Below are 112068 nucleotides of genomic sequence, written 5' to 3' on the forward strand. Positions count from 1 at the left end.
CATCGAGTGGTACCAGGAGCACGAGGACTGGTGGCGCCCCCACAAGCAGGCCACCGAGGCCTTCTACGCCTCCAAGGGTCAGTGACGACTCAGGTGGTTTCGAGGCTCGTCGCTGGCGCTCCTCGCACCTCCACCACCGAACCCTCAGCGCCCCACGGTGGTTGAGGTGCGAGCGAAGCGAGCCCCTACGGTGGTTGAGGTGCGAGCGAAGCGAGCCCCTACGGTGGTTGAGGTGCGAGCGAAGCGAGCCTCGAAACCACCCCGACCGCATGGAGCCCTCACATGCCTGACCTGACGATCGAGACCACCCCCATCCCCGGCCTCCTGGTCGTCCACCTGGACCTCCGCGAGGACGCCCGCGGCTTCTTCAAGGAGAACTGGCAGCGCGAGAAGATGGTCGCGCTGGGTCTCCCGGACTTCGGGCCGGTGCAGAACAACATCTCGTTCAACGCCACGCGCGGCGCCACCCGGGGCATCCACACCGAGCCGTGGGACAAGTTCGTCTCGGTGGCCAACGGGCGGATCTTCGCCGCCTGGGTCGACATGCGCGAGGGAGGCTCCTTCGGCGCCACCTTCCACGTCGAGATGGACCCATCTGTGGCCGTCTTCGTCCCCCGCGGCGTGGGCAACAGCTACCAGACGCTCGAGGACGGCGTCGCTTACAGCTACCTCGTCAACGAGCACTGGCGACCCGGCACGGCGTACCCCGCACTCAACCTCGCCGACGAGACCGCGGCGATCCCGTGGCCGATCCCGCTGGCCGAGAGCGAGATCTCCGAGAAGGACCTGCACAACCCCTTCTTCGCTGACGTCGTGCCGATGGGACCGAAGAAGACCCTGATCGTCGGCGCCCTCGGCCAGCTGGGGCGCGCTCTGCAGGCGGACTTCCCCGGGGCCGACCTGGTCGACCTCGCCGAGCTGGACCTCACCGACGCTGCGGCCGTCGCCGCGTGGCCGTGGCACGAGTACGAGCTCGTTCTCAACGCCGCCGCCTACACCGCGGTCGACGCCGCCGAGACGCCGGAGGGCCGGCGGAGCTGCTGGGCCGCCAACGCCGCGGCCCCCGCGACGCTGGCCCGGCTCTCCGAGGCCCACGGCTTCACGCTTGTGCACTTCTCCTCGGAGTACGTCTTCGACGGCACCGTGCCCGAGCACACCGAGGACGAGCCGCTCTCCCCGCTCGGGGTCTACGCCCAGACGAAGGCCGCCGGCGACCTCGCCGTCGGCACGGCCCGGCGCCACTACATCCTGCGCACCTCGTGGGTGATCGGCGAGGGCAACAACTTCGTGCGCACGATGCGCCGACTCGCCGAGCAGGGCGTCTCGCCCGACGTCGTCTCCGACCAGATCGGACGACTCACCTTCACCAGCGAGCTCTCCCGGGCCACCCGGCACCTGCTCGACACCGGAGCGCCGTACGGCACCTACCACTGCAGCAACGCCGGACCGGCCATGTCATGGGCGGACATCGCCGCTGCGGTCTACGAGCTCTCCGGGCGGTCGGCCGACGACGTGCACCCGATCACCACGGAGCAGTACGGCGCCGGGAAGTCGCTGTCGCCCCGGCCGGCCAGCAGCACCATGTCGCTCGCCAAGCTCCGCGCGACCGGCTTCGAGCCGCGCGAGCAGCTGCCCGCGCTGCGCGACTACCTCGCGGCGGACGGCCCAGCCTGACCGGCCTACCGGCGGCGCAGCCCGGCCAGAGCCGGGCGCACGTCGACCAGGAACACGATCGTCGCGATGGTGAAGGCGAGGTTCACGATCATCCCGAAGACGGGCAGCAGCTGCAGCACCACAGCCAGGCCCAGGATGATCCCCCACGCGGGCTTGGTGAGCTTGCCCGCGGCGACGTACGACTCGGACGAGTAGGTCAGCGCGGTGACCAGCGCGAAGATCTTGACAGCCAGCAGCACCAGTTGGAGCACGACGGCGATGTCACCTTGCAGTCCCATGGCCCCACCCTAGCGATTGCGCGACGAGGCCCCCGGAGCTCATACCTCCGGGGGCCTCGTGCCGCGTCAGAACAGCGTCAGCTGTCCGTCGTCGGGTGCTCTTCAGTCGCCGACCTTCTGAGCGGCGTCGGTGGCCGCCTTGGCCGCGTTGGTGGCGGTCTTCTTCGCGGCGGTGGTCGTCGCCTTGGCGCTGCTGCGGGCGGGGCCGGAGGACTTCTTGGCGGTCGTGGCGGTCTTCTTGGCCGTGGTCGACGCCTTCTTGGCGGTCGACTTGGTGGCCTTGGCGCCCTGGGTCTTGGTGGTCTTGGCCTTGGCGGTGGTGGTCTTGGCCGTGGACACGGTCGCCTTCGTGGACTCCTGGTTGCGCACGCGGGTGACCAGCTTCTCGCCGCGCTTGGCCAGGTCGGCGTAGGTGCCGGTCACCGTGGAGACGTTCTCGTTGACCGCGCTCTGCACCTTGGCGGGCAGGGTCAGGGCGTCGGCCTGCAGGGCCTCGACACGGGCCTCGACGGCCGCGCGGCGGGCCTTGGCGTCCTTGGAGAGCGCCTCGACGCGTGAGCTGACGGCGGTCAGGGCCTGGTCGCGCAGCGCCTTCGGCTCGAAGTCGAGGCCGGTGACGGTCTTCTGGTAGCCGGAGATCCTGTTCTGCACGTCGGCGACGTAGTCGCGCACGATTGCGACGGCGAGGTCGGTGGCGCCGACGCCGGCATACAGCGGCTTCGCCGCGACGGGGGGAAGCTCCAGGGTCGAGATGTCGAACTTGGCCTTGGCCATGGCGTTCTCCTTCGGTTGCGGGGTGGGGGCGTACGCGTCAGTCGTCGTCGGGGGTGCGTCCGGCGTTGAGTGCCAGGAACGACGAGTAGACGTCGAGCAGGGACTGCTTCTGACGCTCGGTGAGGCCCGCGTCGTTGAGCACCGCGAGCTCGACCGAGCCACCGACACCGTCCTCCGGGCTGAGGATCCCGGCGCGGATGTAGAGCTGTTCCGCGGAGATGCGCAGTGCCTTGGCGATCTGCTGCAGGACCTCGGCGGAGGGCTTGCGCAGACCACGTTCAATCTGGCTCAGGTAGGGGTTGGAGACGCCGGCCTGCTCGGCGAGCTGACGGAGCGAGAGTCGTGATGCGACCCGCTGCTCCTTCAGGTAGTCACCGAGGGACTCGACGGTCTTACCGACCTTTCCCTTTGCCATGACTCCATAGTGCTAACAAGAGCAAGCAAAATGCAAACTCTGGGCCGGTGACATCAGGCACAAACCCCTGTTTTAAGCGGGAATTCGGCAGGCGCCCCAGCAAGCACTGGCCCGGGTCGCGCCCCGGTCTCGACACGCTCGCTGCGCTCGCGGCTCGACCACCGAGGGGCTCGCCCCCGCCGGCGCCACGCCCTCGCTGGTCGTGCGGCGAGCGCAGCAAACCGCGTCATCTCGTTGGTCGAGCGGGCGAGCGCAGCGAGCCGCGTCGAGACCCCGCCACCACCACCCCCTCGCTGGTCGAGCCGGCGAGCGCAGCGAGCCGCGTCGAGACCGCGCGACGACCTCAGAACACCGCGCGGATCTCTCCGACCGGCACGCCGCCACCAAGCAGCTCGACCACGCCCGTGCGCCGCACGGCGTCACCGTCGACCCACACCTCCCGGTCCACGCCGGAGCGACTCAGAGCGGCGGCCATCAGCACGGGACGCACGCGGGCCGCCCCGTCGTCGGTCTTGAGTGCGAACGCACGTCCGTCCGGCAGGGCCACGGCGTAGCACGACTCCGCCCCGGCCTTGCCGATGGCGCCGGGCATCGCGGTGAGCAGCGCGAGCTCGTCGCGGCGGGTGCCGGACACGTACTCCGGGTGGCGACGGATGGCGCCGGCGATGCGGGCCTCCGCTCCGTCCTGGGCAACGGCGAGCGCGCGGAAGGCCCGGGCGAGGCCGACGAGGGTGGTGGACAGCAGCGGGGCCCCGCAACCGTCGACGGCGACGGCCTCGACGGGTACGCCGGTCAGCTCCGCGAAGGTACTCATGATCAGCTGCTGCAGCGGATGCGCCGGGTCGCGATAGGTGGCGAGGTCCCAGCCGTTGACCACGCAGGTGACCAGCATCCCGGCGTGCTTGCCGGAGCAGTTCATGGCGATCGGCGTCTTCGGCCGGCCCGAGCGCAGCGCCTCGATGCGGGCCTCGTCATCGAGCGGATAGTCCGGCGGAGTTTGCAGCGCGGACTCGTCGAGGCCGGCGGTTGCGAGGATCCGGCGTACGCCGTCGAGATGGAAGTCCTCGCCCGAGTGCGACGCGCACACGAGGGCGAGGAGGTCGTCGGGCAGGTCGAGCCCGGCCCGGACCATGGCGAGGGCCTGCACAGGCTTGTTGCACGAGCGCGGCAGCATCGCGCGGTCGACCGGCCCGACAGACCAGGCCACCCCGCCGTCGTCCTCCAGGGCGACGACGGAGCCGTAGTGGTGGCCCTCGACGAAGCCGGACCGGACGATCTCGGCGACAACCGGGGCGGTCACGCGCTCATCACGTCGCTCGCCCGAAGTCGTCCTCGAGCCGCGCGATGTCGTCCTCGCCGGTGTAGGCGCCCTGCTGGACCTCGATGATCTGCAGGTCCTCGGAGTGCTCGTTGGACAGCCGGTGCGCGGCTCCGAGCGGGACATCGATGCACTCACCGGGGCCCGCGACGACCACGTCATCCCCGACCGTGCAGGTGGCGATCCCGAAGATCACCACCCAGTGCTCCGAGCGGTGCTTGTGGGTCTGGAGGGAGAGCCGCTTGCCGGGATGGACCACGATGCGCTTGACCTTGTAGCCCTGGCCGTCCTCGATGACGTGCCAACTTCCCCAGGGGCGGTCCTGGGACGTCTCGGACATAGCGGTCTCGCTCTCGTCGGTGGCGCAGTGGCGCGCGGGAGCACGCTACCCTCCGGGGTCGGGTGTGACCCTCGCAATGCGGCAGGATGAGATCGTGTCTCCCTCATCCCCTCCTCAGCACTGCCCCTCGCCGCGCGAGCTCGACGACCTCGAGCTGCTCAGTGTCGGGGCACTGCTGCCGATCCGGGCGTTCAACGAGCCTGGCAGCCCCGTCACGCTCACGTTGCCACCCAATGTCGCCGCGGCCGATGCCGGCGCAGTGGAGCTGGTCGACCCCGAGGGTCTCCCGCTCGCCCGCGTCACGGTGGGCGGCACCGAGGGCTGGGCCGTCGAGCCACTGACCCACGCCCAGTACGGCCCCTTCCGCAGCCACTACCTCTCCCCCGCCGTCGTCCGCGAGCGCTACGCGGGGCGGGCCTTCGTGCCCGTCACGGACGCCCTGACCGACGTGCAGCTGCGCGAGATCCGTGACCTCGGTCCGACCGTGCTGCTGGCCCTGGTGGGCCACGGCACGCCGGAGCTCTCGCCCGTCGCGCTGATGCGCGCCACCCTGGTGGCCGCCGAGTACCTCGACGCCGAGGTGGTCGCCGTGCCGCTCGCCTCGCACGGTGACGCCGCCACCGACCACGACCTCGGCCTCCAGGTCGTCGCCAACTACGCGGGGCTGGACCGGGTGCACGGGCTCCGCGACGTCGGAGAGCTGCCGCTGGAGATCGCCGAGATCGTGGACGCCGACCGGCCCGGGCCCGAGCGGCAGGGCCTGGTCCTCTTCTTCACCGGCCTGTCCGGCAGCGGCAAGTCGACCCTGGCGCGGGCCCTGATGGACAGAGTCCTCGAGCAGGGCGAGCGGACCGTCACGAGCCTCGACGGCGACGTCGTACGCCGCAACCTGTCGGCCGGGCTGACGTTCTCCAAGGAGGACCGCGAGACCAACATCCGCCGGATCGGCTGGGTCGCCGCCGAGATCTCCCGCCACCACGGCGTCGCCGTGTGCAGCCCCATCGCGCCGTTCGACGAGACGCGCCAGCAGGTGCGCGCGATGGTCGAGGAGGCCGGCGGCGCGTTCTTCCTCATCCACGTGGCGACCCCGCTGGAGGAGTGCGAGCGCCGTGACCGCAAGGGCCTCTACGCCAAGGCCCGCGCCGGCGAGATCCCCGAGTTCACCGGCATCTCCTCGCCCTACGAGGAGCCCACGGACGCCGACGTGCGCGTCGACACCACGGGCCGCTCCATCGATGATGCCCTCGCCGACGTCCTCGACGCACTCCGCGACGCGGGCTACCTCGACCTCGCGCCCACCGATGCGGCCCCGGTGGTTTCGAGGCTCGTCGCTGACGCTCCTCCCATCTCAACCACCGAAGTGACCGCCGAGCCGGTGGACGACCCCACCCTCAACGTGCTGTTCGTGTGCACCGCCAACATCTGCCGCTCCCCCTACATGGAGCTCTCGGCCCGCGCGGCGACAGCCGAGGACCAGGGCGTGATGTTCCGCAGCGCCGGCACCCACGGCTTCCGTGAGCACCCGATGGACGCCGTGATGGCCGAGGCGCTCGGCCGACGGGGCATCGACAGCGCCGGGTTCGTCAGCCGCCCGCTCAGCGCCGAGCTGATCGAGCAGGCTGACCTGGTGCTGACCGCGGAGGCCTCGCACCGCACGTTCATCCTGCAGGACCACCCGACGGCGTTCCGCAAGGTCTTCACCCTCGGGCAGTTCGCCCAGGCGGCGACCACCCACGACCTCTCGGGCGCCGACCTCCTGACGGCGGTCGCCGAGCGGCGCGGCAACGCAGACGTCAGCCTGGACGTCCACGACCCCTACGGCCGCGGTCCGGAGGCGGCCGAGGCGTGCGCCACCCAGATCGACGAGCTGCTGCGCGTCGTCGTCCCGGCACTCACCGGGTCGGCGAGGATCGGCGCATGAGCGACCTCATCACCGCCGACTTCTCCTCGATCCTCATCGCGGGGTTCGTCGTCGGCATCGTCGTGGGTCTGACCGGGATGGGCGGCGGTGCGCTCATGACCCCCGCGCTGATCTTCCTCGGCGTCGGCGACACCGCCAAGATCGTGACCGCCGACCTCACGGCCGCGGCGATCTACAAGACCGGCGGCGCGATCGTCCACTCGCGGGAGGGCTCTCCCAACCTGGCCCTGGCCAAGTGGCTCATCCTCGGCTCGGTGCCGACGGCGCTGGCCGGGCCGCATCTGCTCGCGGGGATCGTGGACCCCGAGGACATCGACGACGTGCTCAAGATGAGCATCGGCTTCGCCCTCCTCCTGGCGGCCTCCACCTACGCGCTGCGCCTCTACCTCAATTTGCGCCGGGTCCGCGCTGGCGGCCCGAGCGGCGACCCGAACCCCAAGATCCGCCCGATCCCGACTCTCCTGGTCGGAGCGCTCGGCGGTCTCCTGGTCGGCATCACCAGCGTCGGCTCCGGCTCGGTCATCATGGTCGCGCTGCTCATGCTCTACCCCGGGCTCTCCGCCGTGAAGCTGGTCGGCACGGACCTGGTGCAGGCAGTCCCGCTGGTCCTCGCCGCCGCGATCTCCAACATCATCGTCAACGACGGCCTGGACATGGGCCTGACCCTGCCGCTGGTCCTCGGCTCGGTGCCCGGCACCATCCTCGGCAGCAAGCTCGCGCCGCGGGTGCCGCAGTCGTTCATCCGGCGGGCGATCGTCGTCGTGCTCACCATGTCCGGCGTCGCCCTGCTCGACAAGGCCGGCTGGGCGCCGCTGGGCGTCGAGGAGACGCACCCCGTGCTCATCGGGCTCATCGGCCTGGCGATGGTGTTCCTGGTCCCGCTGGTCTGGGGACTGCTGCGCAAGGAGCAGGGCCTGCCGATGTTCGGCGCCCCCACGGTGGCCGAGCTGGAGGAGCTGGGCTACCACCAACCGACCCGTCCGCCCGACCGCACCACCTAGCCGCCGCCGCCCACTGGCGGCCTCCTGACGGCGTACTCACCGGACGCGTAACTGGTGTGTCAGACTCGACATTGGTCGCGTCTTCGTGCTCGGGGAGGCACCTGGCTACGATGTCCGTTGCTGTCCACCGAGAGGTCCCCGTTCCCCCATGACCCAAACTCATGCCGACTACCAGCTGAGCCAGCTCGACCAGCTGGAGGCGGAGTCGATCCACATCTTCCGTGAGGTCGCGGCCGAGTTCGAGAAGCCCGTCCTGATGTTCTCCGGCGGCAAGGACTCGATCGTCATGCTCCGGCTTGCGGAGAAGGCGTTCTACCCGGCCAAGATCCCGTTCCCGGTGCTGCAGATCGACACGGGCCTCGACTTCCCCGAGGTGCTCGAGACCCGCGACCACTGGGTCAATCGTCTCGGTGTGAAGCTGGTCGTGGCCAGCATCGACGACGCCATCGCCAACGGCGTGGTCGTCGACGACGGCAAGACCAGCCGCAACCGGATGCAGACCGGCACGCTCCTGCACGCCATCGAGGAGAACGGCTTCACCGCGGCCTTCGGTGGCGGTCGCCGCGACGAGGAGAAAGCCCGCGCCAAGGAGCGCGTCTACTCCCACCGCGACGAGTTCGGCCAGTGGGACCCCAAGATGCAGCGCCCCGAGCTGTGGAGCCTGTACAACGGTCGCCTCCACGCCGGCGAGCACATGCGGATCTTCCCGATCTCCAACTGGACCGAGCTGGACATCTGGGACTACATCGGGCGCGAGGGCATCGAGATCCCGCCCATCTACTTCTCCCACCAGCGCCGCGTGTTCGAGCGCGACGGCATGCTGATGAGCGAGACGCCGCTCAACCCGCTCCGTGCGGGAGAGGTCGTCGAGGAGCGCACCGTCCGCTTCCGCACCTGCGGCGACATCACGCTCACCGGGTGCGTGGAGTCCACTGCCTCCACCATCCCCGAGATCATCGCCGAGGTGTCGATCGCCAAGCTCACCGAGCGTGGCGCGACGCGTGGCGACGACCGGTTCTCCGAAGCAGCCATGGAAGACCGCAAGAAGGAAGGCTACTTCTGATGCCGGACGCCACCGAGTCCCTCACGGCCAACATGGACATGCTGCGCTTCGCGACGGCCGGCTCCGTCGACGACGGCAAGTCCACGCTCATCGGGCGGTTGCTCCTCGACTCCAAGTCGATCTTCGAGGACCAGCTCGAGGCCGTGGAGGCCACGAGCGCCTCCAAGGGCTACGACTACACCGACCTGGCCCTGCTGACCGACGGTCTGCGCTCGGAGCGCGAGCAGGGCATCACGATCGACGTCGCCTACCGCTACTTCGCCACCCCGGCCCGCAAGTTCATCATCGCCGACACCCCGGGACACGTGCAGTACACCCGCAACATGGTCACCGGCGCCTCCACCGCCGACCTCGGCCTGGTGCTCGTCGACGCCCGTCACGGCCTCACCGAGCAGTCGCGCCGTCACGCCGTCATCCTGTCGCTCCTGCGGGTCCCCCACCTGGTGCTCGCGGTCAACAAGATGGACCTCGTCGACTTCTCCCAGGAGGTCTACGACAAGATCCACGCCGAGTTCCGGGCGTTCGCGACCAAGCTCAACATCCCCGACCTCGAGGTCATCCCGATCTCCGCGCTGTCCGGCGACAACGTCGTCAACCGCTCCGAGCGGATGGACTGGTACAGCGGCCCGACGCTCATGCACCACCTCGAGCACGTGCACGTGGCCTCCGACCGCGACCTGGTCGACGTACGCTTCCCGGTCCAGTACGTCGTGCGCCCCAAGTCCGAGGAGCACCACGACTACCGCGGCTACGGCGGCATGGTCGCCGGCGGCGTGCTCAAGCCGGGCGACGAGGTCGTGGTCCTGCCCAGCGGCATGACCTCCAAGATCGCCGGCATCGACCTGTTCGACAAGGAGATCGCCGAGGCGTTCCCGCCAATGTCGGTGACCATCCGCCTCGAGGACGACGTCGACGTCTCGCGTGGCGACATGATCGCCCGCCCGTCGAACGCGCCCAAGCCCAGCCAGGACATCGACGCGATGATCTGCTGGATGACCAACGAGCCGCTGCGCCCCCGCCAGAAGCTGGCGATCAAGCACACCACCCGCTCGGCGCGCGCCCTGGTCAAGGACATCCAGTACCGCCTGGACGTCAACTCGCTGCACCGCGACCAGGAGACCAAGGAGATCGGGCTCAACGAGATCGGCCGCGTCCAGCTGCGCACCACCGTGCCACTGCTCTGTGACCCGTACTCGAAGAACCGGACCACGGGGTCGTTCATCCTCATCGACGAGGCCACTGGCATTACCGTCGGCGCGGGCATGATCAACAGCGCCAGCTGACCCGTCTAGGGTCTAGGCATCGTCCCGGAAGCAACTCCGGGCCCATATGCCGGTGGCAGTTAGTCGTTATGCGAGGCTTCCAGGAGGCTGCGGTAGAGGCGGAGGATCATCTCGGGTGACCCGAGCGCCGCGAACTGCTCTACCAGGCTGGTCGCGGCCGCGGTCTGGGCGGGATTCAGGTACGGGCCCTGAGAGACGACACCCTCCACTCGCTCCACGAAGGTCGGTTGGTTGGGCTCCAACCACAGCGGCAAATCAGATGTCCCCTGGGAGCGCACGTAGCGGCTGCCCGGGTTGTCCATGGCCACGACCGGAAGATATGACTGCAGGCCCTCCACCACCGGAATCCCGAAGCCCTCATAGGCCGACGGACTGAGCAGCAGCCACGCCTCGCTGAGTCGGCCCAGCACCTCCGCGTCCGTCAGGCCACTGCAATGCTCGACCCAGGGCGCCCACTCGCCCGCATCCTCCGATGGGCCGATTACGACGAGGCGACTCTCTGGATGCGTCGAGAGCCTCAGTCGCTCGACGGCTGCCTGGGCGATCCAGCCCTGCTTCCGCCCCCGGAAGCTGCCGATAAACACGGCCGTCGGGGCCGGGTGGGGGGATGGGCTGGGCACAGCCTGGGCTGGCACGAAAGGAGGGGTCAATGCGTGGCACCGGAATCGCTCCTGCGACTCGGGCGCGATCCCGACTCGAAGATCAGCGCGCCTCGCCGAGACGATCTCGGTCGCAGCGAGGAGCATGTGGTTGAGACGTCTCAGCCCCGTCGATGACATCGCCTCCCCCCACGATGATCCGTAGAAGGAACGAAGGATCGGCGTCCTGTGGCTCAGGGCCCAGTCGTCGCCGTGGGCGTGAACGACATCAGGACGCGTGTCCGTGACTATCCTGCGTGCGCGCAGCGGTGTCGCGTAATAACGCTTGAGTCGGGAGCTCGCGATCGGCAGGCACACGTACGTGACGGTCGGCAGTTTGACGGGATCCGCGAGCGTTACGATGGTCAGATCAACGAGTTCTGCCAAACCGCGGGCTAGGCGCTCGGAGTAGCGCCCCACGCCGCCCACGTGCTCTCCCTCTCGTGGCCACTCGAGACACAGCCAGGTCACCCTCAGCCGCCTACGCACAGTTGACTGCTTTCGTCAAGCGAGGAGCCTGATGAGCTCGGACCTCGACCAGCCACTCCTGGAGCACCTGCGTCAGCGCCGTCGAGTCGAATTGGTGCACCGTACGAGCACCTGCCTCCACCATGGCCGCTCGCTCGGCCTCCGACAGGTTGGCAGTTCTCCTCAGCGCGCGGCACATGGACTCCAGGTCTCCCGCAGCGGCGAGAATACCGTTCACCCCGTCCACAATCACCTCCGCTGGACCACCGGGCTCGGTGGCGATGACGAGACACCCTGCGTCCATCCCTTCAATAACCACGGCGCCGAACGGCTCTGGAAGCCGAGATGAGTGCAGGAGTACGTCGGCCTCCACGAGATACGCGGCCGGCTCCGGGACCTGGCCTGCGAAGTGGACCCGGTCGGCCACGCCAAGCGACACAGTGAGGGCCTCAAGCTGCCGAAGGAAGTCGATCTCCCCGAACATGGGCGAGCCGACGATCGTCAACGTTGCAAGGGAGTCCCTAAGCTCCCGGGCGAAGGCTTCGATGGCAAGATCCTGTCCCTTCCAAGGCGCGATTCGTCCTACCACGACGATGGACGACAAACCATTTGCTGGTGTACTCCGCTGCCGAGCACTCGCCCTCAAAGACGGCGGCAACACGAGGACCGGCTTCTGTCTGGTTCGAACCGTCGCGAGGGTGCTCATGCTATTGACGACAAAGGCATCACAGCAGTGGCCCAGCACCCGCGAATAGAGCCAGGCTGCCCGACCGAGATACTCCCTCGTCAGATGATCGTGGACACTCCACACGAAGGTCACCGGCAGACCGAGCGTCGCCAGTCGGCCAAAGACCACCGCCTTGAGGCTGCGGCCCACAACGACCTCGACGTCAGCCGAGCGCACTGCCTTCCGCACTCGTCGTGTGTACCCGAGTAAGGCCATCACCGCCCGCGGCCCCGACCTGAGAGCCGTTGTCCGCTTGATGGCTCCCAGCTCATCGGGCATCGGCAGGACAAACACGTCGGCCTCGCCCTCGAAGTCGTCGACCAGGCCACCCGACTCGCCGAACAACACAGCGGGCTTCGATGGACCGCCCCAGGCCCGCACGATGCGAAGCAGCGACAGCTCGGCCCCCGATGGCGCAGACGAATGGGTCATGAAGAGCGTGCGGATCACTCGCCCAGCTCCCGGTAAAGCGCTACGTGGCGATCGGCGATCAAGTCCCAACCGAACCGGTCCGCGTGCGCGCGACAATCGTCAGCCGACGGCACCGAGCCGGCGAGCCCGCCGACGAGACGGTCGGCCAGCAACTCTGGGCTTTCGGGCGGAACGATGAGGCTGGAGTCCAAGTCCTTGACGGCATCGGGGAGGCCGCCCACGTTGGTGACGATCACTGGCCGCCCAACGGCGAGGGACTCCAGCGCAATCAGCCCGAATCCCTCCAGATCGCGTGTGGGTACGACCGTCAGCCGGGCGTCTCGGTAGCCGTCGGACAGTTCCTCATCCGAAACACGACCGTGGAAGCGCACGGAAGACTGGAGTCCGAGTCTCTCGGAGAGGGTGTGGAGTTCTTCACGAGCGGTACCGTCACCGAAGATGCTGAGCTCCGCGTCCGGATGGGCCTCCAGGACACGCGGCCAGGCCTCGAGGAGGGTGTCGATCCCCATTCGTCGTTCGAGTCGTCGCACGCACACAACCAGCGGCCGCCTGCGCTGCGAGGGAGGTTGCGCCTTGAAGTGCGAGAGGTCCACTCCGGGCGGTATGACCGAGATCAGCTCGCGCGGATATCCGAAGTCCTGGTGCAGAATGTCCGCAAATGCCTCGCACAAGACGACGGCGCGGCTGGCATGGCGATATCGCCCTGTCTCCCAGGCCTTCTTAAGACGCGCCTTCCACACCGACTGACCCGCCGCCAAGCTCTCGGCGTACCATGGGCCTTGGAAGTGGATGATGCCATCCACGCTCCCGCCTGCTGCCCTGGATCCCGCCCCGTACGGTGCGAAGTGGCGGTCCACCAGCGCCCCCCGTGGCCCTCGGTGGTGCCTATGCGACGACAGCACCCTGACCGGGAGCGGCGACGACCGGTGCGGCCACGACAGGGCGCCTGCCGGAGCCGAACCGAACGCCACCGCTGTGACATCGATGTCGGCACGTCGGTCGAGCGCGGCATACAACGATTGGAAGTAGCGGTTGAGGCCGCCGGGGCGAGAGGCGAACCACTCGGCACCCGTCATGTGAACACGCACTCGGCACTACCCTCCGTCGGAGCAAGGACGCAGTGCCTGCTGGCCAATCCCGGTTCGTTGCTAACCTTACGGTATGAGCGTCACGGCTGTGATCTGTAGCCTCAACAGGCCGATGGAGCTCACGTCGTCGCTCACCGCGCTGGCTGAGCAGACGCGCCTTCCCGACCGTGTCGTCGTCGTGGCACAGGCTCACGACGGGGACACGGCCGCTGTGGCGCGAGAGGCGGGCGCCGAGGTCTGCATCACTCCTGGCCCTGGTCTCGCCCTCGCCATCGAGTCCGCGATCATGTGGGCCGGAAGCGGAGTGTGCGCTTTCGTCGACGATGACGCACGGGCACATCCAGACTGGATCCAGCGCATGGAGGATGCATTCGCCGACCCCACGGTCGGGGCGGTCGGAGGGCGGGACAACGTGGCGGGCGACGGCTGGACCGGTAGGCCGGACCTACCTGTCGGCATCATCACGCCAACCGGCCGGATCATTGGTAATCACCACCACGGGACCGGCGCCGTTCGGCAAGCCCAGACGGTCAAGGGCGCCAACATGGGGATCCGAGTCGCTGCCGCCATCGGATTCCCGCTCTCCCAGTTCGTTCGGGGCACCGGAGCGCAATATCGTAACGAGCTCATTCTGACGGCAGAGATCAGAAGGCGTGGCTACCGCGTGCTGTACGACCCGGCAATTCGGGTCGACCATTTCCCGTCACAACGCGCGCTGGGAGATGATCGACATCTCTTCAGCCGCGAAAGGGTGGCCCTCAACGTGGCCAACGAGGTCTCCGCACTTCGGATCTCAGAGCCGCTTCGGGTGCGCATCGCCTACCAACTCCGAGCCGTGGCCGTTGGCACCCGGCTCCACCCCGGCATTGTCCACACGCTTCGCGGAGCAATTCTCGAGCACCGCAACGACGTACCGAGGTTCGCCGGGGTGATTGACGGGCTGAGACTCGGGAGGCAGTCTCGCAAGAAGGAGGCATTGTTGATCTCCGGGTCGGTTCAGACTGTGGGCCGGGGCCACAACGCCTGAGCACGAAAGCGATAGACGCGGCAGCGGTCCTTCCAAGTCGTCGAACCTTCAGAGGAGATCAACGAATTCCATGGGCACCCCCGACCCAGGCGGCGCCATCGCCCAAATACCTCGGCCCGTCGTCGCGATCGCCCACGATTACCTCACCCAGCGCGGCGGTGCCGAGCGGGTCGTCCTGGCCATGTCGCGAGCTTTCCCCGAGGCACCCATCTACACCACGCTGTACGACCCTGACCTCACGTTTGCGGAGTTCCGCGGGCGAGATGTGCGTGTGTCCCCCTTGAACGCGTGGGGAGCGCTGCGTCGCAACCATCGGCTCGCCCTGCCTTTCTTACCACTTGCGGCTTCGCGCATGCGCGCGCCTGCCGACGTGCTCCTGTGCAGCAGCAGCGGGTGGTCCCATGGATTCCGGACTGATGGAAAGAAGCTCGTCTACTGCTACACACCCGCGCGTTGGCTCTACCAACGGGAGCACTACCTAGGCGAGGATTCGGCAACGTCGGTCCGGGCAGCGCTAAGGGCCCTGACGCCGGGGCTTCGATGGTGGGACAAGCGGCAGGCAGCCGGGGTTGAGCGGTACCTTGCCATCTCCCGTGTGGTGCGAGAACGAATCCGTGAGGCCTACGGGGTCGACTCGGACATCCTTCCGGCGCCGATACCGCAAGAAATCGCCGACATCGCGCCCGTTGCGCTCGGCTCGGATCACGGTCCACTTCCGGAGAAGTTCTTGCTCTGCGTATCCCGCCTCCTGCCATACAAGAATGTGGATGCGGTCATCGAGGCGCTCAGGCTTCGCCCTCGCTCGTCGCTCGTCGTGGTGGGTCGAGGCCCCGAGGAACAACGTCTCCGCAGACAGGCGCCTCCCAACGTCTGCATTCTGTCCGGCCTCTCGGACGGCAATATGCGCTGGCTCTATGAGAACTGCACCGGGCTAGTGGCCGCGAGCCACGAGGACTTCGGGCTAACCCCTCTGGAGGCGGCGGCAGCTGGAAAGCCGTCGGCCGTCTTGAGGGCTGGCGGCTATCTCGACACGATGACGGACCAGACAGCCGTCTTCTTCGATCACCCCACCCCCGACGCGATAGCCAAGGCCATCGATAGACTCGCGCGTGGCGCGTGGGAGCCGAGCGTGATCCGTCGTCATACGGAACAGTATTCCGAGCAGACATTCATCCGGCGGCTGCAGTCAATCGTTGCTGACCTGACCTGACGACAAAGGGGTTTTGGAATGTCCGAAGACGCACGCAGAGCGCTCATTACAGGCGTCACCGGCCAAGATGGGGGCCACCTTGCCGAGCTGCTGCACGACCAGGGGTACGAGGTATTTGGGCTGCTGCGAGGACAACGTAACGCACGCAAAGAGGCGTTCGAGCGTGAGTTCCCCTATGTCCATCTCGTCGAGGCCGATCTGACGGACCAGACGTCGCTCATCCAGGCGGTGATCACCGCCGAGCCTCACGAGATCTACAACCTGGGTGCGATCAGCCACGTGGGTTACTCCTTCCGCAACCCGCAACTGACCGCAGACATCACGGCCAAGGGGGTGCTCAACCTGCTGGAGGCGGTCCGCATCACCGGCATGGCCGAGCGCACCCGCTTCTATCAAGCCTCGACGTCCGAAATGTTCGGTGGGCTTGACTACAACCGGCCCGGTAACGGCTATACCGAGGACTCGTTGTTCCACCCGCGGAGTCCCTATGGCGTGGCGAAGCTGTACGCGCACTGGATCGCGCGGAACTATCGCGAGAGCTACGGGATGTTCGTTTCGACTGGGATCCTCTTCAACCATGAGGGCGAGCGGCGCGGACTCGAGTTCGTGACGCGCAAGATCAGCAATGCGGTCGCCGCGATTCACCTCGGCCACCAAGACCACGTCGTGCTGGGTGATCTGCATCCCAAGCGCGACTGGGGCTACGCCGGCGACTACGTTCGCGGGATGTGGCAGATCCTGCAGCACTCGGAGCCGGACGACTTCGTCCTTGCCACGGGCGAGACGCACTCCATCGAGGAGTTCCTGACGCTTGCCTTCCAGGAAGTCGGAATCTCGGACTGGCGGCCTTACGTCCGGCAGGATCCCGCCTTCATGCGTCCGGCCGAGGTGGACATCCTCCTGGGCGACCCGACCAAGGCGGAAACGATACTGGGCTGGAAGCGGGAGGTGGACTTCCCGGGACTGGTCAAGCTCATGGTCCAGCACGATCTTCGGGTCCTCGGCCAGTGAGTTTGTCGCCCACGACAACTGTCGCCATCACAGGTGTCAATGGGTTCGTAGGGCGTCACCTGGCTCACGAGCTGCGTGCAGCAGGTCGACGGGTCATCGGCGTCGGCCGCGATGCGCAGGCTGTCGACCCGGACGTCCTTGACGGGGGCTACTTCCGGGCGGATCTCACAGCAGGTTGGCCCCCCCTTCCGCCCCTATCGGGGGTGGTTCACCTCGCTGGGCACTCAGCCGTGGGGCCCTCCTTCGAAGCCCCCGCGCGTTACGTCGCCGATAACACCGCCATGCTCATCAACCTGGGTCAGTCCATGCTGGCGGGCGCAGTGGTGGGTCGAGTCATCGTCGTCAGCAGCGGCGCCGTGTACGACGCCTCGCACGACGCTCCCATGGACGAGGCTGCGCCAGTGGGATACAGCTCGCCTTACGTGGTGAGCAAGGTGGCGGTGGAGGGGATGGCGCGGTACTACCGCGGGCGCGGTCAGGACATGGTCGTGGCGCGACCCTTCAACCACATCGGGCCAGGGCAGGGCGCCGGTTTCCTGGTGCCGGATCTCACGAGCGGGCTGCGGCACGCCATGATGTCCGACGGTGAACTCGCTGTCGGAGACCTCTCCACGGCGCGCGACTACACCGACGTCCGCGACGTGGTGCGGGCCTACCGTCTGATGCTCGACGCCGAGCTCGGGCACTGGGTGTACAACGTGTGCAGCGGGCAGGCGCGCAGCGGCACAGAGATCCTGGCGATCCTGCAGCAGAACACTGCCACAACCTCAGTGAGGTCGACGCTCGATCCGAGCCGCATCCGGCCGTCAGATCCGCGCGTGGTGCGCGGTGTCTCGGATCGGCTCCACGAAGCCACGGGATGGAGCCCTGTGATCAAGCTGGAGACGAGTCTGCGCGACTACGTCCAGGACTCCGCCTAGCGTCGCTCGCGGCATCCTCCACCTCTGAGTCCGGACCGAAGGTCCGGAGACAGCAGCCAAGCACGACGGCGACCAGGAGTCCTGTGGTGGACGAAAAAACGTTGCCAGACATCGTGCACACCAGCGTGGTGATCGTGGCCGCCCCTAGAGCGAGATCCTCCGGGCTCCCCATGCGGGCACTCACCACAACCCGTCGGAAACAAGCCACGACCAGCACCAGTAGGGCGATCAGCACCAAGGAGCCGAAGTTGACAAGCAGGTCGACGTAAGAGTTGTCGAGTCTGAGCAGGCGCGTACCAGTGCCGCTTGCCCCCTGGCCCAGCGGATTCGCGAACGCAGGCAGGATCCGACTCCCGAGCTGGAGTCGAGCTTGCAGGGAGTCGTCCTGAGCCAGCCCCTCGGAGGTGTACCGGTCGGTCGTGAGGATCGAGGAGTCGGGCGCCAGCCCCCCGAGGATCCTTCCCAGGATCCAAAGCCCGACAGCGGCCACTCCCACGATCACCATCAGGTTCTTCAGGCCACGCCCTCGAAGGGCGATGAAGGCGAGGGACACGACCAGGGCGAGTAGCGCGGTACGCACCCCCGTGAGGAGCACGGCAAACAGGATGACACCGATGACTGGCAAGGCAAACAAGCGATACACCAGGCTCGACTTGCCAGCGACTTGGACGATGCCCACGACGAGGCAATATCCCAGGACCACGGAGAAGGGCCCTGGGGACTCCGAGGCCCCGAAGACTCGGACCAGCCGTGGCAGAGGCTCGCCGACGCTGGCAAGCTTGCTGGCCACCATCCATTGCGCGTCCCACGACGGGAGTACGAAGAACTGGAAGATTCCGTAGGCGGCAAGAAGCCCCCCTCCTGGTACAGCGAGGCGGAACAGGGCTGGCCACAAGTTGGGAAGCCGACCAGTTGAGAGCAGCAGGATGGTGGCAAACGCTGCCGACTGGAGGATCACGGCGTACAGGACCCCGATGTTGCGCTCACCAATGACCACCTGTGTCACGAGAGGCAGCACGATGAGGACAACGAGAGCCCACTCGACAACCTGTGGTTTCCGATTCATCCGGCTCCTGGACATCAGGACCGCGATGCACACGAGAACAAGCGGCAATAGCAGTAGTGGGTCATAGTCCACCCGACCCGGCGAGAGCAGACGCCGTAAGAGGCCGAGCGTGCAAATGAACATCACCGCGAGGAGTAGGAGCGCGCGTGGGCGTAGGAAGGGTAGAAGGAGCAACGCAGCAAGCAGGATCGAGACCTGGAGCGGCGCCACGGCCGTCAGCGCACCGACCATGGCGCCGCCACCCAGCACCGCTCCTGTCAGCGCAGCGGAACCCGATGAACTCGCCCGGATGCGTGCAAGGGTGCCCATCATTGTCCGTTGGTCCTCAGCCTGAGGGTGGGCCGAAGATAGCCGGTCAACCATCGCACGTCCGCAGTCGTGACTAGGCCAAGTGGTTCCGAGAACCCCCCCCGCCTGAGGAAGAACCACCAAGCGAAGCTTGTCATCGCATAGCAAACGCTGCTAGTGATCGCGGCCCCGTGGATGCCGAGATGGGGCACCAGCATGATCAGTCCAATGGCTGTCACCGCCACTCCGCATACCTCACCAATCGACTGGGCACCTGGGCGACCCCGGGCCGCGAGAAGCGTGCCAAACATATAGCCGGCGAAACCAGCGAGCAGCCCCGGCAGGAGGAGATAGGAGATCACCGTCGCCTCCTTGTACTCCTGCCCGAAGAGCAAGGGGATCGCAACCGGCGCGAGAAGCGCAAACGCGCCGGCGAGACACGCTCCCGCCGCCACTGTCAGCCGGGTTACTCGTGCAGAGAACGCGTCGTCCCAGTCCGTCCCGGAGCGCACCAGAGCCACGCGTTGCGAGGCGGACACCACCATCAACGGCAACTGCGCCCAGGTGACGGCCACCGCATAGATACCGATCTCCTCCGCATCGATGAGGAATGCGAGGGCCACCTGGTCCAGCCGGACGTTGCTCAAGGCTGCGAACTGACCGAGCCACACTGCGACCGAGTAGCGCACAAAGGAGCTGCGCGGCGTCGCGAGGTCACTTGAGCCGCGGCCGGCCGCCAACATGCGTCTCACTTTTGGCAGCCAGGTGAGCGTGGCCAGGGTTCCGGTCACCACGATCACAAGAGTCGCTGTCACCGCCGTGAGGGCCCCAACGGCGGCCAAAACAAGAATTGCTGCAAAGCGCGTGATCGTGGTGGCCCACGCCTCTTTAGAGGCGGACCCGAAGCGCCTATCGGCCTGGAGCAGCGCCCGAAGGCAGTCGAGCGGAAGAACGATCGGCAAACAGAGCGCCACGACCAGCAACGAGTCGCGGTATGGGGGGCCGGTCAACCACGCCCAGCCAAGCATCGCCCCGGTGCCGACAAGACTGAGGCCGACGATCCCCTGCAACAACTTGACGTAGATTCGGCGAGTGAGCGCGCCGCGGGCACCGAAATGGAGCACTGCAGCGGGAATGCCGACGGCGAAGACCATCGGCGCCAACGCCAGCGTTGCCATACTGACAGCCAGTACACCTCGTCCCTCCGGGGCGAGCGTCCGGGCCAGGATCGGACCCGTCACAAGGGAGAACGCCGGAGCCGCCAAGTTCCCCAGCAGCGTCACCTGAACTCCGCCCAGCTTGCGCTTGGCTATGGCAGCCTCCCCAGGAGGTCACGCACGCCCGCCCCAGCTGTGCGAATTTCGCTGCGCCCTACGGTTGGTCGCGCTCCGTCGACGTGACTGACCAGTTGGGCCACCCACTCGTCCTCATTGCGGAGGCAGACGAGATGCGCGAGCCCGGTCGAGTCCTTGCCGAAGCCGGTCGTGTAGATCGGAAGGTCCAGCTCCGCAGTCTCCAACAACTTCTGCTGCGTCCCACTCCCGTAGTCCACGGGCACGACCACGCCACTCACAGAGGAGTAGAAGTCCCCCTTGTCCGGGACCCTGCCCAGCGTCACCACGCCCGGAGCGGCTTCGACTGGAATGTTTCCAGCGACTGCCAATGTCGCCTGCGGGCGAGCCGCCACGACCTCGGGCCACACGACCCTCAGGAACCAACGCATGCCATCGACGTTGGGCGCCCAGCCGCTTCCAAGGAAACCGAAGTCGTACGTAGGCATCGCGGCAGGTGATCGGCGCACCTGCTCAACCTCGTTGGGTATCCAAGCCACGGGCGTCGATGAGATCCGTCGCAACGGCTCGACATCGCGTGGCCCGGCCAGCGTGATCTGGTCGACGCCTTCCGCCAGTCGTCGCTCGAAATTGCGATACCGCGCTGTCAACCAGCGCGAGTGCAACCGGAGGACAGGTCTGACAGAGCGTGCCTTCGACCGGGTCTCGTGGTAGGTGCTGAACGAGTCACCGTCCCAGACGACAAGCGGTGTCTTGTGGTCCGATCTGGAACCAGGTGACGGGACCAGCGGCCATACGGAGAACATCAGCAGGTCGACCCCGCTCGCACGAGCAGCCCGGACATACTCATCCGCGATGAGTGAGCGAGCTCGCGCCCATCGGTCTGGCGCCACACGTCGCCACAGGGAGCTGATGTCCGGCAGTCGTCTGCCTTCGTGCCGATATCTCCAGTTCTCTCCCGTCGGTACGGGCTGCGAGCTTGGTTCGGGCGCAATGTCCATGAGGGTCGTCTCAGCGGATCGCGCGAAGTGACGGAGCAAGTGCAGTGTGCGCATCGAACCGGAGTCCGCCACTGGCATGCCCCAGTGCACTACCCACACACGTGGCCGATCAGCCATCGCAGAGCTTTCCTGGTCCACGACCTCGCACAAAGACTTCCCACCATCCGCACAGCTCGACAACCGCGACCTCCCGCTTCGCCCTCCGCATGGCCCATCGAGCCAGCTCCCTTACCGGCGGCAGACGCGGCCACAGCCACGAGCGCCGTTTCAACCGAATCCCTTGCGTGGCCAAACGGTTGTGCTCCGACCGGGCGAGAGCCGTCGGGCTAGCACCTGTGCCCATGGTGCCACCGACGCTGTGCAGACAAGGCGTATCTGCGACCCCCAGCGCCTCGAATCGTACGCCGTTGTAACGGTGAGAAGTGACCCATTTGCGCTCATCAAGTAGCCCACTAGCTGTGTGGACGATCTCCGGCTGGTCTAAGTGGCACTGAACCGGTGCAACTGCGCCAGCCATGGGCTCAGCGAGACAGCTTCGAATAGCTCTAAAGCTCACGCAAGTGACCAGGGCATCGTTCATCACGACCAGCGCCGCACCCGTCGGGGACACAGCGATACCAGTGTTCAGCGCAGCCGGTATGCCCCCATTGACCTCGATTCGCACGACTTGGAGCTCATCGGGAATCACCTCCGGAAGCGGGGCGAATGACTCGCGCGAACTGCCATTGTCAACCTCCACGACATTGTTTGACACATGGGAAGCATTGAGACTCGCCTGCGCGGTCAACGTCAAAGTCGGGGTCCCGTAGTTGAGGACGACTGCGGTCATGCCTGACTGCGATACTTCATCCATCAGTTGCCTCCCAGATGCTCAAGGAACGGGTGGGCTGTCGCCTAGCCAACGAGGTATTGGTTCAACAGACAGGGCGAGGTCAGTGCTCAAGGCGACTCTCTTCCCAGCCTTGGGAACAGAGTGGGTGCAGACCAAGGGCTGCGGCGCCCAGGCCACCTCAGGCGTGTGATCACCCAGAGCGCCACCTCGAAACGGATTGCTCGCCGTTGCCGATGCAAGGCCACGCGGCCCATCGCCGAAGCGAGCACCCCCGTACGCGCCGGATGCCGCATCATTCGGAGCGCGAGCGCGGTTGGTCGGTGGCTGGATGCCCTTGCGCCCTCGATCGCCAGTCCAGCGAGAAATGTGTTCCTCAAGCGCGCGCGCGCCATTCCCGGTCGTGCCACACCGTTGGCGCAGACGGTGAGCGCCTGGGGGTCACGTCTTCCCATGAGCTCGTGAGCAGCCACAGCGAGCTCGGCCAACTCATCGAGCCCGTGCCCGCCGGCACCAAGGTTTGCATGAAGATCGCTTCGTACCCGCGCCGCGAACCCAAGTTCGCGGGTTACCTGAAGAGCGTCGCCGTCGGGCGACACGAGAGGCCGGGTGGCTTGCAGCGCGTACGCAGCAGGGTCCTGACGGAACCAGACTTTCGATCCCGACTCGCGCAGGACGACCAGATCAGAGAGGAACGGGTCCCAGCGCAGCCCGACGCGGTCCACATAGAACCCGAGCGCGAACTCCGCGACGAACGTGCGGTATCCGTACTCCAAGTACGCCTCTCGAAAGGCAGGTATAGCTCCGTACAGCCCGAACAGTGTGTCCGCGTCCGAGCGGACAAGGACCCCCGCCAGGTCGGACGGAGTGAGTCGGGACGCAAGCCGTCGAGGAAGACGGCTGCGCCCGGATCGGATAGCCCGCTCCACTTCTCCCTCAACGTTCCAAAGCACGTCAGGGCGGGTGCGGACCACGAGGTCGTACGGCCCGTTCCGATGGGACTCGTGCCCTCGCACGAGGGTGTAACCGCGCTCCAGGCTCCGCCACATCGACGCGAAGTGTCTGGATCTGCGATCGTCGATCTCGATTCCCGTGGAGGATGATGGAAAGACCACCTCGTCGGGCAGGTCAGGCTGGGGTTCCACGACCGTCGATGAGGGCTCGAGGCGCGCCAGAGCGCGGAGATTCGCCGCTAGGGCAGCCGGAGGGCTGGCGGTCTGCTCCCACGAGTGCACGAAGAGATCCACCTCATGGCGGGTCCTCAAGTTCCCCAGCCACTGGCCATGCGCACGCTCGAGCCTCGAGAGTGTGCGGAGCTCGCCCGCCATCAGCACGGCGATCCTCACTTATCCACCTCCCGTTCGGCGCCGCGAGCGACGGCTCTCCTTCCACCCAAGCGACGGCCGACGTCAGGCACCGAGGCAGTCGTCGACTGCGGCAACTGACACAGGCAGTTCCTCGAACAACCGAAGGTCCGAAGGAATGCCTAGTCCATACATGCCGTCGGCCTCCGACCCCACGTTGAAGAACCCCACCTTGGCGCCCTCGGAGATCAACTCGTTGTAGACGGGCGCGACGTAGAACTCGCCGTTAACCCGCAACTCCTTCTCGATCATCGCCTCGGCCCCACGCACGAAGTCACTGCCCCGCTTGAAGTTGTAGATTCCGACCGTTGCCTCGTCGGAGACCACGACCTTCTCGAGCACCTCGGTTATCTCACCATTGTCACCGAACCGCACAAACGACCACTTGGGGTCGTCTGCGGTCATCGTCATGATCAACGCATCCAGGGACTGGGAATCGAACTCCGCGAGATAGTCGTCGATCGACGCATTAACGTACTGGTCCGAGTTTGCAATCATAAGGGGCGAGTCGTTGTCGATGAAGTCCTTGGCGAGGAGAACGGTGCACGCGGCTCCCTCGGTGACCGAGTCGACCGGAACGATCACGCACTCTGCCTTGGACCACTCGCGAAGTTTGTCGGCAAGACCAAACGTGTCGAGGTGCTGGCGCAGGCAGAGGAAGATGTAACGCACCTCAACCTCGCTGGGGCGCAGGTTCTCGATCACCACACGGACCATCGGCACCTGTCCGCGCACGGGGATCAACGGCTTCGGCAACTCGTATCCTGCGTCCGCGAACCGTGAGCCACGCCCGGCCATGGGGATGACGATGTTGATCATGCGTCCATCCTCTGAGCGACCGGAGCGGCGTCGATGACGTCGTCGGCGCGGTCCAGGTACTTGTCATCGGTAGCACCCGGTAGCTTCACGACCACGTTCGTGACTTCCGTGAGCGCCTTGAAATCGGTGCCCTCCCGGGGCGGGATCACCAGGATCTCACCGGCGCCATACCGCCTGCCGTTCATCTCGACCTCTCCGGAGACGATGACGGTGATCTCAGTGGCAAGACGGTGGTAGTGCCAGTCCTCGTAGTCGCCGGCCGCATAGGACTTGACCCCAACCTCGACGTTCCCGGTCCGGAACAGCGTCGGCTCGAAGTCGCCGACGAACCAGCCTCTGACCATGTCCTGCAGATGTGCGACGTTCATGAAGCTTCCTTGTCGTGGAGATGGCTTTCGTAGTCTGAGACGCCTTGTGGATCAGCAAGAGAGTGATACATCAAGCGGGTGGTCTCAAAGACGCCGATCCGCTTCTGGGCCAGGATCAGCTCGTTGTAAACAGGGCAGACGTAGAAGGAGCCACCGACGTCCGCGCCTTTGCGGATCGACTCGAAAGCAGCCGTGACGAAGTCGCTGCCACGCCGGAAGTAGTAGATGCCCACCGTGGCCATCCGGCTGATCGGTCGCTTCTCTGCCGTCTCAACCACAAGGCCCACGGCATCGAGTTTCACGTACGACCAGCGAGGGTGAACGGCGTCAAAGACGACAATGCCTCCATCGAGTTGCCGTTCACGAAACGACGCCAGCACCTCGCGGATGTCCAAGTCGACGATCAGGTCGCCGTTGCAGACGAGGAGCTCCTCGTCGTTGTTTATCGACTCGATGGCCAGGAGCGCGGTGCAGGCCGCTCCACCCGTCGGCTCCTGGACAGGGATGACGTTAGCACCGCCGACCAGCAACCGCAGCACGTCGTCAGTGTGGAAGGACTGCAGTTCGTGGTCCTTCACCAGGAAAGTCGACCGAGTCTCGGGGGCCGCATGTAGCTCCGCGAAGTTCTCCACCACATGCTCGACGAGTGGCCTACCACTTACCTCAACGAGGTTCTTGGGGTAGCGGAAACCCGAAGCTACGAACGCCTCGTCGGAGCCGGCCATCAGGCTGACGATGTTCACTGTGCCCCCTGCTCGACCTGCGCGATGCGTGACTTGATCGACTCGTAGTCGACGTCATAGACGTCGCGCACGACCAGGAGGTGGCCGCCCGCCTCCCGCGCGGCGCGCACCCCGTTCTCGTTGTCTTCGACCACGAGACACTCGCCAGGGTCGAAGCCGAGACGCGCGAAGGCCTTCTCGTAGATCTCCGGCGACGGCTTGCCGTTGGCCACGTCCTCGTTCGACAGAACGGCGGACAGGTATTTTGACAGGTTCGCCTTGTCCATCATGATCTCCACGCTGTTGCGGACACTGTTGGACGCCACGGCCACCTTGTAGCCATCAGCCACGAGGTTGGAAAGGGCGTACTCGTGCTGGAACATCGGCTTGCACTTAGCGTGGATGATTTCCATGGTGTACATCTGCTTCATCTCGTTGAGGAACCCATGGAGCTCTGTGGGCAGCCCGCGCTCTTTCGTGAGCATGTCGAGCTTGCGGCGCGTGGGCAGCCCGTCGTAGGTGATGAGGTGGTCGTAGCGACTGATCGAATTCCCGAACAGTGCGAGGGCCCTGTTCAGCGCCTCGTAGTGCCATTCCTTGGCGTCGATCAGCACACCGTCCATGTCGAAGACGACGGCACGGATCTGGGTCATACCACCCTGCTTTCGAAAAAGTGCGCGGCATCTCGTGGGAGGTCGGTACACAGCATGAGGTTCTCGTCGGCGACCAGACCATCGAGTTGTGCCTGCAAGCGATCCCACAGAGGCCGGTGGTTGCGTCCGTGGAGCTCGCTCGACACGATGCACACGCGCTTACCGATGGCGAGGTGGGCTCCGATGAGCTTGTGGTCGAACCAGCCTTCGCTGGTGAAGGAGTCGACCCACACCCCTGCGGACTCCGCGTAGTAGGCCGGAAGAGTTTCCACGTCGCTCTGCCGGGTGAACACGGCGTGGCCTCGCGCCAGGTAGCTGCGCATGTCCGGCACTGACATGTCGAAGACGAATGCCTCCGAGATGTCCCGGGACCGCAACTCGGCGTCGATCGCGTCGCAGAGTCCGTCCGCCTTGACGTTCAGGGCCAACGGAAGCTGCTTGCCCCTCGCGCCCGACGAAAGGTAGAGATCGAGGAAGTCGACGAGACGTACAGGGCTGTCCCCCGCGAGTGGCGGGTCATGGCTGACCACCAGATCCCCCAACGCGTCGCGAACATCGGTTTCGAGGCCGAAACCCTCCTCGAAAGAGCGCTCGAACGCACGCCAACCGTTCTTCTCCTCCGGCCGCGTCCAGAAACCTCGGTGACTGAGGATTAACATTGCCATGCTCTGGTGACCGCCGGGCGAGCCGAGCGTATCGCCACTGCACCGTGGCGGGAGCGGTCAGGCTGGTGCGTCACGGGTGTCGGCCTCATCTCAACGCGCTAATGCACGCATATTGCGGTAATGCACGCATATTACGGTCACGCGGCGCCAGCGGCATCGCAGGGCCGGTCGCCGGACCGCCACGCTCCCTATCGAGAGACTAGGCTGGCTGAGTCGTCCGCCCGGGACGCTGCTGAACAGGAGTGATGGTCACGTGGATGTGCGCGGCTACCTTCGGCTTCTCGGGCAGCGCTGGGTCCTGATCGTCTCCGTGGCCCTGGCTGTCGTAGCCGGGGCTGTCGCGGTCACCTACACAACGTCCCCGGAGTACGCCTCGACGGCGCGCCTATACGTCGCCACGGCAAAGTCCAGCTCAATCGATGCGTACCGAGCCGGCGAATTGTCCGAGCAAAGAATCGCCTCGTACAGCGAGCTTTCTCGGAGCCGAGAGTTGGCCGCAGCAGTCATCGAGAGGCTCGGCCTCGCGATGGACCCCGGTCAGCTTGCTGGCCAGGTGACGACGGAGGTCGTACCGAAGACCGTCATCCTCGCCCTGACAGTGACGGCACCGGATCCAGCTCAGGCGCAGTCGCTCACCCAGGGCTACGCAGCGGTGTTCATCGACATGATCCGGGAGCTGGAGACCCCGCAAGGACTGAAGTCGTCGCCAATCAAGGCCACCATCGTGGATTCGGCTGCTCTCTCGAGCGAGCCGGTGTCGCCTCAGCCTGGTAAGAGCCTCGGACTCGCGGTCGTCGTCGGGCTCCTATTCGGTCTCAGCTACGCCGTACTGAGGGACTCTTTGGACGAAACCATCACCTCGATTGCCGAGCTCGCACTCCTCTCCGACGCTCCTCTGCTCGCAACGATTAACTACGACGCCGGAATCGCGCGAAGCCGTCTCATCACATCTGTATCTCCTTACTCGCCAAGCATTGAGTCCTTCCGCGTTCTCCGGACGAACCTGCAGTTCGCGGACGTCGACGCCAGGCGACGCGTGGTCGTCGTCACGTCAGCGCTGCAGGCAGAGGGGAAGACGACCGCGGCGCTCAACCTGGCCCTGGCCCTAGCGGCGGCCGGGCAGCGGACGCTCCTGATCGAGGGCGACCTCCGACGATCTCAGGCCGCCTCGGCCCTCGGCATGGATGGTTCTGTGGGGTTGACCAGCATCCTCGTTGGTGACGTCAGTGCGGACGACGCCATCCAACGGCACCTCAACACCCCCTTGGATCTTCTCGCCAGTGGCGCGCCCCCTCCCAACCCGACCGAGCTCATCCAGTCAAAGCGCATGGCCGAACTACTGGCGTGGGCGCGGACGACCTACGACAAGGTCATCATCGACGCGCCTGGCTTGTTGCCTGTGACCGATGCAGCAATCCTCGCCTCACTCTCCGACGGTGTAATGATCGTCGTTCGGCACGGCAAGTCCACACCCGCCCATCTTCGTTCGGCCGTAGACAGGCTTAACAGCGTTGATGCGAACATCCTCGGCTTGGTCTTTTGCATGGTCCCGGAACGCGGGGTCCCGACAGCCCGCCGCTACAGCGCCACTGTCACCTCATGAGCGCAGTGCGGCGAACAGGTGCTGCACCCCGGCGCTGTCGCGAGGATGCACCCGTTCGAACGAGGATGGCCGCCCCTGGACTCGATTTAACCTCCGACGGCCGTCTCGCGCCGCTGCGTGCGTCGCCTTCACTCAAGGCAACCGACCTAGACCCTTGGGTACCCAAGGCCGAGCCAAATCCGCCCACTAGCATCTGGACTGTCCGGCGGCATGGTGGCGCCGGCGAACAGGAGACGATTCGTGGAACTTCGGGACTACCTGCGTGTGGTGCGCAGACGCTGGGGCGTGATCGCTGTCGCAGCCCTGCTGGGCCTCGGGGTCGCCGCCCTCTTGACCTACACGGCCACACCGAAATATGCCTCCTCGGTCAAGCTCTACGTATCGACGGCTCAGTCGAGCACGTCAGCTGCTCTGGAGAGCGGCTTGCTCTCACAACAGCGAATCTTCTCCTACACCGACTTCGCAACGAGCCGCGAGCTCGCCGCTCAGGTGGTCAACGAGCTCGACCTCGAGGTGACACCCGGAGAGCTGATCGGCAAGGTGAGCGCGGTCGTAGTCCCGGACACGGTGGTTCTCGAGCTCACAGTCACCGACCCTGACCCGGCCCAGGCAAGGGCCCTGGCGCAGGCTTACGCCGAGGGCTTGAGCGACATGGTGCGGGAGTTCGAAACGCCTCCCGGGAAAGAGGTCGCTCCGCCCATCAAGATGTCGATCGTGGATGCCGCATCCCAGCCTGGGGCCCCGGTGTCACCGCGACCAACTCGCAACATGGCAGTCGGCCTGCTTCTCGGGCTCGCCTTTGGCGTCGGCGGAGCGCTCGTGCGCGAGAACCTCGACACCAGTGTGAAATCGCTGGAAGACGTCACGGGCTTCACTGCGGCTCCACTGCTCGGCGCCATCGCCTATGACACGACCGCACGACAGGCACCCCTCGTCAGCAACCTGGGCTCCCACACCCCGCGGGTGGAGTCCTTCCGCGTCCTGCGGACCAACCTGCAGTTCGTCGATGTCGACACCACCGACAAGGTGTTCGTGGTGACCTCGGCGGTGCCGTCGGAGGGCAAGACCTCGACCTCGGTCAACCTCGCGATCACGCTGGCGCAGGCCGGCGTGCGCACCCTGCTGATCGAGTGTGACCTTCGTCGCCCGCACGCGGCCGCCTCGCTCGAGATGGACAACGCCGTCGGGGTGACAACCGTGCTGCTCGGCAGGGTTTCCGTCTCCGACGCCATCCAGAAGCACGAGCAGAGCGACCTGCACTTCCTGGGCAGCGGCGCGATCCCGCCTAACCCGGCCGAGCTCCTGCAGTCGCGCGCTATGGCCGACCTGCTCTCCCAGGTGCGCAGCGAGTACGACATGGTCATCGTCGACGCGCCGCCGTTGCTGCCCGTCACCGACGCCTCACTGCTGGCGGCCCAGTCCGACGGCGCGCTGGTGGTGGTCTGCCACGGCAAGACCTCGAAGGACGAGCTCGCCAACGCGATCGGCCGCGTCGAGCAGGTGGGCGGCAAGGTAGTCGGCATCGTGCTCAACATGGTGCCCACGAGTCGCCGCTACGGCGGCGCCTACGGCTACGGCTACGGCTACGCGCCACTGGTCGAGTCGACGACGCCCTCGCGGGGCCGACGCAAGGAGCTCAGAAGCACGCAGAAGGAGCGTGCGACGACGAGCTCCCGGCGACGACTCCCGGAGTGACGGACACCTCGGTGTCCCCACGCTGGTTCGCCCCAGTGGTCATGCGCCACGACAGGTCCACCGTGAAGCGCGGGGGCAGCTGCGCCAGCAGCAAGGCGACCGGGCGCCCCTCCTCCACGACCGTCGTGATCTCCAGCGCCTCGCCGTTGAGCTGGACGTCGGAGACGGTCCCCCCGACCGGCGCGTAGAGGTTGATGAGCACCGTCTGGGCGCCGGGCTTGGTGCCGTAGTTTCCCGCACCCGTGATGTAGTCGGGCAGCTTGGCGGCGTCCTCCGGAGCGGCGGAGGTGAGGTGGGCTGTGCCCGACAGGCCCTGGGTCCCGTCCTTGCAGTACGTCGCGTCGACCTGGACGTCGTAGCGCAGGAAGTAGGACATCTTCGCGCCCGTGGCGTCGTTGATGTAGAACCCGACCTGCGGCGCCGCCTTCGGGTCGCGCACCAGCTCACCGGCCACCTGGGTCCCCGACAGGAGCTGTTGCTCCTCATCGAAGGAGTGCACGTAGAGGCGATGCTCGTCGGTGCCCCGTGCCAGCGCGCGGATCAGCTCCTCCGGAGATCCCACACCAGAGGACACCCGCTCGAACACCGCCCTGGCCACCTCACGGAAGAACGCATCCTGCTCGATGGGCACCGGGAGCCGGAGGTAGGTCTGGTGGAGCAGCTCGTCCACCACGTTCTCGGACGACAGGGCGACGTCCCCGACCTGGATCGGTCCCGTGGCCTTGAGGATGTAGGACAGCGCGACCGGGTCCAGCGAGAGGACCCCGTCGATGTCATCGTCGTAGACGTTCTCCCAGTGCGCCTTCATCAGCTCCGCCGTGCGCGGGAAGTCGGCCGTGAAGTTGGAGTCGACGAAGTACGTCCCGAGCAGGGTGTCGTAGATGCCGTACTCCGCTTTAGTGAGCGGCAGGATCGGCTTGGCGGTCTTGGGGATGGTGTTGGTCGCGACCTGGCGGGTCATCTCGACCTTGCCGGCCTCGGCACGCACGACCGACACCGCGCCGGGCAGGCCGCCGGTGGCGCGGATCTCGGCGTTGTTCTGGAAGACCAACAGGTAGTTGCGTGGGCCTTGCTGGCCGAGCATCGCCGGCATCACGCGCAGCGCGGTGTCCGCCGAGGCCAGGCCGGACGCGACATCGGAGACCTGCTTGGCCAGGTCGCGATACTTCGTCTTCAGCGGCTGGATGAAGCCCGACGAGTCCTCGCCCGACAGCCGCTCGTCGGCACGGCCGAACGCCACCGCGCCCTGGGCCACTGGCTTCTGCAGCGCGGCCACCGCCTTGAGCGGGATCTGGCCGTCGCGGGGCAGGATCGCCTCGAGGTCGGTCGCGGTCGTGGTGAGTGGCTCGATGTCGTCGCTGAGGTCGGCCATCACGCCGCTCACCGTGCGGACGCCACGTGCGTCGTCGCCGAACGAGGGCACGTGGGTCAGCAGCGACCAGGTCTTGCCCTGGGTGCGCTCGGCGGCCTTCGCGCTGTGGTCCTGCAGTGCCGCCAGCGCCGCATCCGTGCCCACGTCGTTCCCGGCCTGCACAGCAGCCTGGAGGGCCTGCGCATCGGCGGCGGCGGCCGAGAGGTCGCGGTTGACCTGCCAGGCCTGCCAGCCCACCCAGGCGCCCCCGAGCACCACGAGGCCGAGCAACGCCAGAAGGAGGAACCGCACGGGCCGTGTAGGACGCATGGCGCAAACCCTAACGGCGACGACACCGGATGCCTTTTCGGCGTCCCGATTTCAGGAAATGCAAAGAACAGGCCCCGACCGAAGCCGGGGCCTGTTCTGCGAGAATTCCGGAAAGTCTAGATCTACTTCTTGACTCGGAAGGTCTTCGAGCGGTTGGAGGCCTTGTAGATGGAGTTCTTCGCGGGGGTGAACTTCACGGTCACCTTGTAGGCACCCACCTTGTTCAGCGCGCGGGTGGTGAACTTCTTGGCCTTGCCTCCGTAGGCGCCGCGCAGGGTCTGGCTGAAGCCGCCGCCGTTCTTCTTGATGGTGACCACGACGTTGCCCCTGACCACGCCGTTGCCCGCCCTGGTCGGCTTCACCGTGACGGTGATGGCGGCCTTCTTCTTGACCCGCACGCTCCCGGGCGCCTTGACCGTCGTCTTGGTCGCCACGCACGCCGTGTAGGGGCAGGCAGCGGTGGCCGAGGTCCCGGAGAACGCCACCAGGCCGGTCGCCATCAGGAACGAGGCCAGCAGGCCGATAATCAGCTTCTTCATCTCAGGATCTCCCCATGTAGTGCCCATAGACACCGATAAGTATTGAACGTGCGAGGACAGTCAAGCACAGCGCGGTATGCCTGTGGTGGGATCAGTGACTATCTGAGATGGCAAGACACATGTTCTTAACAAACTTTGCCTTTGGACGACGCGGAGTGGTCCGCATGAGCCATGCCTGGACGCCGATATCAGGTCATCGAGTACGGCGTGAGGTTGCGGTGGCCAGCAACTCGCGCGCCTCGCCCGGCGACATAGGTCGGCGCTGGGCGAGGTCCGCGAGAGCCACGGCGCGCTCCACCAGCTGGGCGTTGGAGTCCACCGGAACGCCGCGACTGATCGTGAGCACGTCCTCCATGCCGACCCGTAGGTGGCCACCCTTCGCGAGCGAGGCCAGCATCACCGGGAGCGTCGAGCGGCCGATTCCGGTCGCCGACCATGAGGTGACCGACTCGGGCAGCGCGGCCACCCCGGCCACCAGCGCATCTGCCGTGCCCGGCATCCCTCCTGGCACGCCCATCACGAAGTCGCAGTGCACCTTCCCTCCGGGCGGCGGCCCGTAGCGCTCTAGAAGCCGCCCCAGGGCGTGCGCGTGACCGAGGTCGAACAGCTCGAACTCGGGCACCACGTCTCGCTCCTGCGCCAGCTGGTAGAGCTCGCAGACGAACGGCCAGGGGTTGGCGAAGACGTCGTCACCGAAGTTGGTGGTGCCCATCGTCAGGCTGCACGAGTCGGGGCGGGCGTCGAGCACCTTCAGCCGCTTGTCGAGCGGGTCGTGCACTGAGCCGCCGGTGGAGAGCTGGACGATCAGGTCCGTCATCTCGTGGAGCGCGTCGACGGTCTCTGTCAGTAGCCCGAGGTCGAGGGTGGGCTGGTGCCCCGCGTCGCGGACGTGGACGTGGATCATCGCCGCGCCGGCGGCCTCACAGGACTGCGCCGTGGCCACAAGCTCCTCGAGCGTCGTCGGGAGCTGCGGGCACTCGGACTTCGGGGTCTCCGCGCCGGTGGGGGCGACGGTGATCAGCAGAGCCTCGGGAGGTACGGCGGGCATGGGCGCCATCGTGTCAGAGGCGGGCAGGTGTTTCGAGAGTCGGGCGTGTCGCGGGAGGTCTTGCGGTTTCTGCGGGTGGTGGCGGGGGTTTGTGGCGTTGGGGGTTTCGAGGCTCGCTTCGCTCGCACCTCAACCACCGGAGCGCGGCCACCGGAGGGGCACCGGGGCGGGAGGATGGGGGGATGCGAGCGGTGGTGCAGCGGGTCCTGTCGGCGTCGGTGACGGTGGATGGGACGGTCGTGGGCGCGATCGACGGACCGGGGCTGCTCGTGTACCTCGGCGTCACCCACGGGGACGGCGAGGTGGAGGTCGCTTGGATGGCCCGCAAGGTCTGGGACCTGCGGATCCTGCGTGAGCAGCGCTCGGCGTCGGAGGTGGGAGCGCCGGTGCTGGTGGTCAGCCAGTTCACGCTGTACGGCGATGCACGCAAGGGCCGGCGGCCGACCTGGCAGGCTGCGGCGCCCGGGCCGGTCAGCGAACCGGTGTACGAGAGCTTCTGCGCTGCGCTGGAGTCGCTCGGGGCGCGGGTCGGGCGGGGCTCCTTCGGGGCGGACATGCGCGTCGAGTCGGTCAATGATGGGCCGGTGACGCTGCTGCTGGAGCGGTGAGGGCGTGGTTTCGAGGCTCGCTGGCGCTCGCACCTCAACCACCGAGGGTGCGCGCGGGGCCGGGGGGTTTCGAGGATCGCTGGCGCTCGCACCTCAACCACCGAGACGCCAAAGCCCCCGGGTGGCGTGTCCTGGACACGCCGCCCGGGGGCGGGAGGATCAAATGCTGACGTTGACCTCGGCGACGGAGCCGACCGAGGCGACCACCCGCTTGTCCACGGGGTCGGCCTTGGGAGCCAGCGTGCGCAGGGTCCACTCCCCCTCGCCGGCGAAGAACCGGAAGTGGCCCGTCGCCGAGGTCGGGACCTCGGCGGTGAACTCACCGGTGCGGTCGAGCAGGCGCACGTAGGCGTTGCCGACGGGGTCCTCCCCGCGGAAGACCTGGCCCTGGATGATGGCCTCCTTCTTGACGTCCACGCCGTCGAGCGACAGGCCGCCCTCGGTCGCGCCGCACATCAGGCGTCACCAGGCTCGTCGCCGAGGGCGATCGGGACGCCCACGAGGGAGCCGTACTCGGTCCAGGAGCCGTCGTAGTTCTTGACGTTCTTGAGGCCGAGCAGCTCCTGCAGCACGAACCAGGTCAGCGACGAGCGCTCACCGATGCGGCACAGCGCGATCGTGTCCTTGGAGTCGTCCAGGCCGACCCCGGCGTAGAGCGCCTTGAGCTCCTCGTCGGACTTGAAGGTGCCGTCGTCGTTGCAGTTCTTGCTCCACGGCACGTTGAGCGAGGTGGGCACGTGGCCCGCGCGCTGGGCCTGCTCCTGCGGGAGGTGGGCCGGGGCCAGCAGGCGACCGGCGTACTCGTCGGGGCTGCGGACGTCGATCAGGTTCTGCACGCCGATGGCGGCCACGGCGTCGTCACGGAAGGCGCGGATCGAGGTGTCCTGGTCTGTCGCCGTGTACGACGTCTTCTCGCGGGTCGGCACCTCGTCGGTGAGCTCGCGGGAGTCGAGCTCCCACTTCTTGCGGCCGCCGTCCATCAGGACGACGTCCTGGTGGCCATAGAGCTTGAAGTACCAGTAGGCGTAGGCCGCGAACCAGTTGTTGTTGCCGCCGTAGAGGACGACCTTGTGGTCGTTGGAGACGCCACGGTCGGACAGCAGCGCCTCGAACTGCTCCTTGTTGACGAAGTCGCGGCGGACCTGGTCCTGGAGGTCGGTCGTCCAGTCCAGCTTGATCGCGTTCTTGATGTGGCCCTTGTCGTAGGCCGTGGTGTCCTCGTCGACCTCGATGATGACGATGTCGGGGTTGTCGATGTTGTCCTCCACCCACTGGGGGGAGACGAGCGAGCTCTCGCGAGACATGTGGTGTTGCCTTTCAGTTGGTTGCGGACCGGCCGGCGGCGACCGGGCCAGACGTGCTGGTGATGCGGCGGACGAGCAGGTAGAGCTCGCAGCCCAGGCAGAACCTGAAGACCGCGTTGAGCAGGGCGGCGGTGAGGGCGAGGCCCGTGGCCACGAGGCCGAGCACCGTCACGCCGGACAGGAGGCCGGCCAGGCCGACGAGGGCGAAGCCGAGACCGACCGTCTGGGCGAACCGCGGTGGCGCCGGGTCCTCCCACTCCGCGGCCTTGGTCAGCCGGGGGCGGACGAGCGTGCGGAAGAACCAGGAGTGCGGGGTGCGCTGGACTCCGAGCAGCGCCCCGATCGCGAAGAGGGCCGCCTGGACGGCCAGCAGGATCGTCGCGAAGGCGCTGGGCGCGGTGGCCAGCACCGTCGCCAGCACCACGGCCGTCACCGCAGCGTTGAGCTGCGGGCCGCGCGAGTCGATCTGGGTGGTCATGAGTCTCCTGTGTCCTGGCTTCGGGGAAGGCAGGGGCCCGTCGCGCTCGGTGCGCGCTCGGCTCGGCAGGAAACTAGAGTGATCTAGTAGACTTAGCGGAGCGGTGGACGGGACCCGTCAGGACATTCGACACAGGGACGAGTGCACGCGGCAGTGGTCCACTGCGCGCCGCTTCGTCAACCAGGTCGAGATCATGTCCCCAGAGTAGGGAGGTCGCGACCGTCGCACCCAACTCCATGTCCACATCATGGACTCCTCGTCCGAGATGTGAGACCTCGGGCGCGCCGTAAGCGTCGGGTCAGTCATGCGCAGGCCCTCCGCCGCCACCGCTCTGGGCGGCCAGCGCGTGAAGCACCTGCTCCTTGCGTGGGGCACCCGCGGCGCGGGTGACCTCCAGACCACGGGCATCGAGGAAGATCGTCGTAGGTGTGCGCAGGATGCCCAGGCGGCGTACGACGTCGAGGTGGTGCTCCGCGTCGACCTCGACGTGGGCCACCCCTGGGACGACCTCCGCGACGTCGGTGAGGATCCGGCGGGTGGCGCGACACGGCGCGCAGAACGCCGAGGAGAACTGCAGCAGCGTCGCGCGCTCGCCCAGCCGGTCTGCCCACTCGGTGCCGTCCAGCAGCGAGGCCGGGGCGCGCTCGGTGGGCGTTTGGGGAGGCGTCTCGGCGTCGCGGACCGGGTGGGTGCCGCGGAAGCGGCCGTCGGTCACGGCCCGGTAGGCGCCGAAGGCGAGCGCTGCGGCCACGGCGATGACGAGCACGAGGATTCCGGGGGGCACGTGGGGGCAACGAGGCGAGGGCCGTCGGCATTCCGGCCCTCGGCGGTCGAGCGGTCGGCCACCGCTCTCGACTCACCAGGTCTCGAGGCTCGTCGCTGGCGCTCCTCGCACCTCGACCACCGAACGACGCGGCCCCCTTCGGTGGGCGCCTGAGCCTCGAGACCGGTTAGCCGCCGGCGAAGGGCGGGAGGAACTGCAGGGTCGAGCCGGGCGGGATCTGGAGGGCGGCGGGGTCCTCGGTGGCGACGGGGCGGTCGCCGAGGAGGACCGAGCAGACCCCGATGACGTCCAGGAGTCGGGTGTCGGGGTGGAGGCGAGCGACGCGCTCGACCACCTCGGCCAGAGATATCGGCCCGGTTACAGAGAGCTCGTCGCCGTCGACTCCCGCCGCGGATCGTGCGGCGGCCCAGTAACGGACCTCGATGATCCCGGTCTCATTTAACTTGGAACGATCTACTGTGTCGGCCACGTTTCGCTACTCTTCTCCTCAGATTCGCCCGACCGGAGCCCAGCGTTGCGTTTCGGTCCCCGCCCCATTGTCGGGAGGAGACCATTGTGAGCACACTGCTTCTACTCACGAGCGCCCTGCAGTCCTCAGCCGAGGTGCTGCCCGGTCTGGCGCTGCTGGGCCACCAGGTGAAGGTCCTCCCCGCGGAGGGCAGCGCCCTGCTGGAGGCGCCCGAGGCCGACCTGCTCCTCGTCGACGGGCGTCAGGACCTCGCCGGGGCCCGCGACCTGTGTCGCCTGATCCGTACGACGGGCACCGACGTCCCCGTCCTGCTCATCGTGACCGAGGGCGGGCTGTCGGTCGTCAACCACGACTGGGGCATGGACGACGTCGTCCTCCACACCTGCGGCCCCGCCGAGCTCGAAGCCCGCATCAAGCTCGCGATCGGCAGGCTCAACGCCCGCCGCGACGCCGCGGACCCCGATGCCCACGTCATCCGCTCCGGCGAGGTCGTGGTCGACGATGCGACCTACACCGCCAAGATCGGCGGGCGCTCGCTAGACCTGACGTTCAAGGAGTTCGAGCTGCTGAAGTTCCTGGCCCAGCACCCCGGGCGCGTCTTCAGCCGCCAGCAGCTCCTGCAGGAGGTGTGGGGCTACGACTACTTCGGCGGCACCCGCACCGTCGACGTCCACGTGCGGCGCCTGCGCGCCAAGCTCGGCCCCGAGAACGAGACGCTCATCGGCACCGTCCGCAACGTCGGCTACCGCTTCGTGGTCCCGGCCAAGGACAAGGAGGGCGCGGCCGACGCCGCGCTCGTCGCCGAGCGCGAGGGCCAGGACGCCTGAGCCCACGTGCGCGAAATGCGCGCGCAGTACGGCGCTCTAGGCTGGCACGATGAGCTCGCTGGAAGAGATCGCCGCCGCGGCGGAGACCGTCGACGGCGCCGCACCGGTCGACGAGGGCACCTGGCGGGCACTGCGTCACCACCCCGAGCGCGTCCAGCAGTGGGGCGACGACGACGGCTTCGCCCTGCTGGTCGGTGACGAGCTGAGCCTGGTCGTGCGCCCCGACGCCCGACGTCGCGGCGTCGGTCGCCGCCTGCTCGAGCAGGTCATCTCCGAGCACGGCGACCGGTCCCTGCTCGCCTGGTCGCACGTCGACCATCCCGGCGCGGCCACCCTCGCCGCGCGATACAGCTTCAAGGTGGTCCGCGCGCTCTGGGTGATGCGGCGACCGACCACCGCGGCGCTGCCCCCGCTCGCCGTACCGGACGGGGTGCGGGTGCGCTCCTACGAGCCCGGCGACGCCGCCGAGGTGCTGCGGGTCAACGCGGCGGCCTTCGCGCACCACCCCGAGCAGGGCGCGATGGACGCCGACGACCTCGCGGCCCGGATGGCGGAGGACTGGTTCGACCCGGCCGGGCTGCTGGTCGCCGACGCCGGCGACGGCCACCTGCTGGGCTTCCACTGGACCAAGCGCCACTCCCCCACCCTCGGCGAGGTGTACGTCGTCGGCATCGACCCGGCCGCCCAGGGCCGGGGCCTCGGCAAGGCGCTGACCCTGGCCGGTCTGCACCACCTCGCCGACGTCGACGAGGTGATCCTGTACGTCGAGTCGGACAACGCGCCCGCCGTCGCGGTCTACTCCGGCCTCGGGTTCACGCACGCCGACGCGGACACGCACGTGCAGTACCGGCGGACGTAGCGCCGATGCGACCCGTGATCAGTGCCGGTGGCCGGGCTCGTCGCAGCGACAGCGGTCCTCGTCGATCATGTCGAACGCGATCCAACGGCGGCACTCGTGCACATGCCGGGCACGTTGCACCAGGAATGTCACCGTGTTCTCGGCGGCGGAGGTCTCGTGCCCGCAGCTAGGGCAGCGATCCTGCGCCAGGCGCCGGTGGACCCTCCCGATGACGCGCATGCCTCACGGTAGAAGCCACGTGCGAGGTCCGTCGTACCCCGATCTGGGTATCTCCTCAGTCACGACGGAACAGCAGGTACCCACAGCCGCACATGCTCGCGGCCCACATCAGCAGCACGGGGACGTCGCCGGTGTTGATGCCGTGGTAGACGTCGAAAGCGAAGATCTGGCGACCGGCCCAGGGGCCATGGCCCGCGACCAGGAGCAGAGCGAGCGCCGAGATCACCAGCGCCAGCAGGACGACGACCGCCCGGTCGGCGGGCCGCATCTAGCGGCGGGGCCGGACGTGCAGGCCGATCTCGGGGTCGACGACCATCTCCTGGGCGGCCGGCATCGAGTCCGTGGTCAAGGTGGCGTCGAGGTCGACGTTGCGCTTGACCAGGCCCAGCGCGATCGGCCCGAGCTCGTGGTGGCGGGCGGAGGTGCCGACGAAGCCGACGGGCTTGTCACCCAGGAGCAGCTCGCTCTCGCGGACGGGCAGCCGGTTCTCGGAGCCGTCGAGGTGCAGGAGCACGAGCCGGCGCGGGGGGCGGCCGAGGGTGTGGACGCGGGCGACCGTCTCCTGGCCGCGGTAGCAGCCCTTGTCGAGGTGGACCGCCGTACCGACCCAGCCGACCTCGTTGGGGATCGTGCGGTGGTCGGTGTCGAGGCCGAAGCGCGGCTCGCCGCGCGCGATGCGCAGCGCCTCGAAGGCCCAGAGACCACAGGCCGGGCCGGCGGCCCGGGCGAAGACCTCGAGCTGGCCGCGCGGGACGAGGTGGTAGGTGCCGTCGGGGCGCCAGGTGACGGCGATGTCGGCGCTCACGTCGGTGACCTCGACGCGGGTCATGAAGACCATCCGCTCGAGGAAGCCGATAAGCGGACCGCTGGCGCCGGGCTCGGTGAACGCGGTGAAGGACTCCCCGTCGTCGACCCCGCGGAGCTCGTGCTCGACGTGGCCGGTCGGGCTCAGGATCAGCGCCTGGGTCCACACGCCGGGCTGCAGGCCGGTGAAGAACTGGGTGGTGAGGTTGTGCAGCCAGTCGAGGCGGTCGGGGCCGGAGATCCGGACGACGTCGTGGTGGGAGAGGTCGACGAAACCCTCGCCGCTCTCGAGCGTGCGCTGCTCGGTGTTGAAGGAGCCGTAGTGCGCGGCGACCGGGGCGTCGACGCCGTTGCCGGCGACCGCGCCGGGCAGCGACAGCAGGGGCGAGAGCGTGGGGCCGGTCATGACTCACACCCTTCCGCACAGGTCCCGAAGACGGTCAGGTGACCCACGTCCATGGCGAAGCCATGGTCCTCGCGGAGGGTCTCGCGCAGTGAGCTCAGCACACCTGGGTCAACGGAGGTGACGCTCCCGCAATTCCTGCAGACGGTGTGGAAGTGCTCATGGTCGGTGACCGAGTGGTACGTCGGGGCGCGGTCGGACAGGTGCGCGTGGCGGACCAGCCCGAGTCCCTCGAGCACCTCCAGGGTTCGGTAGATCGTGGAGACGTTGACCGCCTCGGAGCGCCGCCGGACGTGGGCCAGCACCTGGTCGGGCGTGGCGTGGCCGAGCTCCTCGACCGCGGCCAGGATCAGCTCTCGCTGCGGGGTGAGCCGGTGCCCGCTCTCCCGCAGCCGGCTGCGCCAGTCGGCCACGCTCACCTCCTCTGCAGACGGGCCCAGGTGTGGGGCTGCAGCGCCTGGCCCATGGCCGCCATGTCGAAGGCGTAGAGCAGGTCGCCCTCGACGTTGCCGTAGAGCCGGTGGCCGCCGACGTACTCCTTGGCGGTGTGGGTGCGCACGACGGCGTCGGTGCTGACCTCGACCTTGCCGCCCTCGGCGGCGCCGTAGTAGACCTCGACGAACCCCGTGTTGTGGGTGAGCAGCAGCTCCATCTGCCCGTCAGGCTGGCAGCGCAAGAAGCCGGTCTCCAACGCGGCGTCGCGCACCTTCTCCCCGGACTCGTCGATGATCCAGGAGCGGGAGAAGTAGTGCAGGAACGGCCGGCCGTCGTGGGTGAAGATCAGCTCCTGCCCGAACTGGAACGGCTCGATCGTCGGATAGGCGCCGTGACCGTTGCCGGCCCAGGTGCCGAGCAGCCACGCCACCGGTCCGCACTGGGGGTGAAGGTTGTCCGGGAGTTCGAAGGCCACCCGTCCACCTTAATGTGTGCTCATGTCGCGATCACTCGTCGTCAAGGTCACCTGCGGCGCGGAGGACGCCGAGCGCTGCAACCAGGCCTTCACCGTCGCCGCCTCGGCCGTCGCGCTCGACGTGCCCGTCTCGCTCTGGCTGACCGGGGAGGCCGCGTGGTTCGCGGTCCCGGGCCGGGCGGCGGAGTTCGCCCTTCCGCACGCGACCCCGCTCCCCGACCTGCTCGAGCTGGTGATCGACAGGGGGCGGGTGACGGTCTGCTCCCAGTGCGCCGTACGGCGCGGGCTCACCCCCGACGACCTACTGGCCGGCATCCACATCGCGGGGGCGGCGCTCTTCGCCGAGGAGATCCTGGCGCCGGACGCGCAAGCGGTCGTCTACTGATGTCACTACGCTCGTCCCCGTGAGCTCCACCCCACCACCCTCCGACGGTGAGATCGCCCGTCGCTGGCGCCGCAAGGGCCAGCCGGAGCCGACCGAGACCATCGAGCAGGCTCAGGCGCGCGCCGCGGAGATGATCTCCGCGGCGACCCACGCCGCCTCCCTGCACCGCGCGGCCGAGCTGGCCGCGGCCGAGCAGGCCGCCGAGCGCCTGGTGGCCGAGGAGTCGGCTCGCGAGGCGTCGCTAGCCCGCGAGCGGGCCGAGCGCGCCACCTTCGAGCACGCGTCCGCCGCCGCGGTCGCGATCCAGGCGCGCGAGGCCGCCGAGCGCGCGCTCGCCGAGCACGCCGAGGCGCGGCGGGTGGCCGAGGAGGCCGCCGCCGAGGCCGCCGTACGACGGGGCGAGGCCGAGGAGGCCGCCCGGCTGGCGGCCGCCGGCACCGAGGAGGCCACCGCCGCCCGCGTCGCGGCCGAGGAGGCGGCCACCGCCGCCGCGCAGGGGCGCGAGGCCGCCGAGGCGTCCGCACGGGAGCGCGCCGAGGAGGCCGAGGCCGCCGCCACCGCCCGCGCCGCCGCCGAGGAGGCCGCGGCCACTGCCGCGCGCGCGGCCGAGGAGGCCCAGCAGGCGCGTGCCGCCGCCGAGCAGACCGCCACCCAGGCCCTGCGCGACCGGGAGGCGGCCGATCGCGTCGCCGCCGAGCAGGCCCGTCTGGCCGGCGAGGCCGCGCAGGCCCGCGTCGCCGCCGAGGAGACCGCCCGCGCCCAGAGCGAGGCCAGGTCGGCCGCTGAGCAGGCCGCGGCCGAGCAGGCCGCCGCCCGCCGCGCCGCCGACGAGGCCGCCGCGGAGCAGGCGCGTCTGGCACAGGAGGCCCACACCGCCCGCCAGGCCGCCGAAGAGACCGCGCGCCACCAGGCCGAGACCGCCTTCGCCGCCGCCGAAACCCGCCTCGCCGCCGAGCACGCCGCCCGCGTCCAGGCCGACGCCGCCGCCGACGCCGCCACCAGCGCCACCCACGCCCAGCACGCCGCCGCGGACCAGGCCGAGCAGGCCCGCCTCGCCCACGAGGCCCGCACCGCGGCCGAAGACACCGCCCGCGCCCAGAGCGAGGCCAGGGCCCTCGCCGAGCAGTCTGCCGCGGAGCAGGCCGCCGCCCGCCGCGCCGCCGACGAGGCCGCCGCCGAGCACGCCCGCCTGGCGCAAGAGGCCCACACCGCCCGCCAGGGCGCCGAGGAGACCGCGCGCCACCAGGCCGAGACCGCCTTCGCCGCCGCCGAGACCCGCCTCGCCGCCGAGCACGCCGCCCGCGTCCAGGCCGACGCCGCCGCCGACCAGGCCGAGCAGGCCCGCCTCGCCCACGAGGCCCGCACCGCCGCCGAGGACACCGCCCGCGCCCAGAGCGAGGCCCGGGCCCTCGCCGAGCAGGTGGCCGCCGACCAGGCCGCCGCCCGCCGCGCCGCCGACGAGGCCGCCGCGGAGCACGCCCGCCTCGCCGAGGAGGCGTCCATCGCGCGCGCCGCGGCCGAGCACGCCGCCCGGGCCCAGGCTCAGACCGCCGAGGCGAGCGCGCGGGAGCGGCTCGCCGCCGAAGAGGCCGGACGGGCCCAGGCCGCGGCGGCGAGCGAGGCGACCGCCCAGGCGACGGCGGCGCAGCACGCCGCCGCCGAGCAGGCGGAGTCGGCACGCTCGGCGCACGAGGCCCGCGCCGCCGCCGAGGCCGCCGCGCAGGAGTCCGCCCGGCTCGCGAGCGAGGCCCACGAGGCACGCGCCCAGGCCGAGGAGGCGGCGTCCGCGGCGCTCGCGGCCCGCACCGTCGCGGAGCGGGACGCCGGCGCCCACGCCGACTTGGCCCTCCAGGCCGCCTCCGAGCGTCTCGAGCTGGAGCGACAGCTCACCGCACTCACCCGCGAGGCCGCGGCAGCGGCCGAGACCCATGCCGCCGAGCTCCAGACGCTGCGGGCCCAGCTCGACGAGGCCCTGGCCGAGGCGGCTCGCCAGGCCGGGCTGCGCGCCGAGGCCGAGCGGGCCGCCGAGAACCGGGCGATGGAGCGCAGCGCCGTCGAGGCCGCCGTACGCCGTCAGACCGAGCTGGTCGAGGAGACCCTGCGCGAGCGGCTCGAGGCCGAGCAGCGGCTCGCCGAGCTCACGCAGCAGCTGGCTGCCGACTCGGCCGAGCCCGCCGACACCCCCTACGGCGATGGCGACGACCACCAGCGCCCCCGCTGGCCTCGTCGGCGCCGCTAGGCCGTGAGCGCCGCGCGCAGGTGGGCGGCGATCTGCGCGACCGCCGCGGGCGTGCGGCGACCCACGCCCACGACCTGCAGGAAGCCGTGGATCTGGTCGGGGAAGCGCTGCAGCGTCACCTCGACCCCGGCCTCGGAGAGCCGCCGCGCGTAGGCCTCGGCCTCGTCGCGCAGCGGGTCGAACCCGGCCGTCGCGACGTACGCCGGCGCCAGGCCGGCGGGCAGCTCGGCGTGGCCCGGCGAGAGCCGCGGGTCGCGGGGGTCGACCTCCGGCGGGCGGTAGCACTCGTCGGCGAGGTCCATGAAGCGCCGGGTGAGGTAGAAGCCCTCGTCGAACATCGGGTAGCTGCGGGTGGCGTGCTCGGCATCGGTCATCGGGTAGATCAGCAGCTGGAACGCCAGGGGCAGGCCGCGCCGGGCGGCCTCCAGGGCGACCCCGGCGGCCAGGTTGCCTCCGGCGGAGTCACCGCCGACGGCCAGCCGGGCGGGGTCGCAGCCCAGCGACTCGGCGCGCTCGAGCGCCCAGTCGTAGGCGGCCAGCGCGTCGTCGTACGCGGCCGGGAACGGGTGCTCGGGCGCCAGCCGGTACTCGATCGACAGCACCCGCACCCCGGCCCGCTCGGCGAGCACCCGGCACGGCGCGTCGTGGGTGTCGAGGTCGCCGTACAGGAAGCCGCCGCCGTGGAAGAACACCAGCAGCGGCAGCGGCCCGGGCACCTCGGTCGGGGTGTAGAGCCGCGCGGGCAGACCCGCGACCGCGAGCTCGCGGACCGCACCGATCGTGGGCCGGCCCGCCACCAGCCCGGTCTGGTGCCTCAGTGCCCGGCGGCCGTCGGGGATCGGGAGGGTCTCGGCGCCGGGGACCCGTCCGAGCCGCTGCAGCCGCAGCGCCAGCTGGGTCTCGGTCGCCAGCCGCTGCCCGTCGCGCAGCACCGGCCGGCCGGCCAGGACCCGCTGCACCGGCTCCGGCAGCGCCATCGCGCCCCGCAGCGCCGCCGCCTCGAAGGCCGCTCGTGCCGCTGCCGCCGCTCCCCGTCCGCTCACGAGGGTGGAGGGTAGCCGCCGCGCGGCACGCCTTGTTCACCCGACGGTGGCACACTGCAGGGATGCCTCTCGAGATCGTCCCGGAGCCCGTCGCGGTCGACGGCGCGAGGGCGCCCGACGACACCGACGACCAGGCCCACGCCGAGGTGGGCGCCGAGGTAAGCGCCGAGGTAAGCGGCGACGGGGGCGACGGGGGCGACGACGTCACCTACGTCCCCGACGCGGAGACCAGGGGGGCGATCGAGCGGTTCCACGACCGGTTCCTGGACCGGGAGCTGTCGTGGCTGCACTTCAACCAGCGGGTCCTGGAGCTGGCGGAGGACGAGTCGCTGCCGCTGCTGGAGCGGGTGCGCTTCCTCGCGATCTTCACCAGCAACCTCGACGAGTTCTTCATGGTGCGGGTGGCCGGCCTCAAGCGGCGCATCGCCGCGGGCCTCGCCGTACGTGCCGCCTCCGGGCTCATGCCGCGCGAGGTCCTGGAGCGGATCTGGACCGTGACCCGCGAGCTGACCGAGCGTCACGCGCGGCAGTTCGGCGACCACATCGTGCCCGCGCTCAAGGAGCACGACATCGAGCTGGTCCGCTGGGACGACCTCGACCGCGACGAGCAGAAGTCCTGCAAGCGGTTCTTCCGCGACCGGATCTTCCCGGTGCTGACGCCGCTGGCCGTCGACCCGGCCCACCCGTTCCCCTACATCTCCGGGCTCTCGCTCAACCTGGCGGTGGTGCTGCGCAACCCCAAGACCGGCAAGGAGCACTTCGCCCGGGTCAAGGTGCCGCCGATCTTCGAGCGGTTCGTGCCGCTGGGCAACGCGCGGTTCGTGCCGCTCGAGGACGTCATCGGCGCCCACCTCAAGCGGCTCTTCCCGGGCATGGAGGTGCTGGAGGCCCACACCTTCCGGGTCACTCGCAACGAGGACCTCGAGGTCGAGGAGGACGACGCCGAGAACCTGCTGGCGGCGTTGGAGAAGGAGCTGCTGCGCCGCCGCTTCGGCCCGCCCGTGCGGCTCGAGGTCGAGGAGTCCATCACTCCCTCGGTGCTCGAGCTGCTGGTCTCCGAGCTCGGGGTGTCCGACGAGGAGGTCTTCCGCCTGCCCGGGCCGCTGGACCTGCGCGGGCTGCACAGCATCGCCGACCTGAGCCACGAGGACCTGAAGTTCCCCGCCTTCGTGCCCACCACCCACTTCCGGCTGGCGGAGGTGGAGTCCGCGGCACCGGTCGACGTCTTCAAGGCGACCCGGCGCCACGACGTACTGCTGCACCACCCCTACGACTCGTTCGCCACGTCGGTGCAGCGCTTCATCGAGCAGGCCGCCGCCGACCCGCAGGTCCTCGCGATCAAGCAGACGCTCTACCGCACCTCCGGCGACTCCCCCATCATCGACGCCCTGGTCGACGCCGCCGAGGCCGGCAAGCAGGTGCTGGTGATCGTCGAGATCAAGGCCCGCTTCGACGAGCAGGCCAACATCCGCTGGGCGCGCAAGCTGGAGCAGGCCGGCTGCCACGTCGTCTATGGGCTGGTCGGGCTCAAGACCCACTGCAAGCTCTCGCTCGTGGTGCGCGACGAGCCCGAGGGGATCCGCCGCTACACCCACATCGGGACCGGCAACTACAACCCCAAGACCTCGCGGATGTATGAGGACCTGGGCCTGATCACGACCGACGGGCTGATCGGGGAGGACGTCGCCCACCTGTTCAACAACCTCAGCGGCTGGTCGCGCAACGCGCGCTACGAGGAGCTGCTGGTCGCCCCCGACAGCGTCCGCAGCGGGCTCATCGACCAGATCTACGCCGAGATCCAGCACCACCGCGCCGGGCTGCCGGCCGGCATCCGGATGAAGGCCAACTCCGTGGTCGACGAGGCTGTCATCGACGCGCTCTACCTCGCCTCCCAGGAAGGCGTCCCGGTGCAGCTCCTCGTGCGCGGCATCTGCGCGCTCCGGCCCGGCGTACCCGGCCTGTCGGAGCACATCGAGGTGCGCTCGATCCTCGGGCGGTTCCTGGAGCACAGCCGGGTCTACTGGTTCGAGAACGGCGGCACCCCGGTCGCCTGGATCGGGTCGGCCGACATGATGCACCGCAACCTCGACCGCCGCGTCGAGGTGCTGGTGCGGCTGCCCGCGGCCGACAGCGTCCGCGCCATCGGGCAGCTGCTGGACCTCGCGTTCGCTCCGACCACGAGCGCCTGGGTGCTCGGCAGCGACGGACTCTGGGCTCAGAACGACGGTGAGGTACATCTCCAAGAGGCGCTCATCGAGGGCCAGCGCAGGCGGTGGAGCACGGTCTGAGGCGCGCCCCCGGCGTATGGTCGAGGGGGCGCGAGTTGCACCCGCGAGACATGCACCCCCTAGCATGAGTCGCGTTCGTCACCGCCTGATCAGGAGCACTTCGTGGCACTGCGATTCCGTCCGGTCGACACCTCGTTCTACGACCTCTTCACGGAGTCGGCGAATCACCTCGTGCGGGGCGCCGACCTGCTCGCCGAGATGCTCAGCGAGGGCGCCGACGCCGCCGACGTGGGCCAGCGCATGCGCGACGCCGAGCACGCCGCCGACGAGACCACCCACGCGATCGTGCGCCGGGTGAACAGCACCTTCATCACGCCGTTCGACCGCGAGGACATCTACTCGCTGGCCTCGGCGCTCGACGACATCATGGACATGATGGACGAGGTCGTCGACATGATCCTGCTCTACGAGGTGAAGATCCTGCCGGCCGAGCTGTCGCAGCAGGTCGAGGTGCTCCAGCGGTGCGCCGAGCTGACGTCAGCCTCGATGCCGAACCTGCGCTCGATGCAGTCGCTCGAGGAGTACTGGATCGAGATCAACCGCCTCGAGAACGCCGGCGACAAGAACCACCGCCGGATCCTGGCCAACCTCTTCTCGGGCGAGTACAAGACCATCGAGGTCCTCAAGCTGAAGGACATCGTCGAGGGCCTCGAGGACTCGATCGACGCCTTCGAGAAGGTCGCCAACATCGTGGAGCAGATCGCCGTCAAGGAGTCCTGACCCACCGTGGAACTCGCGCTCGTCATCGCCGTAGTCGTCGTCGCCCTGACGTTCGACTACACCAACGGATTCCACGACGCGGCCAACGCCATCGCCACCTCGGTGTCGACCCGGGCGCTGACGCCGCGGGTGGCCCTGATCATGGCCGCCGTCATGAACTTCGTCGGCGCCTTCCTCGGTCAGGAGGTCGCCAACACCGTCGGCAGCGTCATCTCGCCGCCCGACGGCTCGCACGGCCTCGTGATCGTGATGTCGGGGCTCCTCGGGGCCATCGCCTGGAACCTCATCACCTGGTACTACGGGCTGCCCTCGTCGTCCTCGCACGCCCTCATCGGCGGCCTGGTCGGCGCGGCGATGGCGTCGGGCATCTACGTGAAGTGGTCCACGGTCGTCGACAAGGTCGTCGTACCGATGATCATCTCGCCGGTGTTCGCCTTCGTCGCCGGCTTCGCGCTGATGCTGGCGATCATGTGGATCTTCCGCCGGCGCAACCCGCACCGCCTCCAGCGCAACTTCCGCTTCCTGCAGACCCTCTCCGCCGCCGCCATGGCGCTGGGCCACGGCCTGCAGGACGCCCAGAAGACGATGGGCGTCATCTTCCTGGCGCTGCTCGCCGGCGGCTTCGTCAACCCGGGCGACGACCTGCCCCTGTGGGTGATCATCGCCGCCGCCGGTGCCATCTCGCTCGGCACGTACGCCGGCGGGTGGCGGATCATGCGCACCCTCGGGCGCCGCATCATCCACCTCGACCCCGCCCGCGGCTTCGCGGCCGAGTCGATCGCGGCCGGCGTGCTCTACACGACCGCCTTCGTCTACTCCGCCCCCATCTCGACCACCCACACGATCACCTCCGCGGTCATGGGCGTCGGTGCCACCAAGCGCTTCTCCGCCGTCCGCTGGGGCGTCGCGAAGTCCATCGTCGCCGCCTGGGTCCTCACCTTCCCCATGGCTGGCCTGGTCGCCGCCGTCTGCTACTGGATCAGCCACTTCCTCATCGAGGTCGTGCCCTGAGTCGTCTGGTCGGGTAGTCCCGGCTCGTCACTCACTCGTCGCCGGCGCGACGGCGCTCCAGCAGCACCGTGTCGCGCCACACCCCGTTCAGGCGGGCGATGCGCGAGCGGACCGCGAGGGTCTGGAAGCCGGCCGAGTGGTGGAGCGCGATCGAGGCCGGGTTCTCCGGGAAGATCGCGGCCTGCAGGGTCCACAGGCCCCGCGCGTCCGCCTCGTCGACCAGGCGGTGCAGCAGCGAGGTGCCGACGCCGTGGCCCTGCGCGGTCGGGGCGACGTAGACCGAGGTCTCGCCGACCCCGGCGTAGCAGGCTCTCGAGGAGACGGCGCCCACGGCGGCCCAGCCGACGACCTGCCCCTCGTGCTCCGCGACCCACCGGTGCTCGGGCAGCCACCGGGTCGCCAGCTGCTCGACCGGCGGCACCTCGGTCTCGAAGGTGGCCATGCGGGTGGCCACGCCGTCGGCGTAGATGTCGCGGACGGCCGTCAGGTCTGTCTCGCGCATCGCCCGCGTCACGACGTCGGGCGGGTCGACGGGCGGGTCGTCGGGGTGGTCGTCGGGCGGGTCGTCGGGGTGGTGCGGCGGCCCCGCCAGCGTCCCCAGCACCAGGTCGGCGACGTGGGGCAGAGCGGTGGACCACGCCGGGTCGAGGGTCACCACCGACGACGTGCCGACCTTCTCGACGGCGAGGAGGCCGGCCTCGGCCAGGCGGCGTACGTGGTGCGAGGCGGTCGACTGGCTGATCTTGAGCGCGGAGGCGAGGTGCCCCACCCGCAGCGCCCCGGAGCGCGACGTCCCTACCGCGTGCAGCAGGCGCACCCGCGTGGGGTCGGCCAGCGCGGCGAACCACGCGGCGTACGCCGCCGCCGCATCGGGCGCCAGCGGGCGCTGGTCGGACATGACCCGAACCTACATCGATCCCGATCGATGATGTCGCCGGCGATGACGGAGCGGGTAGTCCCTGACGTTTGTGTCGTCAATCGGCCCGCGCGGTGACACCAACGTCCGGGACTATCCCGATCGACCCATCAGGCCCGCCGGCGAGCCAACCAGACACGTCGCTCTTCGTCGGTGAGGCGGCGGCGCTGGGCGACGGTCTCGGTCGGCACCCACCAGGAGGGCTGTTCGAGCGTCCAGGTACGACGAGCCGGCTGCCGCCGCCGCGCCCGACGCCGCGCCGCCAGCAGGCGCGACACGAAGCTGTCGCCGGGACGAAGGTCGCCGGACACCGCGACGACGACCTCCAGGTCGTGCTCGTGGCAACGCTCGCCCCTGCGGATGTCCCGCCGTCGCTGACCTGGCTCGAGATGCAGGTGTCCGTCGTACTCGCCGACCAGCCCCGCCTCCGGATCGAACAGGTCGGGAGTGACGAGGTGACGGCCGTGCAGGTCGAAGATGGGAACGTTGCACAGCGGCGGGGGCAGCCCCGCGTCGAGCTGCCAGGCCAACCTCATCCACGACTCCTGGGGCGACCAGCTGTTCTCGACGGCGAGTGCCGAGGCCGCTCGCGCCTGAGGGATCCCGGTCCACGCGCTCTGGGTGCCAAGGAAGTCCTGCATCTCCGAGAAGGAGACCAGGTCGGCGTACGCGGCCATGTCGAGCACGACGACCGCGGCGCGCTCCGAGCCGGCGTACCGCATCTCGAACGAGGTCGACCAGACCGGCCGGGTCACGCACACCCCGTCGACCGTCGTGACCAGGCGCGGGGGTGCGCCCTCGCCGGTCACGGCGATGCCGGGCTGCGGACGGATGTCGTGGGTCGAGACCGCGATCGTCACCGGTCGCCTGCTCCCGTCGGCCGCCGTACCGTCGAACCAGCGCGCGCCGCACCAGCGCAGCGCCGCCCATCCGGTGACGCCCAGCCCCGGTGGGGCGACGGCCGAGGCCTCGAGGATCCGCTGCTCCGGCAGGTCGTCCGTGACGTGGCTCGGAACGTAGAAGCCCCGGCTCGTACGTCGCCAGCGCGGCCCGCGGGTCTGGGCCGGTGTCGGTCCGGTCAGCCCCCGCAGGTCACGCCGTACGGGACGCACCAGTCCGTCACGCAGGGTCTTCTCGGGCACTCCTCGACTCTGCCCCGAACCGAGCAGACGCCGCTCGACTCCTCCACAGCCCCGGGGTAGTCCCGGACGAAGGTGTCGCGAAATCGGGTTGTCCACAGCACAAACGTCCGGGACTACCCGGGTAGACCAGCCCTCAGCCGAACCGCCCCGAGATGTAGTCCTCGGTGCGCTGGTCGGTGGGGTTGGCGAAGATCCGGCTGGTGCGGTCGAACTCGACGAGGAGGCCGGTGCGGTTGCCGGTGGTCTCGTCGGGGCGGGCGGTGAAGAAGGCGGTCCGGTCCGAGACGCGGGCGGCCTGCTGCATGTTGTGGGTGACGATGATGATCGTGTAGTCGTCGCGCAGCTGCAGCATCAGGTCCTCGATGCGCGAGGTGGCGATCGGGTCGAGGGCGGAGCACGGCTCGTCCATGAGGATCACGTCGGGCCGGGTGGCGATGGTGCGGGCGATGCAGAGCCGCTGCTGCTGCCCGCCGGAGAGCCCGTACGCCGACTGCTTGAGCTTGTCCTTCACCTCGTCCCACAGGGCCGCACCCTGCAGCGCCTCCTCGACCAGGTCGTCCATGCTCTCGACCTTCATGCCGGTGACCCGCGGGCCGTAGGCGACGTTGTCGTAGATCGACTTGGGGAACGGGTTGGGCTTCTGGAACACCATGCCGATCTGCGTGCGCACGGCGATCGGGTCTACGTGGCGGGCGTAGATGTTCTGCCCGTGGTAGGTCACCTCCCCCGAGACCCGCGCGCCGGAGACCAGGTCGTTCATGCGGTTCAGGCAGCGCAGCACGGTCGACTTGCCGCAGCCCGACGGCCCGATGAGCGCGGTGATCTCGTGCCTGCCGAAGGACAGGCTCACGTCGTGCACGGCGTGGAAGTCGCCGTAGTGGACGTTGAGCTGCAGCGCCTCCATCACCGGCTCCGGTGGTACGGCGGGCAGCTCGCGGTCGGGCGCGGCGCCGGTCATCACGCCGAGCTCGCGGACCTCCACCGCCGCCCGGTCCGTGACGGTGCCAGTGGCGGTGGCGGTGGCGGTGGCGGGGTGCGTGGACATGGGTCTCCTACCAGGTCTTCTGGAACTTGTTGCGGATGAAGATGGCCAGTGCGTTGAGCCCCAGGATCATGACCAGCAGCACGATGATCGCGGCCGAGGCGGCGGTGCGGAGGTCCTCCTGGGACTGGCTGGTGAGCGAGAAGATCATCATCGGCAGCGCCGTGATCTCGCTCAGGACGCCGGTCGGGTCGAAGCGCACGGACCCGGCCAGGCCGACCACGATCAGGGGTGCGGCCTCGCCGATGGCGCGCGACAGACCGAGGATGGTGCCGGTGGCGATGCCGGGAACGGCCGAGGGCAGCGTCTGGCGCCACGTCGTCTGCCACACCGTGGCGCCCAGCGCGAGGGACCCCTGCCGGATCTCCTGCGGGACCGCGCGGACTGCCTCGCGCGTGGTGATGATGATGACCGGCAGGATCAGCAGCGCCAGCGCGATCGCGCCGCCGAGCACGATGCCGCTGCGGCCGAAGCCCAGCAGCGCCATGATCGCGACGGCCAGCAGGCCGTAGACGATGGCCGGCACGGCGGCGAGGTTCTGCAGGTTGATCTCGATCAGCCGGTTCCACCAGCGCTCGCCGTCGGCGAACTCCTCGAGGTACAGCGCGGCGGCGATGCCCAGGGGCACGGCGAACAGGGCGGTGAAGACCATCAGCCACAGCGAGCCGAGGATGCCGGCGCGGAAGCCGGTCGACTCCGGGCGCACCCGCGAGCCGTACTCGGTGATCAGCGCGGAGTCGAAGCGCGGCGCACCCTGGATGGCGGTGTCGACGATGAGCACCAGGAGCACCATCACCCCGAAGAAGAGGGAGAGCCACAGGGCGCCGAGGAACACCAGCGAGCCGAGGCTCCGGTCGCGGCTGCGCCCCGTCGAGACGGTCCGCGTGACCTCGCGGGCGGCGGTGGTGGCCACACTCATCAGTAGACCTGCCTGAATCGTCGGACGAGGGCGATGCTGACGACGTTGATGACCAGGGTCAGCACGAACAGCAGCATCCCGACAGCGAACAGCTCGTTGTACGACGTGGAGCCGACGGCGTTCTCACCGCCGGCCGTGGTCGCGATGAAGCCGGTCATGGTCTGCATCCCCTCGCGAGGGTCGAGCGAGAGGTTCTTCAGCGAGCCCGCGGCGAGCGTGACGATCATGGTCTCGCCGACCGCGCGCGAGAGGCCGAGCACGATCGCCGCGGCGACGCCCGACAGCGCCGCCGGCAACACCACCCGCAGCGTGGTCTGCATCCGGTTGGCGCCCATGGCCAGCGAGCCGTGACGCAGCGCCTGCGGTACGGCGGACAGCGCGTCCTCGGAGAGCGAGGCCACGGTGGGGATGATCATCACCCCGAGCACGAGCCCGGCCGCGAGTGCGTTGGTGAAGCCCACCTCGAGGCGCAGGATGTCCTGCAGCAGCGTGGGGGTGACGAACGACAGCGCGAAGAAGCCGTAGACGACCGACGGGACGCCGGCGAGCAGCTCCACCGTCGGCTTGAGCACCCGGCGGGCGCGCGCGGAGGCGTACTCCGAGAGATACATCGCCGCGCCCAGCCCCAGCGGCACGGCCACCAGCAGGGCGATGAGCGTGGTCATCGCCGTACCGCCGACCAGCGGCAGCACGGCGTGGGTGCCTTCGACGGCGAGGAAGTCCCCGAGCGGCACCTCCGCGAAGAAGTCGATCACCGGCTGGATCAGGGCCACCACGATGCCGACGGTGATGGCGACCGAGAGCAGCGCGGACACCATCAGCACCGTGCGGACCACGGTCTCGACCGGGCGCGCCTTCCTGCTCAGGTCGGGCACCGCGGTGCCGGAGAGGCTGCTCATGAGGTTGTCAGGTCCTCGCGTCAGCCGGCGATGCCCTCGAGGGCGGACCGGGTCTCGGCGTACGCGTCGTCGCTGAGCGGGATGAACTTCCCGACCTCGGCGATCTGCGAGAGGTTCTCGATGTAGAAGTCCACGTACGCCGCCACGGCCTCGTTGTCGTCGTACTCGGCGTTGTTGACGTAGATGAACAGCGGGCGGGCCAGCGGCGCGTAGCTGCCGTCCTGCGCGGTCTCGGCGGAGGGCTCGACGCAGCCCTCGCCGTTGTCGATGGCCAGCGCCTTCAGCGAGTCGGTGTTCTCCTCGTAGTAGGTGTAGCCGAAGTAGCCGGTCGCCCCCTCGGTCCCGCCCACGCCCTGCACGAGGACGTTGTCGTCCTCGGAGGACTCGTAGTCGCTGCGCGTCGACTCCGACTCGTCGCCGATCACGTCGGCGGCCAGGTAGTCGTAGGTGCCGGAGTCGGTGCCGGGGCCGAACAGCGCGATCTTCTGGTCGGGGAAGTCCGGGTCGAGCTCGTTCCAGTTCCTGACCTGGGAGCCGGGGCCCCAGAGCCGGACGATCTGGTCGACGGTGAGGCAGTCCACGTCGAGGTCCCGGTGGACCACCATCGTCAGCGCGTCGGTGGCGACCTGGAGCTCGGTGTAGTCGATGCCGGCCTGCTTGCAGACCGCCGCCTCCTCGTCCTTGATCGGCCGGGAGGCGTCGGAGATGTCGGTCTTCCCGGCGCAGAACGCCTCGAAGCCACCACCGGTGCCGGACTCGCCGACCGTCACCTTGACGTCGGGGCTCTCCTCGAGGAGGAGCTCGGCGGCGGCGTCGCTCATGGGGAAGACCGTGGAGGAGCCGTCGACGGCGACCTTGCCGGACTGGGCCGAGCCGTCGCCGGTACTGGCGCCGGCGTCGGCGCCACCGCAGGCGCTGAGCGCGAGCGCCAGCAGGGCGATGCCGGGCAGCAGCGCTCGGCGGATGGAGGTGCTCTTCACGTCGGATCTCCTGTGTCGTCTGTGGGGTGACGATCAGAAGTGTCGAGGCCGGAGGTGGCCGGCTCTGGGGTCGACGGTGAACGAGGGATGAACTCGGCCCGTCGAGGGGCCCGCCCGGTCAGGGGCGGCGCGCGACGCGGCCTCGACTAGCGCACCAGGTGCCGCTCGGTGGCGACGACCCGGCCCTTGCGCAGGTGGACGACCAGCATCTCGCCGAGCGCGAGCGACGGGTCCTCGACGCCCAGGGCGTCGAACACCTGCGGCAGCACCGGCCGATGCGTGCACAGCACCGTGTGTCGCCCGTCGTCGAGCAGCCCGGCGACGATCTTGCGCACCCGCTTCGGCTTGGCGTCCTCCTCGCTGAGCCGGTCGTCGGTCTCGACGTCACCGCCGAGGCTCGCGGCGTACGGCGCGACGGTCTCGACGCAGCGCGTGCTGCCCGACGAGACCACGCGCACCACGCCGTACGCCGCGAGGACCGGCACCAGCCGCTCGGCCTGCGCGCGACCCACCTGCAGCAGGGGGCGCTCGCGGTCGTCGGAGCGCCAGGCCTTGCGGGAGCGGGCCTTGCCGTGGCGCAGCACGACGAGGGTGCGGGTCTTGCGCCGTACCTTCAGTGCCTCGCGCAGGGTGTCGCGGTCGTAGTCGTAGGTCAGCGCCGTCAACGCGTCCTCGGCGTCGACCCACCGGACGTCGTCGATCTCGGCGTTGGCGACGTAGCCGCTGACGTCGTGGTCGCCCAGGGGCCGGCCGGTCCAGTAGTGCACGGTCTTGTGCCCGCGGGCGACCGGGTAGCGCTGGCTCGACAGGGGTGCGCCGAGCCGCACCTGCAGCCCGGTCTCCTCGGCGACCTCGCGCACGGCGGCGGCGGTCGGGTGCTCGCCGCGGTTGAGCTTGCCCTTGGGGAAGGACCAGTCGTCGTACTTGGGCCGGTGCACCAGCAGGACACGCTTGCCGGGGCGGAAGATCACGGCGCCCGAGGACACCACGTCCGGGGCTGGCGAGGCGGGCATGACGACTAGTCTCACACCACCACGGAGCCAGGAGGGCCGACATCGCCGCGACACGCAGCCGACTGCTGACGACAGGCCTCGGCGTCCTCGTGCTGGCGCTGGTCGTGGCCACCGCCGTCGTCGGCGTACGTTGGTGGCGCGACGTGCACCGCTCCGACCTCGATCGCGCCATGTCCCTCGCCCCGGACGACGGGGACCGCTTCTCGTGGACCGACTGGGCCGGGGTGCGCGACGAGCTCGGCGTGGACCTCTCCGCCGACAGCCCGCAGGGCGAGGTCGTGGACTTCATGGCCGCGGGGTACGACGCCGACCTGACCTCGACCTCCGCGCTGCCCGAGTCGGCGCAGCAGCTGCACGTGCACTACGGCTTCTCCCCCGCCACCGCCGACTGGGAGCTCTTCAGCCAGTCCGAGGAGGGGGCGGTCGTGATGCTGCACCTGCCGGACTCGACCGACTGGGACCTGATCGCCGACCGCCTGCGCAGGCTGGGCTACGCCGAGCCCGACGAGGCGGACGGAGTGTGGGCCGGCGGGAGCGAGGCGATCGGCCGGCTGGGCGGGGTCACACCCGAGGTCAGCTTCGTGACCCTGCTCGAGGACGAGTCCCTGGTCCTCACCAGCGACACCGAGGGCTATCTCGGGAGCGCGGTCGAGGTCGCGCTCGGCGACGCGCCCTCGGTCGAGGGCTTCGAGGAGGTCGTCGAGGCCTCGGGCGAGGCGCTCTCGGCCGCCCTCTACACCGGCGCCCAGGCCTGCGGCGCCCTGGCGATGAGCCAGGCCGACGCCGACGACCAGGCCGAGGCGGACCGGCTGCTGGCGCAGGCCGGCGCGGTGGACCCGTTCACGGCGTACGCGCTCTCGGTCCAGCCCGGCCTCGACCTGCGCCTCGCGCTCGCCTTCGAGAGCGACGAGCAGGCCCGCGCCAACGCCGAATCGCGCGCCGCTCTGGCGGCGGGACCCTCGCCCGGCCAGGGCGGCGACTTCAGCGACCGCTTCGAGCTCGGCCCGGTCGAGGCCGACGGCCCCCTGCTCACCCTGGACCTCGACCCCGTCGACGGCGCCTCCGTCCTCTCCGACCTCTCCACCGGCCCGGTGCTGTTCGCGACCTGCTGAGGGGGGCGCGGTTGGGATAGTCCCGGACGTTTGTGTTGTGGATAGCGACTATCCACAACACAAAGGTCAGGGACTACCCGCTAGGAGAAGCGGCGCAGGCGCAGGCTGTTGGTGACGACGAAGACGGAGGAGAGGGCCATGGCGGCGCCGGCGAGCATGGGGTTGAGCAGGCCGGCGGCGGCCAGCGGCAGGGCGGCGACGTTGTAGGCGAACGCCCAGAAGAGGTTGCCCTTGATCACCGCCAACGTCCGCCTCGCGAGCCGTACGGCGGTCGCCGCGACCCGCAGGTCACCCCGCACCAGGGTCAGGTCGCTGGCCTCGATGGCCACGTCGGTGCCGGTGCCCAGGGCGATGCCCAGGTCCGCCTGGGCGAGCGCGGCGGCGTCGTTGACGCCGTCGCCGACCATCGCGACGGACCGGCCCTCGGCCTGCAGTCGCTTCACCACGTCGACCTTGTCGGCCGGCAGCACCTCGGCGATGACCTGGTCGATGCCGACCTCGGCCGCGACCGCCCGCGCGGCGCGCTCGTTGTCGCCGGTCAGCAGCACCGGCGCCAGGCCGAGGGCGCGCAGGTCCGACACCGCCTGACGCGAGGTCGGCTTCACGGTGTCGGCCACGACCAGCACGCCGCGGGCGCGCCCGTCCCACCCGACGGCGACCGCCGTACGGCCCGAGGCCTCGGCGTCCTCGACGGCCGCGAGCAGGTCCTGACCGAGGGGCATCCCCGCGTCCGCGAGCAGGACCGGCCGCCCGACGCGGACCTCGCGTCCCTCGACCCGGCCCTGCACCCCGAGCCCTTCGACGTTGCGGAAGCCGGTCGCGACCGTGCCCGGCGAGGCCTCCGCCACGGCCCGCGCGATCGGGTGCTCGGAGCCCGCCTCGACGGCGGCCGCGGTGCGCAGCACCTCCTCGAGCGACTCCCCGGCCGCGGGGACGGTCGAGACCAGCGTCATGCGGCCCGTGGTGACGGTGCCGGTCTTGTCCAGCACGACGGTGTCGACGGCGCGCGTCGACTCGAGGACCTCCGGGCCGCGGATCACGATGCCGAGCTGGGCGCCACGCCCCGTGCCGACCATGAGGGCGGTCGGCGTGGCCAGGCCCAGGGCGCAGGGGCAGGCCACGATCAGCACGGCCACGGCGGCCGTGAAGGCCACCGACGCGTCGGCGCCGGTGCCCAGCCAGAAGCCGAGCGTCGCGACGGCGAGCGCGATGACCAGCGGCACGAACACCCCGGAGACCCGGTCGGCCAGCCGCTGCACCTGCGCCTTGCCGTTCTGCGCCTCCTCGACCAGCCGCGCCATCTGGGCGAGCTGGGTGTCGGCGCCGACCCGCGTGGCCCGCACGACGAGCCGTCCGCTGGCGTTGACGGTCGCCCCGGTCACGACCGACCCCGGGCCCACCTCCACCGGCACCGGCTCCCCGGTGAGCATCGAGGCGTCGACCGCGGAGTGCCCGGACTCGACCACTCCGTCGGTGGCCACCTTCTCCCCCGGGCGTACGGCGAACAGGTCGCCCACCGCCAGAGTCCCCGCGGGCACCCGCGTCTCGCCGCCGTCGGGACCGTCGGGCAGCAGCGCCACGTCCTTGGCGCCGAGGTCCATCAGCGACCGGATCGCCGCGCCGGCCCGGCGCTTGGCCCGCTTCTCGAACCACCGGCCGGCCAGCAGGAAGGTGGTGACGCCGGCGGCCGCCTCCAGGTAGATGTTCTCGAGCCCGTCGGTGCGCTCCACGGTGAAGCGGAACGGATGGGTCATCCCCGGCGTGCCCGCCGTCCCCCAGAAGAGCGCGACCACCGACCACCCGAAGGCGGCCAGCACCCCGATGGAGACCAGCGTGTCCATCGTCGTGGCGCCGTGGCGCGCGTTGGCCCAGGCGGCACGGTGGAACGGCCAGGCGCCCCACACGGCGACCGGCGCGGCCAAGGTCAGCGAGGCCCACTGCCAGTACTCGAACTGGAAGGCGGGGACCATCGCCATCGCGACCACAGGCACGGTGAGCAGGGCGGAGACCACGAGTCGCTGGCGCAGTGCGTCCAGCTCCGGGTCGCCCGCGGGCTCCTCTGCTGCGGGCTCGGAGACCGGGAGCGCGGCGGAGTAGCCCGCCGCAGCGACGGTGGCCAGCAGCTCCTCGGTCGTGACCGAGGTCGGGTAGGCGACCCTCGCCTTCTCCGTGGCGTAGTTGACGCTGGCGGAGACGCCGTCGAGCTTGTTGAGCTTGCGCTCGATGCGGTTCGCGCACGAGGCGCAGGTCATGCCGCTGATCTCGAGCTCGACCTGGCTCGTCGCCGTGTCGGACATGTCAGGCCAGCTCGTAGCCCGCCTCGACGACGGCCGCCTCCACCGCGGCGCGCTCGACGGGCTCGGTGCTGGTGACCACGGCGGTGCCGGCCTCGTGGGAGACCTCCACGCTCTCGACGCCGGGGATCTCGGCGATCTCCTCGGTGACCGAGGCGGCGCAGTGGCCGCAGGTCATGCCAGTGACGTTCCAGGTGCTGGTGTGGCTCATCGTGTTCCTCTCAGGACCGGACCAGGCGGGAGATGGCCTCGACCGCCTCGTTCACCTTCTCGCGCGCCTCGGCGTCACCCGCCCGGGCGGCGTCGACGACGCAGTGGTGCATGTGCTCCTCCAGCAGGCCGATCGAGACCGCCTGGAGAGCCTTCGTCATGGCGGCGACCTGGGTGAGGATGTCGATGCAGTACTGCTCCTCCTCGACCATGCGCTGCAGCCCGCGCGCCTGCCCCTCGATGCGGCGCAGGCGCTTGAGGTAGTCGTCCTTGCGCTGGATATAGCCGTGCTGGTGACCGTCCGCCATGCCTGACACCATACCCCCCTACGGTATGAGAACCAAGGCAAGGAAAAACCCGCCAGGTACGCCGGCGGGTCGAGGGGCGTGTCGCGGGCAGGGCCCGAGGCCCTCAGGCCTCGCGCCGCGGCTGAGGCGGACGGGGATCCACGCCGAGGATCTGGTCGATCTCGTCGGCGGAGAGGTGGTCGTCGGCCTCGCTGGCGGCGATGATCAGGTTGGTCGTGAGCTCGACCTCGCCCAGGAGGTCGCCGTCCTCCAGTGTCACGTCGAACTGATCGTGCACGAGGAGCCTCCGTCCGCCGGGCCTGTCCATCCCAAGATGGTTCCCTGCCGAGCCTAGGCGCAAACCGGGCGATCCCCACTGGTCATATCGGGCCATGCCGCACCGCCCGAGAAGACCACGAGGCCCCCATCCGAACCGGATGGGGGCCTCGCGTAGAAGACTTTTCAGCCGCGTCGGTCAGACGGGGCGGACGTTCTCAGCCTGGGGACCCTTGGGGCCCTGGGTGACGTCGAACTCGACCTTCTGGTTCTCGTCCAGGGACTTGTAGCCCTGGGTCTGGATCGCCGAGTAGTGCACGAAGACGTCGTCGCCGCCGTCCTCCTGCGCGATGAAGCCGAAACCCTTCTCAGCGTTGAACCACTTCACGGTGCCTTGAGCCATGTGCTCATTACTCCTGTTATCGGAACGAAAGCCGCCACTTCGGCGACCCGCACAGATGCGGTGACACGTCGCTCCGACCCGTGATTGGTATTACCACAAACCAGAAACGCCATTGGATCACAAACTCCGCGGGCGTCAGACCAGCTGGAACTTGCATCTGTTGCACGGCAGACACTACCAAGCGAATCGCCGATCCAAACTTTTTGGTGCCATCAATCTTGTGAGCACCTGTGAAGGTTGTGCTTCCGGCACATGTCCGGGCGGGAAACGGGTCCCAGGTCGGGCCTCGCGCACGGCGCAGCCGGCCCGCAGGAGCCTCAGGCGGGACCGCCCGGCGTGGCGCGGTGGGTGCCCTCCGGCGCAGTGCCCGGGTCGGTGTTCGTGGTCTCCGGCGTGCCCGTGGTCTCCGGCGTACCCGTGGCGCCGGTCGTGTCGACCGCACGGGGGCGGTAGTCGGCGGAACGGTGGTCGACGTCGGGGTCGATCCGGTCGGCCTCGCGCAGCTGGTCCTCGTAGCGGGCCTCCTCGACGTGGTGGCCCTGGCGCGCCTCGGCGGCCCGCTGCTCGGCCCGCTCGGCCTCGGCGCGGGCGATCTTCGCCTCGGCCTCCCGCTGCTCGGCGTCCCTGGCGGTCTCGACGACCGCGCCCTGGTGGCTGCCGGCCTGCAGGCGCAGCTGCTCGGCCTCGTGACGGCGGGCCTCAGCCTTCTTCTTGTTGGCCATCGCGACCGCGACGCCGATCACGGCGAGCAGCACGAGCACGACGATGATCAGGATGATGACGGTGGTGGTGGACATGGGTCCCTCCAGGTTTCTCGACTTCGTCGGCGGTACCCGTCCGGACCGCAGCACACGCAAAGAGGGCTCCTAGCCGCCGACCGCCGCCGTCAGGAGGTCCCGGCCGGCGGCGCCCGGAGGCTGCCGCGACGGTGCCGGGAGGCGGCGCGCAGCGCGAGGGCCACGAGAACGAATCCGAGGAGGATCAGGACGAGGCCCGTCACCGCAAGCACCACGACGACCGCCCCGATGATCGGGAGCTCGGCTCCCACCTCGACGTCGCCGCGGACCGCGGGGCTGCCGTCGGCGTTCATGAGGACGTAGCTCCACTCGCCGGCGGCCGGCTCCCAGTCGATGCTCAACCGTTCGCTGCCGGAGTCCTGGGCCGTCCAGAAGTCCTGCTCGCCGGGGGCGGCCGCGGTGCCAGAGCCCGTGTGGGCGCGGTAGACGGGGCGTCCATCGTCGCGCAGGTCGGTCACGGTGACGTAGTCGACCCCGGCCAGGTAGTCCTCGACGTCGCGGGTGCGGGCGAGGCCGAGGAAGAGCTCGGCTCCGGCGACCGGCTCGGCGGTGACCCGGAAGTCGCCGGTGACCACATCCGGCAGGAAGTCACCGGGTGCCTCGTCGCGCAGGTCCACGCTGGGCGAGGTGATCGCGCTGGTCCGGGTGGACAGGTCCGTCTGGTCGCTCATCAGGTAGCCGTCCCGGTCCTTGGCCGCGACGTCGACCAGACCCAGCACCGTCCCGATGAGCCCGATCGTGAGCCCGGTGGCCACGAGCACCGAGCCGAACGTCAGCAACACGGCCCGACCGGCGCTCCAGCCGGTCTCCTCCTGCGGCGGCCTTGCTCCCCCCGGGTCGCGCCCGCCCTGGTCCAGTGCGAAGGGCGGATAGCGGTCGGTCATCAGGGTCACGTAGCCCACGACCCGGAAGCCCCACCGGTTGAGCCCGACCACCAGGTCGAACAGGCGCTGGGGGTAGCGCCCCGCGATGAGCAGGTAGCCCGCCGCCACGAGCACCAGCACCCCGAGCAGTCCGGGGACCCAGGCCGAGGACAGGTCCCCGTCGGCCGCGGCGTACCCCCCTCCGCCGAAGATCGCGAAGAGGACGAGGTACTGCGGGATGGCCAACAGCCACCACTTGACCAGGACCAGCCCGCGGGACAGGTGCTCGGGGTAGTCCACGTCGAGGTGGGCGGGATAGTCGGGCACGTCGTGCAGCGAGAAAGGCGGGTAGCGATCGGTGCCCAGGGCGCCGTAGGCGTAGAACGTGACCCGCCACGACCAGCGCAGCACCCCCACGTTGAAGTCGAACATCGCCCGTGGGTAGCGCCCGGCGAACAGGATCGCGAAGAAGGCGAGGACGCTCGTGACCGTGAAGGCGACCCCCAGGAACCACAGCACCACGTAGTGCGGGATCGCGAGCAGCCACTTCACCAGCCAGAGGGCCCGCGAGGTCTGCGGGTCGAGCTCGGCATCGAGACGCACGGGGTAGGACTCGCTCCCCGTCGGGACCTCGGTCGACATCGGGCCTCCTGCGTCGCCAGTCGGCACCCGCGGAGCGGACGCTCCCTGCCACCTTCGGTCCCGACACCTGGCCGGTGCAGGGCCGAAGGTCATCGACGTCGAGGGCCGACCGGCACCCGATCGCGACCGCGTGCCGGGACGTCAGCGAGACCTAGACGACGGCGTTGGTGCAGGCGCCGATGCCGTCGATCTCGGTGGTCACCGTGCTGCCCGGCTGCAGGAACACCTGCGGGTCACGCGCCTGACCCACCCCGGCCGGGGTGCCGGTCGCGATCAGGTCGCCGGGCCGGAGTGTGATCACGGTCGAGACGTACTCCACGAGCGCGACCGGGTCGAAGAGCAGCGTCGCGGTGTCGTCGTCCTGCATGACCACCTCGTCGACGAGCGTGCGGACGTTCAGCCGGGGACGTACGCCGCCCGGCAGCTCGTCGGGGGTCACGAGGTAGGGGCCCACGGGCGTGGTCGAGTCCCAGATCTTGCCCTGGGTCCACTCGATCGTGCGGAACTGCCAGTCGCGCACGGAGACGTCGTTCATGACGGTGAAACCGGCGATCGCGGCCTCCGCCTCGGCGGTCGACGCCCGTCGTACCTGACGCCCGATGACGACGGTGAGCTCCACCTCCCAGTCCAGCCGGTCGGTCTCCGGCGGCTTGACGAGCGGGTCGTTGGCGCCGATGAGGGTGTCGGCGAACTTGGGGAAGAGGGTGGGGTACGCCGGCAGCTCGCGTCCCATCTCCTGGATGTGGTTGGTGTAGTTGTGCCCGACGCAGACCACCTTCGACGGGCTCGGCACCACCGGGGCGAAGTCCGCCCCCGCGGCCGCGAACGTCCGGCCCCCGTCGGCCGACGCGGCCAGCTCCCAGTCCGCCTCGGCGAGCAGCGCGCCCAGGTCGGGCCGGCCGAGGTCGACCAGCCGGTCCCCCTCGAGGCGGACCGCCCGGGTCCCGTCCTCGGTGCGGATCGTCGCGAGCCTCATCGCCCCAGCACCTCCGCCAGACCTCGGAGGAGCACCGGTGGGAACGCCTCTCCCGCCGCCCGGTCCTCACCGGCGGCCGGCGTCTGGGGGCCCGGCCGGAACGAGGCCTCCAGGAGCAGGTCGAGGTAGTCGCCCGCGAACCCGACGGTGGCGCTCATGCGCACGCCCCCGCCGCGAGCCGCCGCCACGCGCCCTCGAAGAAGACGAGCGGAGCCGCCTCGGCGACCTCCACGCCCTCGCCGAAGGCGGTGATCCGGCCCACGACGAGGACATGGTCCCCGCCGTCGTAGGTGGCCCACGGCTCGCACTCGAAGTAGGCCAGAGCGCCGGCGAGCCGAGGCGATCGGCCCGTGGTCAGCCACTCGACCTCCGCGCCGCCCGGCCGGCCGGCGAAGTGCAGGCCGGTGTCAAGCTGCTGCTCGGCCAGCACGTTGACGGTGTAGTAGCCGGTCTCGAGGAACTCCCGCGCACGTGAGGTCTTCTTGACCGCCACCAGTGCCAGCGCCGGGTCCAGGGAGACGGAGGTGAAGGAGTTCGCCGTCATGCCGTAGCGCACCCCGTCGGCCTCGTAGGTCACCGCGACGACGCCGGTGGCGAACCGCCCGAAGGCGGCGCGCAGGGCGCCCGAGTCCGCGACAGGGGGCGCGTCGATCAGTTTGTGGGACATGGGATCTCTCCTCTTGACGTGCACTCGAGAGTGGTCAGAACGCCTCGGCGAGGGCATCGGCCTCGTCGACGTAGCCGGTGGCGGTGCCCTCGGGCATCGCCGAGCGGAGCAGCGGGTAGCCGACCAGGGCGACCACGAATGACACCAGGAAGCCGAGAGTGAGGACCTCTGCCTCCATCAGCCAGATGCCGATGCCGGCGGACAGGACCAGCGTGATCACGCCCGCCCAGTTCCACCGCTCGACCCGGTGGCTCCCGTCGACGTTCCCGCGCCGCACCACGTAGTAGTCGGCGATCATGACGCCGGCCATGGCCAGAGTCATCGCACCCAGGTAAGTCAGGTAGGTGTTGAACTCGTCGAGGATGCCGGCGGCGATCATCACCAGGGCGATGAGGTTGCCGACCACGACCATGACGGCGCGACCGGGCTTCTTGCCGAACAGGGAGTCGACGAGGTTCACCAGCGTCAGCGAGCCGGAGTAGGCGTTGATCGCCTGCGCCTTCGCCTGCGCGGCGTAGATCGTGATGAAGCCGGCCCAGCCGGCGAAGATCACGAAGAACGCACCGGTGTTGCCCATGACCAGGCCGCTGCCGGCACCGGCCGCCGCCTCGGGGCTGAGGCCGGCGTCGCGCGCCATGAGGTACTCCACGACCTCGGGCATGCCGCCGATGACGACGAGCGACCCGAGCACGATCATGACGACGTTCTGCACCAGAGGTCCGGCGGCCGCCAGGACGGTCACGTCCCGGCCGGTGCGGGCGTAGCGGGCGAAGTCGGCGGTGACCAGGGCGATCGTCCCGGCGGTCGCGCCCATGACCGAGACGGCGGTCTCGAACTTGGTCCAGCCACCGCCCGGCACGACGCCCTCGAACTCGAACACCGCGGACATGCTCGCGCCGTCGACGACGTAGATCTGCACGATCATGTACGCCGTGACCAGCAGGGTCACCACGATCATCGCCGCCCCGGCCCGGAGCGCGAGCTTGAGCCCGAAGATGGCGAGGGCGATCCACAGCAGGGTGAGGACGCCGTACACGCCGATCTTGGAGGCCCAGGTGTCCTCCCACTCGAACATCAGGAGCGTGCCCTCGTAGAGCAGCGCGGACTCGACGGCGAGGAAGCCGAGGATCATCACCGCGAACACGACCGAGCCGACGGCCGAGCCTCGCTGCCCGAAGCCGAAGAACCTGGAGGTCACGGTGCCCGACAGGCCGGTGCGGTAGGCCATGTCACCGAGCAGCTTGCCCAGCGCGAAGCCGAACAGCCCGACCGCGACGCCGGCGACCAGGCCCCAGACGAAGCCGGCCAGGGTCACGGTGAACCCGGCGATCGCGAAGATCACCAGGGCCGTGGCGACGCTGACGGGCGAGAGGGCGAGCTGGAAGCCGTTGCGCCGGTCGGCCGCAGGGACGCTCACGAGGGCGTGGTCCTCGGCGGCCGCGGCAAGCGAGGAGCTCACGGACTCGGGTGAGCGGGGTTGTTCGACAGAGGTCATGGGTGTTCCTTCGAGTGGGCACCTCAGCGGACGCCGACAGGAGTCGGGCCCGGATCGGGGACGGTGAGTGGAGCGACGGTCCGAGACGTGGGGTGGAGCGGGTGCAGGGGGCGGTCAGCCGGCGCTGCAGCCGACGACCGCCATGGCCTCGATCTCGAGGACGATCTCGGGCTTGGCGAGGCTGGAGACCTCGACCAGGGTGCAGGCGGGGAAGTCGCCGGTGAAGAACTCCTCGCGGGCCTTCCAGACGGCGCGGTTCTGGGTGATGTCGGTGACGAAGATGGTCATCTTGACCACGTCGTCCATCACGCCGCCGGCGGCCTCGACCAGGTCCTTGATCTTGGTGAAGATCACCTGGGCCTGCTCGTACTCCCCGCCGACGACGGTCTCGCCGTCGTCGGCCCGGGCGGTCATGCCCGAGACGAGGACGAGGTCGCCGATCCGGTAGCAGTTCGACCACAGCTTGTCGGCGGGCTCGCGCACCGAGTCCGAGCGGACCCGCTGCTTCCTCTGGCCCTGGGTGCTGGCAACGGTGTCCATGGCGATGTTCATGACGGGTTCCTCACAGCTCGATCAGGTGGTCCCAGGCGGAGGTACCGCCCCAGTTCACGCACACCGACTGGCGGCGCATGAAGCCCTGCCAGGCGTCCGACCCGGCGGTGCGCCCGCCCCCGGTCTCCTTCTCCCCACCGAAGGCCGCCCCGACGTCGGCGCCGGTCGTCCCCATGTTGATCCGGACGATCCCGCAGTCGCTGCCGCGCGCCGACAGGAACGTCTCGATGTGGGTGAGGTTCGTGGAGTGCATGCCGGAGGCCAGGCCCTGGGCGACGTCGTTGTGGATCCGGATCGCCTCGTCGAGCGTCTCGTAGGTCAGCACCGACACGATCGGGGCGAACGTCTCCTCCTGGGCGATCTCGGAGTCCGGCTTCACGCCGGTGACGATGGCCGGCTCGACGTAGAGCCCCGGCCGGTCCAGGACCTGACCGCCGTAGACCACGGAGGCACCCTGGGCGGTCGCCTGCTCCAGGACCCGCCGGTACTGGTCGACCGCGGCGGCGTCGATGAGCGGGCCGACGACGCTGTCGGGGTCGCGCGGGTCACCGAGGGGGATCTGGTCGAAGGCCAGCTTCATCTTCTCCACCAGCGCGTCGACGATGTCGACGTGCGCGATGACCCGACGCGTGCTGGTGCAGCGCTGCCCGGTGGTGCCGACGACGCCGAAGGTCAGTGCCTTGGCGGCGAGGTCCAGGTCGGCGGTCTCGTCGACGATGCAGCCGTTGTTGCCGGAGCACTCGAGCTGGTAGCGCCGGCCGAGGGTCGAGCCGACCACCGCGGCGACCCGCTTGCCGACACCGGTGGAGCCGGTGAAGGAGATCATGGCGACGCGCCGGTCGGCCACCATCAGCTCGGCGTCGGCGTCGTCCGCCGGGAGGTAGAGCGAGAAGACCCCGGGGTGACCCAGCTCCTCGGCAGCCTGGTTGACCAGCTGCTGCACGGCGATCGCGGTCAGCGGCACCTTCGGGCTGGGCTTCCAGATGACGGTGTTGCCGGCGATCGCGGAGAGGAAGCCGTTCTGGGCCCACACGGCCGCGGGGAAGTTGTAGGCGCTGATGATCCCGACGACGCCGAGAGGCAGCCACTGGTCGTACATGCGGTGGTCCACCCGCTGCGACTGCTGGGTGTGGCCGTAGAGCATCCGTGCCTGGCCCGCCGCCAGGACGGACATGTCCACCGACTCCTTGAGCTCGCCCTTGGCCTCCATCACCGACTTGCCGGTGTCGAGGCAGACGATGGCCGCCAGTGCGTCCATGTTCTCGTCGATCAGCTGGCCGATCCGGCGCACCAGCTCCCCGCGCCGCGGCGCGGGGACGTCGCGCCACCGCTCCTGCGCGGCGGTCGCCGTGGCCAGGATCTCCTCGTAGTCCGCGGCCGTCGAGCTGGCGACCCGGGCGACGACGGTGCCGTCGGCGGGGCACTCGGCGTCGATCAGGTCGCGGCCCTCGACCGGGCCCCAGCCGGTGCCGGCCGAGTAGGTCCCGGAGTGGACCCGCTGGAGGCCGAAGGCGGCGAGCGCCTCGGCGGTGTCGAACCTCTGGTCGGTCATGTCTTTGCTCCCGTTCACGGCGGTCATGCCGGGTCCTTGGCGAGGAAGTCGCCGATGGTCTCGTCGGTGTGGTACTCGGGCTTCTCGTAGTAGTGCGGGCCGTCGTAGATCTCGACCAGCACGCTGCGCTCGTGCGCGAGGGTGGGGCCGTGCGGGTGGTCCTTCGGGTTCATGTAGAAGGACCCGGGCCGCAGCCGCTTGCCGGAGTCGGTGTACTCGTAGTCGCCCTCGAGGCAGTACATGAACTGGTTCGAGGCGTGGGTGTGCTTGGTGGGGATCCGGCCGCCGGGCTCGTACTCGAGCAGCGCGATGCTGGCCCCGGTCTCCTCGTTCTTGAACAGGAAGTACTGGCGGAAGCCGTACTCCGGGTAGTCGATCCACTGGTCCTCATCGAGCTCCGTGGCGTGGATCAGCACCTCGAGGGACTTCATGGTGGCCTCGTTCACGTCGGTCATGCGATTTCCTCTGGCTCCTCTGGGGCGGGGCGGCCGGCGGCCACCCAGGCGTGAAACTCCGTCGTGCTCTCCGGGGTCGCGGGGAACAGGCCGAAGAGGGGTCGACCGGCCCCGATCTGCAGCTCGGCGAACTGCTCGTACTCGTGGGCGGCGTAGGCCGCCTCGGCGATCTCGACGACGAGGTGACGTGGGATCACCACGACCCCGTCGTTGTCCCCGACCACGATGTCGCCGGGGTAGACCGCCACGCCGGCGCAGCCGATCGGCTCGTCCAGCGCGACGGGGTGCAGCACGATCGGGGTGGCGGGCGTGGCGTTGCCGCGCTGGTAGCAGGGCAGGCCGGTCGCTGCGATCGCCGTGGTGTCGCGGTAGCCACCGTCGGTGATCGCCCCGGCGACCCCGCGCCGGCGCAGCCGGGCGGCCATCATGTCGCCCATGGACGAGGCGCGGGTGGAGCCGAAGGCGTCGATCACCAGCACCGAGCCGGGCGGCGCCTCCTCGATGGCGCGCCGGTGCAGGTTGGAGTCCTTGCCGTACTCCGCCATCGAGTCCAGGTCCTCACGAGCCGGGATGAAGCGCAGGGTGTACGCCGGACCCACCAGCTGCTCCTGACCGGCGACCAGCGGGGCGACCCCGTGCATCACGACGTTGCGGAAGCCTCGGGCGTAGAGCGCGTTGGCGACGTTCGCGGTGCCCACCTGGCGCAGCTGCTCGAGGGCCGCCTCCTCCTCGGGGCTCACTGGAAGAACTCCAGCGGCGGGCGGTTGCCCCACTGCGTCGTCTCGCTCGCGGTGCCGTTGAAGGACGTGGGCCGGTGGCCGGCGTCCACGACGTCGCCGTCGGTGTAGTGCTCGATGCGGAACCCGTGCGGGTCCTTCCAGTAGTCGAAGACCTGGCTGCCCAGACGGTGCCGGCCGACACCGACGTCGAGCGAGAAGCCCTCCTGGAGCAGGTAGTCGTGCGCCGACATGACCGCGTCCAGGTCGAGGACCTCGAAGGCGCTGTGGTGCACGCCGACCCAGTCCGACTGCAGGACCAGCAGGAAGTGGTGGTCGACCAGCTGGTCGCCGAGGTCCAGCCGGAGGAACGTGCCGTACGGCGGCCCGTCCGTGCCCGGCGGAACCATGTAGTCCGAGGGCAGGAAGTTGAAGCGCTCGGTCAGCCAGGCCACGGTCGCGTCGTGGTCGCTCACGTGAAGCACGAAGTGCCCCAGCCGCGCGACGGTGCACGGGGCGGTGCTGATCCGGACCGGCTCGTGGACGCGCGGCTTCTCGACCAGGTTGTTGAACTTGAACGGCGCCCGGTCCGGGATCGGCTCGGCCGCCGCGCGACCCCAGATCGCCTTGATCTCGATCCCGTCCGGGGTGTGCATGACGACCTCGAGGCCGCCTCCCGGCTCGGTGGCCTCGCGGACCGGCGAGGACCCCTCCATGGCGGCGAGCTCGTCGAGGTCCGCGCGGGTCGCCATCTCGACGGACGCCCCGACGAAGCGCTGCTTGGACGCCTTGCGGCTGACATGGATGTGGTGCTGGGTCCCCGTGCCCCGCATGTAGAGGGTCTGCTCGTCGCTGCCCTCCGCCCGGGTCATCCCGAACGCGGTCAGGAACCTCTCCTGGAGCGCCAGGTCGGGGATCTCATAGGTGACCTGGGCGCAGTCGACTGCGGTCGCCATGGCTGCCTCTCTCTCGGTCCCGGCCGTCAGCGGCCGAGGATGCTGACGTCGTCGGGCGAGACCATGTCCGTGACGGTCCAGCCGTCGAGGTCGTAGTCGTCCATCGCGGACTGTGCGAACTCGCGGCACTCCTCGAGCAGGCCGGTGCCCATCGCGGCGAAGAGGTTGGTCTGACGGGTGACGTCGTTGCTGCCGATGTAGTTGATCTCGTAGAGCTCGTGGCGGGCGCCGAACTCGGTGCCGATGGAGTCCCACAGCATCTTCATGACCTTGACGCGCTCCTCGGCGGTGATGCCGTTGGTGCCGCGCAGGTAGGTCTGCAGGTAGCCGCTGATCTCGGGCGCCTTGAAGTCGCTGGCGTGGGAGTTGAGGTAGATGAGCCCGCTGGCGACGACCTGCTCGATGATGTTCTTGATCTTCGGCATCGCGAGCTGGTTCATCACCCGGTAGGCACCGGCGAAGTGCGGGTCGGGGCGGACCATGCCGTTCTTCCACGGCACCCCGCTCTTGGCCATCGCGTCGGAGAGGGCCCAGAAGGTGTTGCGCCAGGCGATGACCTCGCCCAGCTGCGACTTCACGCCGTGGAACTCCCCGGCGCCCGTCACGTCGAGCGCCTTGGACAGCAGGCCGACCAGGAAGTCGAGCTTGACCGCGAACCGGGTGCAGCCGTGCAGCGAGGCTCGCTCGAGGTAGCCCGAGTGGACGTTGTAGCGGTTGGCCTGCTCGAGGTCGTTGTGGATGAACACGTTCTCCCACGGCACGAAGACCTCGTCGAAGACCAGGATGGCGTCGTTCTCGTCCAGCCGGCTGGAGAGCGGGTAGTCGAACGGGCTGCCCAGCACGGCGGCGCGGTACTCGTTGGAGGTGCGGCAGATGAGCTTCACGCCGGGGGCGTTGGTGGGCGTGATGAACACCGGCGAGTACGCCGGGTCCTGGATCGCGACCTGACCGACGTGGCCGACGAACGTGTAGTGCGTGAGAGCCGAGCCGGTCGCGACCACCTTGGCGCCCGAGACGTAGATGCCCTCGGCGGTCTCGCGGGTGACCCGCATGAAGACGTCCTTGCCGGCCTCGGCGCCGTCGGCGCGGTCGACCGGGGGGTTCATGATCGCGTGGTTGATGTAGTACGTCCGCTCCTGCGCCTTGCGGTACCAGGCGAGGGCGTTCTCCTCGTAGCCGCGGTAGAAGTCGAAGTTAGCGCCGAGGGTGCCGAGGAAGCAGCCCTTGTAGTCCGGCGAGCGGCCCATCCAGCCCCAGGTGATCCGCTGCCACTCCGCGATCGCGTCGCGGGCGGCGACCTGCTCCTCGACGCTGTTCGCGGCGCGGAAGAAGCGGTGCGTGAAGCCGCCCCACTCCGTCGGCGTGGTGAGGATGTCCTTGCGGGCCGGGTCGTGCAGCGCGTCGTACATGCGGGCGATCATGCGAGCGGAGTTACGGAACGCGGGGTGCTCCGCGACGTTCTTCACGCGCTCGCCGTAGATCCAGACCTCGCGTCCGTCGTCAAGGCTGGCGAGGTACTCCTCGCCGGTGAAGGGGACGAGGTCGACGTCCTGCTCGGTCGTGTCGTCCTTGATCAGCAGCTCGCTCATGGGCTCGGCTCTCCAGGCTTGGTGGCAAAAAGGTGAGCCAGGTCTCGGGACCGACTCACGGCGGATCCTGACAACGCGGCAACCACCCAAGACAGGCCTCCTGGAGCCTTGACATCCATGCGGCGTTGCGCTCTCACGCCCCCAGACCGGACGTCGGGCTTGCGCTCACGGCCTCGGCCACCAGGTCGCTGACCTGCGGCAATACTGACGCGTCGGCGCAGGCGGCGGCCCGAGTCCCGCCTTCGACGGAGCCGACCGATCGGTCGAGAAAGCGCTCGTATCGTGAGATGAGGCTCGTCAGGAGGAGGGGCGAGTCATTCGGATTCGTCGTCAGGGGTATTCGCGGCCGTATCCGAGTCGACCTCCACGAGCCGGGTGCGGGCCACCGCGCGGCTGGCCTCGACCCACCGCGCCATCAGCGGTGTGACCTCGGCGCCGCGTCGCCACAGCAGCGAGACGCCCATGTCCGGGACCCAGTCGGGCGCCCAGAGCGCGGCCACGCCGGGGTTGGCCTTGGCCATCTGCTCGGTGACCAGCGCCACGCCCAGGCCGGCCGCGACGAAGCCCACCGCCGTCTGCGGGGTCGACACCTCGATGGTGTCGAACGTGGGGTCGTCGGCCAGCGCCGCCTCGATCGCCTCGGGGAAGCCGCTGAAGGCGGAGAGCCGGTACGGCACGACCCACCTCCCCCAGCCGCGGGCACCGTCGTGCCGCTCGCGCCTGCGGGCGGTCGGGACCGCGAGCTGCACCGGCATCCGTCCGAGCCGCTCGTAGTCGCAGAACTCGGTCACGAAGTCGGCGAACTGGTCGGGGCCGAACGGCACGCACGCGATGTCCAGCTCCCCGGTCCGCACACCCTGCAGCAGGGCGTCCGGCGCGGCGTCGGTCAGGCTGACGTGCACGCCGGGGACGGCGTCGACGAACTCCCCCACGACCTCGGCGATCAGCTCGTTGACCACCATCGGCTCGACACCGACCCGAAGCTCGCCGATCGCCCCATCCCCCATCAGCGCGAGACGACGTACCAGCCGGTCGCGCTGGGCCAGCAGCTGACCGCCCTCGGCGAGCAGGTGCAGCCCGGCGGCAGTCGGGACCACGCCCTTCGCGGTGCGCTCGAGGAGCTGCACCCCCAGCTCCTTCTCGAGCCTCGAGATCGCGGTGCTGAGCGGCGGCTGGGTGAGATGGAGCCGCTTGGCGGCCCGCGACACTGAGCCGGCCTCGACGACGATCCGGAAGTACTCGAGCTGTCTGAACTCCATGACCTGCCTCCCGGGACCAGGCTAGGCCCGGAGCAGCGCGGCTGGTGACCGGGTCACCTAGCCGGCGGCACGCCCCTCGAGCACGAAGGCCAGCACGGAGACGGCCACGTAGTCGATCGCCGGCTCGGTCGCGGCGTACGCCCGGGCGTCGTCGCGGTAGCGCGCACCCTGGCCGTCGAAGGCCGCCCACCCCGAGCCCGCGGCGCACCGGCGGGCGTAGGCCCGCGGTCTGCCCAGGCCGCGGAACGCCGACGCCTCGGCGGGGCCGTTCGAGACCGCGCCCAGCAGCGTGCCGCCCGGGCCGGGGCGGGCGGCCAGGATGTTGGCGATCTGGTGGTGGGGGCAGCGCGGGAAGGTGCTGCCGGCGCCGATGACCAGCGAGGTGCCCCAGGCGTTCGCCCCGAGCGCCCAGTCGCGCAGGGAGCCGCCGAGCGCGGCGAAGCCTCCGTCCCCCGTGAGCTCGCGGTAGCGCCGCTCGGTGACGGCGACCCCGAACGCGAAGTCGGCGCCCGGATCCTCGTCGCCGCCGAACGCCAAGGGGTCGGCGTACCGCGTCCGGGCGATCCGCAGCTGGGCGGCTAGGTCCCCGGTGAGGTCCGCACGCGTGACCGCGAGCCGCAGGTCCGGGTGGGCCTCGAGCGCGCGGGCCAGGTCGTAGTGCGCCAGCGCGGACTGGTCGTCGCGGGCGAGGGTGTACCAGCCGTGCCGGGGGCTGCGCAGGTAGGCCCGTGCCCAGTGCGCCGCCTGGCGCAGGTCGGCGCGCTGCCGGGCGAGCGGCACCTTCAGGACCTGACCGGCCAGCGCGATCTCGACGGCCCCGAGCTCGAGGTCGTCGCGCCACTCGTCCTCCTCGTAGTAGGAGTGGGGCGAGGTCGTCAGCAGCCGACCGACCTGCCGCGTCTTCGCGCGGGCCAGGACGCCTCGCGCCTTCGCGAGGTACGCACGCGCCCGCTGCGGGCTGTCGGCGGCGAGGACCTGCGCCGCGAGGGCGAACGCGGCCGCCGTGCGGCCGGCGAGGTTGGGGCTGATCCGCTGGTCGCGCGCGCCGGTCACGAACGCCGGCCGGTGCTTGAGCAGGTACGCCGGCGAGCCGGGGCGCACTCGCCTCCGGTCGTCGGCCTGCGGCAGCCGCCAGACGTCGTGGTCCCCGAGCAGGCCGCGGCCGCCCTCGCCGATGCCCACCTGGTAGACGAGGGTGCGCGGCCGCTCCAGCCACGCGCGGTCCAGCCACCGTGCGCCGTACAGCGCCTCGGCGCGGAGCCCCGGCACCGGCCGGGTGGCGTCACGGGTGGCGACCAGGAGCAGGGCGTCGGCGTAGCTGGTGGTCTCCACGAACTTCAGGTAGTCCCCCGCGTCGAACCAGCCGCCCTCGACGTTCACCCGGCGACCCGTCGCTCGCAGCTCCCCCGCCAGCCGCCCGCCCCGCAGGCGCGGCGGCTCGTAGGCGCGGGCGCGCCGGTCCGCCAGGTGGCTGGGACGGCGACCGAGCAAGCCGGGCACCTGCTTGGCCCCGTCACGCTGGGCCTGGAAGAAGCGCACGCCGTTGGCGGCCAGCGGCTCGTAGAGCTGACGGCCCCCATCGACGGTGAAGGTCGGGGAGGTGCCGGTCGCGGCACCGGCCAGGACGATGCGATAGCGCCCGGGCTCGGCGACCGCCGGCGCCGCGACCCGGTAGACATGGGGCCAGCGCTCGCTCCAGCGTCCGGTGTCGGGGCCGACCGCGCCGGAGGAGACCACCACACCCTCCTCGTCGACGACGGAGTACGTCGCGGTCGGCGCCGCCGCGCGGGTCATCGCGTAGGCGACCACGGGCTCCCCGACGGCGTAGCCGACCTGGTTGACCCGGACCACCGCCGCCACCGCCGCGGGCACCCGGCTCGCCGCCGTCGAGGTCTGCGGCGTCACCGCGGGCGCCACGAGCGTCACGATGAGGACCAGCAGGAGGAGGGCGCCGCGTCGAGTGAGCACGGGTCATGGAAGCACGGCCGCGAGCGCGCACCTGGCCGAGACCCGCTGGGGGTGCTGGAGGCAGGCGTATCGTCGAAGGCGGTAGCAGGTCCGTCACCACCGGCGCCGGTGGACCCGAGTCTCGTGGAGCCGGATCAGTCCGGGGACGTCACGACGCCGCTGGGCGGGAGGGAGTCCCGTGCCGACGACGCCGCCCGCAGAGCCGGAGGACCCCGGTCCCCGCGCCCCGGAGCGCCCGATCCGACAACCGGACGAGCCGGAGTCGACAGGGCGAGCGGTGCCGCGTGATGACCTGAGGCGGAACAGCGTCCTGCCGCGGGCACTGATCGTGCTGCTGGGGCTGGCGGCGGCGTTCATGGTGATCTCCGGCATGCGGGCCTCGGCCAGCCTCATCGGCCCGGCGTTCCTGGCCCTGGTCCTGACGATCGCGGTGCACCCGCTGCGGGTCCGGCTCGACCGCTACCTGTGGGGCTGGGTGACCACGACGCTGTGCGTGCTGCTGGTCGCCGCCGTGGCGATCGGGCTGGCGGTGGCGATCGTGGTGGCCGGGGCCAAGTTCGCGACCCTGCTCCCGCAGTACAAGGACGACTTCAACGACGCAGCCTCGGACGCGATCCACCTCCTGGAGCGCGCGGGGGTCTCGACCGAGCAGATCGAGCACGTGCTGGACGGGCTCGACCTGGGCCGGCTCGTGGGCGTCGCCACCGACGCCCTGTCGGACATCTACGGACTGGTCTCCGGCCTGGCCTTCATGCTGGCGCTCGTGCTGTTCATGACCGTCGACAGCAGGGCGCTGTCTGGTCAGCTCGCCACCGTGGCACAGGGGCGGCCGGACCTGGTCGCCGCACTGCGCAGCTTCGCCCACGACACCCGGCGCTACCTCCTGGTCTCCACGGTCTTCGGCCTCATCGCCGCCGTCCTCGACACCATCGCCCTGGAGCTGCTGGACGTCCCGGCGCCGTTGCTGTGGGGGCTGCTGGCCTTCCTGACCAGCTACATCCCCCACATCGGGTTCCTCATCGGGCTGGTGCCGCCCGCCGTCCTGGCCCTGCTCGAGGGCGGACCGGGGCTCCTGCTGGCGGTGGTGGCGATCTACCTCGCGGTCAACTTCGTCATCGGCTCGGTGATCCACCCCCGGGTCGTCGGCAACTCGGTCGGGCTGACCTCCACCCTGACCTTCCTGTCCCTGATCTTCTGGGCGGGCGTGATCGGTCCCATCGGCGCCATCCTGGCCGTCCCGCTCTCGATCCTGGTCCGCTCGCTCCTCGTCGACGCCGACCCCGCCAGCCGCTGGCTGTCCCCGCTGGTGGCCAACCGCGATCCCGACCAGGCCACCCCCTGAGCTATCCCGGCGGTCCGGCTGGTGGCCTGGGTCACACTGGAGGGGTGCGCGAGAGAACCCGGCGTCCACGATGGGTGTACGGCGAGGGCGACGACCCGGACTACAGCGCCAGCCTGGCCAACGAGCGGACCTTCCTGGCCTGGGTCCGCACCGCCCTGGCGCTGCTGGCGGGCGGGGTCGCCCTCGACGTGGTCCAGCTGTCGATCCCGTCGGGCGTGCAACGCGCCATCGCGCTGGCTCTGGTCGTCCTCGCTCTGGTCGCCGCCGCGGTGACGTGGCTGCGCTGGGCGGTGGCGGAGCGGTCGATGCGCCGCGGCGAGTCCCTGCCGCCGCTGGGCTTCGGTCTCCTGCTCGTCCTCGTGGTCGTCGCGGTGTGCGCCGTCCTCATCCTCTCGTGGGCGTGAGGACCTTGCCATGACGGGGTCGCACGCGCCCGGTGAGGGGAGGCCCCGTCCCGGCGCGGGCAAGGAGGACGACATCAAGACCACGCTGGCGTGGGAGCGCACGGCGATGGCGCTGCTGGTCGTCGCCGTCGCGACCGCGCGCCACACCTGGTCGCTCCTGGGACCGGCCGCGCTGCTCCCGGTCGCCGGGCTGATGGCGCTCACCGCCTGGGTGCTGGCCGAGGGGTGGCGGCGCTACGACGACGACCGTGACTACCGCCACTACCGCGCGATCGGCGGGCCGACCCTGATGCTCGCCGCGACGACCGTCCTGATGGCGACCATCGAGCTGATCCACCTCCTGGCCCCCTGATCTCTTCGGGCCAGCTGGTACGACGATCGCTCACCGAGCTCCTGCGAGCTCACCGCAGTCGTCATGGCCATCACCACCGCCTCAGGCGCGCGCCAGTCCCTGGCCCTCGAGGCGGTGGATGTCCGACAGCCGGCGGCGCAGCACCATGTGCACAACGACCAGTGCGGAGGTCAGCGCCGCATAGACGCACCACAGCGACGCGAAAGCCTGGACGTAGACGATGGCGACGACCGTGAGCCCGACGAGGTTGAGCAGTCCGAAGACGACGATCGAGGGGTAGCCCGACAGCACCGACGGGCCGATCACCGCCACGATGTACAGCACGGCCCACATCGGCCCGTACGTCAGGTCGACGTCGTAGATCAGTGCGTGCGGCTCCTCCCTGACGAGGAACGGGCCGTCGAGAACTGCCCAGAGCAGGTACGCCCCGACCACCGCGCCGAGCACCACGAACGGCGCCACCCGCCGGCGCCGTCCCTGAGGCTCGAGCAGCAGCACGGCGAGCGGCACCAGGATCGGGAGGACCGGGAAGGCGAAGAGGACGTAGATCACCGCGGCGGCGTGCTGGACACCGGCCGAGACGTAGTCCGACGCGCCGCGCCAGACGAGGGCCTCGGTCAGCTGGTGGAGCGCGAAGAGCAGCGGCAGCGACGCGAACGGCAGCTCCCGCGCCGTGCGCACCTCGCGCAGGCAGATCGCAGCGACGGGGAGCAGGGCCGCCCCGGCAGTCAGATCGGCGCTCATGGAGAAGCACACGCTCCACCGGTACCCCGGCCCGAGGGACGAAACGTCTGAGCGGGCCGGAAACTTGCGCCTGGTTCGACCTGCTCGTCTGCCCGGCTCGGCGCGTCAGGCCGGTTCGACGCGCGCCTTCCCCTGCCGCGACCCCATGTTGTCCCGGTACCTGGCCGGCGGCATCGGCGAGGCCCCGGCGAGCGCGGCCGTCGCCGCGGGTGACCAGCTCGCGGTAGGGCTCGAGCAGGAGCACCAGGGCGGTGTTGTGGTGGCGGTAGTCGAGCACTGCGCGGACCAGGTCCCAGCCGGAGCGCTCGATGGGCGTGGTCACCTTGGTCTCGGTGAGCCACTTGCCGGCCTTGAAGAGCGCGTGCCTGCCTGGTCGGCGCGGTGTGCGAGCAGCCTCTCACTGGGTTCGTTCCATTCCCGAAGGTCGCGTTGTCGCTGCCTGACGTGCCGTCCGGGGAGCGCGCCGTCAGTGGCTGTGGTCAGACTCGGTCGCGCGCGTTCAGCCTGAGCGAGCCATTCACGTAGCCGTCGCCGTCGCAGGACATTCCGTTCGGGTATGAGCGCATCAGTTCGATCTCGTGCCGGGCAGCGGCGACCAGCTGGCCATCCGAGCTGGCCACCTTCACCGTCACCGTCACCTGCCCGGGCTCGAAGTGCCGCCCGAGGTCATCGAACGAGACGTTGGCAGCTCGGCCAACGGGTCCCTCGGGTACGGGTCCGAGACGCTGAACGGCGGAGGCGCAGCCGTCTGTGTCGCATACGTCGATGGCCACACTCCCGGATTCCACGAACAGAGCGCGTGGGATCTCGACGCCGACACCGTTGAAGTCACCCACGTCTGAGCACGCCCGGCCAGCGGCGCATCCCTGAACTCCGACTGCGACCACCAGAAACAGCGCGGCCAAGGCCTTCATCGCGACCCCTCTCGACATTCTGACGCCGCGTCGACGCAATCCGTTCCTCGGCGCGGTTCACCAGGACTAGCTCGGTAAGGCGGCGCAAGGCCGTCGGCGAGGTCAAGCAGGCCGCCATCGACATCGCCTCGCTGCGCACCATCGACAAGCTCACCGACGTCACCCGCATCCTGCGCAAGTTCCTTTCGGTCAGAGCGATGCGGAGCTGGCCCACGCACAAGCTGCCCCCGAAGGGCAAACCGCACCCCTACGGCTATGACAAGCACGGCAACCGCCTCCCGTACGCGAACACACGCCCCAAATACGGCAAGGGACAGATCAAAGTAGTGTGGGAACGGGCCAAGAACGGCAACGGCGAGGTGTGGGTCCGCGGCAAAGACGGCAACCTGATCAAGATCGACTGGCAGCCAGGACAATCCCGAAAGCAAGTGTGGGACATGGGCCACGCACCAGCCGAGACGTCAGGTAGCGGGCACGCCCAGCGAGACGACGATCTCAGCCGATGCGCGGTTGCGCGCCACGCCACGACCCGGACCATCCCCATACCGGCAGACCCCGGACCTGGGCGCGGAAGGCCCCAGGGAACCGCAGCACGCTCTCCTGGCCGACCGGCGCTGAACGCGCCTCGTTATGCTCCGTCCGGAATGAGTTCTCCCTTGGGTTCTTCCTAGGATTTCTTCCCGAGGTTCTTTCCATACCCCGGGCCCCTAGCTCAATTGGCAGAGCAGGAGACTTTTAATCTCTTGGTTGTGGGTTCGAGTCCCACGGGGCCTACCGACCCTCCCCCTTCCCTCTGCACATCTCGCTCCCGGCGCGCTACCCTTTAGTCGACTGAGTCACTGGACCAAATCGGGTATCAATGTCGGGTGAAGGAGGGGATCATGTGCCTCGACCGAGCGCCACGGCGGGCCGAGCCCACCGGCACCGCCGATGATGTGGACTGGCCCGCGTTGCTGGGGCTCGCCTGCTTCGCCACGCTGACCCTGATGGCGCTCACCGAGCACTTCCGCGAGCTGCCCGCGGCCGTCGCGGCGTACGGCGCGGCGTGGCGAGTCGCTCGCTGGTGAGGCGGCGTACGCCTCTGACGGGCGTGCTCCGGGGCGTTTCTAGCGCTTGTCAGGGGTTGCAACCCCTGACAAGCGACGGGATACCCGGCCAGCCGGGTATCCATCCACCTCTCCCCCGGCCCTCAGGCGGCCGAGGAGCGCCGGTGCGCGACCTCCTGCCGCACGAGCGGGAGCAGGTGGCGGCCGTAATCGATGGCGTCGTCGAGCGGGTCGTAGCCGCGGATGAGGATGGTGTCGACGCCGATCTCGACGTAGTCCAGGATCGCGGCGGCGACGGTCTCGGGGCTGCCGACGAGCGCGGTGGTGTTGCCGCCGGCGCCGGCCGCGGTGACGGTGGGAGTCCACAGCGCGCGGTCGTGCAGGTCGCGCTTCGCCGCCGCGGCGAGCAGCCGCCGCGAGCCCTCGTTCTGCGGGCTACCGCCGGCGCTCCGCTTCGCCGTGTCGAGGAGACCGCTGCCCGCCCCGACCTGGATCCGGTGCAGGACCTCGTGCGCGCGCTCCCAGGCCAGCTCGTCGGTCGCGGCGAGGATCGGGCGGAAGGACACGCTGATGCGCGGCGCCTCGCGCCCGGCCTCGGCCGCGGCGGCCCGCACCGACGCGACCTGCTCGGCGGTCTCGGCGAGCGGCTCGCCCCAGAGCATGAAGGTGTCGGCGTGGCGGGCGCCGACGCGGTACGCCGCCGCGGAGGAGCCGCCGAAGAACAGCGGCAGGTGCCGCTCGCCGTAGGGCAGCACGCCGGCGGCGTACCCCTCGTGCCGGTAGTGGGCGCCCTCGAAGTCGAAGGGGTCGGTCGAGGTCCAGGCTCGGCGCAGGATCTGCAGGTACTCGTCGGTGCGGTCGTAGCGCTCGTCGTGGCCGAGGTAGTCGCCGTCGCGGCGCTGCTCGACGTCGCTGCCGCCGGTGATGACGTGGACGGCGACCCGGCCCTGCGAGAAGTGGTCCATGGTCGCGAACGTCCGCGCGGCGAGGGTGGGCGCGACGAAGCCGGGGCGGTGCGCGACCAGGAGGCCGAGGCGCTCGGTGTGCGCAGCGACGTGGGCGGCAACCTGGGTGCCCTCGGGCCAGCTCGACCCGTAGCCGATGAGGATGCGGTCGAAGCCGCCGTCCTCGTGGGCGCGGGCGAAGCGCCGGGTGTAGTCCGCGTCGATCGCCGGTCCCGAGCCCGGGCGGCTCTCGGACTGGTCGCGGGTGCCGATCATGCCGAGCAGCTCGACCGGCCGCTCGTACGGCGCGGGGGCGGTGCGGGTCTCGGGTGCGGTCGTGGTCATGGGAGTCCGATCTGTCGGGGAGGGAGTCGGCACGCCCCTGGGTGCACAGGGGCGTGCCGACGAGGAGGGGTCAGGCGGAGGCCGCGACCGGCGTACGCCGGGCGGCGCCCTCGCGGACCAGGTCGATCACCGTGCGGTAGGCGATGGCGTCGGCCAGCGGCTCGAAGCCGCGGATCAGCAACGTGCTGACGCCGAGGTCGACGTAGTCCAGCAGCGCGTCCGCGACCTGCTCGTGGGTGCCGACGAGGGCCGTGGAGTTGCCGGCCGCGCCGGTGACCTTGGCGACCGAGGTCCACAGCCGCTTGTCGTGCACGTCGCCCTTGGCGGCGGCGTCCAGGAGCCGCTTGGAGCCCTCCTGCTGCTGGTGGTCGAGGTTCTTGAAGCCCGGCTGGGGGCCGCCGGCGCGCTCCTTGGCCCGCTCGAGGATCTCCTCGGCCTTGGCCCACGCCTGCTCCTCGGTGTCGGCCACGATCGGGCGCAGGCTGACGCTGAACCGCGTCTGCCGTCCGTACGGCGCCGCCGCGGCGCGGACCTCGCGGATCCGCTCGGCGATGCCCGCCAGCGGCTCGCCCCAGAACGCGTAGACGTCCGCGTGCTTGCCCCCCACCCGTACGGCGTCGCCCGAGGCGCCGCCGAAGTAGACCGGGATCGGCCGCGCCGGCCGGACCGAGGACCAGCCCTGCGCCACCCGGTAGAAGTCGCCCTCGTGGTCGAACGGCTTCTCGGACTCCCACGCCTTGCGCACGACGGTCAGGAAGTCGTCGGTGCGCGCGTAGCGGGTGGGCTTGTCGGAGAAGTCGCCGTCGCGGGCCTGGTCGGCGTCGTCGCCACCGGTGATGACGTGCATCGCGATGCGGCCGGGGTGGAAAGCGTCGAGCGTGGCGTAGGACCGCGCCGCCAGCGTCGGCGCGAGGAAGCCCGGCCGGTGCGCGAGCAGCACCGCGAGGCGCTCGGTCGCGGTGAGCACCTGGTCGGCGATCACGAACCCGTCGGGGCTCGCGGAGGAGTGCGCGATGAGCACCTGTTCGAAGCCCGACTCCTCGTGGGCGGTGGCGACGGCGCGCAGGTAGGCCGGGTCGACGACGGGGCCGTCGGCGGTGCCGCCGGACTCGCTGTACTCCTTGGTCGAGGCGAAGCCGATGAACTCGATTGTCATGTGCTGGGAACCTTTCCGGGGGCGGTCGTGGTGGTCGTGAGCCGGGCGCGCCAGGTGTCGGCCACGTGGCAGGCCGCCGTACGGCGTGCGGTGTCGGGCGCGGGGGCCAGCGCGGGCTGCTCGTGGCAGGCGTCGTGGGCGAAGGCGCAGCGGGCGGCGAAGACGCAGGCGCCGGGCGGCCACTCGCGGGCGACGTCGCCCGCCGGGTGCCGCAGCTGCTCAGGGCGCAGCCGGTCCTCGTGCTGGACGCTGGGCGCCGACGCGGCGAGGAGCGCCGTGTAGGGGTGCGCGGGCCGCTCCAGCACCTCGCTGATCGGGCCCTGCTCGACGAGCCGGCCGCGGTAGAAGACCGCGACCCGGTCGGCGATCCCGGCCAGCGAGGACAGGTCGTGGGCGATGATCACGACGGCCAAGCCGAGCTCCTCGCGGAGCCGGTCGAGCAGGCGCAGCACCAGGTTGCGGTTGGACACGTCCAGCGCACTGACCGGCTCGTCGCAGAAGAGCAGCCGCGGGCGGGTGACGATCGCGCGGGCCAGCGAGACCCGCTGCCGCTGGCCGCCGGAGAGCTGGCGGGGGTAGCGATCGCGGAAGGTCGGCTCCAGCCCCACCAGGGCCAGGGCCTCGTCGACGCGCCGGCGACGCTCGGCCCGGTCGGTGCCGACGATCTCGAGCGGCTCCCCCACGACCTGCGCCACGGTGAGGTCGCCGTCGAGCGAGCGCAGCGGGTCCTGGAACGCCAGCTGCACCTGCCCGGTACGCCGGAAGTCGCGCAGCTCGCGCCCGCGCAGGCCGCCGAGCTCGGCGCCGGCGAAGTCGATGGAGCCGGCCGCCGGCTGCACGAGCCCGACCGTGGCGCGGGCCAGCGTGGTCTTGCCGGAGCCGGTCTCACCCACGACGCCGACGATCTCGCCGGCGTGGATCTCCAGGTCCACCCCGGACAGGGCGGCGCCGGTGCCGAGGGAGCCCCGGCGGCGCGGCGGCGCGTAGGTGACGGTGAGGTCGCGCACGGACAGCAGCGGAGCGGCCACGGTGTCGGCGGCAGTGTCGGCGGCGGTCATGCCCCACCCCCGGCGGGCGTGGCGGCGAGCTCGTCCAGCCGGACGCAGCGGGCGGCCCGCCCGGAGCCGCGCTCGCGGAGCGCGACCGGACCGGCCGTGCACACCGCCGCGGCGTCGGCGCAGCGCGGCGCGAAGCGGCAGCCCGGCATCTGCTCGCCCGCCTCGGGCGGGGAGCCCGGGATGACGTCCAGGCGCCGGCGGCTCCAGTCACCGATCGACGCGACGCTGAGCAGGGCCCGCGTGTAGGGGTGCTGCGGGTCGGCGAGCACCTCCTCGGTGCGGCCGCTCTCGACGATCTCGCCGCCGTACATCACCAGGATCCGGTCGCACGTCTCCGCGACGACCGCGAGGTCGTGCGTCACCAGCAGCAGCGACAGGTCGTGGTCCCGGCGCAGTCGCGAGAGCAGCTGCAGGATCTCGGCCTGGATCACCACGTCGAGCGCGGTGGTCGCCTCGTCGGCGATGAGCAGGTCCGGCTCCAGCGCGACCGCGATCGCGATCAGGACGCGCTGCAGCATGCCGCCCGAGAGCTCGTGCGGGTACTGGTGGAAGACCTGCTCGGGCCGGTGCAGCCCCACCTCGGTGAAGAGCTCGACGCTGCGGACGTGCGCCTCCCGGCGCTTGAGCCGGCGCTTGACGCGCAGCTGCTCGGCGAGCTGGTGGCCGACGGTCAGCGACGGGTTGAGGTACGACGCGGGGTCCTGGAAGACCGCGGCGAGCCGCAGCCCGCGCAAACGGTCCCAGCCGCGGCGGCGCACGGTCGTCAGCTCGACCTCCTCGGCCCCGTCGCCCAGGCGGATGCTCCCCTCGGCGACGTCGCAGCCGGCCGGCAGCAGCCCGAGGACCGAGCGGCAGGTCAGCGTCTTGCCGCTGCCGGACTCCCCCACGAGGCCGACCGACTCGCCGCGGGCGATCTGGAAGGACACGCCGCGGACGGCCGCGCGGCGCTCCTGGCCGACGGTGACGCCGAGGGCGTCGACGCGCAGGGTGGGCTCAGGCAGCGGGGACACGGACATCGCCGTCCTCCTTCAGCTCGGTCGAGGTGGGATCGTCGAGGGCCACGGGCTCGGCGGCGACGGAGGAGCCGACGGCGAGGCCGGTGCCGGCCGGGGCCGTACGGCGCCAGGTGCGGCGTACGGCGTCGGGCGTGGCCTCGCGGATGATGTCGGCGAGCAGGTTGAGCGCACCGACGGTGAGCATGATCATCACGCCGGGGTACAGCGGCGCCCAGGGCTGCTGGGCGAGGTAGGCCAGGTCGCTGGCCAGCATCCCGCCCCAGGTCGGCGCGGGCGGGGTGACGCCCAGGCCGAGGAAGGTCAGCGAGGCCATCACCAGCAGCGCGGCGCCGACGGCCTGGGCCGTGGTGACCGCGATCGTCGGCAGCACCTTCGACCAGATGTGCTTGCGCAGGACCCACCACTGCGAGGCGCCCATGAGCTCGGCGGCCTCGACGTACTGCTGCTGGCGCAGGCCCAGGGTGACGGCACGGGTGATCCGGAAGTAGAGGGGCGACATCAGGATGCCGATCGCGATCATCGACTGGTGCAGGCCGTTGCCCAGGGTGCCGACGACGGCGATCGCGAAGACCGTGAACGGGATGACCATGAGCGTGTCGGTGACCCGCAGCGAGAACCACTCGAACCGCGGGCCGAGCCAGGCCGACGCCAGGCCGGGCAGGATTCCGAGGAGGGCGGCGGTGGCGACGGCCTCGAGCGCGCCGGCCACCGAGACCCGGGTGCCGGCCATCAGCCGGCTGAGCACGTCGCGGCCGAGGTAGTCGGTGCCGAGCCAGTGCTCGGCGCTGGGGCCCAGCAGCATCTGCGACGGCTCCTGCGCGAGCGGGTCGTACGGCGCGAGCCAGCCGCCGGCGACCACGAGCACGGCCACCCCGAGGAGCACCAGGATCGAGACCTTGGCGGCGGGGACCCGCCACACCCTGCGCAACGTGTCCATCACTTGCCTCCGGCGGGTCGGGCGGCCCGGCGGGCCAGGGGGTTGAGCGCGGTCTGAAGCAGGTTGACGACCGTGCTGGCGATGAGCACCACGACCACGGTCACCATCAGCGTCCCGAGGATCACCGGGACGTCGCCCTGCTCGGCCGACTGCAGTGCGAGCTGCGCGATGCCGGGCAGGTTGAAGAGCTTCTCGGCGATGACGGCGCCGCCGATGATCGTCGGCACGGCGAAGCCGAGGACGGCGAGCGCAGGCCCGGAGGCGTTGCGCAGCACGTGTCCGAAGAGCACGCGGCGTCGCGGGAAGCCCCGCATCTCGGCGCCGGTGGCGTAGTTCTCGCGCAGCGCGCCGACCAGGGAGGTCCGCAGCTGGCGGGCCAGCGACCCGGCGGCGTCGACGCTCAGTGCGAGTGCCGGCAGGATCGCGAACCGCAGCCATTGCGCCGGGTCCTGGCTGATCGGCACGTAGCCGCCGGAGGGCAGCCACTCGAGGTTGACCGAGAAGATCACGATCAGGCCGATCCCGATGACGAACGGCGGCATCGTCGCGAGCACCGAGCAGACGACGGTCACGCAGCGGTCGACGACCCCGCCGTTGCTCAGGGCCGCGGCGATGCCGGCGCCGCCGCCGAGCAGCACCGCGATCAGGAGCGCCAGTCCCGCGATCGACAGGTCGACGGGCAGGGCGGCGGAGATGCTGTCGGTCACCGGCACGGTGGTGAACCACGAGACGCCGAGATCGCCCTGCAGCAGGTGCCCCAGCCAGGTGAGGTACTGCTGCCACAGCGGCTGGTCGAGGCCAAACTCCGCCTTCATGCGGGCGATGTCATGCGGCGTGGCCGTCTCGCCAAGCACCGCGGCGGCCGGGTTGGCCCCCGACATGGCGCCGAGCGCGAAGGTCAGCACCGACGACAGCAGGAACACCGTGACCGCGACGAGCAGCATCCTGGCGACGGGGGTCGCGACCACCACCGCCCGGCTGACGCGGGTGGGGGCCGTGGCTGCGTGGCCCGAGACGTCCCCTGTCGCGACCGGGGCGGTGAGGGTCGCGGTGCTCACTGGACGCTCACGCCGTTCCACTCGACGAGGGCCGGGCTCTCGGGCACCGCGGAGACCGAGGTGTTGCGGACCAGGACGCGCGGCACCGTGTAGAGGAACGTGTTGGGCATCGTCTCGACCGCGACCTTGACGGCCGCCTGCAGCAGCTCGGCGTACTTCGGGTCGTCGAGCGGGGTGGCGATGACCCTCTCGATCGCCGCCCGGACCGCCGGGTCGTACTGGCGGCCGGGGTTCATCAGGCCGGTGTCGCTGAACAGCACCTGGAAGGCCTGTGCCGGCGACTCGCGCCCGGCGAAGCCGTCGACGGCCAGCGCCTCGGAGTGGTTGATGTAGACCTGCTGGGTGAACTGAGCGATCGGGATCGCCTCGATCTCGGGGGCGAAGCCGACCTCCTCGAGCTGCGACTGCAGCAGCTCGGGCACGCCCTCGGGGTTGGACGCCGAGATCGTGAGCGGGATCGGCTCGGTGTAGCCGGCGTCCTTCAGGATGCCCTTCGCCTTGTCGGGGTCGTAGGCGAAGACGTCCTTCAGCTCCTCGTTGTAGCCGACGTGGCCCGGCGGGAAGGGCTGGTAGTTGACCTCGCCGACCCCGAACTGGCCCGCGTCGACGAGCTCCTGACGGTCCACCGCGTAGTGCAGGGCCTCGACCACCGCGGGGTCGTCGAACGGCTTCTTCGTGACGTTGACGTCCAGGGTGGCGACGTACAGGGACGGGATCTCCTGCACGTCGAGCCCGGCGGCCTCGGCGGCCTGGACCTGGCTGCCCGGCAGCAGGCCGACGTTGTACTGGCCGGACTGGACCGAGGCCACCACGGTGGCCGCGTCGGCGGCCGGGTACAGCTCGAAGTTGGCGACCAGGATCTCGTCGGCCTGGAAGTACTTCGGGTTGCGGGTCAGCTTGGCGTTGGCGTTCTGCGTGTAGCTGTCCAGGGTGAACGGGCCCGAGCCGGCCGGCTTGGTGGCCAGCGACTCGACGTCGTCGGCGATGACCTTGGGGTTGACGAGCATCCCGGTCTTGCCGGCCAGCAGGTTCGGATACTGGTAGTTCGGGCCGTCCAGCGTGAGCGTGAAGGTCAGCTCGTCATCGACGCTCACGTCGACCAGGTCCGCGAGCTGCGGGGCGATCAGGGAGTTGTCGGCGTCGCGACCCCGCTCGAGGTTGACCTTGACCGCGTCGGCGTCGATCGGCGCGCCGTCACTGAAGGTGAGCCCGTCCTGGAGCGTGAACGTCACCTGGGTGCCGTCCGCGTTGTACTCCCACTTCTCGGCGAGGTGCGGGATCGCGTTGCCCTGCTCGTCGATGTGGGTCAGCGAGGAGTACGTCAGCGCGAGCATCTGGACGTCCGAGCCGGCCGAGGAGGTGACCGGGTCCCACGTCGTGGGCAGCTGCCAGGCCCACTTGACGACCCCGGCACCGCCGCCCGCGCCGCCGGGCGTCGACGCGTCGGCGCCGCAGGCCGCCATCGAGACGGCCAGCGTGAGGCCGAGGCCGGCACTCAGGAGGGCGCGGCGGTCGAGCGCCGGGAGCCGGCGGCCGCGAGGGGAACGAGTGAGTCTGCTCATCGAGAGGTGAGCCTTTCCGGGTGAGGATCGGGGGCCGAGAGGTCGTGAGAACACGATAAACCATACTGACTTACTTGTCTTACATCCTGAGCTCTCGACACGCTGGCCCACCCGACAGAATCACCGTAAGTCACGTAATTTAGTATTGTTATAGCACCACTCGCCGACCGAAGGGCCGACCATGACCTCCTCCGCCACCCCCCGGCCCCTCGACGGGGTGCGGGTCGTCGAGTTCGGCCATGTCGCCGCCGGGCCCTTCGGGTCCATGCTGCTGGCCGACCTGGGCGCCGACGTGGTGAAGGTGGAGGGCCCGGCCGGCGACCAGATGCGCCAGTGGCCGCCGCTCGCGACCGACGGCGAGGAGCGGTTCAGCCACAACTTCGCCAGCGTCAACCGCAACAAGCGCAGCGTGCTCGCTGACCTCAAGGACCCCGACGACCTGGCCCGGGTGCGGGGGCTGTGCCTGGCCGCGGACGTGGTCGTGGAGAACTATCGGCCCGGGGTCCTGGCCCGGCTGGGCCTGGGCTACGACGAGCTGGCGGCCGAGCACCGGGGCCTGGTCTACGCCTCGGTCTCGGGCTTCGGGCAGAGCGGGCCGTACGCCGGCCTCGGGGCCTACGACGTCGTCATCCAGGCCATGAGCGGGATGATGAGCGTCACCGGCACCGACGAGGGCGAGCTGGTGAAGGCGGGGGTGCCCGTCGCGGACTTCACCAGCGGCCTCTACGCCGCGCTCGGCGTGGTCGCCTGGCTGCCGCAGGTGCGCGCGAGCGGGCGCTCGGTGCACCTGGACGTGCCGATGCTGGACTGCCTGCTCGCGACCTCGGCGCTGCAGACCAGCGAGTACTGGGGCAGCGGCGTCGACCCCACGCCGCGGGGCACCCGCCACCCGCGCAACGCGCCGTACCAGGTCTTCGCGGCGGCCGACGCGCCCTTCGTCCTCGCCGCCGGCAACGACCGGCTGTGGCGCGCGGTCTGCGAGGTCGTCGGAGACCCCGGCCTCGCCGACGACTCCCGCTTCGCCGCGCAGGACGGCCGTGTGGCCCACCAGCTCGAGCTCGAGAAGCTGCTCACCGAGCGCTTCGCCGAGCGCCCCGCGGTCGACTGGGTGGAGCGGCTGCGCGCCGCCGGCGTGCCGGCCGGGCCGGTCAACACCTTCGGCGACGTCCTGGCCGACCCGGCCCTGCGCGAGAGCGGGCTCGTGCGGCCCTACGACGTCCCGGTCGCCGGACCCTCGTGGACCACCGTCTTCCCGGTGCGCGCGACGGACACGGAGGCGCGGCTCGACGGTGCGGCCCCGCGGCTGGGCGAGCAGACCGCGGAGGTCCTGGCCGAGTGGGGCGTGGCGTGAGCATCGCCCGCCTGGTCCTGGACCGGCCCGACCGGGCCAACGCGCTGGACGCCGCGACCGTCGAGCGGCTCCACGACGAGCTGAGCGCCGCGGGCGCCACGGCCGACGTGGTCGTGCTGGAGGCGCGCGGCCGGGCCTTCTGCGGAGGACTCGACCTGGCCACCCTCGACGAGGAGAGCGATGCGGACCTGCTGCTGCGCCTGGTGCGGATCCAGCTCCTGCTCGAGCGCCTCGCCGCGCTCCCTCCACTCACGGTCGCACTGGTCCAGGGGGCCGCGGTCGGCGCCGGCGCCGACCTGGCCCTGGCCGCCGACGTGCGCCTCGGGCTTCCCGGCGCCTCGCTGCGCTTCCCCGGCGCCGGCTTCGGCGCCGTCCTCGGCACCGCGCGCCTCGCGGCGCTCACCTCGCCCTCGTTCGCGACCGAGGCCGCGGCCACCGGCCGGCGGATCTCCGGCATCGAGGCGTCCGAGCACGGCCTGCTGACCCCGCCCGGCGGCCGCGACGAGGCCGAGGCCGAGGTCACCCGGCTGGCCGAGGCGACCCGGTGCCTCCCGCCCGGGACGACAGCGGCGCTGCGCCGGGCGGCCGGCGTACCGTCCGTCCCCGACCCGCTCGCCCAGCTCGTCCGCTCGCTGGCCGGTCGGCCCGGTCTGCGCGACCGGGTCCGCCAGTACCGCGACCGATCCGCCCCCGCCCGTACCCCCGCCCCAGAAGGAGCACGATGACCACCGCAGTCCAGGACCCCCGCCTCGCGGAGCTCATCGAGGAGGTCGGCGAGCTCGTCGCCACCCACCACGACGAGCACGAGCTCACCCGGCTGGTGGCCGAACGGCTGCGCGCCGCGCTCGCCGCGGGGATCGACCTGCCGCCGTCGGTGACCAAGCCCGGCGAGGAGCACTACGTGATGTACCCGCTCCACGTCGACCCCGCCGGCCGCTTCTCCCTCGCCTCCGCGGTCTGGAACGTCGGCCAGGGCACGCCCGTCCACGGGCACGAGACCTGGGGCGTCGTCGGCATCCACTCCGGCGTCGAGCGCGAGGTCTCCTTCGCCAAGCCCGCCCACGACGGCGACGTCCCCCGCCGCGAGGCCGAGGTCGACTGGACGGCCGGGCAGGTGACCGTGTGCTGCACCACCGACGACGACGTGCACCAGGTGTTCTGCGGCGGCGACGAGCCGTGCGTGGGCATCCACGTCTACGGCGCCGACATCGGCACGCTGCCGCGCCGCTCCTACCAGCCGGACACCGGCGAGGTCTCGTGGTTCACCTCCACGTGGACCCCGCCCGCGTCCTGACCCCTGCCCCGGCCCACCCATCACCCCCGCCCCAGGAGAGACCTGCCATGACCGTGACCCCCGCCAAGTCCGACCGCGCCTACGCCCCCGTGCTGCGCAAGGCCGCACCCACCGAGGCCGCCGGCTACGCGGCGTTCGCCGAGTCCGTGTTCGCCAACACCGAGGGCGAGATCCCGCTGAAGTACCGCGAGCTCATCGCGATCGCCGTCGCCCTCACCACCCAGTGCGAGATGTGCCTGGAGAGCCACACCAAGGCGGCCCACGAGGCCGGGGCGACCCGCGAGGAGATCGCCGAGACCACCTTCGTCACCGCGGCGCTGCGCGCGGGCGGGGCCTACACCCACGGGATGAAGGCGATGCGGGTGCTGGACGGCCTCCAGGAGTGAGCCGGCGCTCCCGTCAGACGCGAATGGCATCGCAGACGTCGCGGACCTTCAGGAGGGATCGGCCGCCCTCCTCGTAGTACCAGTCCGCGCAGGACCCGCCGTACATCCAGAGCCAGCCGCGCGACGACGACTCGATCATGATCTCGCCGTAGGGGCAGCCGTTGAACTTCTGCCACGTGGTCTTGAGCTTGGTGTCCTTCAAGGTCCAGCTCCTCGGCTCGTCGCACCAGTAGGTGATGGACTCACCGGGGTCGGCCTGCGCGGCGAGCGGTGCCGCCATGACCAGGGCGGTCGAGGAGAAGAGTGCGGCGACGGTGAGACGAGCGCCTTGGAGGGTTCTGGAGGAGAGTGACATGCCGATTCCGATCACGAGATGAAACCAGAGCGGTCGCCGGTGGGCTCACCCGCGCATCGCGCCCGTCCGCAGCGTGACACAGGTCACACCCGCACGGTCAGCGCCGCGCCCCCCCCACGGGGTGACGCAGGTGGCGCCCTCGCCTCACCCCTACTCGGGGACCGGGACCGGGACTAGGGTCAGCGTGTCGGTGCTGGCGGCGAGGACCGCGTCGCGGGAGAACCGCCACGGCAGGGTCTCGCCGGCCGCCCAGAGGTCGGTCTGGTCGGTGTAGTGCCCGCTGAACGGGTGGCCGGAGACCCCGGTCAGGCTCACCCACCGCGACGCGTCCAGGTCGCCGAGCGAGACCACCATCCGCATCGACGCGGCCGTGGTCACCTCGTAGCCCTCTCGCGCGTCCCAGCCGCTCGCGTCGACGGTGGCTGCGCCCCCGCCCACCTCCCAGCCGCCCCGGTCGACCAGACGCTCGACCGGCCAGACACCGGACTCGCCCAGGGGCCGGGAGCGCAGGTCGAGCTCGTGCAGGTCGCCCCAGGTCCACTCGCGGGGGGTCGGCGAGATCAGCGCGGTCAACTCGTCGCGCGCGCCGACGAGGGCCGCGCGCAGGATGTCGTCGCGGGTCTCCACGACGTCCTCGGTGGCGAGGTCGTCCCACCACGGCGACCCCGGCTCCTCGAGCAGCCTGGTGACGACGCTCATCCACCGGTTGCCGCCGTCGGGCCGCGACTCCTCAGGCAGCTCGTCGTGGAAGGTCCCCTCGAGCAGCTGGCGCCACACGACGTTGAAGTACGCGGCGGCCGCGCTGTCGGCCTGCTGCCGGAAGTCCCAGTCGTCCAGCAGGCGCTGGCCGTCGTCGGCGTACCCGGGCATCAGCCGCACCCCCAGCAGGTACGGCGTGAGCACCGGCGCGAGGGGGTTGCGGTCGTCGAGCTGCAGCGCCGCCATCTCGTCGACCGACAGCTCCCCCTCCTGCTCGAGCAGCCGGCGGATCCGCTCGGACCGGTAGCCCTGGTCCCAGTCGTCGCCGAGGAAGTAGGGGTAGTCGTCCTCGCCGATGACGGCCTGGTTGGCGGCGACGACGACGCCGCCCTCCGGGTCGAGCGCGCGGGGCAGGCCCTCGTAGGGCACGACCTCCCCGGTCCAGTCGTTCTCCGGGAGCCACCCGGCCGACGGAACCCGGCCGTCGTTGCCGGACCTGCGGATGGGCACCAGTCCCGACGCCTGGTAGCCGATGTGGCCCGCGCGGTCGGCGTACACGATGCTCTGCGCGGGGGCGGCGAAGCCGGCCACGGCGGAGCGGAAGGAGTCCCAGTCGGTCGCCAGGTTGAGGGCCAGGATGGCGTCGGCCGTCGTGCCGGGCTGCAGCGCCGTCCAGGACAGCGCGACGGCGTACTCGTCCTCGCCGGGGGCCGGTCCCTGCCGCCGCGCGAGGTCGCCGACCTGGCCGACGACGCCGTCGACGTCGGAGACGAGCGGCCCGTGGTCGGTGGCCCGCACGGTCAGCTCCACGTCGTCGTCGCCGGCCACCTCGATCGTCTCGGTGCGCACGTGCAGCGGACGATCCCGTCCGTCGTAGTGCCAGGTGTCGCCGCGCACCCGCTCCACGAAGAGGTCGGTGACGTCGGGGCCGAGGTTGGCGAAGCCCCAGGCGATGTCGGCGTTGTGGCCGATCATCACGCCCGGCACCCCGGCGAAGGTGAAGCCGGCGACGTCGAGGGGGCACTCGGGGCTCACGCGCCGGCAGTGCAGCCCCGTCTGCATCCAGACCCCGGGCAGGTCGACGCCGAGGTGCGGGTCGTTGGCCAGCAGCGGCTCACCGGTCGCGGAGTGCGCTCCGTCGACGACCCAGGCGTTGCTGCCCAGACCCTCGCCGCGGCCCAGCCAGGACGGCATCCGCCCCAGCCCTTCGCGCACGCGGGTCAGCGGCGCCTGCTGGTCGGCGGTGAACGCCGGGCGGCGCGGGTCGCGGGTGCCGCCGGTGGTGGCGTCCTGCTCGAACACCCCGTCCACCACGGCGCCCCGGTCGACGACCGGAGCATGCTCGTCGTAGGGGTAGGCCGGATACAGCTCGGCCGCGCGCTCCTCGCCCACGGCTCCGGCCACCAGGACCCGGTCGATCTCCTCGGCCATGTTGCCGCGCAGGTCCCACGCCATCGCCTTCAGCCAGGCGAGCGAGTCCACCGCACTCCAGTCCTCGGGGTGGTAGTCCAGGCCGCCGGCGTTGAGCGCGGTGTACTCCAGCGCGATCTCGGTGGGCGAGCTCTCGGCGAGGAACGCGTTGACGCCGCCGGCGTACGCCTCCAGCGCGGCGCGGGTGGCCGGCTCGATCAGGGCGAGCTCGCGCTGGGCCACGCGGCGCCAGCCCATGGTGCGGACGTAGGCGTCGCTCTCGACCGCGTCCTTCCCGAACAGCTCGGCCAGCCGCCCCGCCGTGGCGTGGCGACGGACGTCCATCTGGAAGAACCGCTCCTGCGCGTGCACGTAGCCCTGGGCCCGCACCAGGTCGAGCAGCGAGTCGCCGTAGAGCTGCGGGACGCCGTGCTCGTCGCGCACGACCTCGACCTCCGCGCCCAGGCCGGGCAGCGCCAGCTCGCCGGAGGTCTGCGGGAGCGGGCGGCGGACGAGCACCACGACCATCGCGAGCCCGGCGACGAGCGCCAGGACGACCAGCACGGCGACGTACGACGTGACGCGCGCCGCGCGCGGGAGGGCGAGGAAGGATGCCCACGGCCCGCGGGTGGTGGTGGTTTCCTCGGTCATGGCGGCACTCATTGTGCCGTGTCGTAACATTGGCAGTCGCCAGGGCGGAGTGCCAGATCCGCGCCATCGAAGGAGACCCCGTGCCGACCTACCAATACGCCTGCACCGAGTGCGACCACACCTTCGAGCAGGTCCAGAAGTTCTCCGACGACGCGCTCACCGAGTGCCCGCAGTGCCAGGGCCGGCTGCGCAAGCTCTTCAACGCCGTGGGCGTGGTCTTCAAGGGCTCCGGCTTCTACCGCAACGACAGCCGCTCGACCAGCACCTCGACCGACGCTCCGGCCGCCAAGACCGAGAGCAGCTCGGACACCAAGACCGAGACGAAGACCGAGAGCAAGCCCAAGGCCGACGCGAAGCCGGCCGCCACCGCCTCCTCCTGACCCTGTGGAGAGCGGGACCGTCCGCCCGCGTCCTCGCCTAGCGTCGGGGGATGGACTCCTCCTCCGCTGACCGACCGGGCCGCGCTCGCCTGGGCGACGGCCTGCGGCAGGCCCGCCGCGCCGTGCTGCGGCGGCGCCGGCCGCTCGCAGCACTGCTGGTCGCCGTCGCGGTCGCGGCGGGGCTGCACGCCGCCACGGCTCCCCCACCCGCGACCGTCGAGGTCCCCGTCGCCGCCCACGACCTGGCCGCGGGCACGGTGCTCGACGGGCAGGATCTGGTCCGGGTCGCCTTCGCCCCGAAGTCGGTGCCCGACGACCTCGCCGAGGACCCGGTGGGGCGCACGCTCGCCGGGCCCCTGCGCCGTGGGGAGCCGCTCACCGCGGTCCGGCTGGTCGGGCCGGCCCTCACCGACGGCCGCCCGGACCTGGTCGCGACTCCGGTCCGGCTGCCGGACCCGGGCATGGTGGGGCTGCTGTCGGTCGGAGACCGGATCGACCTGGTCGCCGCCGACCCGCAGGCGGGCGACGCCGAGGTCGTGGCCCGCGACGTCCCGGTCCTGGCCCTGCCGGCCGACGACGGCGCGGCCGCGGCGAGCGGCCTCCCGGGGCGCCTGGTCGTGGTCGGCGCGGATCCCTCGGAGGTCGGCGCACTCACCGCAGCCGCGGTCCGCACCGTCGTGACATTCACCTGGACCCAGGGCTAGCGTCGAGAGATCGGTGGGTGAACGCCCGCCTCTCGGCAGCTAGGAGCACACCATGAGCGGCTTCAAGAACTTCATCCTGCGGGGCAACCTCGTCGACCTCGCGGTCGCGTTCATCATCGGCAGCGCGTTCGCCGCCGTCGTGACCGCCTTCACCCAGATGCTGTTGTCGGCGATCGCCCGGGTCTTCGGCGGCAGCCAGCCGAACTTCGACGAATACGCCCCGGGCGACGTCGAGGTCGGACCGTTCCTCACCGCCCTCGTCGCGTTCCTCATCCTGGCCGCGATCGTCTACTTCTTCATCGTGACGCCCTACGTCGCCGCCAAGGAGCGGTTCTTCCCCAGCCCCGAGCCGGGCACGCCCGAGGACGTCAAGCTACTGCAGGAGATCCGCGACCTGCTCGCGAGCCAGGCGCAGGGCCCGCCCCGCCCGTGACGGCTGCTGCGCGACGACGCGTCAGCCCCCGTGGTGCGGCGGCACCTGCGCCTTGAGCCAGGCCTCGTTGTCGTCGGCCCCCGGGGGGTCCTGCTCGTCGCTGGTCGTGTCGGGCAAGGTGTCTCCGAAGACCGCCTCGAGGCGGCGCCGGCGCTGCCAGGCGCTCTCCGCGCGAGGCTCGGGCCCCTCGCCGGTCGCGGGGTCGGTCGTGGGGTCGCTCATGCGCAGAGACCGGCCGCCTCGCGGGCGGCCGCCTCCTCCTCGTCGTCGCTCCGGTCGGGACGCGTGCCGGGGCGGTCGCCGGACCCGGGGACGTTGCCGGCGTTGATCGAGCCGCGGCTGAGGCGCTTGGTGAGCGGCTCGTCCTCGCGCACCTTGCGCCATACCTTCTGCGCGTCGGGGCGCCACACGACGCGGCCCTCGTACCCGGCGCGGGTGTCGTAGGCCCACGGGACGGTCAGGAACTTGATGTTGTCCAGGCCGATGCCGCGAAAGCCGAGCCCGAGCTTGCCGATCTTGAAGACGCCCTTGAGCCCGGGGTCGACGATGAGCGACTTGGTCGCCGCGTCGAGGAAGGCCACCACGCGGTCGAGGCGGGCGAGCGTGCCGCCGGAGACGACCTTCTTGGCCATCGCCGCCACGAACGCCTGCTGGCGCTGGATGCGGCCGATGTCGGAGCCGTCGCCGAGCGTGTAACGCGCGCGGACGTAGTTGAGCGCCTCCTTGCCGCGGATCTCGCGGGTGCCGGCCGGGATGTTGATCCCGTGGGCGGGGTCCTCGATGTCCTCGGGGATGCAGACCTCGACCCCGTCGATGGCGTCGACCATGTCGCGGAAGCCCGCGAAGTCCACGACGACGAAGTGGTCGATCCGGACGTCGGTCAGCTGCTCGAACTGCTGGATCGTGCACGCCGGGCCGCCCAGCGCGAAGGCGGTGTTCCACATCTGGTTCTCGCCGCCCGGGATGGTGTTGCCGTCCTCGTCCTCGCAGTCGGGACGCGTCACCAGCGAGTCGCGCGGGATGCTCACGCCGTACGCGTGCTCCCGGTCGGCGGACAGGTGCATCAGGATCGTGGTGTCGGAGCGCGCGCCGTCGCCGGTCAGGCCGTCGATGTTGTTGCCGGCGCCCTCGCGACTGTCGGAGCCCATCACCAGGATGTTCAGCGGCTCGCCGGGGCCCTCGTCGACCTTGTCCGGGCGGTTCGAGAGCTGGTCGCTCGGGTCGAGCACCGTGAGGTTGTCGGAGAGGTGACGGGCGATGAACACCACCGAGAGTCCCGTGACCATGCCGAGCACCACGAGCGTCGTGATCAGCACCCGCGCCACGACGTGACGCTTGGGGGAACGTCCCCGGCGGCGGCCACCCTGCGGGGTCGGCGACTCCGACTCAGCAGGCTGCTGCTCGTCGGACATCTACACCTCTGGTCGTGGGGTCGCGTTCGCCGTGGCGAAGATACGTGTGATAGCCAAATTGTCGCCGTGACCGGCGAGTAGGCCAAACCCTCGACCGTCCGAGTGGCCGTGACAGGATGTGCGCCGACGTCCGAGCACGTCGATGCCCCAGTAGCTCAGCGGATAGAGCAGCCGCCTCCTAAGCGAAAGGTCGCAGGTTCGACTCCTGCCTGGGGCACCACTGTGATGTCTCAGGACATCGGCGACACCCGGACCTGCGAACGCAGGTCCGGGTGTTGTTTATTTCGGGGTTCGCCGGGTGGGGCCTTTGGGTGCTCCGGTGGGCTGGTAGTCGCGGCTCGGGTCGAGGATCAGTTCTCGTAGGAGCTCGCCGGTGGCCGCGTTGAGGATCCTGATCTGGAGGTCCTGGACGAGCAGGATGACGCAGGTTCCGGCGTGGGTTCGGCCGACGCCGATGTGGTGCAGACGGCTGTTGTGGCGCAGCGTGACCGAGCCGGCTTTGTCGACGCGGTCGTGTCGAACCCGCTCGTGGGTCTCGGGGTCGGTGGCCGGACCCGGCAGGGCTTTGGGCATCGAGTCGTAGAGCGTTGCCGGGGTCGCCCGGTGGGGCAGCGAGCGGTGTGGTCGCTGGTGGTTGTACTGGTCGAGGAAGAGGTCCAGGAGTGCCTGCAGCTCGACGATCGTGGTCGGCTGGGCGGGCTGGGCGCGCAGCCACTTCTTCATCGTCTGCTGGAACCGCTCGGCTTTGCCGCAGGTGGTGGGGTGGCCGGGGCGGGAGTTCTTCTGGACGACGTGACGTCGTCGTAGCTCGTCTTCGAAGCTGTTGCGGCCGCCGCGTCCTCCGGCGAATCTGACGGTGTAGACCATGCCGTTGTCAGTGAGCGTGGACGCGGGGATCCCGTGCCGGGCGAGGGCTTCGCGGAAGGTTGTGACCACGATCGGGGTGGTGATCCGCGGGTGTGCGCTCACGTGCAGCGCGTAGCGGGTGCAGTCGTCGAGCCAGGTGATGATCTCCGCGTCCGCGCCGGGGCGGGCGTCGGGACGGGTGAGCCGGTAGTGGGTGAAGTCGGACTGCCAGGTCTCGTTTGGCATCGCGGCCTGGAAGCGGATGTAGGAGGACTTGGGTCGCTTCTTGGGCTCGGGGGTGACCAGTCCGGCCGCGGTGAGGTGACGGCTGATGGTCGACCTGGACACCCGGTGTCCGTGCTGGTGCTCGAGGTGCCAGGCGATGGTTTCGGGTCCGGCGTCCAGGCCGGCCTCGGTCAGCTCCTTGCGGATCCGGGCGATCAGGTCGACCAGCTCGGCTGCGAGGGCGTTGGGGGAGGTCTTGGGGCGCCGGGAGCGGGGTTCCAGTGCGGTGTCGCCCTCGTAGCGGGCCTTGAGCTTGTAGACCCAGGCGCGATGCACGCCGTAGCGGGCGGCGACCTCGGCAGGGGTCTGGTTGTCGACGAACAGAGCGGTGATGACCAGGCGGGCCTTCGACGTGGGCTGCGACATGGCCGAGCATCGAGCCTCCTGAAGCTGTCGCCAATGACCCGAGACAGGTGTCGCCTATGTCTTGAGACATGTGTCGCCGATGTCCTGAACCAGAACACTGCCTGGGGCACCACCGGACCCGTGGAGCGGTCACCTGGCTGCGGCGCCCGAAGCGCAGGCTCCGAGCCGCGACGTGCGCTCTAGACCCGGGACCCCCACAGGTAGCCCGCCAACGCGAGGGCGACACCGGCCACGAGCACGCCGAACCCGTAGCCGAACGCGTGGACCACGCGCCCCTCGCGTGCCAGCTGCACCGTCTCGTAGCTGGCCGTGCTGAAGGTGGTGTAGCCCCCCAGCAGGCCGGTCCCCACCACGGCGCTCACGTCGGTATCCGCGATGCGGCTGACAATCAGGCCGGTGAGGAACCCGAGCGCAAGTGAGCCGGTGAGGTTGATGACGGCGGTGGACCAGGGGAACCACGAGTCGTGGGTGCGCGCCTTGATCGCGCCGTCCACCACGTAGCGCAGCGCGGCGCCCACCCCGCCCCCGAGGACCAGGAGGAGGAACAGCCCGGCGGTCATGGCGCCTCCCCCGGTGACTGATCGCCGCGTCGGCGGCCCCGCCCGCCGGCCACGATCCCGGCGATGGTCGCCGCGGCGCCCAGCGAGACCGTCATCACGGCATAGAGCAGCCCCACCACGAGCTGCCCGTCGTCGAGCAGCACCGCCGTGTCGGTCGCCAGCGAGCTGTAGGTGGTCAGCCCGCCACAGAAGCCCGTGCCGAGCAGGAGCTTCAGGCGCGCGGTGGTCACGGGTCCGGGGTCCCGACGGGTCAACGCCTCGTAGAGGTAGCCCAGCAGGAAGGCGCCCAGGAGGTTGACCACGGGAACCACTACCGGGACGCCGTCGAGGTCGGAGACGGCCAGCGAGAGCCCCTCCTGGGCGCCGGCGCCCACGCCGCCACCCACCAGCACCAGTCCGATGGAGGAGGTACGCAGGTAGGCCGGTCTGCTCGTGCTCACTGCGCCTCCCCATAGCCGCTGACCGTGGGGGGCCGTTGCTCGGTGGACGGGCCCTCACCACGGCGCCGAGCGGGTGGTCCTCGACGCCCCCGTTGCCTAGCGTCCCAGACGACTGGCGCAGCGGGACCGAGGTGGTGCATGGAGATGCAGGGCGTCCGGGTGCGGTCCTGGACGTGGTCGCGGGCCCGGGGGGTACGGCACGCCTCCCCACTACCACATATCGGACTGTTTGCGAATAGAGGCTCGTGACTCTCTGAATCCGGGCCCGCCGGCTCTGCTGACGCCATCGGAAGCCAACTAGACCGGTAGCCGGCCCCGTTTCCCCAGCAGAAGGCGTCGACGCCATGAACCTGCACCCTCGCGAGATCGACAAGCTCCTCATCGACCAGGTCGCAGACCTCGCGCGTCGCCGGCGCGATCGCGGCACCGAGCTCAACCCGAGCGAGGCGCAGGCGCTTATCCCCGACGCCATCCTCGAGGCCGCGCGCGACGGCAGGTCTGTGGCCGAGTGCATTGAGCTGGGCGAACAGGTCGTCTCCGAGCGCGGGAGCATGCCCGGCGTGCGGATTCGGCTAGCTCTGCTGCAGGTCGAGGCGACCTTCGTCGACGGCAGCAAGCTCGTCTGCTGCCACGATCCCGTGGCGGCGTGACCATGCTCCCCCCGGGAGGACAGCACGCGACGACCACGATCCTCGTGGGCGGCCATGAGAGCGCCAATGGGGCCGACCTCCTACCGCTCCTGAAGACACTGCCCTCCGCGCTCGTGAGCCGGCCGGGTCGAGCGCTGCACGACGCCGTCGTGACGGAGCTCGCCGCGGGCGGCTCCGTGGTGGCCGTCCTCCCGATGACGTGGGGGCGAGACCCGGGCATGGTGGCGGACACGGCGAAGACCCTGAGATGGCTTGCCGGTGGGGCGGGGGCCGGCCGGCTGACGCTCTGTGCCGACTTCGGCACCCAGGATCATCTCGTCGCCTGGCTGCGACGGGCCGCCATCGAGACCGCGCGCGATCGCCCAGGAGCAGGACTGCTGCTCGCCGCCGCGGCCGCCAACCCGTTCGACGACGCGGACCTGCACCGTGTCGCTCACCTCGTGCGGGCCCACGGTGCCGGCGTGCCGGTGGAGCCCGCCTGCCTGAGCGACGCCGCCGACCTCGCCTCTGCCGTACAACGGGCACGACTGCTCGGCAGCGACGAGGTCATCGTGGTACCGGCCGGCTTCGCGCAGTCCGCACCACCCACTGCTCTGCCCGCCGAGCGTGTGTCCTTCTTCGGGCCTCTGCTGTCCCCCCAGTCGATCGTCGACGTCGTGCGGCGCCGTACGCGCGAGGCGCGCCACGACCTGACTCACGGTGACGACGGCATCGCGGCCGGGCTCCTCGCCGACCACGGGCACGGCTACGCCCACCCGCACGCGCGCGAAGGCGAGGTTGGCCACGCCCATCCCCACCCCCAGGCTCCTCATTCCCACTCCCACCCCCCGACCGTCGCCGAGCCCGCGACCACTGGTCGCGCTGCGGCGGCCCGGGCCGAGCCGCGCCACCGCGAAGGTCGGGGCCCCTCCCCCACCGAGCACCTCTCCTCCCCCCACTGACCGAGGGCGGGTCACACGCGTGGCTCACGACGAAGGGACCACTCATGCCTGGCAGGCCCAAGTATCACCACCACGACGACGACAAACCAGCTCTTCTTCCTGGCCGGAGGTCTCGATGACTACGACCCCCATCCCCGACCTGCTGCTCAGCCTGCAGCTCTCGGACTCCGCCTTCCCCAGCGGGTTCTCCACGATGTCGCACGGGCTGGAGGGCTATGCCCAGGCGCACGCCGTCGACCGGGGTGGGGTCGAGGGGCTTCTGAGGGGCCTCCTGCTCTACTCGCTGGGGCCGGGCGACGGCACGGCGCTCGCCCGCGCCCACGACGCGGTCCAGGCGGGCGACTGGGCGCGGGTGTGCCTCATCGACCACACCCTGTTCGCCGCCAAGCTCAATGCTGAGATGCGCCGAGCCAGCGTCCGAAGCGGACACCAGCTCACCAACGTGGCACTCGAGGCGATCGGGGGCGCCGGGCTAGGCGAGTGGCACCGGATGGTCACGGCGAAGGAGACGCCGGGCTGCCAGCCGGTCGCGACCGCCGTGGCCTACGCAGCTGCCGGCGTGCCGACCCGGCAGGCGGTCGCCTCCGACCTGTCTGCGTTCGCCGTCAGCTTCCTCGGTGCGGCGCTGCGGTTGCGGCTGCTCGACCACCGCGACGCACAGGTGGTGCTGCACGCCGTCGGCCCGACCATCGCCGAGGTGACCGAGGAGGCGGCCCGACGACCACTGGAGGACCTGGGCGGCTGTGTGCCGATGGCCGACGCGATGTCCGCCCAGCACGAACGGGCGGAGGCCCGGCTCTTCGCGAGCTGAGGCACCGCCGACACGACCCTAAGACGACCCAACGACGACCCAACGACGACCCAACGACGACGAGGTGGATGAATGAACGAGAACGTACTGCGCATCGGGATCGGCGGCCATGTATGTCCGAACGAACGCGGCGGTCACGGAGTCCGACGCGATCCCGGCCCGAGACGGCAAGCCGGTGATCCTCACCCACTACTCAGGAGCGAAGGCGTCGACGAGCTGCAGAACCTGCTGCTCAGCTCCTGGGCAGCGCGACCGAGGGCGCTGACCCGATGACTCTCGCCACCGCCCGTGACACGACGGACACCACCCCCGTCCGGCTCCTCGATGGGCCCGAGCCACCGACGCGCGAGCCCCACTACGGCGGGCACCGTCTCGACCCCCGCTACTACGAGCCGGCGCGGGTGCCGCCGGAGGTGGCGCGCCACGCCGGCCCCCTGGACACGCTGCCCACCGGAAGCCCGGGCAAGGTCGGGCTGCTGGATCTCGAGTTCGCCCTGACCGGGCGCGCGACCGAGCTCGTCGGGCATTACCAGAAGTCGCCGCTCCAGATCATGCATCCCCACTACTACGACCCGGCGCGCCCCGACATGCCCTACACGTATCTGCTCTCGACCGGCGCAGGGGTCAGGCAGGGCGATCGCCTGCGCACGGATCTGACCTTCGGGGACGGCACCTCGGCCCACGTGACCGCGGCGTACACGAAGGTGCTGCCGATGGAGCAGGACTACGCAGTCGCCCAGACGAACATCGACCTGGGAGCCGACGCCTACGTGGAGTACCTGCCCGATCCGGTCATCGCCTTCGCCGAGGCTCGCTTCTACCAGCAGACACGGGTCTCGGTGCCCTCCTCGGCCACGCTCGTCCTCGGCGAGACCTTCGTGGCGGGGCGGCTCGCACACGGCGAGCACCACGAGCACTCCGCGCTCGCCTCGGACTTCGATGTGTGCCGCCCCGACGGATCGGTCGTGGCTCTCGACCGGGTACGACTGACCCCGATCGCCGGCGCCACCGGCGGCCTGGCCGTGCTCGACGACCACGACGTGCTGTCCATGCTCTACGTGCTCACCGAGCGCGCCGGAGCCGCCGAGATCGGGGATCTGCTGCACCGCGTCCTGAGCCCCTTCGCCGCGGACGGCGTCGTCCTGGGCGTCAGCACGCTGCCGTGGGACGCCGGCGTCTGGGTGCGGCTGCTGGGCGACGACACGCAGACGATGGTGCAGGCCCTCACGACGGCCTGGCAGGCCGTGCGGGCCCTGCTCACGGGCAGCAGTGCGCCGAGGATCCGCAAGAACTAACCGCCAGGAGCTGAGCCATGTCGACGACCCACGCCGCGGCCCCGCCGAACAGCTGGCTGCCCGTCGCCGCCCCGCTTCCCCGAGGCCCCCAGGACCTGGAGATCGGCATGCACGGGTTCGAGGGTGCGCTCTCCGGGGCCGGCGCGTTCACCGCGCTCGGCGACCAGGGCCGGTCCTCCCTCGCCACCGTGGCGGATGGCCTCGCCTGCGCCCGGGCTCCATCAGCACGACACGTGGCCCTACATCCTGACGACGTGGGTGCTGCTCGTCGTGGCGGCTTACGTGCCTTCCCTGAGGCGGCCGTGAGTCCGGGTCACGCCCCGAAGGGACCGGGCCCGTGCTGACCTGCAGCTGGAGCGCGAGGCGGTCCGGGTGCGGGGTCGTCGTACCCCCCTGCTCCAGCTCGACGACCTCACGGTGGCGAGCGGCGAGCGCGTGCTGCTGGCGGCGGCCCCGGGCCGAGGGCACCCGGCTCTCGCGGTGGTGCTGACCGGTCACTCCCCCGGCGTGCGGGACGAGGTCGCCGGCGGCAGCAGCCGCAGCTGCAGCAGCGCCCCGAAGCGGACGTCGGGCTCGGAGAGGTCCATCTCGCCGACCTCCATGAGCCGGCGCAGCCGGTAGCGGAAGGTGTTGGGGTGCACGTAGAGCCGCTCGGCCGCCGCCACGACGTCGCCGAAGGCCTCCAGCCACGCCTGCAGGGTCTCCACGAGGCTGGCGTGATGCTGGGCGTCGTACGCCATCAGGCGCGCCAGCGCCCCCTCGGGCCGGTCACCGCGCGCCGCCACGAGGTCGCGCATCTCCAGCATCAGGGCCTCGACGTGGATGTCGCTCAGGCGCGCGACCCGGCGCCCGCCGCCGTCGCGCAGGACCCGCAAGGCGCGGTCGACGCTGGAGCGTGAGTGCGCCAGCTCGCCGACGTCGCCCGCGATCGGGCCGATGCCGACGACAGCGTTGCGGCGGTCCCCCACGCGGTCCAGGAACTCCTGCGCGATGCGCGAGGCGCGCTCCTCGGCCCCATCGGCGCTTCCGGGGACCGGCACCAGCCCGTAGGCCACCCCACCGATCAGGGCGGCTGCCGACTTCGGGTGCACCGCACTGAGGTGCATGGCGAAGGCGTCGCTCAGCCGCTCCCGCTCATGGGCGACCACCGCATCGCCGTCCGCGCCGTCCCCGACGTCGGAGCCGGTGACGGCGACGCCGAGCACCATCAGCGGCTGGGCTCCGAGGCCGAGGCGGTCGAGCGCCTCGCGCGCACCCGCCCCACCCTCCAGCGCCGAGCTGAGCAGGTCGGCGCGCAGCCGGCGCTGTACGTCGGCGCCGGCCCGGACCCGCAGCAGGTGCAGCGCGACGAGCTTGGCGGCATCGCACAGCGCCTCGGTGCGCTCGTCGCTCAACGGCCCGGGCACAGCGGCCCAGATGGAGCCGAGCACCTCGTCGCCGGCGCGCACCGCGACCGCGACCCGCGGCTGGGTGAAGGTGTTGCCCTCCATCGGGATCGGCGTGATGAAGACCGGCTTGTCGCTGCGGTGCAGGTCGCGGAAGACACCGCGCTCGGACAGGACCCGCGCGTAGCGCTCGGGGACCTGGCGGCCCAGGATCGTCTCGACGCGCGACGGGTCGGCCTCGTCCTGGCGACCGGAGAAGGCCAGGACCCGAGAGCTGCGGTCCTCGATCGTGATGGGGGCGTCCAGCAGCGAGGAGATGGCGTTGGCCACGGCGAAGAGATCCCCCGAGGGGAGTCCGCCCATCGACTCCGGCTCGGCCACCCCGACGTCGCCCTCGGCCAGCAGCGAGCGGAGCATGGCCGCCAGGTGCGCCCACGGGGCGCCGCGACTGAGGCCGAGCAGGGTGACGCCCGACTCCTCGACCGCCGTACGGACCTCGGGGGTGACCTGCACCGGCCCCCGCAGCACCAGGCCGGCGGCCCCCTCCCGGCCCAGCGCGTGCAGCAGCGCCACGACCCGCTCCGGCTCGTCGACACCGACGCCGAGCACCAGCGCCCCCGCCGGCAGCAGTGGCATGTCCAGGGGGTCGTGGATCACCACGCCGCCGATCTCCTGGGTGCCCTCGGGATCACCGGCCACCAGGTCGAGCAGGGTCGCGCCGAGGTCGTCGAGGACACGTCCGAGGCTGGCGCGCGGGCGCAGGTTCACGGCGGGGATCACCACCCTGACGGTAGGAAGGTCTGGCTCACCCTACTCCGTCGCCGAGGACAAGATCTGCGCCCCGGTTTGGCCGCCTCCACCATCCGCCCGCTGACCCGTCAGAAACTTTCTGACGGGTCAGCGGGGAATCGCGTGAGTTGGTGACGGGTCAGCGGTGCCTCAGGCGGGGAGCCACTCGGTGTGGGTGGTGACGGCGGCGAGGGCGTCGGGGAGGGGGTCGACGCCGAGGCCGGGGCCGGTGGGGACCGGGAGGTGGCCGTCGACGAGGACGAACGGCTCAGTGACGTCGGTGGCGTAGTAGCGACCGGAGGCGGAGGTGTCGCCGGGCATGGTGAACCCGGGCAGGGCGGCGAGGGCGACGTTGGCCGCGCGTCCCAGGCCGGTCTCGAGCATTCCGCCGCACCACACGGGCACGCTGTGGGCCACGCACAGGTCGTGGATCCGCCGTGCCTCGAGGTAGCCGCCGACCCGCCCGGGCTTGATGTTGACCACCGAGCAGGCGCCGAGCCGGATCGCGGCCGCTGCCGTCCGTGCGGAGGTGATCGACTCGTCCAGGCAGACCGGGGTGGTGATCAGCCGGGCGAGGTCCGCGTGACCGAAGAGATCGTCCTCGGGCAGCGGCTGCTCGATGAGGAGCAGGTCGAAGGGGTCGAGGCGCGCGAGGTGACGCGCGTCCGACAGGGTGTAGGCGGTGTTGGCGTCCACCTGGAGCAGCACGTCGTCGCCGAACCGCTCGCGTACGGCGCGCACCGGCTCGACGTCCCAGCCGGGCTCGATCTTCAGCTTGATCCGGACGTAGCCCTCGTCGAGGTAGCCGCCGACGGCGTCCAGCAGCTGACCGACGTCGTCCATGATGCCGACCGAGACGCCGCACGGCACCCGGTCGTGTACGGCGCCGAGCTCACGGGACAGCGGGCGTCCTTCCGCGCGCAGCTCGGCGTCGAGGACCCCCATCTCGAGCGCGGCCTTGGCCATGCGGTGCCCGTGGAAGGGCCCGAGGACCTGGGCGACCAGCGACGCGTCGAGCGGGCCGGCCGCGGCCAGCGCCGGCACCAGGAAGCGGCGCAGCGCGTCGGCGGCGCCCTCGATGTACTCCTCGGAGTACAGCGGCGAGGCCATCGCGACGCACTCGCCCCAGCCCTCGGACTCGTCGGTCACGACCCGCAGCAGCAGCAGGTCCCGGGTGGTCTGGGTGGAGAACGACGTGCGGAACGGCGACACCAGCGGCATCGACACCCAGCGCAGCTCGACGCCGGCCAGCTTCATGAGGAGACTCCTTCGGAGGTACGGCGGACGACGTAGCCGCCCGTGCGGTCGAAGCCGGTGATGCGGGCGCCGTCGGCAGCCAGCTCGGTCAGTACGTCGCGGACCGCCCGCCGCCACTCCTGCGCGGCCCGGGGGTCGGTGCGGCGCAGGGCCTCCACGTCGGCGGGGACCGCGACCAGCGAGGTGGCGGCGTCGAGCCGGCCCCGCACGGGCAGGCCGTCGGGACCGACGCCCAGCGCGACGACGGCGTCGGGTCCGACGGCGGCCCGGGGGCCGTCGCCCGTCGCGGCGGCCTGGACGACGGTGGCGCGCAGCGGCCACCGCACCAACAGCCGGTCGGAGTCGTCGGCGCCGTTGAGGCGGTCGGGCATGGCGCCGTAGAAGTTCGGCAGGTACTCCACCGGCAGGGCGCCCAGCTTGACCAGGTTGAAGTGCGCGTTGCGGCTCACCAGCGGGTCGAAGGTCCACGCAATCTCGGACACGCCACGCAGCAGCGCCCACGAGCGCTGGTGCAGCTTGAGCGCGAAGCCCACGCTGCGGCCGGTCGCCGCCGACGACACGCCGGCGATGTGGCTGTGCAGCGCGTCCTCGGCCGGGGCGTGGAAGAAGCCCACGCAGGCGCCGACGAGTCGGCCGTCCTCGAACGCGCCCCCCACGTAGTTGCCGGCCTTGGTGAAGGCGCGCAGCAGCTCCAGGGTGACCGGCGGGTTGGCATCGCGTCCCCAGATCGTGGCGAACAGGCCCACCACCTCGCCCAGCTCGGCCAGGTCCACCACGTCCCGCACGGAGACCCCGGCGGTCAGCGCCGCGGCGTCCGCGGCCTGTACCGCGAGGTCGAGGTCGGGTGCCCGAGGGACAGTCACGTTGCTCACGCCACCCATGCTGGCCAGGTAATCCGGCCCCGTCATGGTCGCAGCCCACCAGTCCGGAGCAGGTCGTTCGTCGCCCCAGACGGCTCGGCACTCGCCCGACCCGGCAGGTCGCTCAGGAGGTCGGCGACCAGGCCGGCCACGAGCGCGGTCCGTCCGGCGATGGGCTCCACCAGGACGTGCTCGTGGTCGGCGTGGGCGCCGCCGCCCACGGCGCCGAGGCCGTCGAGGGTGGGGGTGCCGACACCGGCGGTGAAGTTGCCGTCGGAGGCGCCACCGACCGCGACGGAGGTGAGCTCGGGCAGCCCCAGTTCGGCCGCCAGGCGACGGGCCCGCGCGAAGAGCGCGGCCGACAGCGGCTCCTCCAGGGGCGGCCGGTTGGGACCGCCGAGCACCTCGACCACGGCCCCTTCGAGGACCGGCCGCAGCGAGCGCATCGCGGCGTCGACGCGGTCCTGCTCGGCGATCGTGCGGACCCGGGCGTCGACGGAGAATGACGCCGCCGCAGGGACCGTGTTGGTCGTGGTGCCGGAGCGCGCGGCGGTGGGGGTCACCGTCGTGCCCAGGTCCGGGTCGCCGAGCGCGGCGACGACCAGCGCCTGGTGGGCCAGCTCGAGGGTGGCGTTGACGCCCCGCTCGGGCTCGAGCCCGGCGTGGGCCGCGCGGCCGGTGACCCGCACGTCGTACAGCGAGACGCCCTTGCGGGCGGTCTTCAGGGCGCCGCCGTCGGCCGACGCCTCGAGCACCAGCGCGGCCGCGGCCTCGCGCGCCTCGTCCTCCACCAGCCCGCGCGAGCTGGGCGAGCCGAGCTCCTCGTCGCCCGTGACCAGCAGGGTGACGCCGTCCACGTCGTCGAGTGAGGCCAGCGCGTGGAAGGCCATCACCACGCCCGTGAGCATGTCGAAGCAGCCGGGGCCACGCAGCACGCCGTCCTCGACGGCGAACGGCCGCGACGCGAGCGTCCCCAGCGGCCACACGGTGTCGTGGTGGCCCACGAGCAGCACCCGGCGCGGACCGGAGCCGAGGCGCCAGCGCAGGTGCGTGACGCCGTCGAGCACCACCCGCTCCGGCGGTACGCCGAGGCGCGCGGCGCCCACGCGGGCGACCACGTCCGCGGACCGGGCGACGGCAGCGTGGTCGGAGGAGGGCGACTCGCACTCGACGAGCTCACGCAGGTCGGCGAGGAACGGATCCAGGAAGGCGTCCACTAGTCCACCCGCGGCGTCGCGCGGACGCCGTGATGCAGGTAGCGCTCCCCGGTCGGCAGCTCGTAGAACGTCACCGGCGCCCAGGTCTCCACACCCTCCGGGCGGAGCGCGAACAGCCCGGGCCCGGCCGGCACGAGCGGGTGCTCCTCCACCGGGTCCGGCAGCATCTCCGCGATCGTGCCGCTGATCGTGGTCCGCAGGCGCGGCCCGTCGTCGGCGACGAAGACCTCCATCAGGACCGAGTGCCGCCGGTAGGTGCCGACGTACGGCGCGATGTCGACCTCGGCGTCGGCCGGGGGCACGAACGGCTCGGCCATCTCGACGCCCGCGAGCTCGGCGAACAGCTCGCGGAAGAGGTCCTGGTAGAGGTCGCGGGCGTTGCCGCCGTTGGTGAGCAGCGTGACCGCGAGGCCCTGCTCGGGCAGGATCCGCAGGAACGCGCCCTGCCCGATGGTGTTGCCGTCGTGGCCGATCAGGCGGTCCTCGCCCCAGCCGAAGCGGATCCAGCCCAGGCCCCAGGAGTCGCCGAGCACGAGCCGGTCGGGCAGGTCGACCTCGTGCGCGGCCATCGCGGCCGCGCTCTCCTCGCTGAGCAGCCGGGTGCCGTCGGCGGCCACCCCGCCCTCGAGGTGCAGGCGCGCGAACGCCAACACGTCGGCCGCCGTGGCCGTGATCAGCCCGGCCGGGCCCAGCGAGCGCGGCAGCTGCCACACCGGGGCCACCATCGGCTCGCCCTCGTGCTCGAGGTGCCCCGTGGCCGCGCCGTGCAGCAGCGCCTCCTCGGGCAGGGTGATGGTCCTGGTCAGCCCGAGCGGCGTGAAGAGCCGCTCGCGCATGGCCTGGTCCCAGGTGGAGCCGGTGACCTTCTCGATGAGCCGGCCCACGAGCGAGTAGCCGGAGTTGCAGTAGGACCAGGTGGCGCCGAGCGGGTGGTTCTGGCCGGCGTCGGCGAGCAGTCCGACGTACTTCTCGAGGCAGTCGTCGCCGCGGCCGGTGTCGGTGAAGACGTCCCCGTCGATGCCGCTGGTGTGGTTGAGCAGGTGGCGCAGGGTGACGGTCTTGGTCACGTCGGGGTCCGTGAGGCGCAGCTCCGGCAGCACCTCGACGATCGGGGCGTCCAGCTCCAGCAGCCCCTCGTCGACCAGCTGCATGGCGACCGTGGCGGTCCAGACCTTGGAGATCGAGCCGATCTGGAACAGCGAGTCGTCGGTCGTCGGGACCTGCGTCTCCACGTTGAGCACGCCGTACGACGCGGTCACCAGCTCGTCATGGGTCTGCGGCGAGAGCCGCAGGATCCCGAGCTGGGCGCCGGGCACGTGGTGGCGTTCGGCGAGCTCGCCCAGGCGCCGCTCCCACTGCGCGAGGTCGATCGCGGGACGGCCCGCGGCGAGGGTGTGCTGCTCGAGCCAGCCGACCACGCGGTGGGCGTAGTCGAGCCGGTGCGTCGGCGGCCCGGTCAAGATGAACTCGTGGGACTGCTCGGGGTAGATGACCAGCTGGGTGGGGACGCCGAGCTGACGCAGCGAGGTGTGCCACTGCTGGGCCTGGCCGAGGTCGCAGCGCAGGTCGCCGCCGCCGTGCAGGATCAGGGTCGGGGTGCGGACGTCGGCGACGCGCGTGATCGGCGACATCGCGGCGTACCGCTCCGGCTCCTGCCACGGGGTGCCGCCCAGCTCGACGCTGCCCAGCAGGGCGCCGTCGTCGCAGGTGCCGTACATGCTCACCAGGTCGCTGACCACCCCGCCGGCGACGGCCGCGGCGAAGCGGTCGTCGTGCGCGGTGAGGTAGCAGGTCATGAAGCCGCCGTAGCTGTAGCCGGTCACGGTGAGGCGCTCGGGATCGGCGAGGCCCTCCGCGACCAGCGTGTCGACCGGCTCCAGGACGTCCTGGGCGTCGGCGACGCCCCACGCCCCGTTGACGGCGTCGTAGAACGACTCGCCGTAGCCGTCGCTTCCGCGGGGGTTGACCAGCAGCACGGTCCAGCCGCTGGCGACGAGCTCCTGGTGGTAGGCGTGGATCTCGTCGGCCGCGCCGTTCCACGCGTTGTGCGGTCCGCCGTGCACGTCGACCAGCAGGGGCCCCGGGCCGCTCAGCGCCGGGTCGCGCACGACCCAGCCCTGCACCTCGGTGCCGTCGGAGATGCCGAACGTGCGCGGGACCCGCTCGAACAGCTCGATGTCCGCGAGCGAGGCGCCGTGGTCGGTGAGCACCCGCTCCGCGCCCGAGGCCAGATCCACCAGCACGATCTCGCCGAACGACGTGGGAGTGGCCAGCGCCACGACCGCGGTGCCGCCGGCGACCGAGAGCCCGGAGACGACGCGTCCCTCTCCGGCGAGGACCGGACGGGCCTCGTGGCCGTCGACGACGTACAGGTGGGTGCAGCCGCGGTCTCGCAGGCAGAACAGCACCCCGCCGGGGGTCTCCACCGGGCGCGCGCCCGGGTACGCCGTCGCGCCGGGCATGACGTTGCGGTCCAGGTGTCCGGTCAGGTCGACCGGGTCGCCCCCGTCCACCGGGACGCGGAACAGCCGGGCGTGGCCCCGCGGGTCGCCGGGCCAGCCGATGACCAGCAGGTCGCCGTCGGGGGTGAAGCACGCGGTCGCGGCGACGCCGCCGGAGAACGCCACGACGCGGGGGCGCGCGCGGGCGTCGTCCACGTCGAGGAGGTGCACCCCCGTGCGGAAGGTGAGGTCGGCGTCCGCCCCGATCGAGCGGGTGAAGGCGAGGGTGCGGCCGTCGGCCGCCCACGCGGGCTCGCCGGCGTGGTGCGGCCCGTCGGTGACCCGGCGGCACTCGCCGCTCGCGAGGTCGAGCACGTGCAGCTGGCTGCGGACTGCGCCGTGGATGCCGGCACCGTCGGCCTGGTAGTCGAGGCGCTCGGAGACGATCGGGCCATTGCCGCGCGGGCTCGGCTCCACCGCCGCGGAGAAGGCGATCCGCAGTCCGTCCGGGCTCCACACCGGCGCCCCGGCGCCCAGCGGCAGGTCGGTGACCTGCTCGGGGTCGCCGCCGTCGGCCGGCAGCAGCCAGATCTGGCCGGGGCCGTCCTGGGCACGCAGGAACGCCAGGCGCGAGCCGTCGGGCGACCAGCGCGGGACGCTGTCGGCCGGGCCGCCGGTGAGCCCGCGGGGCCCCGGCGCTCCCGCACCGTCCGCCGTACCCACGATCCAGAGGCGGTCGACGTGGCGGTCCGCCTCGGTGTCGAGGGTGCGCACGACGTAGGCCACGCGGGTCCCGTCGGGCGAGATCGCCGGCTGGGAGGGGACCGCGAGGGCGGTCAGGTCGTCGATGCGCATCCGTCGGGTCACGAGGTGCTCCTTGTCGGGGTGGCCCGGGGGCCGGGGGGTGTGCCGGGGGAGGCTGCCGCGCGGGAGCCGGGGACCGCGGCGAGAAGCTCGCGGGTGTAGTCGTGCTGGGGCGCCACGAGGACCTCGGCGACGGGGCCCTGCTCGACGATCCGGCCCTGGTACATCACGGCCACGTGGCTCGCGACGTAGCGCACGACCGCCAGGTTGTGGGAGATGAACAGCATCGAGAGCCCGAGCTCGCGCTGGAGCTCGCGCACCAGGTTGAGCACGGCGCCCTGGATCGACACGTCCAGCGCCGAGGTGATCTCGTCGGCGATCACGACCTGAGGCTGCCCGGCCAGGGCACGGGCGAGGGCGACGCGCTGGCGCTGCCCCCCAGACAGCGCCGACGGCAGCACCCGCGACCGGGCGGGGTCGAGGTGGACGAGCTCGAGCAGGCGCTCGACCTCGACCGCCCGCTCGGCGCGCGACATGCCGGGCGGGATCGCCTCGGCGATGCTCTCGCCGATCGACATCCGCGGGTCGAGTGAGGAGTAGGGGTCCTGGAAGACCA

At 70.5% G+C, this 112068-nt stretch carries 114 protein-coding genes and 2 tRNA genes (2 of these 116 cut by a window edge); 38 read left to right on the forward strand and 78 right to left on the reverse strand.

The window, feature by feature from the left end; all coding sequences use genetic code 11:
• Positions 1–85, forward strand: partial view of a dTDP-glucose 4,6-dehydratase gene (gene rfbB / locus LQ940_RS18030; protein ID WP_231244686.1) — the 3' end only. Its footprint begins 914 nt before the window's first position; 85 of the gene's 999 nt are visible here — the last part of the coding sequence; its start codon lies off the left edge, out of view; its stop codon occupies positions 83–85.
• Between the two features lie 197 nt (positions 86–282).
• Positions 283–1674: a sugar nucleotide-binding protein gene (locus LQ940_RS18035; protein ID WP_231244685.1), complete on the forward strand. Its 1392-nt coding sequence runs from the start codon at positions 283–285 to the stop codon at positions 1672–1674.
• A 5-nt stretch (positions 1675–1679) separates the two neighbouring features.
• On the opposite strand, the gene LQ940_RS18040 is transcribed toward LQ940_RS18035, so the two are convergent.
• From LQ940_RS18040 to LQ940_RS18060, 5 genes are all read right to left on the reverse strand, one after another.
• Positions 1680–1952, reverse strand: coding sequence for a DUF2516 family protein (locus LQ940_RS18040; protein WP_231244684.1), 273 nt, complete (start codon positions 1950–1952; stop codon positions 1680–1682).
• Positions 1953–2054: 102 nt separating this feature from the next.
• The gene (locus tag LQ940_RS18045) at positions 2055–2726 is read right to left on the reverse strand and encodes a hypothetical protein (RefSeq protein WP_231244683.1); all 672 of its coding nucleotides are present in this window, start codon (positions 2724–2726) and stop codon (positions 2055–2057) included.
• Between the two features lie 37 nt (positions 2727–2763).
• On the reverse strand, positions 2764–3141 hold the full coding sequence (locus LQ940_RS18050; RefSeq protein ID WP_231244682.1) for a helix-turn-helix domain-containing protein: 378 nt from the start codon (positions 3139–3141) through the stop codon (positions 2764–2766).
• A 343-nt stretch (positions 3142–3484) separates the two neighbouring features.
• Positions 3485–4441: an asparaginase gene (locus tag LQ940_RS18055; protein ID WP_231244681.1), complete on the reverse strand. Its 957-nt coding sequence runs from the start codon at positions 4439–4441 to the stop codon at positions 3485–3487.
• Between the two features lie 7 nt (positions 4442–4448).
• Positions 4449–4799 (reverse strand): phosphomannose isomerase type II C-terminal cupin domain, encoded by a 351-nt coding sequence (locus LQ940_RS18060; RefSeq protein WP_231244680.1) that lies wholly within the window; start codon positions 4797–4799, stop codon positions 4449–4451.
• A 94-nt stretch (positions 4800–4893) separates the two neighbouring features.
• Between LQ940_RS18060 and cysC the strand changes: the two genes are divergently transcribed.
• From cysC to LQ940_RS18080, 4 genes are all read left to right on the forward strand, one after another.
• A complete protein-coding gene (gene cysC, locus LQ940_RS18065) occupies positions 4894–6720 on the forward strand; it encodes an adenylyl-sulfate kinase (protein WP_231244679.1) in 1827 nt (608 codons plus the stop codon).
• Positions 6717–7721 carry a sulfite exporter TauE/SafE family protein gene (locus LQ940_RS18070; protein WP_231244678.1) on the forward strand — a complete coding sequence of 335 codons (1005 nt, stop codon included), beginning with the start codon at positions 6717–6719 and terminating at the stop codon, positions 7719–7721. Before cysC ends, LQ940_RS18070 begins: the two co-directional genes overlap by 4 nt.
• Positions 7722–7869: 148 nt before the next feature.
• Complete coding sequence (gene cysD, locus LQ940_RS18075) at positions 7870–8784, forward strand: sulfate adenylyltransferase subunit CysD (RefSeq protein ID WP_231244677.1); 915 nt, start codon at positions 7870–7872, stop codon at positions 8782–8784.
• Positions 8784–10067: a sulfate adenylyltransferase subunit 1 gene (locus tag LQ940_RS18080; protein WP_231244676.1), complete on the forward strand. Its 1284-nt coding sequence runs from the start codon at positions 8784–8786 to the stop codon at positions 10065–10067. The genes cysD and LQ940_RS18080 overlap by 1 nt, the downstream gene beginning before the upstream one ends.
• A 59-nt stretch (positions 10068–10126) precedes the next feature.
• Here LQ940_RS18080 and LQ940_RS18085 read toward each other — a convergent pair whose 3' ends face one another.
• The 3 genes from LQ940_RS18085 to LQ940_RS18095 are packed head-to-tail and all read right to left on the reverse strand — an operon-like array spanning position 10127 to position 13408.
• Positions 10127–11134, reverse strand: a complete 1008-nt coding sequence (locus LQ940_RS18085) for a glycosyltransferase family 4 protein (RefSeq protein ID WP_231244675.1) — start codon at positions 11132–11134, stop codon at positions 10127–10129.
• 52 nt (positions 11135–11186) lie between these two features.
• The gene (locus LQ940_RS18090; RefSeq protein ID WP_231244674.1) at positions 11187–12350 is read right to left on the reverse strand and encodes a glycosyltransferase family 4 protein; all 1164 of its coding nucleotides are present in this window, start codon (positions 12348–12350) and stop codon (positions 11187–11189) included.
• Positions 12347–13408, reverse strand: a complete 1062-nt coding sequence (locus LQ940_RS18095; protein WP_231244673.1) for a glycosyltransferase family 4 protein — start codon at positions 13406–13408, stop codon at positions 12347–12349. Before LQ940_RS18095 ends, LQ940_RS18090 begins: the two co-directional genes overlap by 4 nt.
• An 85-nt stretch (positions 13409–13493) precedes the next feature.
• Between LQ940_RS18095 and LQ940_RS18100 the strand changes: the two genes are divergently transcribed.
• From LQ940_RS18100 to LQ940_RS18115, 4 genes are all read left to right on the forward strand, one after another.
• Positions 13494–14447 (forward strand): glycosyltransferase family 2 protein, encoded by a 954-nt coding sequence (locus LQ940_RS18100; RefSeq protein WP_231244672.1) that lies wholly within the window; start codon positions 13494–13496, stop codon positions 14445–14447.
• A 70-nt stretch (positions 14448–14517) separates the two neighbouring features.
• A complete protein-coding gene (locus tag LQ940_RS18105; RefSeq protein ID WP_231244671.1) occupies positions 14518–15657 on the forward strand; it encodes a glycosyltransferase in 1140 nt (379 codons plus the stop codon).
• A gap of 18 nt (positions 15658–15675) precedes the next feature.
• On the forward strand, positions 15676–16668 hold the full coding sequence (locus LQ940_RS18110) for a GDP-mannose 4,6-dehydratase (RefSeq protein WP_231244670.1): 993 nt from the start codon (positions 15676–15678) through the stop codon (positions 16666–16668).
• The gene (locus LQ940_RS18115) at positions 16665–17588 is read left to right on the forward strand and encodes an NAD-dependent epimerase/dehydratase family protein (protein WP_231244669.1); all 924 of its coding nucleotides are present in this window, start codon (positions 16665–16667) and stop codon (positions 17586–17588) included. Before LQ940_RS18110 ends, LQ940_RS18115 begins: the two co-directional genes overlap by 4 nt.
• Here LQ940_RS18115 and LQ940_RS18120 read toward each other — a convergent pair.
• The 9 genes from LQ940_RS18120 to LQ940_RS18160 form a co-directional block, all read right to left on the reverse strand.
• On the reverse strand, positions 17542–18885 hold the full coding sequence (locus LQ940_RS18120; RefSeq protein ID WP_231244668.1) for a hypothetical protein: 1344 nt from the start codon (positions 18883–18885) through the stop codon (positions 17542–17544). The genes LQ940_RS18115 and LQ940_RS18120 overlap by 47 nt on opposite strands.
• Positions 18886–18962: 77 nt before the next feature.
• On the reverse strand, positions 18963–20225 hold the full coding sequence (locus LQ940_RS18125; protein ID WP_231244667.1) for an oligosaccharide flippase family protein: 1263 nt from the start codon (positions 20223–20225) through the stop codon (positions 18963–18965).
• Positions 20226–20251: 26 nt separating this feature from the next.
• On the reverse strand, positions 20252–20884 hold the full coding sequence (locus tag LQ940_RS18130) for a glycosyltransferase (protein ID WP_231244666.1): 633 nt from the start codon (positions 20882–20884) through the stop codon (positions 20252–20254).
• Between the two features lie 1290 nt (positions 20885–22174).
• The gene (locus LQ940_RS18135; protein WP_231244665.1) at positions 22175–23410 is read right to left on the reverse strand and encodes a hypothetical protein; all 1236 of its coding nucleotides are present in this window, start codon (positions 23408–23410) and stop codon (positions 22175–22177) included.
• A gap of 63 nt (positions 23411–23473) precedes the next feature.
• Positions 23474–24247: a glycosyltransferase family 2 protein gene (locus tag LQ940_RS18140; RefSeq protein WP_231244664.1), complete on the reverse strand. Its 774-nt coding sequence runs from the start codon at positions 24245–24247 to the stop codon at positions 23474–23476.
• Positions 24244–24615: a cupin domain-containing protein gene (locus LQ940_RS18145; protein WP_231244663.1), complete on the reverse strand. Its 372-nt coding sequence runs from the start codon at positions 24613–24615 to the stop codon at positions 24244–24246. Before LQ940_RS18145 ends, LQ940_RS18140 begins: the two co-directional genes overlap by 4 nt.
• Positions 24612–25358, reverse strand: coding sequence for a glycosyltransferase family 2 protein (locus tag LQ940_RS18150; protein ID WP_231244662.1), 747 nt, complete (start codon positions 25356–25358; stop codon positions 24612–24614). The genes LQ940_RS18145 and LQ940_RS18150 overlap by 4 nt, the downstream gene beginning before the upstream one ends.
• On the reverse strand, positions 25355–25990 hold the full coding sequence (locus tag LQ940_RS18155) for an HAD family hydrolase (protein WP_231244661.1): 636 nt from the start codon (positions 25988–25990) through the stop codon (positions 25355–25357). Before LQ940_RS18155 ends, LQ940_RS18150 begins: the two co-directional genes overlap by 4 nt.
• Positions 25987–26649 carry a hypothetical protein gene (locus LQ940_RS18160; protein ID WP_231244660.1) on the reverse strand — a complete coding sequence of 221 codons (663 nt, stop codon included), beginning with the start codon at positions 26647–26649 and terminating at the stop codon, positions 25987–25989. The genes LQ940_RS18155 and LQ940_RS18160 overlap by 4 nt, the downstream gene beginning before the upstream one ends.
• A 259-nt stretch (positions 26650–26908) precedes the next feature.
• Here LQ940_RS18160 and LQ940_RS18165 point away from each other — a divergent pair, with 259 nt between their 5' ends.
• Complete coding sequence (locus LQ940_RS18165) at positions 26909–28258, forward strand: polysaccharide biosynthesis tyrosine autokinase (RefSeq protein ID WP_231244659.1); 1350 nt, start codon at positions 26909–26911, stop codon at positions 28256–28258.
• A gap of 210 nt (positions 28259–28468) precedes the next feature.
• Complete coding sequence (locus LQ940_RS18170; RefSeq protein ID WP_231365046.1) at positions 28469–29953, forward strand: polysaccharide biosynthesis tyrosine autokinase; 1485 nt, start codon at positions 28469–28471, stop codon at positions 29951–29953.
• Here the strand turns inward: LQ940_RS18170 and LQ940_RS18175 are convergent.
• The 3 genes from LQ940_RS18175 to LQ940_RS18185 form a co-directional block, all read right to left on the reverse strand.
• Positions 29895–31634 carry a DUF4012 domain-containing protein gene (locus LQ940_RS18175; RefSeq protein ID WP_231244657.1) on the reverse strand — a complete coding sequence of 580 codons (1740 nt, stop codon included), beginning with the start codon at positions 31632–31634 and terminating at the stop codon, positions 29895–29897. The genes LQ940_RS18170 and LQ940_RS18175 overlap by 59 nt on opposite strands.
• A gap of 122 nt (positions 31635–31756) precedes the next feature.
• Positions 31757–32173, reverse strand: coding sequence for a hypothetical protein (locus LQ940_RS18180; RefSeq protein ID WP_231244656.1), 417 nt, complete (start codon positions 32171–32173; stop codon positions 31757–31759).
• A gap of 193 nt (positions 32174–32366) precedes the next feature.
• Positions 32367–33221, reverse strand: coding sequence for a 3-keto-5-aminohexanoate cleavage protein (locus tag LQ940_RS18185; RefSeq protein ID WP_231244655.1), 855 nt, complete (start codon positions 33219–33221; stop codon positions 32367–32369).
• 182 nt (positions 33222–33403) lie between these two features.
• Between LQ940_RS18185 and dtd the strand changes: the two genes are divergently transcribed.
• A complete protein-coding gene (dtd, locus tag LQ940_RS18190) occupies positions 33404–33829 on the forward strand; it encodes a D-aminoacyl-tRNA deacylase (RefSeq protein WP_231244654.1) in 426 nt (141 codons plus the stop codon).
• 159 nt (positions 33830–33988) lie between these two features.
• Here the strand turns inward: dtd and LQ940_RS18195 are convergent, their stop codons facing one another.
• From LQ940_RS18195 to LQ940_RS18215, 5 genes are all read right to left on the reverse strand, one after another.
• Complete coding sequence (locus LQ940_RS18195; protein WP_231244653.1) at positions 33989–34285, reverse strand: DUF1416 domain-containing protein; 297 nt, start codon at positions 34283–34285, stop codon at positions 33989–33991.
• Positions 34285–35133, reverse strand: coding sequence for a sulfurtransferase (locus LQ940_RS18200; protein WP_231244652.1), 849 nt, complete (start codon positions 35131–35133; stop codon positions 34285–34287). The genes LQ940_RS18195 and LQ940_RS18200 overlap by 1 nt, the downstream gene beginning before the upstream one ends.
• 13 nt (positions 35134–35146) lie before the next feature.
• A complete protein-coding gene (locus tag LQ940_RS18205) occupies positions 35147–35611 on the reverse strand; it encodes a DUF4395 domain-containing protein (RefSeq protein WP_231244651.1) in 465 nt (154 codons plus the stop codon).
• Positions 35612–35909: 298 nt separating this feature from the next.
• Complete coding sequence (locus LQ940_RS18210) at positions 35910–36395, reverse strand: thioredoxin family protein (protein WP_231244650.1); 486 nt, start codon at positions 36393–36395, stop codon at positions 35910–35912.
• Between the two features lie 166 nt (positions 36396–36561).
• Positions 36562–36864, reverse strand: coding sequence for a MoaD/ThiS family protein (locus tag LQ940_RS18215; protein WP_231244649.1), 303 nt, complete (start codon positions 36862–36864; stop codon positions 36562–36564).
• 86 nt (positions 36865–36950) lie between these two features.
• Here LQ940_RS18215 and LQ940_RS18220 point away from each other — a divergent pair, with 86 nt between their 5' ends.
• The gene (locus LQ940_RS18220) at positions 36951–37691 is read left to right on the forward strand and encodes a winged helix-turn-helix transcriptional regulator (RefSeq protein ID WP_231244648.1); all 741 of its coding nucleotides are present in this window, start codon (positions 36951–36953) and stop codon (positions 37689–37691) included.
• 49 nt (positions 37692–37740) lie between these two features.
• The gene (gene mshD / locus LQ940_RS18225) at positions 37741–38550 is read left to right on the forward strand and encodes a mycothiol synthase (RefSeq protein WP_231244647.1); all 810 of its coding nucleotides are present in this window, start codon (positions 37741–37743) and stop codon (positions 38548–38550) included.
• A 274-nt stretch (positions 38551–38824) separates the two neighbouring features.
• On the opposite strand, the gene LQ940_RS18230 is transcribed toward mshD, so the two are convergent.
• Genes LQ940_RS18230 through LQ940_RS18245 form a run of 4 tightly spaced genes read right to left on the reverse strand, consistent with a single transcriptional unit; the run spans position 38825 to position 40886 of the window.
• Complete coding sequence (locus LQ940_RS18230) at positions 38825–39037, reverse strand: hypothetical protein (protein ID WP_231244646.1); 213 nt, start codon at positions 39035–39037, stop codon at positions 38825–38827.
• On the reverse strand, positions 39038–39979 hold the full coding sequence (ygfZ, locus tag LQ940_RS18235) for a CAF17-like 4Fe-4S cluster assembly/insertion protein YgfZ (RefSeq protein ID WP_231244645.1): 942 nt from the start codon (positions 39977–39979) through the stop codon (positions 39038–39040).
• A complete protein-coding gene (locus tag LQ940_RS18240) occupies positions 39976–40389 on the reverse strand; it encodes a Fur family transcriptional regulator (RefSeq protein WP_231244644.1) in 414 nt (137 codons plus the stop codon). The genes ygfZ and LQ940_RS18240 overlap by 4 nt, the downstream gene beginning before the upstream one ends.
• A gap of 2 nt (positions 40390–40391) precedes the next feature.
• Positions 40392–40886 (reverse strand): FABP family protein, encoded by a 495-nt coding sequence (locus LQ940_RS18245; protein WP_231244643.1) that lies wholly within the window; start codon positions 40884–40886, stop codon positions 40392–40394.
• 22 nt (positions 40887–40908) lie between these two features.
• Here LQ940_RS18245 and LQ940_RS18250 point away from each other — a divergent pair, with 22 nt between their 5' ends.
• Together LQ940_RS18250 and LQ940_RS18255 are read left to right on the forward strand one after the other, a co-directional pair.
• Entirely contained in the window at positions 40909–41271 is a 363-nt protein-coding gene (locus LQ940_RS18250; protein WP_231244642.1) for a DsrE family protein, read from the forward strand.
• Between the two features lie 19 nt (positions 41272–41290).
• Entirely contained in the window at positions 41291–43510 is a 2220-nt protein-coding gene (locus LQ940_RS18255; protein WP_231244641.1) for a hypothetical protein, read from the forward strand.
• Here the strand turns inward: LQ940_RS18255 and LQ940_RS18260 are convergent.
• On the reverse strand, positions 43507–44553 hold the full coding sequence (locus tag LQ940_RS18260; RefSeq protein WP_231244640.1) for an alpha/beta hydrolase: 1047 nt from the start codon (positions 44551–44553) through the stop codon (positions 43507–43509). The genes LQ940_RS18255 and LQ940_RS18260 overlap by 4 nt on opposite strands.
• Positions 44554–44615: 62 nt before the next feature.
• Between LQ940_RS18260 and LQ940_RS18265 the strand changes: the two genes are divergently transcribed.
• The 3 genes from LQ940_RS18265 to LQ940_RS18275 all read left to right on the forward strand — a co-directional run bounded on the left by LQ940_RS18265 (position 44616) and on the right by LQ940_RS18275 (position 48572).
• Positions 44616–46841: an RNA degradosome polyphosphate kinase gene (locus LQ940_RS18265; RefSeq protein ID WP_231244639.1), complete on the forward strand. Its 2226-nt coding sequence runs from the start codon at positions 44616–44618 to the stop codon at positions 46839–46841.
• Positions 46842–46943: 102 nt separating this feature from the next.
• The gene (locus tag LQ940_RS18270) at positions 46944–47561 is read left to right on the forward strand and encodes a DUF47 domain-containing protein (RefSeq protein ID WP_231244638.1); all 618 of its coding nucleotides are present in this window, start codon (positions 46944–46946) and stop codon (positions 47559–47561) included.
• A gap of 6 nt (positions 47562–47567) precedes the next feature.
• Positions 47568–48572, forward strand: coding sequence for an inorganic phosphate transporter (locus LQ940_RS18275; protein ID WP_231244637.1), 1005 nt, complete (start codon positions 47568–47570; stop codon positions 48570–48572).
• A gap of 31 nt (positions 48573–48603) precedes the next feature.
• Here LQ940_RS18275 and LQ940_RS18280 read toward each other — a convergent pair whose 3' ends face one another.
• The 7 genes from LQ940_RS18280 to LQ940_RS18310 all read right to left on the reverse strand — a co-directional run bounded on the left by LQ940_RS18280 (position 48604) and on the right by LQ940_RS18310 (position 55483).
• Entirely contained in the window at positions 48604–49470 is an 867-nt protein-coding gene (locus LQ940_RS18280) for a metalloregulator ArsR/SmtB family transcription factor (protein ID WP_231244636.1), read from the reverse strand.
• Between the two features lie 128 nt (positions 49471–49598).
• Positions 49599–50630 carry a hypothetical protein gene (locus LQ940_RS18285; RefSeq protein WP_231244635.1) on the reverse strand — a complete coding sequence of 344 codons (1032 nt, stop codon included), beginning with the start codon at positions 50628–50630 and terminating at the stop codon, positions 49599–49601.
• 133 nt (positions 50631–50763) lie between these two features.
• Complete coding sequence (gene pstB / locus LQ940_RS18290) at positions 50764–51534, reverse strand: phosphate ABC transporter ATP-binding protein PstB (RefSeq protein WP_231244688.1); 771 nt, start codon at positions 51532–51534, stop codon at positions 50764–50766.
• 148 nt (positions 51535–51682) lie between these two features.
• Complete coding sequence (gene pstA, locus LQ940_RS18295) at positions 51683–52591, reverse strand: phosphate ABC transporter permease PstA (protein WP_269215041.1); 909 nt, start codon at positions 52589–52591, stop codon at positions 51683–51685.
• On the reverse strand, positions 52591–53490 hold the full coding sequence (pstC, locus tag LQ940_RS18300; RefSeq protein WP_231244633.1) for a phosphate ABC transporter permease subunit PstC: 900 nt from the start codon (positions 53488–53490) through the stop codon (positions 52591–52593). The genes pstA and pstC overlap by 1 nt, the downstream gene beginning before the upstream one ends.
• Positions 53491–53510: 20 nt before the next feature.
• Complete coding sequence (locus LQ940_RS18305; protein WP_231244632.1) at positions 53511–54470, reverse strand: PstS family phosphate ABC transporter substrate-binding protein; 960 nt, start codon at positions 54468–54470, stop codon at positions 53511–53513.
• Between the two features lie 146 nt (positions 54471–54616).
• Complete coding sequence (locus LQ940_RS18310; RefSeq protein ID WP_231244631.1) at positions 54617–55483, reverse strand: NUDIX hydrolase; 867 nt, start codon at positions 55481–55483, stop codon at positions 54617–54619.
• 89 nt (positions 55484–55572) lie between these two features.
• Here LQ940_RS18310 and LQ940_RS18315 point away from each other — a divergent pair, with 89 nt between their 5' ends.
• Positions 55573–56595: a hypothetical protein gene (locus LQ940_RS18315; protein WP_231244630.1), complete on the forward strand. Its 1023-nt coding sequence runs from the start codon at positions 55573–55575 to the stop codon at positions 56593–56595.
• Positions 56596–56675: 80 nt separating this feature from the next.
• On the opposite strand, the gene LQ940_RS18320 is transcribed toward LQ940_RS18315, so the two are convergent.
• From LQ940_RS18320 to LQ940_RS18410, 19 genes are all read right to left on the reverse strand, one after another.
• Positions 56676–58892 (reverse strand): heavy metal translocating P-type ATPase, encoded by a 2217-nt coding sequence (locus LQ940_RS18320; RefSeq protein WP_231244629.1) that lies wholly within the window; start codon positions 58890–58892, stop codon positions 56676–56678.
• Between the two features lies 1 nt (position 58893).
• Positions 58894–59100 carry a heavy-metal-associated domain-containing protein gene (locus tag LQ940_RS18325; RefSeq protein ID WP_231244628.1) on the reverse strand — a complete coding sequence of 69 codons (207 nt, stop codon included), beginning with the start codon at positions 59098–59100 and terminating at the stop codon, positions 58894–58896.
• A 10-nt stretch (positions 59101–59110) separates the two neighbouring features.
• A complete protein-coding gene (locus LQ940_RS18330) occupies positions 59111–59407 on the reverse strand; it encodes a metal-sensitive transcriptional regulator (RefSeq protein WP_231244627.1) in 297 nt (98 codons plus the stop codon).
• 103 nt (positions 59408–59510) lie between these two features.
• A complete protein-coding gene (locus tag LQ940_RS18335) occupies positions 59511–59684 on the reverse strand; it encodes a hypothetical protein (protein WP_231244626.1) in 174 nt (57 codons plus the stop codon).
• Between the two features lie 177 nt (positions 59685–59861).
• Positions 59862–60065 (reverse strand): cold-shock protein, encoded by a 204-nt coding sequence (locus tag LQ940_RS18340; RefSeq protein WP_056863399.1) that lies wholly within the window; start codon positions 60063–60065, stop codon positions 59862–59864.
• Positions 60066–60382: 317 nt separating this feature from the next.
• Positions 60383–60862 carry a hypothetical protein gene (locus tag LQ940_RS18345; RefSeq protein ID WP_231244625.1) on the reverse strand — a complete coding sequence of 160 codons (480 nt, stop codon included), beginning with the start codon at positions 60860–60862 and terminating at the stop codon, positions 60383–60385.
• 89 nt (positions 60863–60951) lie between these two features.
• Positions 60952–62367 carry a DUF4389 domain-containing protein gene (locus LQ940_RS18350; protein WP_231244624.1) on the reverse strand — a complete coding sequence of 472 codons (1416 nt, stop codon included), beginning with the start codon at positions 62365–62367 and terminating at the stop codon, positions 60952–60954.
• Positions 62368–62518: 151 nt separating this feature from the next.
• A complete protein-coding gene (locus LQ940_RS18355; protein WP_231244623.1) occupies positions 62519–63343 on the reverse strand; it encodes a fumarylacetoacetate hydrolase family protein in 825 nt (274 codons plus the stop codon).
• Positions 63340–63501, reverse strand: coding sequence for a hypothetical protein (locus LQ940_RS18360; RefSeq protein WP_231244622.1), 162 nt, complete (start codon positions 63499–63501; stop codon positions 63340–63342). The genes LQ940_RS18355 and LQ940_RS18360 overlap by 4 nt, the downstream gene beginning before the upstream one ends.
• Positions 63498–64010, reverse strand: coding sequence for a flavin reductase family protein (locus LQ940_RS18365; protein WP_231244621.1), 513 nt, complete (start codon positions 64008–64010; stop codon positions 63498–63500). Before LQ940_RS18365 ends, LQ940_RS18360 begins: the two co-directional genes overlap by 4 nt.
• Before the next feature lie 34 nt (positions 64011–64044).
• Positions 64045–65505 (reverse strand): purine-cytosine permease family protein, encoded by a 1461-nt coding sequence (locus LQ940_RS18370; protein WP_231244620.1) that lies wholly within the window; start codon positions 65503–65505, stop codon positions 64045–64047.
• Positions 65506–65619: 114 nt separating this feature from the next.
• A complete protein-coding gene (locus LQ940_RS18375) occupies positions 65620–66057 on the reverse strand; it encodes a RidA family protein (RefSeq protein WP_231244619.1) in 438 nt (145 codons plus the stop codon).
• Positions 66058–66067: 10 nt separating this feature from the next.
• On the reverse strand, positions 66068–67609 hold the full coding sequence (locus tag LQ940_RS18380; protein WP_231244618.1) for an aldehyde dehydrogenase family protein: 1542 nt from the start codon (positions 67607–67609) through the stop codon (positions 66068–66070).
• Between the two features lie 23 nt (positions 67610–67632).
• The gene (locus LQ940_RS18385; protein WP_231244617.1) at positions 67633–68064 is read right to left on the reverse strand and encodes a cupin domain-containing protein; all 432 of its coding nucleotides are present in this window, start codon (positions 68062–68064) and stop codon (positions 67633–67635) included.
• Complete coding sequence (locus LQ940_RS18390) at positions 68061–68804, reverse strand: ribonuclease activity regulator RraA (protein ID WP_231244616.1); 744 nt, start codon at positions 68802–68804, stop codon at positions 68061–68063. The genes LQ940_RS18385 and LQ940_RS18390 overlap by 4 nt, the downstream gene beginning before the upstream one ends.
• Positions 68801–69736, reverse strand: a complete 936-nt coding sequence (locus LQ940_RS18395) for a VOC family protein (RefSeq protein WP_231244615.1) — start codon at positions 69734–69736, stop codon at positions 68801–68803. The genes LQ940_RS18390 and LQ940_RS18395 overlap by 4 nt, the downstream gene beginning before the upstream one ends.
• Before the next feature lie 26 nt (positions 69737–69762).
• Positions 69763–71325 (reverse strand): 4-hydroxyphenylacetate 3-hydroxylase family protein, encoded by a 1563-nt coding sequence (locus tag LQ940_RS18400; RefSeq protein ID WP_231244614.1) that lies wholly within the window; start codon positions 71323–71325, stop codon positions 69763–69765.
• A 314-nt stretch (positions 71326–71639) separates the two neighbouring features.
• A complete protein-coding gene (locus LQ940_RS18405) occupies positions 71640–72584 on the reverse strand; it encodes a LysR family transcriptional regulator (protein WP_231244613.1) in 945 nt (314 codons plus the stop codon).
• A 57-nt stretch (positions 72585–72641) separates the two neighbouring features.
• A complete protein-coding gene (locus LQ940_RS18410) occupies positions 72642–74552 on the reverse strand; it encodes a glycoside hydrolase family 9 protein (RefSeq protein ID WP_231244612.1) in 1911 nt (636 codons plus the stop codon).
• A gap of 277 nt (positions 74553–74829) precedes the next feature.
• Here LQ940_RS18410 and LQ940_RS18415 point away from each other — a divergent pair, with 277 nt between their 5' ends.
• From LQ940_RS18415 to LQ940_RS18425, 3 genes are read left to right on the forward strand one after another with little or no spacing between them, the layout of a single operon-like run.
• Positions 74830–75894 (forward strand): AI-2E family transporter, encoded by a 1065-nt coding sequence (locus LQ940_RS18415; RefSeq protein WP_231244611.1) that lies wholly within the window; start codon positions 74830–74832, stop codon positions 75892–75894.
• 44 nt (positions 75895–75938) lie between these two features.
• Entirely contained in the window at positions 75939–76298 is a 360-nt protein-coding gene (locus LQ940_RS18420) for a YidH family protein (RefSeq protein ID WP_231244610.1), read from the forward strand.
• 10 nt (positions 76299–76308) lie between these two features.
• Positions 76309–76650, forward strand: coding sequence for a DUF202 domain-containing protein (locus tag LQ940_RS18425; RefSeq protein ID WP_231244609.1), 342 nt, complete (start codon positions 76309–76311; stop codon positions 76648–76650).
• Positions 76651–76731: 81 nt separating this feature from the next.
• On the opposite strand, the gene LQ940_RS18430 is transcribed toward LQ940_RS18425, so the two are convergent.
• Both LQ940_RS18430 and LQ940_RS18435 read right to left on the reverse strand, forming a co-directional pair.
• The gene (locus LQ940_RS18430) at positions 76732–77394 is read right to left on the reverse strand and encodes a DUF6629 family protein (protein ID WP_231244608.1); all 663 of its coding nucleotides are present in this window, start codon (positions 77392–77394) and stop codon (positions 76732–76734) included.
• A gap of 479 nt (positions 77395–77873) precedes the next feature.
• Positions 77874–78308: a hypothetical protein gene (locus LQ940_RS18435; RefSeq protein ID WP_231244607.1), complete on the reverse strand. Its 435-nt coding sequence runs from the start codon at positions 78306–78308 to the stop codon at positions 77874–77876.
• Between the two features lie 701 nt (positions 78309–79009).
• On the opposite strand from LQ940_RS18435, the gene LQ940_RS18440 reads away from it, so the two are divergent.
• Together LQ940_RS18440 and LQ940_RS18445 are read left to right on the forward strand one after the other, a co-directional pair.
• A tRNA-Lys gene (locus LQ940_RS18440) sits at positions 79010–79082 on the forward strand.
• Positions 79083–79189: 107 nt separating this feature from the next.
• Positions 79190–79375 carry a hypothetical protein gene (locus LQ940_RS18445; protein ID WP_231244606.1) on the forward strand — a complete coding sequence of 62 codons (186 nt, stop codon included), beginning with the start codon at positions 79190–79192 and terminating at the stop codon, positions 79373–79375.
• 122 nt (positions 79376–79497) lie between these two features.
• Here the strand turns inward: LQ940_RS18445 and LQ940_RS18450 are convergent, their stop codons facing one another.
• The 7 genes from LQ940_RS18450 to LQ940_RS18480 all read right to left on the reverse strand — a co-directional run bounded on the left by LQ940_RS18450 (position 79498) and on the right by LQ940_RS18480 (position 87430).
• Positions 79498–80643 (reverse strand): LLM class flavin-dependent oxidoreductase, encoded by a 1146-nt coding sequence (locus LQ940_RS18450; protein ID WP_231244605.1) that lies wholly within the window; start codon positions 80641–80643, stop codon positions 79498–79500.
• Positions 80644–80713: 70 nt separating this feature from the next.
• Complete coding sequence (locus tag LQ940_RS18455; RefSeq protein WP_231244604.1) at positions 80714–81799, reverse strand: LLM class flavin-dependent oxidoreductase; 1086 nt, start codon at positions 81797–81799, stop codon at positions 80714–80716.
• Positions 81796–82857, reverse strand: coding sequence for an ABC transporter ATP-binding protein (locus tag LQ940_RS18460; RefSeq protein WP_231244603.1), 1062 nt, complete (start codon positions 82855–82857; stop codon positions 81796–81798). The genes LQ940_RS18455 and LQ940_RS18460 overlap by 4 nt, the downstream gene beginning before the upstream one ends.
• Positions 82854–83873, reverse strand: coding sequence for an ABC transporter ATP-binding protein (locus tag LQ940_RS18465; protein WP_231244602.1), 1020 nt, complete (start codon positions 83871–83873; stop codon positions 82854–82856). The genes LQ940_RS18460 and LQ940_RS18465 overlap by 4 nt, the downstream gene beginning before the upstream one ends.
• Positions 83851–84810, reverse strand: a complete 960-nt coding sequence (locus LQ940_RS18470) for an ABC transporter permease (RefSeq protein WP_231365047.1) — start codon at positions 84808–84810, stop codon at positions 83851–83853. The genes LQ940_RS18465 and LQ940_RS18470 overlap by 23 nt, the downstream gene beginning before the upstream one ends.
• Positions 84810–85868, reverse strand: a complete 1059-nt coding sequence (locus tag LQ940_RS18475; protein WP_231244600.1) for an ABC transporter permease — start codon at positions 85866–85868, stop codon at positions 84810–84812. The genes LQ940_RS18470 and LQ940_RS18475 overlap by 1 nt, the downstream gene beginning before the upstream one ends.
• Complete coding sequence (locus tag LQ940_RS18480; protein ID WP_231244599.1) at positions 85865–87430, reverse strand: ABC transporter substrate-binding protein; 1566 nt, start codon at positions 87428–87430, stop codon at positions 85865–85867. Before LQ940_RS18480 ends, LQ940_RS18475 begins: the two co-directional genes overlap by 4 nt.
• A gap of 181 nt (positions 87431–87611) precedes the next feature.
• Here LQ940_RS18480 and LQ940_RS18485 point away from each other — a divergent pair, with 181 nt between their 5' ends.
• The 4 genes from LQ940_RS18485 to LQ940_RS18500 are packed head-to-tail and all read left to right on the forward strand — an operon-like array spanning position 87612 to position 90461.
• Positions 87612–88781, forward strand: a complete 1170-nt coding sequence (locus LQ940_RS18485) for a CaiB/BaiF CoA transferase family protein (RefSeq protein WP_231244598.1) — start codon at positions 87612–87614, stop codon at positions 88779–88781.
• Positions 88778–89506, forward strand: coding sequence for an enoyl-CoA hydratase/isomerase family protein (locus LQ940_RS18490; RefSeq protein ID WP_231244597.1), 729 nt, complete (start codon positions 88778–88780; stop codon positions 89504–89506). The genes LQ940_RS18485 and LQ940_RS18490 overlap by 4 nt, the downstream gene beginning before the upstream one ends.
• Positions 89503–90075: a cysteine dioxygenase family protein gene (locus LQ940_RS18495; protein WP_231244596.1), complete on the forward strand. Its 573-nt coding sequence runs from the start codon at positions 89503–89505 to the stop codon at positions 90073–90075. Before LQ940_RS18490 ends, LQ940_RS18495 begins: the two co-directional genes overlap by 4 nt.
• Before the next feature lie 47 nt (positions 90076–90122).
• On the forward strand, positions 90123–90461 hold the full coding sequence (locus tag LQ940_RS18500; RefSeq protein ID WP_231244595.1) for a carboxymuconolactone decarboxylase family protein: 339 nt from the start codon (positions 90123–90125) through the stop codon (positions 90459–90461).
• A gap of 13 nt (positions 90462–90474) precedes the next feature.
• On the opposite strand, the gene LQ940_RS18505 is transcribed toward LQ940_RS18500, so the two are convergent.
• The gene (locus LQ940_RS18505; RefSeq protein ID WP_231244594.1) at positions 90475–90816 is read right to left on the reverse strand and encodes a hypothetical protein; all 342 of its coding nucleotides are present in this window, start codon (positions 90814–90816) and stop codon (positions 90475–90477) included.
• A gap of 150 nt (positions 90817–90966) precedes the next feature.
• The gene (locus tag LQ940_RS18510; RefSeq protein ID WP_231244593.1) at positions 90967–93576 is read right to left on the reverse strand and encodes a penicillin acylase family protein; all 2610 of its coding nucleotides are present in this window, start codon (positions 93574–93576) and stop codon (positions 90967–90969) included.
• An 80-nt stretch (positions 93577–93656) separates the two neighbouring features.
• Here LQ940_RS18510 and LQ940_RS18515 point away from each other — a divergent pair, with 80 nt between their 5' ends.
• From LQ940_RS18515 to LQ940_RS18525, 3 genes are read left to right on the forward strand one after another with little or no spacing between them, the layout of a single operon-like run.
• On the forward strand, positions 93657–93956 hold the full coding sequence (locus LQ940_RS18515) for an FmdB family zinc ribbon protein (protein WP_231244592.1): 300 nt from the start codon (positions 93657–93659) through the stop codon (positions 93954–93956).
• Positions 93957–94006: 50 nt separating this feature from the next.
• The gene (locus tag LQ940_RS18520) at positions 94007–94660 is read left to right on the forward strand and encodes an SAF domain-containing protein (RefSeq protein WP_231244591.1); all 654 of its coding nucleotides are present in this window, start codon (positions 94007–94009) and stop codon (positions 94658–94660) included.
• A 52-nt stretch (positions 94661–94712) separates the two neighbouring features.
• Positions 94713–95093: an MscL family protein gene (locus tag LQ940_RS18525; RefSeq protein WP_231244590.1), complete on the forward strand. Its 381-nt coding sequence runs from the start codon at positions 94713–94715 to the stop codon at positions 95091–95093.
• A gap of 21 nt (positions 95094–95114) precedes the next feature.
• Here LQ940_RS18525 and LQ940_RS18530 read toward each other — a convergent pair whose 3' ends face one another.
• Positions 95115–95315 (reverse strand): hypothetical protein, encoded by a 201-nt coding sequence (locus LQ940_RS18530; protein ID WP_231244589.1) that lies wholly within the window; start codon positions 95313–95315, stop codon positions 95115–95117.
• The gene (locus tag LQ940_RS18535) at positions 95312–96505 is read right to left on the reverse strand and encodes an LCP family protein (RefSeq protein ID WP_231244588.1); all 1194 of its coding nucleotides are present in this window, start codon (positions 96503–96505) and stop codon (positions 95312–95314) included. Before LQ940_RS18535 ends, LQ940_RS18530 begins: the two co-directional genes overlap by 4 nt.
• Positions 96506–96649: 144 nt before the next feature.
• Here LQ940_RS18535 and LQ940_RS18540 point away from each other — a divergent pair.
• Positions 96650–96725: transfer RNA gene (locus LQ940_RS18540), tRNA-Arg, on the forward strand.
• A gap of 59 nt (positions 96726–96784) precedes the next feature.
• Here LQ940_RS18540 and LQ940_RS18545 read toward each other — a convergent pair.
• From LQ940_RS18545 to LQ940_RS18555, 3 genes are all read right to left on the reverse strand, one after another.
• A complete protein-coding gene (locus tag LQ940_RS18545; RefSeq protein WP_231365048.1) occupies positions 96785–98002 on the reverse strand; it encodes an integrase core domain-containing protein in 1218 nt (405 codons plus the stop codon).
• 179 nt (positions 98003–98181) lie between these two features.
• Positions 98182–98562, reverse strand: coding sequence for a fluoride efflux transporter CrcB (crcB, locus tag LQ940_RS18550; RefSeq protein WP_231241478.1), 381 nt, complete (start codon positions 98560–98562; stop codon positions 98182–98184).
• A complete protein-coding gene (locus LQ940_RS18555; RefSeq protein ID WP_231241479.1) occupies positions 98559–99002 on the reverse strand; it encodes a fluoride efflux transporter FluC in 444 nt (147 codons plus the stop codon). The genes crcB and LQ940_RS18555 overlap by 4 nt, the downstream gene beginning before the upstream one ends.
• A 344-nt stretch (positions 99003–99346) precedes the next feature.
• On the opposite strand from LQ940_RS18555, the gene ureA reads away from it, so the two are divergent.
• The 4 genes from ureA (at position 99347) to LQ940_RS18575 (ending at position 102699) form a co-directional block, all read left to right on the forward strand.
• Positions 99347–99652: an urease subunit gamma gene (gene ureA, locus LQ940_RS18560; protein WP_231241480.1), complete on the forward strand. Its 306-nt coding sequence runs from the start codon at positions 99347–99349 to the stop codon at positions 99650–99652.
• A complete protein-coding gene (locus LQ940_RS18565) occupies positions 99649–100593 on the forward strand; it encodes a sirohydrochlorin chelatase (RefSeq protein ID WP_231241481.1) in 945 nt (314 codons plus the stop codon). The genes ureA and LQ940_RS18565 overlap by 4 nt, the downstream gene beginning before the upstream one ends.
• Positions 100594–100708: 115 nt before the next feature.
• On the forward strand, positions 100709–101404 hold the full coding sequence (locus LQ940_RS18570) for an urease accessory protein UreF (protein WP_231241482.1): 696 nt from the start codon (positions 100709–100711) through the stop codon (positions 101402–101404).
• A 269-nt stretch (positions 101405–101673) separates the two neighbouring features.
• Positions 101674–102699 carry an urease accessory protein UreD gene (locus LQ940_RS18575; RefSeq protein ID WP_231241483.1) on the forward strand — a complete coding sequence of 342 codons (1026 nt, stop codon included), beginning with the start codon at positions 101674–101676 and terminating at the stop codon, positions 102697–102699.
• A 494-nt stretch (positions 102700–103193) separates the two neighbouring features.
• Here the strand turns inward: LQ940_RS18575 and LQ940_RS18580 are convergent, their stop codons facing one another.
• The 6 genes from LQ940_RS18580 to LQ940_RS18605 form a co-directional block, all read right to left on the reverse strand.
• Positions 103194–104864 carry a PucR family transcriptional regulator gene (locus LQ940_RS18580; RefSeq protein ID WP_231241484.1) on the reverse strand — a complete coding sequence of 557 codons (1671 nt, stop codon included), beginning with the start codon at positions 104862–104864 and terminating at the stop codon, positions 103194–103196.
• Between the two features lie 159 nt (positions 104865–105023).
• Positions 105024–106130 carry an o-succinylbenzoate synthase gene (gene menC, locus LQ940_RS18585; protein ID WP_231241485.1) on the reverse strand — a complete coding sequence of 369 codons (1107 nt, stop codon included), beginning with the start codon at positions 106128–106130 and terminating at the stop codon, positions 105024–105026.
• Positions 106127–107002, reverse strand: a complete 876-nt coding sequence (locus LQ940_RS18590) for a GNAT family N-acetyltransferase (RefSeq protein ID WP_231241486.1) — start codon at positions 107000–107002, stop codon at positions 106127–106129. The genes menC and LQ940_RS18590 overlap by 4 nt, the downstream gene beginning before the upstream one ends.
• A 32-nt stretch (positions 107003–107034) precedes the next feature.
• Positions 107035–108207, reverse strand: coding sequence for a M20 family metallopeptidase (locus LQ940_RS18595; RefSeq protein WP_231241487.1), 1173 nt, complete (start codon positions 108205–108207; stop codon positions 107035–107037).
• A complete protein-coding gene (locus tag LQ940_RS18600) occupies positions 108207–111515 on the reverse strand; it encodes a serine hydrolase (RefSeq protein WP_231241488.1) in 3309 nt (1102 codons plus the stop codon). The genes LQ940_RS18595 and LQ940_RS18600 overlap by 1 nt, the downstream gene beginning before the upstream one ends.
• Positions 111512–112068, reverse strand: the 3' portion of a protein-coding gene (locus LQ940_RS18605; protein ID WP_231241489.1) for an ABC transporter ATP-binding protein. The gene runs 253 nt beyond the window's last position; the window shows 557 of its 810 coding nt (coding positions 254–810); its start codon lies off the right edge, out of view; it ends in the stop codon at positions 111512–111514. The genes LQ940_RS18600 and LQ940_RS18605 overlap by 4 nt, the downstream gene beginning before the upstream one ends.

Origin of the sequence: Nocardioides sp. cx-173, assembly GCF_021117365.1 — a bacterium.
In the GTDB taxonomy this organism is placed as follows: domain Bacteria; phylum Actinomycetota; class Actinomycetes; order Propionibacteriales; family Nocardioidaceae; genus Nocardioides.

Coding starts and splice junctions, on each gene's coding strand:
- LQ940_RS18035 (WP_231244685.1), top strand. CDS start 283: ATGCCTGACCTGACGATCGAGACCACCCCCATCCCCGGCCTCCTGGTC.
- LQ940_RS18040 (WP_231244684.1), bottom strand. CDS start 1,952: ATGGGACTGCAAGGTGACATCGCCGTCGTGCTCCAACTGGTGCTGCTG.
- LQ940_RS18045 (WP_231244683.1), bottom strand. CDS start 2,726: ATGGCCAAGGCCAAGTTCGACATCTCGACCCTGGAGCTTCCCCCCGTC.
- LQ940_RS18050 (WP_231244682.1), bottom strand. CDS start 3,141: ATGGCAAAGGGAAAGGTCGGTAAGACCGTCGAGTCCCTCGGTGACTAC.
- LQ940_RS18060 (WP_231244680.1), bottom strand. CDS start 4,799: ATGTCCGAGACGTCCCAGGACCGCCCCTGGGGAAGTTGGCACGTCATC.
- LQ940_RS18070 (WP_231244678.1), top strand. CDS start 6,717: ATGAGCGACCTCATCACCGCCGACTTCTCCTCGATCCTCATCGCGGGG.
- cysD (WP_231244677.1), top strand. CDS start 7,870: ATGACCCAAACTCATGCCGACTACCAGCTGAGCCAGCTCGACCAGCTG.
- LQ940_RS18080 (WP_231244676.1), top strand. CDS start 8,784: ATGCCGGACGCCACCGAGTCCCTCACGGCCAACATGGACATGCTGCGC.
- LQ940_RS18095 (WP_231244673.1), bottom strand. CDS start 13,408: ATGACGGGTGCCGAGTGGTTCGCCTCTCGCCCCGGCGGCCTCAACCGC.
- LQ940_RS18100 (WP_231244672.1), top strand. CDS start 13,494: ATGAGCGTCACGGCTGTGATCTGTAGCCTCAACAGGCCGATGGAGCTC.
- LQ940_RS18105 (WP_231244671.1), top strand. CDS start 14,518: ATGGGCACCCCCGACCCAGGCGGCGCCATCGCCCAAATACCTCGGCCC.
- LQ940_RS18110 (WP_231244670.1), top strand. CDS start 15,676: ATGTCCGAAGACGCACGCAGAGCGCTCATTACAGGCGTCACCGGCCAA.
- LQ940_RS18120 (WP_231244668.1), bottom strand. CDS start 18,885: ATGGTCGGTGCGCTGACGGCCGTGGCGCCGCTCCAGGTCTCGATCCTG.
- LQ940_RS18140 (WP_231244664.1), bottom strand. CDS start 24,247: ATGATCAACATCGTCATCCCCATGGCCGGGCGTGGCTCACGGTTCGCG.
- LQ940_RS18145 (WP_231244663.1), bottom strand. CDS start 24,615: ATGAACGTCGCACATCTGCAGGACATGGTCAGAGGCTGGTTCGTCGGC.
- LQ940_RS18155 (WP_231244661.1), bottom strand. CDS start 25,990: ATGACCCAGATCCGTGCCGTCGTCTTCGACATGGACGGTGTGCTGATC.
- LQ940_RS18160 (WP_231244660.1), bottom strand. CDS start 26,649: ATGTTAATCCTCAGTCACCGAGGTTTCTGGACGCGGCCGGAGGAGAAG.
- LQ940_RS18170 (WP_231365046.1), top strand. CDS start 28,469: ATGGTGGCGCCGGCGAACAGGAGACGATTCGTGGAACTTCGGGACTAC.
- LQ940_RS18175 (WP_231244657.1), bottom strand. CDS start 31,634: ATGCGTCCTACACGGCCCGTGCGGTTCCTCCTTCTGGCGTTGCTCGGC.
- LQ940_RS18180 (WP_231244656.1), bottom strand. CDS start 32,173: ATGAAGAAGCTGATTATCGGCCTGCTGGCCTCGTTCCTGATGGCGACC.
- LQ940_RS18185 (WP_231244655.1), bottom strand. CDS start 33,221: ATGCCCGCCGTACCTCCCGAGGCTCTGCTGATCACCGTCGCCCCCACC.
- dtd (WP_231244654.1), top strand. CDS start 33,404: ATGCGAGCGGTGGTGCAGCGGGTCCTGTCGGCGTCGGTGACGGTGGAT.
- LQ940_RS18195 (WP_231244653.1), bottom strand. CDS start 34,285: ATGTGCGGCGCGACCGAGGGCGGCCTGTCGCTCGACGGCGTGGACGTC.
- LQ940_RS18200 (WP_231244652.1), bottom strand. CDS start 35,133: ATGTCTCGCGAGAGCTCGCTCGTCTCCCCCCAGTGGGTGGAGGACAAC.
- LQ940_RS18205 (WP_231244651.1), bottom strand. CDS start 35,611: ATGACCACCCAGATCGACTCGCGCGGCCCGCAGCTCAACGCTGCGGTG.
- mshD (WP_231244647.1), top strand. CDS start 37,741: ATGAGCTCGCTGGAAGAGATCGCCGCCGCGGCGGAGACCGTCGACGGC.
- LQ940_RS18230 (WP_231244646.1), bottom strand. CDS start 39,037: ATGCGGCCCGCCGACCGGGCGGTCGTCGTCCTGCTGGCGCTGGTGATC.
- ygfZ (WP_231244645.1), bottom strand. CDS start 39,979: ATGACCGGCCCCACGCTCTCGCCCCTGCTGTCGCTGCCCGGCGCGGTC.
- LQ940_RS18250 (WP_231244642.1), top strand. CDS start 40,909: ATGTCGCGATCACTCGTCGTCAAGGTCACCTGCGGCGCGGAGGACGCC.
- LQ940_RS18265 (WP_231244639.1), top strand. CDS start 44,616: ATGCCTCTCGAGATCGTCCCGGAGCCCGTCGCGGTCGACGGCGCGAGG.
- LQ940_RS18280 (WP_231244636.1), bottom strand. CDS start 49,470: ATGTCCGACCAGCGCCCGCTGGCGCCCGATGCGGCGGCGGCGTACGCC.
- pstB (WP_231244688.1), bottom strand. CDS start 51,534: ATGGAGGCGCTGCAGCTCAACGTCCACTACGGCGACTTCCACGCCGTG.
- pstA (WP_269215041.1), bottom strand. CDS start 52,591: ATGAGTGTGGCCACCACCGCCGCCCGCGAGGTCACGCGGACCGTCTCG.
- pstC (WP_231244633.1), bottom strand. CDS start 53,490: ATGAGCAGCCTCTCCGGCACCGCGGTGCCCGACCTGAGCAGGAAGGCG.
- LQ940_RS18310 (WP_231244631.1), bottom strand. CDS start 55,483: ATGCCCGCCTCGCCAGCCCCGGACGTGGTGTCCTCGGGCGCCGTGATC.
- LQ940_RS18320 (WP_231244629.1), bottom strand. CDS start 58,892: ATGTCCGACACGGCGACGAGCCAGGTCGAGCTCGAGATCAGCGGCATG.
- LQ940_RS18325 (WP_231244628.1), bottom strand. CDS start 59,100: ATGAGCCACACCAGCACCTGGAACGTCACTGGCATGACCTGCGGCCAC.
- LQ940_RS18330 (WP_231244627.1), bottom strand. CDS start 59,407: ATGGCGGACGGTCACCAGCACGGCTATATCCAGCGCAAGGACGACTAC.
- LQ940_RS18340 (WP_056863399.1), bottom strand. CDS start 60,065: ATGGCTCAAGGCACCGTGAAGTGGTTCAACGCTGAGAAGGGTTTCGGC.
- LQ940_RS18345 (WP_231244625.1), bottom strand. CDS start 60,862: ATGTCCACCACCACCGTCATCATCCTGATCATCGTCGTGCTCGTGCTG.
- LQ940_RS18350 (WP_231244624.1), bottom strand. CDS start 62,367: ATGTCGACCGAGGTCCCGACGGGGAGCGAGTCCTACCCCGTGCGTCTC.
- LQ940_RS18355 (WP_231244623.1), bottom strand. CDS start 63,343: ATGAGGCTCGCGACGATCCGCACCGAGGACGGGACCCGGGCGGTCCGC.
- LQ940_RS18360 (WP_231244622.1), bottom strand. CDS start 63,501: ATGAGCGCCACCGTCGGGTTCGCGGGCGACTACCTCGACCTGCTCCTG.
- LQ940_RS18365 (WP_231244621.1), bottom strand. CDS start 64,010: ATGTCCCACAAACTGATCGACGCGCCCCCTGTCGCGGACTCGGGCGCC.
- LQ940_RS18370 (WP_231244620.1), bottom strand. CDS start 65,505: ATGACCTCTGTCGAACAACCCCGCTCACCCGAGTCCGTGAGCTCCTCG.
- LQ940_RS18375 (WP_231244619.1), bottom strand. CDS start 66,057: ATGAACATCGCCATGGACACCGTTGCCAGCACCCAGGGCCAGAGGAAG.
- LQ940_RS18380 (WP_231244618.1), bottom strand. CDS start 67,609: ATGACCGACCAGAGGTTCGACACCGCCGAGGCGCTCGCCGCCTTCGGC.
- LQ940_RS18385 (WP_231244617.1), bottom strand. CDS start 68,064: ATGACCGACGTGAACGAGGCCACCATGAAGTCCCTCGAGGTGCTGATC.
- LQ940_RS18395 (WP_231244615.1), bottom strand. CDS start 69,736: ATGGCGACCGCAGTCGACTGCGCCCAGGTCACCTATGAGATCCCCGAC.
- LQ940_RS18400 (WP_231244614.1), bottom strand. CDS start 71,325: ATGAGCGAGCTGCTGATCAAGGACGACACGACCGAGCAGGACGTCGAC.
- LQ940_RS18405 (WP_231244613.1), bottom strand. CDS start 72,584: ATGGAGTTCAGACAGCTCGAGTACTTCCGGATCGTCGTCGAGGCCGGC.
- LQ940_RS18425 (WP_231244609.1), top strand. CDS start 76,309: ATGACGGGGTCGCACGCGCCCGGTGAGGGGAGGCCCCGTCCCGGCGCG.
- LQ940_RS18430 (WP_231244608.1), bottom strand. CDS start 77,394: ATGAGCGCCGATCTGACTGCCGGGGCGGCCCTGCTCCCCGTCGCTGCG.
- LQ940_RS18435 (WP_231244607.1), bottom strand. CDS start 78,308: ATGAAGGCCTTGGCCGCGCTGTTTCTGGTGGTCGCAGTCGGAGTTCAG.
- LQ940_RS18445 (WP_231244606.1), top strand. CDS start 79,190: ATGTGCCTCGACCGAGCGCCACGGCGGGCCGAGCCCACCGGCACCGCC.
- LQ940_RS18450 (WP_231244605.1), bottom strand. CDS start 80,643: ATGACCACGACCGCACCCGAGACCCGCACCGCCCCCGCGCCGTACGAG.
- LQ940_RS18455 (WP_231244604.1), bottom strand. CDS start 81,799: ATGACAATCGAGTTCATCGGCTTCGCCTCGACCAAGGAGTACAGCGAG.
- LQ940_RS18460 (WP_231244603.1), bottom strand. CDS start 82,857: ATGACCGCCGCCGACACTGCCGCCGACACCGTGGCCGCTCCGCTGCTG.
- LQ940_RS18465 (WP_231244602.1), bottom strand. CDS start 83,873: ATGTCCGTGTCCCCGCTGCCTGAGCCCACCCTGCGCGTCGACGCCCTC.
- LQ940_RS18470 (WP_231365047.1), bottom strand. CDS start 84,810: ATGGACACGTTGCGCAGGGTGTGGCGGGTCCCCGCCGCCAAGGTCTCG.
- LQ940_RS18480 (WP_231244599.1), bottom strand. CDS start 87,430: ATGAGCAGACTCACTCGTTCCCCTCGCGGCCGCCGGCTCCCGGCGCTC.
- LQ940_RS18485 (WP_231244598.1), top strand. CDS start 87,612: ATGACCTCCTCCGCCACCCCCCGGCCCCTCGACGGGGTGCGGGTCGTC.
- LQ940_RS18495 (WP_231244596.1), top strand. CDS start 89,503: ATGACCACCGCAGTCCAGGACCCCCGCCTCGCGGAGCTCATCGAGGAG.
- LQ940_RS18500 (WP_231244595.1), top strand. CDS start 90,123: ATGACCGTGACCCCCGCCAAGTCCGACCGCGCCTACGCCCCCGTGCTG.
- LQ940_RS18505 (WP_231244594.1), bottom strand. CDS start 90,816: ATGTCACTCTCCTCCAGAACCCTCCAAGGCGCTCGTCTCACCGTCGCC.
- LQ940_RS18510 (WP_231244593.1), bottom strand. CDS start 93,576: ATGACCGAGGAAACCACCACCACCCGCGGGCCGTGGGCATCCTTCCTC.
- LQ940_RS18520 (WP_231244591.1), top strand. CDS start 94,007: ATGGACTCCTCCTCCGCTGACCGACCGGGCCGCGCTCGCCTGGGCGAC.
- LQ940_RS18525 (WP_231244590.1), top strand. CDS start 94,713: ATGAGCGGCTTCAAGAACTTCATCCTGCGGGGCAACCTCGTCGACCTC.
- LQ940_RS18530 (WP_231244589.1), bottom strand. CDS start 95,315: ATGAGCGACCCCACGACCGACCCCGCGACCGGCGAGGGGCCCGAGCCT.
- LQ940_RS18535 (WP_231244588.1), bottom strand. CDS start 96,505: ATGTCCGACGAGCAGCAGCCTGCTGAGTCGGAGTCGCCGACCCCGCAG.
- LQ940_RS18545 (WP_231365048.1), bottom strand. CDS start 98,002: ATGTCGCAGCCCACGTCGAAGGCCCGCCTGGTCATCACCGCTCTGTTC.
- crcB (WP_231241478.1), bottom strand. CDS start 98,562: ATGACCGCCGGGCTGTTCCTCCTCCTGGTCCTCGGGGGCGGGGTGGGC.
- ureA (WP_231241480.1), top strand. CDS start 99,347: ATGAACCTGCACCCTCGCGAGATCGACAAGCTCCTCATCGACCAGGTC.
- LQ940_RS18570 (WP_231241482.1), top strand. CDS start 100,709: ATGACTACGACCCCCATCCCCGACCTGCTGCTCAGCCTGCAGCTCTCG.
- LQ940_RS18575 (WP_231241483.1), top strand. CDS start 101,674: ATGACTCTCGCCACCGCCCGTGACACGACGGACACCACCCCCGTCCGG.
- menC (WP_231241485.1), bottom strand. CDS start 106,130: ATGAAGCTGGCCGGCGTCGAGCTGCGCTGGGTGTCGATGCCGCTGGTG.